Annotated in this window: 105 protein-coding genes, 1 tRNA gene and 2 pseudogenes (2 of these 108 cut by a window edge); 72 read left to right on the top strand and 36 right to left on the bottom strand. The window is 68.6% G+C overall.

Annotated elements, in window-relative coordinates; translation table 11 throughout:
- From E3U25_RS07840 to E3U25_RS07790, 11 genes are all read left to right on the top strand, one after another.
- On the top strand, positions 1 to 810 hold the 3' portion of the coding sequence (locus E3U25_RS07840) for a cysteine desulfurase family protein (protein ID WP_116220717.1). Its footprint begins 264 nt before the window's first position; 810 of the gene's 1,074 nt are visible here — the last part of the coding sequence; its start codon lies off the left edge, out of view; it ends in the stop codon at positions 808 to 810.
- Between the two features lies 1 nt (position 811).
- Entirely contained in the window at positions 812 to 2,338 is a 1,527-nt protein-coding gene (sufB, locus tag E3U25_RS07835) for a Fe-S cluster assembly protein SufB (protein WP_072463069.1), read from the top strand.
- Positions 2,335 to 2,646, top strand: coding sequence for a heavy metal-binding domain-containing protein (locus E3U25_RS07830; protein ID WP_036756521.1), 312 nt, complete (start codon positions 2,335 to 2,337; stop codon positions 2,644 to 2,646). The genes sufB and E3U25_RS07830 overlap by 4 nt, the downstream gene beginning before the upstream one ends.
- Positions 2,647 to 2,655: 9 nt before the next feature.
- Positions 2,656 to 3,411, top strand: a complete 756-nt coding sequence (gene sufC / locus E3U25_RS07825) for a Fe-S cluster assembly ATPase SufC (protein ID WP_036756524.1) — start codon at positions 2,656 to 2,658, stop codon at positions 3,409 to 3,411.
- Entirely contained in the window at positions 3,411 to 4,775 is a 1,365-nt protein-coding gene (locus E3U25_RS07820) for a SufB/SufD family protein (RefSeq protein ID WP_116221672.1), read from the top strand. Before sufC ends, E3U25_RS07820 begins: the two co-directional genes overlap by 1 nt.
- Positions 4,772 to 5,260 carry a hypothetical protein gene (locus E3U25_RS07815; protein ID WP_114536110.1) on the top strand — a complete coding sequence of 163 codons (489 nt, stop codon included), beginning with the start codon at positions 4,772 to 4,774 and terminating at the stop codon, positions 5,258 to 5,260. Before E3U25_RS07820 ends, E3U25_RS07815 begins: the two co-directional genes overlap by 4 nt.
- Complete coding sequence (locus E3U25_RS07810) at positions 5,257 to 5,844, top strand: YIP1 family protein (protein WP_036756528.1); 588 nt, start codon at positions 5,257 to 5,259, stop codon at positions 5,842 to 5,844. The genes E3U25_RS07815 and E3U25_RS07810 overlap by 4 nt, the downstream gene beginning before the upstream one ends.
- Entirely contained in the window at positions 5,841 to 7,052 is a 1,212-nt protein-coding gene (locus tag E3U25_RS07805; protein WP_036756531.1) for a cysteine desulfurase, read from the top strand. Before E3U25_RS07810 ends, E3U25_RS07805 begins: the two co-directional genes overlap by 4 nt.
- 156 nt (positions 7,053 to 7,208) lie before the next feature.
- On the top strand, positions 7,209 to 8,852 hold the full coding sequence (locus E3U25_RS07800) for a tetrathionate reductase family octaheme c-type cytochrome (protein WP_208861511.1): 1,644 nt from the start codon (positions 7,209 to 7,211) through the stop codon (positions 8,850 to 8,852).
- Positions 8,845 to 9,501, top strand: coding sequence for a cytochrome b/b6 domain-containing protein (locus E3U25_RS07795; RefSeq protein WP_036756536.1), 657 nt, complete (start codon positions 8,845 to 8,847; stop codon positions 9,499 to 9,501). Before E3U25_RS07800 ends, E3U25_RS07795 begins: the two co-directional genes overlap by 8 nt.
- 53 nt (positions 9,502 to 9,554) lie before the next feature.
- Positions 9,555 to 9,631 (top strand) — tRNA-Arg (locus E3U25_RS07790).
- Between the two features lie 190 nt (positions 9,632 to 9,821).
- Here E3U25_RS07790 and E3U25_RS07785 read toward each other — a convergent pair.
- The gene (locus E3U25_RS07785) at positions 9,822 to 10,781 is read right to left on the bottom strand and encodes an asparaginase (RefSeq protein WP_166435386.1); all 960 of its coding nucleotides are present in this window, start codon (positions 10,779 to 10,781) and stop codon (positions 9,822 to 9,824) included.
- Between the two features lie 210 nt (positions 10,782 to 10,991).
- The gene (locus tag E3U25_RS07780) at positions 10,992 to 11,705 is read right to left on the bottom strand and encodes a FadR/GntR family transcriptional regulator (protein WP_036756542.1); all 714 of its coding nucleotides are present in this window, start codon (positions 11,703 to 11,705) and stop codon (positions 10,992 to 10,994) included.
- Between the two features lie 369 nt (positions 11,706 to 12,074).
- Between E3U25_RS07780 and E3U25_RS07775 the strand changes: the two genes are divergently transcribed.
- A complete protein-coding gene (locus tag E3U25_RS07775; RefSeq protein ID WP_116220720.1) occupies positions 12,075 to 13,265 on the top strand; it encodes a multidrug effflux MFS transporter in 1,191 nt (396 codons plus the stop codon).
- A 220-nt stretch (positions 13,266 to 13,485) separates the two neighbouring features.
- Here the strand turns inward: E3U25_RS07775 and E3U25_RS07770 are convergent, their stop codons facing one another.
- Positions 13,486 to 14,190: a helix-turn-helix domain-containing protein gene (locus E3U25_RS07770; RefSeq protein WP_036756548.1), complete on the bottom strand. Its 705-nt coding sequence runs from the start codon at positions 14,188 to 14,190 to the stop codon at positions 13,486 to 13,488.
- Positions 14,191 to 14,463: 273 nt separating this feature from the next.
- Between E3U25_RS07770 and E3U25_RS07765 the strand changes: the two genes are divergently transcribed.
- From E3U25_RS07765 to E3U25_RS07735, 7 genes are read left to right on the top strand one after another with little or no spacing between them, the layout of a single operon-like run.
- Positions 14,464 to 17,181 (top strand): nitrate/nitrite transporter, encoded by a 2,718-nt coding sequence (locus tag E3U25_RS07765; protein ID WP_116220721.1) that lies wholly within the window; start codon positions 14,464 to 14,466, stop codon positions 17,179 to 17,181.
- Positions 17,182 to 17,195: 14 nt separating this feature from the next.
- Positions 17,196 to 20,960, top strand: coding sequence for a nitrate reductase subunit alpha (locus E3U25_RS07760; RefSeq protein WP_072463076.1), 3,765 nt, complete (start codon positions 17,196 to 17,198; stop codon positions 20,958 to 20,960).
- Positions 20,957 to 22,474 (top strand): nitrate reductase subunit beta, encoded by a 1,518-nt coding sequence (gene narH, locus E3U25_RS07755; protein WP_116220722.1) that lies wholly within the window; start codon positions 20,957 to 20,959, stop codon positions 22,472 to 22,474. The genes E3U25_RS07760 and narH overlap by 4 nt, the downstream gene beginning before the upstream one ends.
- Positions 22,471 to 23,160 (top strand): nitrate reductase molybdenum cofactor assembly chaperone, encoded by a 690-nt coding sequence (narJ, locus tag E3U25_RS07750; RefSeq protein WP_116220723.1) that lies wholly within the window; start codon positions 22,471 to 22,473, stop codon positions 23,158 to 23,160. The genes narH and narJ overlap by 4 nt, the downstream gene beginning before the upstream one ends.
- Positions 23,161 to 23,170: 10 nt before the next feature.
- The gene (gene narI / locus E3U25_RS07745) at positions 23,171 to 23,872 is read left to right on the top strand and encodes a respiratory nitrate reductase subunit gamma (protein ID WP_116220724.1); all 702 of its coding nucleotides are present in this window, start codon (positions 23,171 to 23,173) and stop codon (positions 23,870 to 23,872) included.
- Between the two features lie 12 nt (positions 23,873 to 23,884).
- Positions 23,885 to 24,682: a peptidylprolyl isomerase gene (locus E3U25_RS07740; protein ID WP_244294882.1), complete on the top strand. Its 798-nt coding sequence runs from the start codon at positions 23,885 to 23,887 to the stop codon at positions 24,680 to 24,682.
- Positions 24,682 to 25,194, top strand: coding sequence for a DUF2478 domain-containing protein (locus tag E3U25_RS07735; protein ID WP_116220726.1), 513 nt, complete (start codon positions 24,682 to 24,684; stop codon positions 25,192 to 25,194). The genes E3U25_RS07740 and E3U25_RS07735 overlap by 1 nt, the downstream gene beginning before the upstream one ends.
- An 85-nt stretch (positions 25,195 to 25,279) precedes the next feature.
- Here E3U25_RS07735 and E3U25_RS07730 read toward each other — a convergent pair whose 3' ends face one another.
- From E3U25_RS07730 to ubiT, 4 genes are read right to left on the bottom strand one after another with little or no spacing between them, the layout of a single operon-like run.
- Positions 25,280 to 26,491 carry an NnrS family protein gene (locus tag E3U25_RS07730; RefSeq protein ID WP_116220727.1) on the bottom strand — a complete coding sequence of 404 codons (1,212 nt, stop codon included), beginning with the start codon at positions 26,489 to 26,491 and terminating at the stop codon, positions 25,280 to 25,282.
- A gap of 23 nt (positions 26,492 to 26,514) precedes the next feature.
- Positions 26,515 to 27,405 carry a ubiquinone anaerobic biosynthesis protein UbiV gene (gene ubiV / locus E3U25_RS07725; RefSeq protein WP_116220728.1) on the bottom strand — a complete coding sequence of 297 codons (891 nt, stop codon included), beginning with the start codon at positions 27,403 to 27,405 and terminating at the stop codon, positions 26,515 to 26,517.
- A 2-nt stretch (positions 27,406 to 27,407) separates the two neighbouring features.
- Complete coding sequence (ubiU, locus tag E3U25_RS07720) at positions 27,408 to 28,400, bottom strand: ubiquinone anaerobic biosynthesis protein UbiU (RefSeq protein ID WP_036756575.1); 993 nt, start codon at positions 28,398 to 28,400, stop codon at positions 27,408 to 27,410.
- A complete protein-coding gene (gene ubiT, locus E3U25_RS07715; protein ID WP_116220729.1) occupies positions 28,400 to 28,933 on the bottom strand; it encodes a ubiquinone anaerobic biosynthesis accessory factor UbiT in 534 nt (177 codons plus the stop codon). The genes ubiU and ubiT overlap by 1 nt, the downstream gene beginning before the upstream one ends.
- A 123-nt stretch (positions 28,934 to 29,056) precedes the next feature.
- On the opposite strand from ubiT, the gene E3U25_RS07710 reads away from it, so the two are divergent.
- Genes E3U25_RS07710 through ric form a run of 3 tightly spaced genes read left to right on the top strand, consistent with a single transcriptional unit; the run spans position 29,057 to position 31,774 of the window.
- Complete coding sequence (locus tag E3U25_RS07710; protein ID WP_116220730.1) at positions 29,057 to 30,526, top strand: UbiD family decarboxylase; 1,470 nt, start codon at positions 29,057 to 29,059, stop codon at positions 30,524 to 30,526.
- A complete protein-coding gene (locus E3U25_RS07705) occupies positions 30,523 to 31,116 on the top strand; it encodes a UbiX family flavin prenyltransferase (protein ID WP_116220731.1) in 594 nt (197 codons plus the stop codon). The genes E3U25_RS07710 and E3U25_RS07705 overlap by 4 nt, the downstream gene beginning before the upstream one ends.
- Positions 31,109 to 31,774: an iron-sulfur cluster repair di-iron protein gene (gene ric / locus E3U25_RS07700; RefSeq protein ID WP_114536112.1), complete on the top strand. Its 666-nt coding sequence runs from the start codon at positions 31,109 to 31,111 to the stop codon at positions 31,772 to 31,774. The genes E3U25_RS07705 and ric overlap by 8 nt, the downstream gene beginning before the upstream one ends.
- A gap of 44 nt (positions 31,775 to 31,818) precedes the next feature.
- Here ric and E3U25_RS07695 read toward each other — a convergent pair whose 3' ends face one another.
- A complete protein-coding gene (locus tag E3U25_RS07695) occupies positions 31,819 to 32,091 on the bottom strand; it encodes a DUF6522 family protein (RefSeq protein ID WP_036756589.1) in 273 nt (90 codons plus the stop codon).
- A gap of 161 nt (positions 32,092 to 32,252) precedes the next feature.
- A complete protein-coding gene (locus E3U25_RS07690; RefSeq protein WP_036756592.1) occupies positions 32,253 to 32,690 on the bottom strand; it encodes a pseudoazurin in 438 nt (145 codons plus the stop codon).
- A 337-nt stretch (positions 32,691 to 33,027) separates the two neighbouring features.
- Here E3U25_RS07690 and E3U25_RS07685 point away from each other — a divergent pair, with 337 nt between their 5' ends.
- The 14 genes and pseudogenes from E3U25_RS07685 to E3U25_RS07620 all read left to right on the top strand — a co-directional run bounded on the left by E3U25_RS07685 (position 33,028) and on the right by E3U25_RS07620 (position 49,234).
- On the top strand, positions 33,028 to 33,438 hold the full coding sequence (locus E3U25_RS07685; RefSeq protein ID WP_116220732.1) for a hypothetical protein: 411 nt from the start codon (positions 33,028 to 33,030) through the stop codon (positions 33,436 to 33,438).
- Positions 33,435 to 35,624, top strand: a complete 2,190-nt coding sequence (locus E3U25_RS07680; protein WP_116220733.1) for a NosR/NirI family protein — start codon at positions 33,435 to 33,437, stop codon at positions 35,622 to 35,624. Before E3U25_RS07685 ends, E3U25_RS07680 begins: the two co-directional genes overlap by 4 nt.
- A gap of 22 nt (positions 35,625 to 35,646) precedes the next feature.
- Positions 35,647 to 37,608: a TAT-dependent nitrous-oxide reductase gene (gene nosZ / locus E3U25_RS07675; RefSeq protein WP_116220734.1), complete on the top strand. Its 1,962-nt coding sequence runs from the start codon at positions 35,647 to 35,649 to the stop codon at positions 37,606 to 37,608.
- A gap of 4 nt (positions 37,609 to 37,612) precedes the next feature.
- Positions 37,613 to 38,944, top strand: coding sequence for a nitrous oxide reductase family maturation protein NosD (locus E3U25_RS07670; protein WP_116220735.1), 1,332 nt, complete (start codon positions 37,613 to 37,615; stop codon positions 38,942 to 38,944).
- Complete coding sequence (locus E3U25_RS07665) at positions 38,910 to 39,809, top strand: ABC transporter ATP-binding protein (protein WP_116220736.1); 900 nt, start codon at positions 38,910 to 38,912, stop codon at positions 39,807 to 39,809. Before E3U25_RS07670 ends, E3U25_RS07665 begins: the two co-directional genes overlap by 35 nt.
- Positions 39,806 to 40,630 carry an ABC transporter permease gene (locus E3U25_RS07660; protein ID WP_116220737.1) on the top strand — a complete coding sequence of 275 codons (825 nt, stop codon included), beginning with the start codon at positions 39,806 to 39,808 and terminating at the stop codon, positions 40,628 to 40,630. Before E3U25_RS07665 ends, E3U25_RS07660 begins: the two co-directional genes overlap by 4 nt.
- Entirely contained in the window at positions 40,627 to 41,202 is a 576-nt protein-coding gene (locus tag E3U25_RS07655) for a nitrous oxide reductase accessory protein NosL (RefSeq protein WP_116220738.1), read from the top strand. Before E3U25_RS07660 ends, E3U25_RS07655 begins: the two co-directional genes overlap by 4 nt.
- Positions 41,199 to 42,113, top strand: coding sequence for an FAD:protein FMN transferase (locus E3U25_RS07650; protein ID WP_116220739.1), 915 nt, complete (start codon positions 41,199 to 41,201; stop codon positions 42,111 to 42,113). The genes E3U25_RS07655 and E3U25_RS07650 overlap by 4 nt, the downstream gene beginning before the upstream one ends.
- A 291-nt stretch (positions 42,114 to 42,404) precedes the next feature.
- A complete protein-coding gene (gene acs, locus E3U25_RS07645; RefSeq protein WP_116220740.1) occupies positions 42,405 to 44,366 on the top strand; it encodes an acetate--CoA ligase in 1,962 nt (653 codons plus the stop codon).
- A 208-nt stretch (positions 44,367 to 44,574) separates the two neighbouring features.
- Entirely contained in the window at positions 44,575 to 44,883 is a 309-nt protein-coding gene (locus E3U25_RS07640) for a DUF485 domain-containing protein (RefSeq protein WP_036757705.1), read from the top strand.
- The gene (locus E3U25_RS07635) at positions 44,880 to 46,595 is read left to right on the top strand and encodes a cation acetate symporter (protein ID WP_036757707.1); all 1,716 of its coding nucleotides are present in this window, start codon (positions 44,880 to 44,882) and stop codon (positions 46,593 to 46,595) included. The genes E3U25_RS07640 and E3U25_RS07635 overlap by 4 nt, the downstream gene beginning before the upstream one ends.
- A gap of 93 nt (positions 46,596 to 46,688) precedes the next feature.
- A complete protein-coding gene (locus E3U25_RS07630; RefSeq protein ID WP_116220741.1) occupies positions 46,689 to 47,060 on the top strand; it encodes a response regulator transcription factor in 372 nt (123 codons plus the stop codon).
- A 129-nt stretch (positions 47,061 to 47,189) separates the two neighbouring features.
- A pseudogene (locus E3U25_RS07625) lies at positions 47,190 to 48,134 on the top strand (bifunctional enoyl-CoA hydratase/phosphate acetyltransferase); the annotation flags it as partial.
- Entirely contained in the window at positions 48,131 to 49,234 is a 1,104-nt protein-coding gene (locus tag E3U25_RS07620; RefSeq protein ID WP_072463679.1) for an acetate/propionate family kinase, read from the top strand. The pseudogene E3U25_RS07625 and the gene E3U25_RS07620, both read left to right, overlap by 4 nt.
- On the opposite strand, the gene E3U25_RS07615 is transcribed toward E3U25_RS07620, so the two are convergent.
- The 6 genes and pseudogenes from E3U25_RS07615 to E3U25_RS07590 form a co-directional block, all read right to left on the bottom strand.
- The gene (locus E3U25_RS07615) at positions 49,231 to 50,997 is read right to left on the bottom strand and encodes a PHA/PHB synthase family protein (RefSeq protein WP_116220742.1); all 1,767 of its coding nucleotides are present in this window, start codon (positions 50,995 to 50,997) and stop codon (positions 49,231 to 49,233) included. The two genes, E3U25_RS07620 and E3U25_RS07615, sit on opposite strands and share 4 nt — an antisense overlap.
- A gap of 62 nt (positions 50,998 to 51,059) precedes the next feature.
- Positions 51,060 to 52,043: a zinc-dependent alcohol dehydrogenase family protein gene (locus E3U25_RS07610; RefSeq protein ID WP_116220743.1), complete on the bottom strand. Its 984-nt coding sequence runs from the start codon at positions 52,041 to 52,043 to the stop codon at positions 51,060 to 51,062.
- 100 nt (positions 52,044 to 52,143) lie between these two features.
- Positions 52,144 to 52,926: pseudogene (locus E3U25_RS07605) on the bottom strand (heme ABC transporter ATP-binding protein); the annotation flags it as partial.
- Entirely contained in the window at positions 52,914 to 53,990 is a 1,077-nt protein-coding gene (locus E3U25_RS07600) for a FecCD family ABC transporter permease (protein WP_116220745.1), read from the bottom strand. The gene E3U25_RS07600 and the pseudogene E3U25_RS07605, both read right to left, overlap by 13 nt.
- On the bottom strand, positions 53,990 to 54,868 hold the full coding sequence (locus E3U25_RS07595) for a heme/hemin ABC transporter substrate-binding protein (protein ID WP_116220746.1): 879 nt from the start codon (positions 54,866 to 54,868) through the stop codon (positions 53,990 to 53,992). Before E3U25_RS07595 ends, E3U25_RS07600 begins: the two co-directional genes overlap by 1 nt.
- The gene (locus E3U25_RS07590) at positions 54,865 to 55,905 is read right to left on the bottom strand and encodes a hemin-degrading factor (RefSeq protein ID WP_116220747.1); all 1,041 of its coding nucleotides are present in this window, start codon (positions 55,903 to 55,905) and stop codon (positions 54,865 to 54,867) included. The genes E3U25_RS07595 and E3U25_RS07590 overlap by 4 nt, the downstream gene beginning before the upstream one ends.
- A gap of 148 nt (positions 55,906 to 56,053) precedes the next feature.
- Between E3U25_RS07590 and E3U25_RS07585 the strand changes: the two genes are divergently transcribed.
- The 5 genes from E3U25_RS07585 to E3U25_RS07565 all read left to right on the top strand — a co-directional run bounded on the left by E3U25_RS07585 (position 56,054) and on the right by E3U25_RS07565 (position 62,668).
- Entirely contained in the window at positions 56,054 to 58,108 is a 2,055-nt protein-coding gene (locus E3U25_RS07585; RefSeq protein WP_116220748.1) for a TonB-dependent receptor domain-containing protein, read from the top strand.
- Between the two features lie 411 nt (positions 58,109 to 58,519).
- Entirely contained in the window at positions 58,520 to 59,815 is a 1,296-nt protein-coding gene (gene ugpB, locus E3U25_RS07580) for a sn-glycerol-3-phosphate ABC transporter substrate-binding protein UgpB (protein WP_116220749.1), read from the top strand.
- Between the two features lie 50 nt (positions 59,816 to 59,865).
- Positions 59,866 to 60,747, top strand: a complete 882-nt coding sequence (ugpA, locus tag E3U25_RS07575; RefSeq protein ID WP_116220750.1) for a sn-glycerol-3-phosphate ABC transporter permease UgpA — start codon at positions 59,866 to 59,868, stop codon at positions 60,745 to 60,747.
- Positions 60,740 to 61,603: a sn-glycerol-3-phosphate ABC transporter permease UgpE gene (gene ugpE, locus E3U25_RS07570; protein WP_036757731.1), complete on the top strand. Its 864-nt coding sequence runs from the start codon at positions 60,740 to 60,742 to the stop codon at positions 61,601 to 61,603. The genes ugpA and ugpE overlap by 8 nt, the downstream gene beginning before the upstream one ends.
- On the top strand, positions 61,604 to 62,668 hold the full coding sequence (locus tag E3U25_RS07565) for a sn-glycerol-3-phosphate import ATP-binding protein UgpC (RefSeq protein ID WP_116220751.1): 1,065 nt from the start codon (positions 61,604 to 61,606) through the stop codon (positions 62,666 to 62,668).
- 17 nt (positions 62,669 to 62,685) lie between these two features.
- On the opposite strand, the gene ligD is transcribed toward E3U25_RS07565, so the two are convergent.
- Positions 62,686 to 63,594, bottom strand: a complete 909-nt coding sequence (ligD, locus tag E3U25_RS07560) for a non-homologous end-joining DNA ligase (RefSeq protein ID WP_244294885.1) — start codon at positions 63,592 to 63,594, stop codon at positions 62,686 to 62,688.
- 126 nt (positions 63,595 to 63,720) lie between these two features.
- On the opposite strand from ligD, the gene E3U25_RS07555 reads away from it, so the two are divergent.
- The 12 genes from E3U25_RS07555 (at position 63,721) to E3U25_RS07500 (ending at position 75,402) form a co-directional block, all read left to right on the top strand.
- Complete coding sequence (locus tag E3U25_RS07555) at positions 63,721 to 65,151, top strand: alkaline phosphatase D family protein (RefSeq protein ID WP_116220752.1); 1,431 nt, start codon at positions 63,721 to 63,723, stop codon at positions 65,149 to 65,151.
- 94 nt (positions 65,152 to 65,245) lie between these two features.
- A complete protein-coding gene (queC, locus tag E3U25_RS07550; protein WP_072463688.1) occupies positions 65,246 to 65,947 on the top strand; it encodes a 7-cyano-7-deazaguanine synthase QueC in 702 nt (233 codons plus the stop codon).
- On the top strand, positions 65,947 to 66,300 hold the full coding sequence (locus E3U25_RS07545; protein WP_116220753.1) for a 6-pyruvoyl trahydropterin synthase family protein: 354 nt from the start codon (positions 65,947 to 65,949) through the stop codon (positions 66,298 to 66,300). The genes queC and E3U25_RS07545 overlap by 1 nt, the downstream gene beginning before the upstream one ends.
- Positions 66,297 to 67,004, top strand: coding sequence for a 7-carboxy-7-deazaguanine synthase QueE (gene queE, locus E3U25_RS07540; protein WP_116220754.1), 708 nt, complete (start codon positions 66,297 to 66,299; stop codon positions 67,002 to 67,004). The genes E3U25_RS07545 and queE overlap by 4 nt, the downstream gene beginning before the upstream one ends.
- 17 nt (positions 67,005 to 67,021) lie before the next feature.
- The gene (gene queF, locus E3U25_RS07535; RefSeq protein ID WP_072463691.1) at positions 67,022 to 67,486 is read left to right on the top strand and encodes a preQ(1) synthase; all 465 of its coding nucleotides are present in this window, start codon (positions 67,022 to 67,024) and stop codon (positions 67,484 to 67,486) included.
- A gap of 146 nt (positions 67,487 to 67,632) precedes the next feature.
- Entirely contained in the window at positions 67,633 to 68,940 is a 1,308-nt protein-coding gene (locus E3U25_RS07530; RefSeq protein WP_036757743.1) for an ABC transporter substrate-binding protein, read from the top strand.
- Positions 68,941 to 69,039: 99 nt separating this feature from the next.
- The gene (locus tag E3U25_RS07525) at positions 69,040 to 69,909 is read left to right on the top strand and encodes a carbohydrate ABC transporter permease (RefSeq protein ID WP_036757744.1); all 870 of its coding nucleotides are present in this window, start codon (positions 69,040 to 69,042) and stop codon (positions 69,907 to 69,909) included.
- Positions 69,910 to 69,914: 5 nt separating this feature from the next.
- Positions 69,915 to 70,745, top strand: coding sequence for a carbohydrate ABC transporter permease (locus E3U25_RS07520; protein ID WP_036757746.1), 831 nt, complete (start codon positions 69,915 to 69,917; stop codon positions 70,743 to 70,745).
- 10 nt (positions 70,746 to 70,755) lie between these two features.
- Positions 70,756 to 71,754, top strand: a complete 999-nt coding sequence (locus E3U25_RS07515) for an ABC transporter ATP-binding protein (protein WP_036757748.1) — start codon at positions 70,756 to 70,758, stop codon at positions 71,752 to 71,754.
- A gap of 65 nt (positions 71,755 to 71,819) precedes the next feature.
- Positions 71,820 to 73,283 (top strand): mannitol dehydrogenase family protein, encoded by a 1,464-nt coding sequence (locus E3U25_RS07510; protein WP_116220755.1) that lies wholly within the window; start codon positions 71,820 to 71,822, stop codon positions 73,281 to 73,283.
- A 4-nt stretch (positions 73,284 to 73,287) separates the two neighbouring features.
- A complete protein-coding gene (locus tag E3U25_RS07505; RefSeq protein WP_116220756.1) occupies positions 73,288 to 73,944 on the top strand; it encodes an HAD-IA family hydrolase in 657 nt (218 codons plus the stop codon).
- Positions 73,945 to 73,959: 15 nt separating this feature from the next.
- Positions 73,960 to 75,402, top strand: coding sequence for an FGGY-family carbohydrate kinase (locus E3U25_RS07500; protein ID WP_116220757.1), 1,443 nt, complete (start codon positions 73,960 to 73,962; stop codon positions 75,400 to 75,402).
- 3 nt (positions 75,403 to 75,405) lie between these two features.
- On the opposite strand, the gene E3U25_RS07495 is transcribed toward E3U25_RS07500, so the two are convergent.
- On the bottom strand, positions 75,406 to 76,338 hold the full coding sequence (locus E3U25_RS07495) for a sugar-binding transcriptional regulator (RefSeq protein ID WP_114535884.1): 933 nt from the start codon (positions 76,336 to 76,338) through the stop codon (positions 75,406 to 75,408).
- A 311-nt stretch (positions 76,339 to 76,649) separates the two neighbouring features.
- Between E3U25_RS07495 and E3U25_RS07490 the strand changes: the two genes are divergently transcribed.
- The 8 genes from E3U25_RS07490 (at position 76,650) to E3U25_RS07455 (ending at position 84,178) form a co-directional block, all read left to right on the top strand.
- Positions 76,650 to 78,872, top strand: coding sequence for a TonB-dependent receptor family protein (locus tag E3U25_RS07490; protein ID WP_116220758.1), 2,223 nt, complete (start codon positions 76,650 to 76,652; stop codon positions 78,870 to 78,872).
- 143 nt (positions 78,873 to 79,015) lie between these two features.
- Positions 79,016 to 79,423 carry an RrF2 family transcriptional regulator gene (locus E3U25_RS07485; RefSeq protein ID WP_114535901.1) on the top strand — a complete coding sequence of 136 codons (408 nt, stop codon included), beginning with the start codon at positions 79,016 to 79,018 and terminating at the stop codon, positions 79,421 to 79,423.
- A 3-nt stretch (positions 79,424 to 79,426) separates the two neighbouring features.
- Positions 79,427 to 80,047, top strand: coding sequence for a hypothetical protein (locus E3U25_RS07480; RefSeq protein ID WP_116220759.1), 621 nt, complete (start codon positions 79,427 to 79,429; stop codon positions 80,045 to 80,047).
- Positions 80,044 to 80,349 carry a TehB family protein gene (locus E3U25_RS07475; RefSeq protein WP_036757758.1) on the top strand — a complete coding sequence of 102 codons (306 nt, stop codon included), beginning with the start codon at positions 80,044 to 80,046 and terminating at the stop codon, positions 80,347 to 80,349. The genes E3U25_RS07480 and E3U25_RS07475 overlap by 4 nt, the downstream gene beginning before the upstream one ends.
- A gap of 106 nt (positions 80,350 to 80,455) precedes the next feature.
- Positions 80,456 to 81,451: an ABC transporter substrate-binding protein gene (locus E3U25_RS07470; RefSeq protein WP_116220760.1), complete on the top strand. Its 996-nt coding sequence runs from the start codon at positions 80,456 to 80,458 to the stop codon at positions 81,449 to 81,451.
- Complete coding sequence (locus E3U25_RS07465) at positions 81,448 to 82,266, top strand: ABC transporter permease (RefSeq protein WP_072463698.1); 819 nt, start codon at positions 81,448 to 81,450, stop codon at positions 82,264 to 82,266. Before E3U25_RS07470 ends, E3U25_RS07465 begins: the two co-directional genes overlap by 4 nt.
- Positions 82,263 to 83,012 carry an ABC transporter ATP-binding protein gene (locus E3U25_RS07460; protein ID WP_036757760.1) on the top strand — a complete coding sequence of 250 codons (750 nt, stop codon included), beginning with the start codon at positions 82,263 to 82,265 and terminating at the stop codon, positions 83,010 to 83,012. Before E3U25_RS07465 ends, E3U25_RS07460 begins: the two co-directional genes overlap by 4 nt.
- A complete protein-coding gene (locus E3U25_RS07455) occupies positions 83,009 to 84,178 on the top strand; it encodes an NnrS family protein (protein WP_116220761.1) in 1,170 nt (389 codons plus the stop codon). The genes E3U25_RS07460 and E3U25_RS07455 overlap by 4 nt, the downstream gene beginning before the upstream one ends.
- Positions 84,179 to 84,197: 19 nt before the next feature.
- On the opposite strand, the gene E3U25_RS07450 is transcribed toward E3U25_RS07455, so the two are convergent.
- The gene (locus tag E3U25_RS07450) at positions 84,198 to 84,746 is read right to left on the bottom strand and encodes an FMN-dependent NADH-azoreductase (RefSeq protein WP_036757762.1); all 549 of its coding nucleotides are present in this window, start codon (positions 84,744 to 84,746) and stop codon (positions 84,198 to 84,200) included.
- Positions 84,747 to 84,881: 135 nt separating this feature from the next.
- Here E3U25_RS07450 and E3U25_RS07445 point away from each other — a divergent pair, with 135 nt between their 5' ends.
- The gene (locus E3U25_RS07445) at positions 84,882 to 85,247 is read left to right on the top strand and encodes a winged helix-turn-helix transcriptional regulator (RefSeq protein WP_036757763.1); all 366 of its coding nucleotides are present in this window, start codon (positions 84,882 to 84,884) and stop codon (positions 85,245 to 85,247) included.
- A gap of 44 nt (positions 85,248 to 85,291) precedes the next feature.
- Here E3U25_RS07445 and E3U25_RS07440 read toward each other — a convergent pair whose 3' ends face one another.
- Positions 85,292 to 85,603: an H-NS histone family protein gene (locus E3U25_RS07440; RefSeq protein ID WP_114535902.1), complete on the bottom strand. Its 312-nt coding sequence runs from the start codon at positions 85,601 to 85,603 to the stop codon at positions 85,292 to 85,294.
- A 515-nt stretch (positions 85,604 to 86,118) separates the two neighbouring features.
- Here E3U25_RS07440 and E3U25_RS07435 point away from each other — a divergent pair.
- Both E3U25_RS07435 and E3U25_RS07430 read left to right on the top strand, forming a co-directional pair.
- Positions 86,119 to 87,180, top strand: a complete 1,062-nt coding sequence (locus E3U25_RS07435) for a YeeE/YedE family protein (RefSeq protein ID WP_114535903.1) — start codon at positions 86,119 to 86,121, stop codon at positions 87,178 to 87,180.
- A gap of 122 nt (positions 87,181 to 87,302) precedes the next feature.
- Positions 87,303 to 87,887: a rhodanese-like domain-containing protein gene (locus E3U25_RS07430; protein ID WP_072464274.1), complete on the top strand. Its 585-nt coding sequence runs from the start codon at positions 87,303 to 87,305 to the stop codon at positions 87,885 to 87,887.
- A gap of 51 nt (positions 87,888 to 87,938) precedes the next feature.
- On the opposite strand, the gene E3U25_RS07425 is transcribed toward E3U25_RS07430, so the two are convergent.
- The 13 genes from E3U25_RS07425 to E3U25_RS07365 form a co-directional block, all read right to left on the bottom strand.
- Positions 87,939 to 88,877: an MBL fold metallo-hydrolase gene (locus tag E3U25_RS07425; protein WP_036757768.1), complete on the bottom strand. Its 939-nt coding sequence runs from the start codon at positions 88,875 to 88,877 to the stop codon at positions 87,939 to 87,941.
- Positions 88,877 to 89,788 carry an MBL fold metallo-hydrolase gene (locus E3U25_RS07420; protein ID WP_116220762.1) on the bottom strand — a complete coding sequence of 304 codons (912 nt, stop codon included), beginning with the start codon at positions 89,786 to 89,788 and terminating at the stop codon, positions 88,877 to 88,879. Before E3U25_RS07420 ends, E3U25_RS07425 begins: the two co-directional genes overlap by 1 nt.
- 17 nt (positions 89,789 to 89,805) lie before the next feature.
- Complete coding sequence (locus E3U25_RS07415; RefSeq protein WP_116220763.1) at positions 89,806 to 91,068, bottom strand: NAD(P)/FAD-dependent oxidoreductase; 1,263 nt, start codon at positions 91,066 to 91,068, stop codon at positions 89,806 to 89,808.
- A 54-nt stretch (positions 91,069 to 91,122) separates the two neighbouring features.
- Positions 91,123 to 91,833, bottom strand: a complete 711-nt coding sequence (locus E3U25_RS07410) for a c-type cytochrome (protein WP_116220764.1) — start codon at positions 91,831 to 91,833, stop codon at positions 91,123 to 91,125.
- A gap of 3 nt (positions 91,834 to 91,836) precedes the next feature.
- Positions 91,837 to 92,988, bottom strand: a complete 1,152-nt coding sequence (locus E3U25_RS07405) for a c-type cytochrome (protein WP_116220765.1) — start codon at positions 92,986 to 92,988, stop codon at positions 91,837 to 91,839.
- Entirely contained in the window at positions 92,972 to 94,264 is a 1,293-nt protein-coding gene (gene soxC, locus E3U25_RS07400; protein ID WP_036757778.1) for a sulfite dehydrogenase, read from the bottom strand. Before soxC ends, E3U25_RS07405 begins: the two co-directional genes overlap by 17 nt.
- Before the next feature lie 23 nt (positions 94,265 to 94,287).
- Positions 94,288 to 95,982: a thiosulfohydrolase SoxB gene (soxB, locus tag E3U25_RS07395; protein ID WP_116220766.1), complete on the bottom strand. Its 1,695-nt coding sequence runs from the start codon at positions 95,980 to 95,982 to the stop codon at positions 94,288 to 94,290.
- A gap of 120 nt (positions 95,983 to 96,102) precedes the next feature.
- Positions 96,103 to 96,975 (bottom strand): sulfur oxidation c-type cytochrome SoxA, encoded by an 873-nt coding sequence (soxA, locus tag E3U25_RS07390; RefSeq protein WP_116220767.1) that lies wholly within the window; start codon positions 96,973 to 96,975, stop codon positions 96,103 to 96,105.
- Positions 96,976 to 97,010: 35 nt separating this feature from the next.
- Positions 97,011 to 97,340, bottom strand: a complete 330-nt coding sequence (soxZ, locus tag E3U25_RS07385) for a thiosulfate oxidation carrier complex protein SoxZ (protein ID WP_036757783.1) — start codon at positions 97,338 to 97,340, stop codon at positions 97,011 to 97,013.
- 22 nt (positions 97,341 to 97,362) lie between these two features.
- Positions 97,363 to 97,785, bottom strand: coding sequence for a thiosulfate oxidation carrier protein SoxY (gene soxY, locus E3U25_RS07380; RefSeq protein WP_036757785.1), 423 nt, complete (start codon positions 97,783 to 97,785; stop codon positions 97,363 to 97,365).
- Positions 97,786 to 97,824: 39 nt separating this feature from the next.
- Positions 97,825 to 98,298: a sulfur oxidation c-type cytochrome SoxX gene (gene soxX / locus E3U25_RS07375; protein ID WP_036757787.1), complete on the bottom strand. Its 474-nt coding sequence runs from the start codon at positions 98,296 to 98,298 to the stop codon at positions 97,825 to 97,827.
- Positions 98,299 to 98,412: 114 nt separating this feature from the next.
- Positions 98,413 to 98,973 (bottom strand): SoxW family protein, encoded by a 561-nt coding sequence (locus tag E3U25_RS07370; protein WP_114535896.1) that lies wholly within the window; start codon positions 98,971 to 98,973, stop codon positions 98,413 to 98,415.
- Between the two features lie 13 nt (positions 98,974 to 98,986).
- Entirely contained in the window at positions 98,987 to 99,724 is a 738-nt protein-coding gene (locus E3U25_RS07365; RefSeq protein ID WP_036757789.1) for a cytochrome c biogenesis CcdA family protein, read from the bottom strand.
- A 120-nt stretch (positions 99,725 to 99,844) separates the two neighbouring features.
- On the opposite strand from E3U25_RS07365, the gene E3U25_RS07360 reads away from it, so the two are divergent.
- The 3 genes from E3U25_RS07360 to E3U25_RS07350 all read left to right on the top strand — a co-directional run bounded on the left by E3U25_RS07360 (position 99,845) and on the right by E3U25_RS07350 (position 101,752).
- Complete coding sequence (locus tag E3U25_RS07360; RefSeq protein WP_240540516.1) at positions 99,845 to 100,210, top strand: thioredoxin family protein; 366 nt, start codon at positions 99,845 to 99,847, stop codon at positions 100,208 to 100,210.
- Between the two features lie 98 nt (positions 100,211 to 100,308).
- A complete protein-coding gene (locus tag E3U25_RS07355; RefSeq protein ID WP_243700249.1) occupies positions 100,309 to 100,632 on the top strand; it encodes an ArsR/SmtB family transcription factor in 324 nt (107 codons plus the stop codon).
- A 70-nt stretch (positions 100,633 to 100,702) separates the two neighbouring features.
- On the top strand, positions 100,703 to 101,752 hold the full coding sequence (locus E3U25_RS07350; protein ID WP_116220768.1) for a YeeE/YedE family protein: 1,050 nt from the start codon (positions 100,703 to 100,705) through the stop codon (positions 101,750 to 101,752).
- A 581-nt stretch (positions 101,753 to 102,333) separates the two neighbouring features.
- On the opposite strand, the gene E3U25_RS07345 is transcribed toward E3U25_RS07350, so the two are convergent.
- Together E3U25_RS07345 and E3U25_RS07340 are read right to left on the bottom strand one after the other, a co-directional pair.
- Entirely contained in the window at positions 102,334 to 105,768 is a 3,435-nt protein-coding gene (locus E3U25_RS07345; protein ID WP_116220769.1) for a pyruvate carboxylase, read from the bottom strand.
- Positions 105,769 to 105,863: 95 nt separating this feature from the next.
- The gene (locus tag E3U25_RS07340; RefSeq protein ID WP_114535491.1) at positions 105,864 to 106,313 is read right to left on the bottom strand and encodes a nucleoside deaminase; all 450 of its coding nucleotides are present in this window, start codon (positions 106,311 to 106,313) and stop codon (positions 105,864 to 105,866) included.
- A 108-nt stretch (positions 106,314 to 106,421) separates the two neighbouring features.
- Between E3U25_RS07340 and E3U25_RS07335 the strand changes: the two genes are divergently transcribed.
- Entirely contained in the window at positions 106,422 to 107,933 is a 1,512-nt protein-coding gene (locus E3U25_RS07335; RefSeq protein ID WP_116220770.1) for a pseudouridine synthase, read from the top strand.
- Positions 107,934 to 108,080: 147 nt separating this feature from the next.
- Here the strand turns inward: E3U25_RS07335 and hemP are convergent, their stop codons facing one another.
- Positions 108,081 to 108,257 (bottom strand): hemin uptake protein HemP, encoded by a 177-nt coding sequence (gene hemP / locus E3U25_RS07330; RefSeq protein WP_010394206.1) that lies wholly within the window; start codon positions 108,255 to 108,257, stop codon positions 108,081 to 108,083.
- Between the two features lie 168 nt (positions 108,258 to 108,425).
- Positions 108,426 to 109,388, bottom strand: a complete 963-nt coding sequence (locus E3U25_RS07325; RefSeq protein WP_116220771.1) for a zinc ABC transporter substrate-binding protein — start codon at positions 109,386 to 109,388, stop codon at positions 108,426 to 108,428.
- A gap of 80 nt (positions 109,389 to 109,468) precedes the next feature.
- Between E3U25_RS07325 and E3U25_RS07320 the strand changes: the two genes are divergently transcribed.
- The 4 genes from E3U25_RS07320 to E3U25_RS07305 form a co-directional block, all read left to right on the top strand.
- Positions 109,469 to 109,963 carry a Fur family transcriptional regulator gene (locus E3U25_RS07320; RefSeq protein ID WP_116220772.1) on the top strand — a complete coding sequence of 165 codons (495 nt, stop codon included), beginning with the start codon at positions 109,469 to 109,471 and terminating at the stop codon, positions 109,961 to 109,963.
- Entirely contained in the window at positions 109,960 to 110,724 is a 765-nt protein-coding gene (locus E3U25_RS07315) for a metal ABC transporter ATP-binding protein (protein ID WP_116220773.1), read from the top strand. Before E3U25_RS07320 ends, E3U25_RS07315 begins: the two co-directional genes overlap by 4 nt.
- A gap of 6 nt (positions 110,725 to 110,730) precedes the next feature.
- The gene (locus E3U25_RS07310) at positions 110,731 to 111,513 is read left to right on the top strand and encodes a metal ABC transporter permease (RefSeq protein ID WP_036754754.1); all 783 of its coding nucleotides are present in this window, start codon (positions 110,731 to 110,733) and stop codon (positions 111,511 to 111,513) included.
- Positions 111,514 to 111,727: 214 nt separating this feature from the next.
- Positions 111,728 to 111,828, top strand: partial view of a hypothetical protein gene (locus E3U25_RS07305; protein WP_370362691.1) — the beginning only. 103 nt of this gene lie beyond the right edge of the window; 101 of the gene's 204 nt are visible here — the first part of the coding sequence; its start codon is at positions 111,728 to 111,730; the stop codon falls past the right edge of the window.

The raw sequence follows: 111,828 nt of genomic DNA, 5'->3' as shown, positions 1-111,828 counted from the left end.
GCGGTCGAGCATCCGGCTGTCCTGGCCTGGTGCGAGGCATCGCTGCCCGCGGACCGCGCGGGGCTGGTCGCCGTCGCCGATCCCGCCCGCACCGCGCTGCAACTGGCCAATTCCGAAACCGGGGTGATCCAGGATCTGCCGCAGGGCCTGGCGGTCAGCGACCTGACGCAGGCCTTCGGCAAGATCCCCCTTGCCTTCAACTGGCTGGGGATCGAGGCCGGCATCGTCAGCGCCCACAAGCTGGGCGGGCCGCGCGGCATCGGCGCGCTGGTGGTCCGCCGCGGCACCGAGGTCGAGGCGCGCATCAAGGGCGGCGGCCAGGAACAGGGCCGCCGCGCCGGGACCGAGAATCTGATCGGCATCATGGGCTTTGCAGCGGCCGCAAAAGCGGCGCAGAATGATCTGAATCAAGGAATCGGGGAAAAAGTGTCGCAACTGCGCGATTCCCTGATGGCCACACTGGAATCCGGGGCGGAAATGGTTACATTTCCGGGGCGCGAGGCCCGCCGCCTGCCCAATACATTGTCGATCCTGACGCCGGGATGGCGCGGAGAGACGCAGGTGATGCAGATGGACCTGGCCGGATTTGCCGTCTCGGCAGGCTCGGCCTGTTCATCGGGCAAGGTCCGGCCAAGTTCGGTTCTGACGGCCATGGGCATCGCGGCGGAATGGGCGGGCGATGCGATCCGCGTCTCGATCGGCCCGGTGACGGAGCCTCGGGACGTGATGCGTTTTGCGGATGCCTGGCTTGCGGCGCATGGCCGCTGGCGGCAAAGGAATGATTGGCGGGCGACCGCGGGAAGGGTTTGAGATGACTGTAGAGATCGGCGAGGCAATCGAAATCCGCGAGGGCGTAGACCGCGAGACCGTCGAGACCGTCCAGAACATGGGGTCGTACAAATACGGCTGGGATACCGAGATCGAGATGGAATATGCCCCCAAGGGCATCAACGAGGACATCGTCCGGCTGATCTCGAAGAAGAACGAGGAACCGGAATGGATGACCGAGTGGCGGCTGCAGGCCTTCCGCCGCTGGCAGACCATGACCGAGCCGAAATGGGCGATGCTCAACTATCCCGAGATCGACTATCAGGACCAGTATTACTACGCCCGCCCGAAAAGCATGGCTGAAAAGCCCAAGTCGCTGGACGAGGTCGATCCCAAGCTGCTGGCCACCTATGAAAAGCTGGGCATCCCGCTGAAGGAGCAGATGATCCTGGCCGGGATCGAGGGTGCCGAGGGCGCGCCCGCCGAAGGGCGCAAGGTCGCGGTCGATGCGGTCTTCGACAGCGTCAGCGTCGGCACCACCTTCAAGGACGAACTGGCCAAGGCCGGCGTCATCTTCTGCTCGATCAGCGAGGCGATCCGCGAGCATCCCGAGCTGGTGCGGAAATACCTGGGCTCGGTCGTGCCGCAGTCGGACAATTTCTTCGCCACGCTGAACTCGGCGGTCTTTTCGGACGGCAGCTTCGTCTATGTGCCGCCGGGGGTGCGCTGCCCGATGGAGCTGTCCACCTATTTCCGCATCAATGCCGAGAATACCGGCCAGTTCGAGCGCACGCTGATCATCGCCGACAAGGGCTCTTACGTCAGCTACCTGGAAGGCTGCACCGCGCCCAAGCGCGACGTGGCCCAGCTGCACGCCGCGGTGGTCGAGATCGTCGTGCTGGAGGATGCCGAGGTCAAGTATTCGACCGTGCAGAACTGGTTCCCCGGCGACGAGGAAGGCAAGGGCGGCATCTACAACTTCGTCACCAAGCGCGCCGATTGCCGCGAGGCGCGGGCCAAGGTGATGTGGACCCAGGTCGAGACCGGCAGCGCGATCACCTGGAAATACCCCTCCTGCATCCTGCGCGGCGACGAGTCGCAGGGCGAGTTCTATTCGATCGCCATTGCCAACAACCACCAGCAGGCCGATACCGGCACCAAGATGATCCATCTTGGCAAGAACACCCGCTCGCGCATTGTTTCCAAAGGGATTTCCGCCGGGCAGGCGCAGAATACCTATCGCGGTCTCGTGACCATGCACCCGCGCGCCAAGAACAGCCGCAACTACACGCAATGCGACAGCCTGCTGATCGGCGACAAATGCGGCGCCCATACCGTGCCCTATATCGAGGTCAAGAACACCTCGAGCCGCGTGGAGCATGAGGCGACCACCAGCAAGGTGGACGACGACCAGCTGTTCTATTGCCGCTCGCGCGGCATGGACGAGGAAGAGGCGGTCGCCCTGGTGGTGAACGGCTTCTGCCGCGAGGTCTTGCAGGCCCTGCCGATGGAATTCGCCATGGAGGCGCAATCGCTGGTCGCCATCAGCCTGGAGGGGTCGGTCGGATGATCGTCACCACCACCCCCGGCATCGAGGGCCGCCGCATCAGCGCCTATCACGGCGTGGTGACGGGCGAGACCATCATCGGCGCCAATATCTTTCGCGACATCTTCGCCGGGATTCGCGACATCGTGGGCGGCCGTTCGGGCGCCTATGAATCCGCGCTGGCCTCGGCCCGCGAAACCGCCCTGTCCGAGATGCAGGACCGCGCGGCCGCCCTGGGCGGCAATGCCGTGGTCGGCGTCGACCTGGACTATGAAGTCATCAACAACATGCTGATGGTGTCCGCCTCGGGCACCGCCGTAAGCGTCGAATAGGAACGAACCATGCTGGAAATCAAGAACCTGCACGTCAAGCTTGAGGATGAGGACAAGCAGATCCTCAAGGGCGTCGATCTGACCGTCCCGGCTGGCGAGGTCCATGCCATCATGGGGCCGAACGGCTCGGGCAAGTCCACGCTGTCCTATGTGCTGTCGGGTCGCGACGGCTATGAGGTCACCGGCGGTGAGGCCACGCTGGACGGCGAGAGCCTGCTGGAGATGGAGCCCGAGGAACGCGCCGCCGCCGGCCTGTTCCTGGCTTTCCAATACCCGGTCGAGATCCCCGGCGTGGGCAACATGACCTTCCTGCGCACCGCGGTGAACGCGCAGCGCAAGGCGCGCGGCGAGGAAGAGCTGTCCTCGGCCGATTTCCTCAAGCTGATCCGCCAGAAGGCGGCGACGCTGAAGATCGACAGCGAGATGCTGAAGCGCGCGGTCAACGTCGGCTTCTCGGGCGGCGAGAAGAAGCGCAACGAGATCCTGCAGATGGCGATGCTCGAGCCGCGCATGTGCATCCTGGACGAGACCGATTCCGGCCTTGACGTGGACGCGATGCGGCTGGTGGCCGAGGGCGTGAACGCCCTGCGCTCGCCCGACCGCAGCTTCCTGGTCATCACCCATTACCAGCGGCTTCTGGACCATATCCGGCCCGACGTGGTGCATATCATGGCCGACGGCCGCATCGTGCGCACCGGCGGCCCCGAACTGGCGCTGGAGGTCGAGCAGAACGGCTACGGCGATCTGCTGGCGGAGGTCGGATGATGGCGGACACGGCTGTTCTTGCCGCGCAGGTGCCCACGGTCGAGGGCAAGGCCCGTCCCGGCGATGCCGCGCTTGCGGCGCGCCTGGACGCGCTGGACCTGCCGCGCGGCGGCTTTACCCGCGCCGCGCGCGAGGATGCGGCGCAGCGGCTGGAGGCCATGGGCCTGCCCGGCGCGCGCGACGAATACTGGCGCTATACCGATCCCGCGCCCTTCAACGCGGCCCGGCCGCAGCCGGTCGAGCTGGCGGCGGATGAAACCACCCTGTTCACCGGCATCGACCGGCTGAACCTGGTCTTCGTGGACGGGCGCTTCGACGCCGAGGCCTCGGATGCGCTTGTGGCCGAGGGGGTGCAGGTCGAAAGTCTGGCCGCCGCCGATGCCGGGGCGGATCACTGGGCGGCCGGGCTTTACGGCCGGCTGGAAACCGCGGGCCAGGTGCCGGTCAAGCGACCCTTCGCCGCGCTGAACACGCTGGTCGCCGCCGAGGGCGTGCTGATCCGCGTCACCGGCAAGGTCGAGCGTCCGGTGCATATCACCTATCGCCGCTCGGCGGCGGATGCCGACGTGCATCTGCACCACCTCGTCCAGCTGGAGGAGGGGGCCGAGCTGACGCTGCTGGAAACCGGCTCGATCGGCGCGCGCTCGAACGTGGTGATCGAGGCCGACCTGGGCCGGGGCGCCCGCTTCCATCACATCAGCGCCAAGCGCGCCAACGATCCCAAGCTGGGGCTGGGCCATATCTTTGCCCGCGTCGCTGCCGAGGCGCTGTTCAAGTCCTTCACGCTTTCGGTCAACGGCTCGATGATGCGCAACGAGGCGGTGATCGACATCGCCGGCGACGATGCCGTGGCCCATATCGCCGCCGCGGTGCTGGGCGACGGCGACATCGGCCGCTTCCACCATGACGACACCGTCTTCGTCACCCATGCCGCCGAGCGCTGCGAAAGCCGCCAGGTGTTCAAGAAGGTGCTGAAGAACGGGGCCGAGGGCATCTTCCAGGGCAAGATCCTGGTCAAGCCCGGCGCGCAAAAGACCGACGGCTACCAGATCAGCCAGGGGCTTCTGCTGGACGAGGGCAGCCAGTTCCTCGCCAAGCCGGAACTCGAGATCTATGCCGACGACGTGAAATGCTCGCATGGCTCGACCACCGGCGCGCTGGACGAGACGGCGCTGTTCTACCTGCGCTCGCGCGGGGTGCCCAAGGAGCGCGCCATCGTGCTGCTGGTGCTGTCCTTCCTGGCCGATGCGCTGGACGAGATCGAGGACCAGCGGCTGCGCGACGACATCCTGGGCCGGCTGGAAGACTGGCTGACGGCGCGCGCGGGCAATCCGGGCAAGGCGGCCAGTCCGGGCAAGGCATGAGCCGGGCCGGCATCGTCCCGCGCATCCTGGAAAGCTGGTGGGCGCCGGGCAGGGTAGTTAGGTCCCTGCGCGGCATGCCCGACCGGGCGCTGATCGTCGTGCTGATGGCGGCGATGCTGATCTTTCTGATCGCGCAGGCGCCGGGCCATGCGCGGGATGCGCAGCTCATGCCCGAGGTGCCGCTGGGCGCGCGCATGGGCGGGGCGCTGCTGGCGGTGATGTTCATGATGCCGCTGCTGGCCTATGGGCTGGCGGCGCTGGTTTCGGCGCTGTCGCGGCTGACGCCCTGGCCGGTCGCGCCGCAGGATTCGCGGCTGGCGCTGTTCTGGGCCTTGCTGGCTGTGGCGCCGGCGATGCTGCTGGCGGGGCTGACCGCCGGGCTGGTCGGCCCCGGTGCGGCGCTTGGCGTGACGCGGGCGGTGGCGGGGCTCGGCTTTCTCGTGATATGGGGCGCGGGATTGCGCGCATTGGCGGGGAACAGATGAAACTGGGCGATCTTGGCGATCTGATGGTCCTGACCCTGCGCGACCCCGATGCGGCGGTCGCGGTGCTGCGCGGGCTGGACCTGCCGATGGCGACGCGCTGGATGGTGCTGCTGCTGGCGGTGACGCTGTCCACGCTGCTGGCCGCGCTGTCGCTGCTGCTGTTCCCGATCGAGGTGGACAACCCTGTCTCGCGCATGCTTTCCGAACCGATGACGCTGGCCGGCATCCAGCTGGGCGCCATGGCGTTGTCGGCGCTGTTCGTGGCCCAGATCGGCCGGCTGTTCGGCGGGCATGGCACGTTCGCCGATGCGCTGCTGATCGTCGGCTGGGTCGAGCTGATGCTGGTCGGGCTGCAGGCGGTGCAGGTGGTGATGATGGCGCTGTTCCCGGCTACCGCCACGCTGCTGTCCATGCTGGCCTTTGGCCTTTTCCTCTATCTTGCCGTGACCATGACCAAGGCGCTGCACGGGTTCACCAGCACCGGCAAGGTGGTCGTGGGCCTGATCGGCAGCATTTTCCTGCTTGGCTTCGTGCTGTCGCTGATCGCGGCGGCATTCGGCATCGTCCCCGAGGTGACACCATGAGCTTCGACGTCGAAAAGATCCGTGCCGATTTCCCGATCCTGTCGCGGCAGGTGAACGGCCGGCCGCTGGTCTACCTGGACAATGGCGCCTCGGCGCAAAAGCCGCGCGTGGTGATCGACGCCATCACCCGCGCCTATGAGGCGGAATATGCCAATGTCCATCGCGGCTTGCATTTCCTGTCCAACCTCGCGACCGAGAATTACGAGCGGGTGCGCGCCATCATCGCCCGCTTCCTGAACGCCCCGCGCGAGGACGAGGTGATCTTCACCTCGGGCGCGACCGAGGGGATCAACCTGGTCTCCTATGGCTGGGCCGCGCCGCGGCTGGGGCCGGGCGACGAGATCGTGCTGTCGGTGCTGGAGCATCACGCCAATATCGTGCCCTGGCACTTCCTGCGCGAACGCCAGGGCGTGGCGCTGAAATGGGTCGAGCCCGAGCCCGACGGCTCGCTGCCGCCCGAAAAGGTGCTGGCGGCGGTGGGACCGCGCACCCGGCTGATCGCCGTCACCCATATGTCGAACGTGACCGGCACCGTGGTCGATGTCGGCGCCATCGCGCGGGCGACCGACGTGCCGGTGCTGGCCGACGGGTCGCAGGCCGCGGTGCATATGCCGGTGGACCTGTCCACGCTGGGCGTCGATTTCTACTGCATCACCGGGCACAAGCTCTATGGCCCCTCGGGCTCGGGCGCGATCTGGATCCGGGCCGAGCGCCAGGCCGAGATGCGCCCCTTCATGGGCGGCGGTGACATGATCCGCACCGTCACCCGCGACGGCGTGGATTACGCCGACCCGCCGCTGCGCTTCGAGGCGGGCACCCCCGGCATCGCCAACCAGATCGGCCTGGGCGCGGCGCTGGAATACCTGATGGCGCTTGGCATGGAGAACATCGCCGCGCATGAGCGTGACCTGCGCGACTATGCCCGCGAGCGGCTGCGCAGCCTGAACTGGCTGTCGGTGCAGGGCGACGCGGCCGAGAAGGGCGCGATCTTCTCGATGACGATGCAGGGCGCGCATGCCCATGACATCTCGACCATCCTCGACAAGCGCGGCATCGCGGTGCGGGCGGGAACGCATTGCGCCATGCCCCTGCTGGACTTCTTCGGCCTCAGCGCCACCGCGCGCGCCAGCTTCGCCATGTATAACACCCGCGCCGAGGTCGATGCGCTGGTGGACGGGCTGTCCTTCTGCCGGGAACTGTTCGCCTGACCCCTCCGGCGTAATATTCGTTCCTTCGTAGGCATGCGTCAATTTGCGGCGGCGCCCGATTCTGGCGGCGTTGTGCCGGCATTGCTAGACTGCATTCAGGAAGCGCGCTCTCTTCGGCCGTAGCGAACCGGCCGACCCTTGGGAGGAAGAGGGCAAATGCCACCGACAAACCGGGCCATGCGTTTGCTCGCATGGGCCTTTTGGGTCGCGGCCGCGATGGCCGCGCCGGCGCAGGCGCAGGAGGCGCCTGCCGTTCCGGGCAGCGGCAGCACCGCCGACCATTCGAAATTTCCGGCGCTGAAGGGGCCCTTCTCATCGGGGCCGGAAGTCACCCAGGCCTGCCTGTCCTGCCATACCGAGGCCGGCGACCAGGTCATGCACACGCTGCACTGGACATGGGACTATACCCATGCCGAAACTGGGCAGAAGCTGGGAAAATCCAGCGTCATCAATTCGTTTTGCGGCAATGTCGGCTCGAACGAGGCGCGCTGCACATCCTGCCACGCCGGCTATGGCTGGACCGACGTGCGCCAGCCGCCGCCCTCTGACCCGGCGCGGGTGGATTGCCTGGCCTGCCATGACCGTTCCGGCCAATATACCAAGCTCGACAACATGGCGGGCCATCCGCCGCTGGAGCCGGTGCCTGCCGGGGCCAAGACCATCACCGGCGCCGATGCCAAGCCGGTCGATCTGGCGCGGGCGGCACAATCGGTGGGCGCGCCCGGACGCGACAATTGCGGCAACTGCCATTTCTACGGCGGCGGCGGCGACAACGTGAAGCATGGCGACCTGTCCTCGGCGCTGATCCGGCCGGACCTGGCGACCGATGTGCATATGTCGCCCGAAGGCGGCAATTTCACCTGCCAGACCTGCCATGTCACCGAGGACCACCGCGTCGCCGGCTCGCGCTATGCCGTCGAGGCCAAGGACATCGTCGATGCCCATCTGCTGGGCCAGCCGCGCGATGCCGCGACCTGCGAAAGCTGCCACGGCAACCGGCCCCATGCCGCGACGCCGACGGGGATGAAGCTGAACGACCATACCGACCGCGTCGCCTGCCAGACCTGCCACATTCCGTCCTTTGCTCGCGGCGGCGTCGCGACCAAGACGCTGTGGGACTGGTCGACCGCCGGCAAGCTCAAGGACGGCAAGCCCTTCGCCGAAGAGGAGTTCACCCAGTCCGACGGCCAGCACCTGCACACCTACCTGTCCACCAAGGGCAATTTCGAATGGGCCGAGAACGTGGTGCCCTTCTATGGCTGGTTCAACGGCACGGTCGAGTACACCACCGCCGAGACGGTCTTCGATCCGTCGCTGCCGGTCGAGATCAACCGGCTCGAGGGTTCGGCCGTCGACCCGGATGCGCGGATCTGGCCCTTCAAGCAGATGGTCGGCCGCCAGGCCTTCGACACCGAGCGCAACGTGCTTCTGCACAGCCAGGTCTATGGCCCGCAGACCGATACCGCCTTCTGGACGAATTTCGACTGGTCCAAGGCGCTGCAGGCGGCGGCGCATTACATGGGCACGGATTATTCCGGGAAGTTCGATTTCGTCGACACGCAGATGTATTGGCCGATCACCCATATGGTCGCGCCGGCCGAGGATGCGCTGAAATGCGGTGCCTGCCACCGGCCGGAAGGCCGCATGGCCGGAATCACCGGCGTCTATATTCCCGGCACCGGCCTGCCGCCGGGCGGGATCATCGGGCTGGCCCTGCTGGCGATGGCGGTCGCGGGCGTGGCCGGGCACGGGCTTCTGCGCCTGCTTGGCAGGAAGGGAAAGGGGGCGCATCATGGCTGAGCGCAAGGTTCTGGTCTATACCCGCTTCAACCGGCTGTGGCACTGGAGCCAGGCGGCCTCGATCCTGGTCCTGCTGTTCACCGGGCTGCGGATCATGGGGCTGCACGGGGTTCTGACCTTCGGCCTGGCGGTGACGATCCATTCCGTCGTCGCGGTGGCGCTGATGCTGCTCTGGGCCTTCACCGCCTTCTGGCTGCTGACGACCGGGACGTGGCGACAGTTCGCGCCGCGCCGCGCCGGGCTGTGGCAGGTCGCGCGCTTCTATGCCTGGGGGGTGTTCCGCGGCGAGGAGCACCCCTATCGCAAGGTGCTGCGGCGCCGGCACAACCCCTTGCAGGCGCTGGCCTATCTGGCGTTGAAGGTGCTGCTGTTCCCGGCGGTGTTTCTCAGCGGCATTGCCTATCTGGGCTATGGCTTGTGGGACGATCTCGACCCGTCGGGATGGGCGATCTGGGCGGTGGCCAACATCCACATCCTGACCGCCTTTGCGATCGGCAGCTTCGTGGTGGCGCATGTCTACCTGCTGACCGTCGGCCACGGCTTTCGCGAGCATGTGAAGCCGATGCTGACCGGGTTCGAGACCGTCGACCTGACGCCCGAGCAGGAAGCCTATCTGGCCGCCGAGGAACCCCGGCGCCTGAAGCCCTGACCGGCGATTTGCCATTGCGGGGGCCGGTCCGATCGGCTATGGACCGGCCTGAGGCACCCGTAGCTCAGCTGGATAGAGTGTCGCCCTCCGAAGGCGAAGGTCACAGGTTCGAATCCTGTCGGGTGCGCCATTTCCCCGAACCACCACCGGAACATCGGCCGCTTGGGATGTTCCTGCGGGGCTTGGACCAACCAGCACGGCTCCCCTGCATCGGCTGCGCGGGAAAGGCCCGCCGCGGCGCGATTCGTTGGCGGGTGGGCAGAGGCTTCCATCCGCCAAGATCAGCGGCGTGGCGTCCGCCACGAGCTGTGCGGCCGGGCTCAGGTCGTTGCGGCTTCCGGTGCGGTTTCGAAGGCGCGGGCGATCTCGGCCTCGGGGCAGCCATTGGCCAGCATCGCCGCCAGCAGGATGCGCGCCTGGCCGGGGCGCAGCAGCCGGGCATGGATGGCACCCGCACGACGCATGTCATGGCCGCCGCCGCCGCCGCCATAGATCGGCGACAGCAGCCCCTCGGGCACCCGGCTGGAGACCACCACCACCACGCCCTGCGCTCGTGCCCGCGCAATGGCGGCGACCAGTTCGGGCGTGGCATTGCCCGATCCCAGCGCCGAGATCACGATGCCCCGCGCCCCGGCGGCCAGGCTGGCCTCGAGATGCAGCCCGTCGCTGCCGGGATGGGTGGCGACGATGTCGACGCGCAGGCTGTCGACCGGGGCGGGCAGGGGCCGGGTGACGCTGGGGCCTTCCTCGGCCACGCGGCGAAAGGCGTCCGGCGCGTCCGAGGCGAATTTGTAAAGCCCCCAGACCGGCAGCAGCCGGCCGCCGAAGGCCAGGACCACGCCCCCCTGGCCGGGCGGCTGCAGGGCCGCGCGGACGGCATCGGCCAGGTTGCGCGCCCCGTCCGAACGCGGGTGGTCCGAGGCGAATTGCGCCCCCGTGAACACCACCGGCTTGCGCGGCGCATGCTGCAATTGCACCAGAAGCGCGGTTTCCTCCATCGCGTCGGTGCCGTGCAGGGCGATGACGCCGGCGATGCCGGGATCGGCCAGCTGGGCCGCCACCGCGTCACTGATGCGCTGCATGTCGGCCAGCGTCAGGCTGGCGGAATCCTTGGCCAGCACCTCTTGCGGGCGCAGGTCGACCGCCATCGGCGGCAGCATCGCCAAAAGATCCGCCGCTCCCAGGCTGGGGCTGGCGGCGCCGTTCGTGTCCCGGCTGCTGGCGATGGTGCCGCCGGTGGCAAGCACCGCCAGCAGCGGAATCCGTCCGGTCCCGGTCACGACACGAACTGCATGGTTGCGCAATCCCTCCCTTGCAGAACTGCGGCCGGCTTGGGCGGGCCCGGCCTGCCGCGATCTGTCTGACAGCTTGCGATAAACACAGCCGCCGCCGGGGTCAAGCCCGGCCGGTCGCCTGCACCCTGCGTAATCTTGCGCGGCCGGGGGCGAAAGCGGGCGGATCATTGCCGCAGCGGGCCTGCCACCGCAAGATCAGGAATTGGCCGGGCGCTGGCTGATGATCCAGGTCATCGCCTGTTCGACCTCGTCGAGATGGTCGCGCATGGCGGTGCGCGCCTCGGTCTCGGAGCCGGCGGCGATCGCCTCGGCGATGCGGCGATGTTCCAGGTTCGAGGTGATGCGCCGATCCGCCATCAGGTTCACCAGTTCGGATTGCCGCATCAGCGCGTCGCGGGAATCGGTGACGATGCGGGCGAACAGCCGGTTGCGGGCGGCCTCGGCGATCAGGCAGTGGAAATCGGAATCCAGCCGCACCCATTTCAGCGCATCCTCCTGTCGCTCCATGCTGTCGCAAAGCTGCAAGAGCCGGGCCATGTCCTCGTCGCTGCGGCGCAGGGCGGCCCAGCCGGCGGCGGGGATCTCGATGAAGGGGCGGGCCTCGATCAGCTCGCGCGCCGAATAGTTGCCATAGGCAAGCTCCGGCGCCTGCCGGTCCGAGATGACGAAGCTGCCGCTGCCGCTGCGGCTGCGGGTCAGGCCCAGCGTCTGCAGCGAGCGCATGGCCTCGCGGATGATCGGGCGGCTGACGCCGTAATGCTCGGCCAGCTTGGCCTCGGAGGGCAGCCGGATGCCGACCGGCAAGCGGCCGGCCAGTATCGCGCCTCGCAGATCCTCGAACACCGTCTCGGCGGCGTTTTTCCGACTGACCGGGCTCTTATGGGACAACCAATCAGCCACCTTGTTCATGGCGCCAATGTTGCATGTCAGGCGCACCTGTCAAGACGTGCTGTCGGGGAACCGTCTACCAGTACAGAATGGCGGCGCCGAGCAGCCCGGCCAGGCCGGCGATCTGCGCCATGAAAATCAGGTGATAGATCCTCATCCGCGTCGCTCCGCGTCCAGAATCCGGGGAAATCGTTTCTCATCCTGCCGGGGGTCGCGGATTTTTGGAAGCCGGATTCCGGGCGCGGTGAACATTTATCAACTCTGCCCGCCCGGCCCGTGCGGGGTTGCACCCGCTGCTGCGGTATGGCAGTCAGGGCCGGCGGCGGCGAACGACCCTTGGCGCGATTCTGCGCCCGCATTTCCCATATCCGAACAGCTACAGGTTTTCCGATGCGTGATCCCCTGTTCCGCATGGCCCTGCTTCTTGGCCTGCTTTCCGCCGTCGGTCCCTTTGCGATCGACATGTATCTGCCCGCCCTGCCGCAGGTGGCCAGCGACCTTGGCACCACCGAGGCCGGGGCGGCGCTGACCCTGACCTCGTATTTCATCGTCTTCGGCTTTGCGCAGATGATCTATGGGCCCATGGCCGATGCGGTCGGGCGCAAGAAGCCGCTGGTGATCGGCGTGGCGATCTTTCTGGCCGCCACAGTCGCGGCCAGCCTGGCGCCGACCATCGGCTGGCTGATCGCCGCCCGCGCCTTGCAGGGGCTGGGCGCGGCCACGCTGATGGCGGTGCCGCGCGCGGTGATCCGCGACATGGCGACCGGCCCCGCGGCGGCCAGGATGATGGCGGCGATCATGATCGTGATCTCGGTCTCGCCCATGCTGGCGCCGCTGACCGGATCGGCGGTGATGGCCTGGGGCGGCTGGCGCGAGATCTTCGCCGTGCTGGCCGCGGCCGCCTTGCTGAGCCTGGGGCTGATCCTGTTCGTGCTGCCCGAGACCCTGCCGGCCGAGCGGCGCCGGCCGGTGCGGCTGGCGGCCATGACGGCCGGGGCGCGGCGGCTGCTGTCCGACCGCCGCTTCCTGGGGCTGACCATGATCGGCGGCTTCGGCATGGCCAGCTTCTTCGTGTTCCTGGCCTCGGCGAGCTTCGTCTATACCCGGCAATACGGGCTCAGCCCGACCGGGTTCTCGCTGGCCTTCGCGGTGAATGCGGTGGGCTTCTTCACCGCCTCGCAATTCGCCGGCCGGCTGGCCGAGCGCTTCGGGATGGAGCGGGTGATCTCGCTGGCCATCACCGGCTTTGCCGGGCTGTCGCTGGCGCTGTCCCTGGTGGTGCTGGCGGGGTTCGACGCGCTGGCGGTGGTCATCGCCGGGCTGTTTGTGGCCAATGCCTGCCTGGGGCTGGTCATGCCGACAGCCATGGTCATGTCGCTGGACCCGCATCCCGACATCGCCGGGCTCGCCTCGTCGCTGGGCGGCACGCTGCAGATGCTGACGGGCGGGCTGATGATCGCCGTGACCGGGCCGCTCCTGGACAATACCGCGGCGACCATGGTGCCGGCGATCACGCTTTGCGCGGGCCTTGCCTGGGCGGCGGCCGCGGCCTCGCTGCCGCGGCTGCGGCTGCTGGCCTGACCTTCCCGGTCCCGCCCCAGCCTGCGCCGCGCCCTTGGGGGCGGGCAGGGCGCGCTCGGGCCGAAACCCGCATCATGGATCACGCCGGCGGGCTGGCACGCTGGGCCGGCGCGCCGTGTCGCGCCAGCACCCGCTGCCTTTCGGTCGGGATCGGCGGAACCTATCCGCCGGCATATCCGGGCGCGGTCGGAGGCCGCCGCTTGCGCTCGGATCCCCGCCGTCAGGGAATGTTCAGCGCCGTGTCCAGCAGGGTGTTGGGCTGGACCAGCGCCTTCAGCGCGGCCGGGTCGGTGATGGTGACGCGCATGCCGTCGATATGCACGCCATGGTCGCGCAGCGCCTTGAAGGCGCGCGACAGGCTTTCCGGCGTCATGCCCAGGTAAGAGGCCAGCAGCCGCTTTTCCTGCGGCAGCACGAAGCCCGCCACGCCGCCCGCGTCCTGCGACCGTTGCCACAGATAGGCGCCCAGCCTTTCGCGGGCATTGCGCAGCTTGAGGTTCTTGGCATGGCGCACCAGGTTGCGATAGCCCTCGGACAGTTCCTGCACCGTGGCCAGGGCAAAGCCGTGGTCGCGCGAAAAGGCCGCGCGCACGTCCACCGCCGGGATCAGCACGATGCGCGAGCGTTGCAGGGTGCGCGCCGACATCAGATAGGGCGCGTCGCGCATGCAGGCGGCCAGGATGAAGGTGGCGACCGGCTGGACCACGGCCATGGTGGTGTCGCGGTCCTGCCAGTTGGCGTAAAGCTCGACCGCGCCCTCCAGCACGACATGCAGGAAATTCGCCACCTCGCCCTGCCGGATCAGCTCCAGCTGGGCGGGGAACACCTGGTCGTAGGCCGCATGGATCAGCGCGTCGAAGCACGGGCTGGTCATGTTGCGAAACAGCGGCAGGTTGCGGATGTCGTTGCGGTCCTCTTCGCGCATAAAGCTGTCCTGTCGGATGGGTCTGGAATCGCATCTGACATAGCAAAAATCTTGATATTTGTCAATCAATAATGGCATATTTGTCATGAAATGACAGGGCGAACGATGGGTGCCGGATTGAGTATCCTTCAACCCTGACGGCGCAGAATCGAAATCCGGTCGGTTTCCGGGGTGCGGCTGGGCCAGGTTGATCCAGATCAAACATTGCCGCCGCGGCCCGTGTTGGGTGAGCGCCACAAACAGCGCGCGAACGTCCCAATCGGAGCATCCGCCATGCCGGACCCAAGTTCCTATTCCCCGATGCAGCAGCAAAAGGCGCTGTGGCTCAGCACCACCGCCTTCACGCTGTGCTTCGCCGTCTGGACGATCTTTTCCATCATCGGCATCACCATCAAGCAGGAACTCGGCCTGACCGAGTTCGAATATGGGGTGCTGATCGCCACGCCCATCCTGACCGGGTCGCTGATCCGGCTGATCCTGGGCGTCTGGACCGAACGCTATGGCGGGCGCCTGGTGTTCTCGTTGCAGATGCTGTTCACCGGCCTTGCCACCTGGGCGCTGACCTGGGCCGACAGCTATGCCACCTTCCTGCTGGCCGCGCTTGGCGTGGGCATGGCGGGCGGTTCCTTCATCATCGGCGTCGCCTATGTCTCGAAATGGTTCCCGGCCCAGCGCCAGGGGACCGCGCTTGGCATCTTCGGCATGGGCAATGTCGGCGCCGCGGTGACCAAGTTCATCGCGCCCTTCATCCTGGTGGCCTGGGGCTGGCAGGCGGTGGCGCAGATCTGGGCGGTGGGCATCGCGCTGATGGGCGTGGTCTTCCTGCTGGTCGCCCGCGACGATCCCGATTTCGAGGCGCGCCGCGCCCAGGGCATCGCCGCGCCGACCCTGGCCGAGCAGTTCGCGCCGCTCAGGAATCTGCAGGTCTGGCGCTTTGCGCTTTACTACTTCTTCGTCTTCGGCGGCTTCGTCGCCCTGGCGCTGTGGCTGCCGCATTACCTGACGCAGGTCTATGGCGTCGACCTGCGGGTGGCCGGCATGGCGGCGGCGGCCTTCAGCCTGTCGGCCAGCATCTTCCGCGCCTATGGCGGCATCCTGTCGGACCGTTTCGGCGCGCGCACGGTGATGTATTGGACCTTCGGCTTCAGCGCGCTGTTCCTGTTCATGCTGTCCTATCCGCCGACGGACTATACCATCCGCGGCAAGGACGGGCTGATCTCGTTCTCGACCGAGATGGGGCTCTGGCCCTTCGTGGTGACGCTGTTTGCGCTGGGCTTCTTCATGAGCCTGGGCAAGGCCGCGATCTTCAAGCACATCCCGGTCTATTACCCGAACCACGTCGGCGCGGTCGGCGGGCTTGTCGGCATGATCGGCGGGCTGGGGGGCTTCGTTCTGCCCATCGTCTTCGGCGCGGCGCTGGACCTGACCGGGATCTGGACCTCGTGCTTTGCCCTGCTTTTGCTGATCGTCGTCGTCTCGATGGCCTGGATGCACCTGTCGATCCGCGCCATGGAGCGCCGCGCCCAGGGCCGCGCCCTGGACCGGCTGCCGAACTTTCCCGAACTGGCCGAGGTGCATGACCCCGAGCGCACGGTGATGCCGCGCGTGCTGGACGACTGGCGCCCCGAGAACCCGACCTTCTGGGCCGAGCAGGGCCGCAGGATCGCCCGGCGCAACCTGTGGATCTCGATCCCGGCGCTGACGCTGGCCTTCGCGGTCTGGATGGTGTGGTCGGTGGTCGTGGCCAAGCTGCCGCTGATCGGCTTCGACTTTACGCAGGACCAGCTGTTCTGGCTGGCGGCGCTGCCGGCGCTGTCGGGGGCCACGCTGCGCATCTTCTACAGCTTCATGGTGCCGATCTTTGGCGGGCGGCTGTGGACGACGCTGTCCACCGCCTCGCTGCTGATCCCGGCCATGGGCATCGGCTATGCGGTGCAGGATCCCTCGACGCCCTATGTGATCTTCGTGGCGCTGGCGCTGCTTTGCGGGCTGGGGGGCGCGAACTTCGCCTCGTCCATGGCCAATATCAGCTTCTTCTTCCCGAAATCGGAAAAGGGCAACGCCCTGGGGCTGAACGCGGGCCTGGGCAACCTGGGCGTGTCGCTGATGCAGTTCCTGGTGCCCATCGTCATCACCATGGGCGTCTTCGGCGCCATGGGCGGCGCGGCGCAGGAGCTTTCGGACGGCAGCCGGCTGTGGATGCAGAACGCGGGCTTCATCTGGGTGCCCTTCATCATCGTCTCGACCATCGCGGCATGGCTGGGCATGAACGACATCACCGACGCCCGCGCCAGCTTCCGCGAGCAGGCGGTGATCTTTACCCGGCTGCACAACTGGGTGATGTGCCTGCTCTATATCGGCACCTTCGGCAGCTTCATCGGCTATTCGGCGGGCTTCCCGCTGCTGATCAAGCTGGCCTTCCCCGATGTGAACGCGCTGCAATTCGTCTTCCTGGGGCCGCTGGTCGGCGCGCTCAGCCGGGCGGGGACGGGCTGGCTTTCCGACCGGGTCGGCGGCGGGCGCGTGACCTTCTGGGTCTTTGCCGGCATGATCGTGTCGGTGGGGCTGGTGATCGTCTCGCTCCAGGCGCTGTCCTTCTGGGGCTTCTTCGCGGGCTTCATGGCGCTGTTCTTCTTTACCGGGGTCGGCAATTCCTCGACCTTCCAGATGATCCCCGTCATCATGCGCAAGGAAGTCGCCCGGCTTGAGCCGCAGCTTTCCCCCGAGGACCGCCGCCGGCAGTCCGACCGCGAATCCGCCGCGATCATCGCCTTCACCAGCGCGATCGGCGCCTATGGCGGCTTCTTCATCCCCAAGGCCTACGGCAGCTCGATCGCGCTGACCGGATCGGCGTTGGGCGCGCTCTGGGCCTTCCTGGGCTTCTACGTGCTGTGCCTTGCCGTGACCTGGGTGTTCTACACCCGGCCGGGCGGGCTTTTGCACGACATCGAACGCGGCCGCGCCCCTGCCGGCGCCGCCACCCCTGCCTGACATAGGAGACAGCCATGAGCCATCTGCTGGACCGCCTGAACTTCCTGAAATCCACGCGCAAGGACGTGTTTTCGGAAGGGCATGGCCAGACCACGACCGAAAACCGCGACTGGGAGGACACCTATCGCGGGCGCTGGCGGCACGACAAGATCGTGCGCTCGACCCATGGGGTGAACTGCACCGGCTCCTGTTCCTGGAAGATCTATGTCAAATCCGGCATCGTCACCTGGGAAACGCAGCAGACCGACTATCCCCGCACCAGGCCGGACCTGCCCAACCACGAGCCGCGCGGCTGCGCGCGCGGCGCCTCCTACAGCTGGTATCTCTATTCCGCGAACCGGGTGAAGACGCCGCTGATCCGCGGCCGGCTGATGAAGCTCTGGCGCGAAAAGCGCCGGACCATGACCCCCATCGAGGCCTGGAGCGCGATCCAGGCCGACCCGCAGGCGCGCGAAAGCTATACCCGCATCCGCGGCAAGGGCGGCTTCGTGCGCGCGACCTGGGACGAGGCGACCGAGATCGTGGCCGCGGCCAATGCCTATACGGCGAAAACCTATGGCCCAGACCGGGTCTTCGGCTTCTCGCCGATCCCGGCCATGTCGATGATCTCCTATGCGGCGGGCACGCGCTACCTGTCGCTCTTGGGCGGCACCTGCATGTCCTTCTATGACTGGTATTGCGACCTGCCGCCGGCCAGCCCGCAGACCTGGGGCGAACAGACCGACGTGCCGGAATCGGCGGATTGGTATAACGCGGGCTACCTGCTGCTCTGGGGTTCGAACGTGCCGCAGACCCGCACGCCCGACGCGCATTTCTATACCGAGGCGCGCTATCGCGGCACCAAGTCGGCGGTGATCTGCCCCGACTATTCCGAGGCGGCGAAGTTCGGCGACATCTGGCTGAACGCCAAGCAGGGCACCGACGCGGCGCTGGGCATGGCCTTCGGCCATGTCATCCTGCGCGAGTTCCACCTGGACCGGCAGGCCGAATATTTCGAGGATTACTGCCGGCGCTATTCCGACATGCCCATGCTGGTGCGGCTGGAGGAACGGGACGGCCGCCTGATCCCCGGCCGCCAGCTGCGCGCCAGCGATTTCGACGGCGCGCTGGACCAGGCGAACAACCCGGAATGGAAGACGGTCGCCATCGACGACGTGACCGGCCGCATCGTGGTCCCGAACGGCTCGGTCGGCTTCCGCTGGGGCGAGCAGGGGCGCTGGAACCTTGAGCAGAAGGCCGGCGAGGACGAGGTCCGGCTGAAGATGAGCCTGATCCTGGACGAGGATCGCGACGACGTGGTCGGCGTCGACTTCCCCTATTTCGGCGGCGCCGCGACCAATGGCTTCGCCGTCGACGACCGCGGCGCGGTGCTGACCCGCAACGTGCCGGTCAAGCGGCTGACCCTGGCCGATGGCCAGCAGGCGCTGGTCGCCACCGTCTTCGACCTGTTCTGCGCCAATTACAGCCTGGACCGGGGCCTGGGCGGCGAGAACGTCGCGCGCGACTATGACGCCGACGTGCCCTTTACCCCCGCCTGGGCCGAGCGCATCACCGGCGTGCGCCGCGACAAGATCATCCAGGTCGCGCGCGAATTCGCCGCCAATGCCGAAAAGACCAATGGGCGGTCGATGATCATCATCGGCGCGGCGATGAACCATTGGTTCCACATGGACATGAACTATCGCGCCGTCATCAACATGCTGGTGATGTGCGGCTGCGTCGGCCAGTCGGGCGGCGGCTGGGCGCATTACGTCGGCCAGGAAAAGCTGCGCCCACAGACCGGCTGGACGGCGCTGGCATTCGCGCTGGACTGGGCGCGCCCGCCGCGGCACATGAACGCGACCTCGGCCTGGTATGCCCATACCGACCAATGGCGCTACGAGACGGTCAGCGCGCAGGAGATCCTGTCGCCGACCGCGCCGGCGGGCGACTGGAACCGGCTCAGCCTGATCGACTACAACATCCGCGCCGAGCGGATGGGCTGGCTGCCCTCGGCCCCGCAGCTGAGGACCAACCCGCTGGAGGTCGGCCGTGCCGCCAAGGCCGAAGGCATCCCCGCCAGGGATTACGTCGCGCGCGAGCTGAAGTCGGGCGATCTGCAGATGTCCTGCGAAGACCCCGACGCGCCCGAGAACTGGCCGAGGAACCTGTTCGTCTGGCGCTCGAACCTGCTCGGTTCCTCGGGCAAGGGGCATGAATATTTCCTCAAGCACCTCTTGGGCACCGATCATGGCGTGCAGGGCAAGGATCTGGGCCAGGAGGGCCGGCAGAAGCCGGTCGAGGCCGCCTGGCACGAGCAGGCGCCGGAGGGCAAGCTGGACCTGCTGGTGACGATCGACTTCCGCATGTCCACCACCGCCGTCTATGCCGACATCGTCCTGCCGACCGCCAGCTGGTATGAAAAGGACGACATGAACACCTCGGACATGCATCCGTTCATCCACCCGCTGCAAGCGGCGGTGGACCCGGCCTACGAGTCGAAATCCGACTGGGAGATCTTCAAGTCCATCGCCCGCAAGTTCTCGGAGATTGCGCCCGAGGTGCTGGGGGTCGAGACCGACGTGGTGCAGCTGCCCCTGCAGCACGACAGCGCCGGCGAGATCGCCCAGCCCTTCGTGCAGGACTGGAAGCTGGGCGAATGCGAGCTGATCCCCGGCAAGACCGCGCCCGCCTATATCGAGATCGAGCGCGACTATCCGAACCTCTACAAGCGCTTCACCGCGCTGGGCCCCTTGATGGAAAAGCTGGGCAACGGCGGCAAGGGCATCAGCTGGGACACCAAGGACGAGGTGCATCACCTGCAGGCGCTGAACGGCCGCGTGACCGAAGAGGGCGCGACCAAGGGCATGGCGCGGATCGAGACGGCTATCGACGCCGCCGAGGTGGTGCTGATGCTGGCGCCCGAGACCAATGGCGAGGTGGCGGTCAAGGCATGGGCCGCGCTTGGCCGCGCCACGGGCCGCGACCACGCCCATCTGGCCGAGGTCAAGGAGGACGAGAAGATCCGCTTCCGCGACATCGCCGCCCAGCCGCGCAAGATCATCTCGTCCCCCACCTGGTCCGGCATCGAAAGCGAGGAGGTCTGCTATAACGCTGGCTGGACCAACGTGCATGAGCTGATCCCGTGGCGCACCGTCTCGGGCCGCCAGCAGCTTTACCAGGACCACGAATGGATGCGCGCCTTTGGCGAAAGCTTCGTGACCTGGCGCCCGCCGGTGGACCTGAAGACCGTCGGCGCGGATGCGAGGAAGTCGCTGGCCGCGGGCGAAAAGCACGTGGTGCTGAACTTCATCACCCCGCACCAGAAATGGGGCATCCATTCGACCTATACCGACAACTTGCTGATGCTGACGCTGAACCGCGGCGGCCCGGTGGTGTGGATATCCGAGATCGACGCCAGGAAAGCCGGGCTGGTCGACAACGACTGGGTCGAGGTCTTCAACAGCAATGGCGTCATCACCGCGCGCGCGGTGGTCAGCCAGCGCATGAAGGAAGGCAGCATGTTCATGTATCACGCCCAGGAAAAGATCGTGAACACGCCCGGCAGCCAGATCACCAACCTGCGCGGCGGCATCCACAATTCGGTGACGCGCATCGTGCCCAAGCCCACCCACATGATCGGCGGCTATGCGCAACTGGCCTATGGCTTCAACTACTACGGCACCGTGGGGGCCAACCGCGACGAATTCGTCATCGTTCGCAAGATGAACAAGGTCGACTGGCTCGACCAGCCCCTGCAAACGGGGCCCGCAACCCAAAAGATGGAGGCAGCGGAATGAAAGTGCGTGCGCAAATCGGCATGGTGCTGAACCTGGACAAGTGTATCGGCTGCCATACCTGCTCGGTGACGTGCAAGAACGTCTGGACCTCGCGCGAAGGCGTCGAATACGCCTGGTTCAACAACGTCGAGACCAAGCCCGGCATCGGCTATCCCAAGGATTGGGAAAACCAGAAGCGCTGGAACGGCGGCTGGGTGCGGACCCGCTCGGGCCATCTGCGGCCCAAGCAGGGCGGCAAGTGGCGCATCCTGGCCAATATCTTTGCCAACCCCGACCTGCCCGAGATCGACGATTTCTACGAGCCCTTCGATTTCGACTACGACCACCTGAAATCGGCGCCCGAGATGCAGGCCTTCCCGACCGCAAGGCCGCGATCCAAGATCTCGGGCGAGCGGATGGAAAAGATCGAATGGGGCCCGAACTGGGAGGAGATCCTGGGCGGCGAGTTCGAGAAACGCAGCAAGGACTACAACTTCGAGGGCATCCAGAAGGACATCTACGGCGAATATGAAAACACCTTCATGATGTATCTGCCGAGGCTTTGCGAGCATTGCCTCAACCCGGCCTGCGTCGCCTCCTGCCCCTCGGGCGCGATCTACAAGCGCGAAGAGGACGGGGTGGTGCTGATCGATCAGGACAAGTGCCGGGGCTGGCGGATGTGCGTGTCCGGCTGCCCCTACAAGAAGATCTATTACAACTGGTCCACCGGGAAGTCGGAAAAATGCATCCTGTGCTATCCCCGGCTTGAATCGGGCCAGCCCACGGTCTGTTCGGAAACCTGCGTCGGCCGCATCCGCTACCTGGGGGTGATGCTCTATGATGCGGACAGGATCGCCGAGGCCGCGGCGGCGGAATCGGAAATGGACCTCTACGACGCGCAGCTGGGCGTGTTCCTGGACCCGAACGACCCCGAGGTGATCGCCGCCGCCCGCGCCGAGGGCGTGCCCGAGGACTGGATCCGCGGCGCGCAGCGCTCGCCGATCTGGAAGATGGCGATGGAATGGAAGATCGCCTTCCCGCTGCACCCGGAATATCGCACCCTGCCGATGGTCTGGTATGTCCCGCCGCTGTCGCCGATCCAGAACGCGGCCGAGGCGGGCAAGATCGCAGCGCAGGACGACATGCCCGACGTGCGCAGCCTGCGCATCCCGCTGCGCTACCTTGCCAACATGCTGACCGCGGGGGACGAGGCCCCGGTCGCCGCCGCGCTGGAGCGGATGCTGGCCATGCGCAGCTACATGCGTTCCAAGACGCTGGACGGGGTGGTGAACCTGGGCGTCGCCAAGCGCGTCGGCCTGACCCCGCAGCAGATCGACGAGATGTATCAGCTGCTCGCCATCGCCAATTACGAGGACCGCTTCGTCATCCCGACCACGCATCGCGAGATCGTCGAGGACGCCTATGACCTGCGCGGCGGCTGCGGCTTTACCGACGGGCACGGCTGTTCGTCGGGCGACACCCCCTCGCTCTTCGGCGGCAAGAAGTTCCGCAGCCCGCAGGAGTTCATCGCATGAAAAGCTTCAAGGCCCTTTCCGCGCTGCTTTCCTATCCCAGCGAGGAGCTGATCGCGGCGCTGACCGAAATCGACGCGGTGCTGCATGCCGAGGGGCTGCTTGGCCCCAAGCGCATGGAGGAAATCGCCCGGCTGCTGCAAGAGCTGCGCCAGGGCGACCTCTACGACCTGCAGGAACGCTATGTGCTGCTGTTCGACCGCTCGCGCAGCCTGTCGCTGAACCTGTTCGAGCATGTGCATGGCGAAAGCCGCGACCGCGGCGGCGCCATGGTCGATCTCTTGGAAACCTATCGCGCCGGCGGCTTCGACCTGGTCGGGCCGGAACTGCCCGACCACCTGCCGGTGCTGCTGGAATACCTGTCCACCCGGCCCTTGCCCGAGGCCGAGGCGCTGCTGGCCGATGCCGCCCATATCCTGGTCGCGCTGGCTGACCGGCTGACGCGGCGCGAAAGCGCCTATGCCGGCGTGCTGAGCGCGCTGGTGACGCTGGTCGTGACCGAGCCACCCGAACTGCCCGAGGAGCTGGCCGCCGTCCCCGACGACGACCCCGAGGATCTGGCCGCGCTGGATGCCGTCTGGGAAGAGGCGCAGGTCACTTTCGGTCCCGACCCCAATGCCGGCTGCCCGGTCAGCCGCGACATCCTTGCCCGCATGGACGCCCCGCGCGTCGCGAACCCGGCGCAATGAGGAGGAGCAGATGAACAATTTCCTTTTCGGGATCTATCCCTATATCGCCATCACGGTGATGATCCTCGGCTCGATCATCCGCTATGACCAGGATCCGTTCAGCTGGAAATCCAAGTCCAGCCAGATCCTGCGGCGGCGGCAATTCGTCATCGGCTCGGTCCTGTTCCATGTCGGCGTGCTGGTGATCTTCTTCGGCCATCTGGGCGGGCTTCTGACGCCCATCGCGGTCTTTGACGCCTTCGGCATCAGCCATGGCGCCAAGCAGGTGCTGGCGATGACCGCCGGCGGCATCGCCGGGGTCATGGCGCTGGTGGGCGGCGGGATGCTGCTGCATCGCCGGCTGACCGACCCGCGGGTGCGCGCCCATACGACGCTGGCCGATACCGGCATCCTGGCCCTGCTGATCGCCCAGCTGGTGCTGGGGCTTGCGACCATCCTGGTCTCGATGCAGCATCTGGACGGGCACGAGATGACGCGGCTGATGTCCTGGGCGCAGGGCATCGTCTATTTCCGCTCGGGCGCGGCGGATCACCTCGTGGGCGTGCATTGGCTCTTCAAGCTGCATATCCTGCTGGGGCTGACCATTTTCCTGCTGTTCCCGTTCACCCGGCTGGTCCACATGATCTCGGCCCCCGTGCGCTACCTGTGGCGGCCGGGCTACCAGATCGTGCGGACCAAGCGTTACCCGGCCAAGCGCCACCCGGCGGAGTAAGCGGCGATGGAGATGAAACCGCTGCTACCGCCCGTCGTCGTGAACGGCGTGACCCTGGACCCCGGCCGCATCGCGGCCGAGGCGCAGAACCACCCCGCGCCCAAGGGCAAGCCCGGCCATGCCTGGCGCGCCGCCGCGCGGGCGCTGGCGGTGCGCGAGCTTCTGCTGCAGGAAGCCCGCGCCCAGGGCATCGCGGCCGAACCGGCCGAGCTTGCCCCCGGCCAATGGGAGACCGAGGACGAGGCCGCGATCCGCGCCCTGCTGGACCAGAAGATCCGGCCCGCGCCTGCCGACGAGGCGGCGCTGGCCGCGCATTACGCCGCCCATCCCGAACAGTTCCGCGCCCCCTCGCTTTTCGAGGCGGCGCATATCCTGTTCGCCACCGCCCCCGACGATGCCGAGGCCCGTGCCCAGGCGCGGGCCAGGGCCGAGGCGGTGCTGGCCCAGTTGCGCGCCCAGCCGCGCCGCTTTGCCGAACTGGCGGCCGAGTTGAGCGCCTGTTCCTCGAAGAATGCCGGCGGGGTTCTGGGGCAGCTGACCTCGGGCGATACCGTCCCCGAGTTCGAGGCCGTGCTGGCCACGATGGAGGAAGGCGCGCTGGCCCTGGCCGAAACCCGCTATGGCCTGCATGTCGTCCGCCTGGATGCGCGCGCGCAGGGCGCGGTGCTGCCGTTCCAGGCCGTGCTGCCGCAATTGCGCCAGGCGCATGACAAGGCGGCCTGGCTGCGCGCCAGCCGCGACTACCTGGACGGGCTGGTCGCCGGGGCCGAGATCTCGGGCGTTTCCTTCGACCAGGAAAGGCGGGCGTGATGCAACTGGCCTATGTCAGCCTGCCCGGCCGCGGCGCGAACGACCGCTTCCTTGCCGCCCTTGCCGGGGCGGCGCAGGCGGCGGGGCTGCGGCTGGCCGGGACGGTGCAGACCAACCCCGAGCGCGAGGGCCGCGTCAAATGCGACATGGACCTGCGCGTGCTGCCCGACGGCCCGGTGCTGCGCATCAGCGAGGATCGCGGCAACGGCGCCCGCGGCTGCCGGCTGGACGCCGGCGTGCTGGAGGCGGCGGTGCTGGGCGTCGCCGCCGCGCTGCCCGGCGCCGACTTGCTGCTGGTCAACAAGTTCGGCAAGCAGGAATCCGAGGGCCGCGGCTTTGCGCCCCTGATCGCCGAGGCACTGTCGCGCGGCATCCCGGTGCTGGCTGGTGTGAACGGGCTGAACCTGCCGGCGTTCCAGGCCTTTGCCGACGGGCTCGCCACGCCGCTTCCCGCCGATCAGGCGGCGGTCATGGGCTGGTGCCAGCGGGCCTGCCGGCTGCAACCCGCCTGACCTGCAAGGCCCCCAAGGCCCCCAAGGCTCATGCAACGAAAAAGGCCCGGTCGTCGCGACCGGGCCTTTCTTTTCGTGGTGCGCTTCAGGCTGTCCGCCTTGCGCCCGAGACCGGCTTTTTCGCCACGCGCGGCCGCGCCAGCACCGGCAGGTAGAGCAGGGCGAAGCCGCCGAAGGCCAGAACCCACAGCGTCCCCGACAGGTGCAGCAGCCAGACCTGCGCCGGCAGTACCCCGGCCAGCAGCCGCAGCACCACCGAGGCGGCGAGCGCCAGGTAAAGCGCCGTGGTGCCGCGCCCGGCATGCAGCGCCCGCCCGCTATGGCCCAGGCTCGCCCGGCTCATCACCGCCAGCGTCATCAGCCCTATGGCGCCGGCCAGCCAGACATGCCGCGCCGGTGCCGCCGCCATCAGGCCCAGGCCCGCCGCCGCCTCGGCCCAGAAGCCGAGCGCCAGGAAGCCATAGGCCAGGTGCAGCACCCAAAGCAGCGGCTCGGCCCCGGTCCGCGCCCCCTGCCAGCGCGCCAGCCGCCACAGATGCGCCGCGCCGCAGGCCAGCATCAGCCAGGGCATGGCCCGGCCGTCGGGCAGGGCGAAGCCCGCCAGCGTCACCCCGGTCAGCCCCAGCACCAGCCCGTCGCCGCGGTCGAAGGGCGCCGGCAGTTGCTGCACCCCCCGCGCTGCCAGCCAGTTGCGGGTAAAGCTGGGGATGATGCGCCCGCCGATCAGCGCGATCAGCATCAGGCCCGCGGCCAGGCCCAGCCGCATCCCCATGCCCTCGAAGGCCGCGTCGCCGCGGGCGGCCTCGACATGGAACAGCGCGTTGCCGGCGGCGAACAGCCCCAGCAGCGCCAGAACCGGCAGGTTGCGCCAGTTCCGGCCGTGCAGGATCTCGCGCGCCAGGAAGGCCAGCAGCATGAGCCCGCAGGCCAGATCGGCCAGCAGGACCACGCGCCAGTCGAGCAGCGCCGAGACCCCGACCGCGGCCCGGCCCAGAAGCCACAGCCCGACCAGCCCGGCCAGGGGCGCCCCCATCACCGGCAGCCGCCCGGTCCAGTTCGGCACCGCGGTCAGCAGGAAGCCGGCGATGACCCCGCCGAGATAGCCGTAAAGGAATTCATGGGCGTGCCAGCTGAACGGGTCGAAGGCCAGGGGCAGGATCTCGGCCCCCGCCAGCATGGCCACCCAGATCGCCATGGCCAGCGCCGCCCAGAGCGCCGAGATCAGGAAGAAGGCGCGGAAGCCGTGGCTCAGCAGCACCGGCCCGCGATAGTTGCGCATGCGTTCCGAGGTGGACATCGCGCGTCTCCGTCAAGATGGGGTCATGGGCAGGGGGCGGCGCCGGGGCGCGCCTCCAGGAACCCTTGGGCAAAGATGGCGCCGGGCTGGATGCGGCGCAAGCCGGCCAGGGCGTCCTGCGGCGAAAGCCCGCTTTCCAGCAGTTGGGCGTAAAGCCGGGCCACAGCGGCGAAATCGCCCGGCTGCGGCGAAAGCCGCAGCGCGGCGACGCCGGCATCGCGCAGGGCATCGGCCTGTCCCGCGACGCTCATATGCGTATAGCTCAGCGTCTGCACGCCGTTCACGGTCAGGAAGGGCTGGCCCTCCAGCGTCTCGACCGTGCGGCCGTCGGGATCCTCGGCGCAGACGAACTGGCAGCTGTCCTTGGCGCGGTCGTGCAGCCGCGCGTGATAGCAGCGCCCCGAGATCGCCAGCGGCGCCCGGCCATGGCCCCAGACCTCGACCGCGACGCCGGCGTCCTGCCCGGCGCGGGCCAGCTGCGCCACCGATTCCAGCGGCAGCTCGGGCGGCAGGCAGATGCGCTGCGCGCCTTTCGCGGCCAGCCATTCCAGCGTGCCCTCGTTATAGACGTTGACCGTCGGGCCGACCCAGAAGGGCGCGCCCTCGGGCAGGTGCTGGAGCGCGGTCAGGTCGGCGATCTCGACCGGCAGGCCCGAGGCGAACAGCTCGGCCGTCTGCCGCCGCTCGCGCTTGAGCGTGATCAGCGTCAGCGTGGAAAGCGCCACCTCCTTGCCTGCGGCCTGCAGCACCTCGACCGCGGCGGGGATCTCGTGCTGCCAGAAGGGCAGGCGCTTCGAGCAGACCCATTCGCCGATCACCACCCGCTGAACGGGGGTATCGGCCAGCGTCAGGTAAAAGGCGCGGACCTGCTCCGCGCTCCAGAAAAAGGCGATGGGGCCGACGGTCAGGTCCATGGTCATCTCCAGGTCTTGGCATAGGCGCCGGTGGTCGCGGCCTGGCCCTCGGTCAGCCGCGCAAGCAGTCCCTCGGGCATGGGCGCGCCCTGGTCGGCGGCCTCGACGGCGGCGCGGAAGGCGCGCACCACCTGCGCCACATAGGCGCGCGAGCGTTGCCGCCCCTCGATCTTCAATGCGCTGACCCCGGCCTTTTGCAGCGCCGGGATCAGCCGGGTCGCGTCCAGGCTGACCGGGTCTTCGAAGATATGGCCGGTCTGGCCGCCGCCCTTGCCGTCGGGCGAGCTGAAGCAGCCCTTGCACAGCGTCGGATAGGGCACCGGCATCCCCTTGGGCGTGCGGTGGATCAGGAAATCGCCCAGCCGCGCCTCGTGATTGCCGGCGACATCGGCGTAGGCGACGTGGCTGGCGGGCGAGCAGACGCCGTTCATGTTCGGCGACAGCCCGGTGGCATAGGAGGACAGCGAACAGCGCCCCTCGGCCATGACGCAGAGCCCGCCAAAGACGAAGACCTCGGTTTCCACCTCGATCTCGCGGTTGATGGCGGTGATCTCCTCGACCGACAGCACGCGGGGCAGGACGACCCGGCGGATGCCGAAGGTTTCGGCATAGAAGTTGATCGCGTCGGGATTGGCGGCGGCGGCCTGCACCGACAGGTGCAGCCGCAGGCCGGGATGAGCCTCGGCGGCATGCGCGATCAGGCCCAGGTCGGCCAGGATCACCGCATCCGCGCCCAGCCGGGCGGCGTCGCCGACGGCGCGGTGCCACAGCGCCTGGTCGCCGGCGCGCGGGAAGGTGTTGATCGCCACCAGCACATGCGCGCCGCGGGCATGGGCATAGGCGATGCCCTCGGCCAGTTCCTCGCGGCTGAAGTTCAGGCCGGGGAAGTTGCGGGCATTGGTTTCGTCGGCAAAGCCGCAATAGACCGTATGCGCCCCCGCATCGACCGCGGCGCGCAGGGCCGCCGGGGTTCCGGCCGGGCAGACCAGCTCCATCATGGCATCACCTCTTGTCGGGACAGAACCAGCCCGCTTCTGCGCGCGACCAGCGCCGAGCCGCGGCGCAGCCAGCGCCCCAGCGGCCGGCCGGTCAGCGCCGCCAGTTCCTCGGTCAGGTCCAGCTCGGCATCGTCCAGCGCATTGCGCAGCGCCAGAACCGCCGAGGTATCGCCGCCGATCTGCAACTCGCCGGAAAAGAACAGCGCATCCCCGTCCTCGGCGCCATGCAGCATGGCCAGGAACGCCGCCAGCCCGCCCCGGATCGCGGCGTCATGCTCGGGCTCGGGGGCATGGCGCGGATGGGCGGTCAGCCGCCGCGCCTGGGGCTGCATCAGCAGCAGGAACGGCCCGTCGCTGACATCGAGCAGGAAGCGCGCCTGGCCATAGGGACCAAGGCGCGCCAGGATCGCCGGGTTGTTCGCGGCGATCCGGCGCAGGAACGCCGTCAGCGCCAGGCCAAGGGCCGGGCGGGAAAGCGGCGGGGGCGGAAGCCGCATCAGCAGCGGCGGCAGGGTGGGGCGCTGGGTCATGTTCCGGGTCTAGGCCGACCAATCGGCGCTGTGATTGATATTCGTCAAATCAGCCGCGGAAATTCCCGCCTAGCCTTTCCGCCATGATCCGCCCGCCTTGCCGCGGGCCTGTCGGAGCCCTTGATGCGCAGCCTTCCTTCATTTCCCGACCTGCGGACCTTTCTGTCCTGGCTGGAGGCGCGGGGCGAGTTCGCGCGCATCGCCGAGCCGGTGTCGCTGCGCCACGAGATGACGGCGGTCGAGCTGGCCTGCCTGCGCCGCGGCGGGCCGGCGCTGCGCTTCGACCGGCCCGAGGGCGCGCGCATCCCCGTCATCGCCAATCTTTTCGGCACCAGGGCGCGGGTCGCGGCCGGGCTGGGCCTGCAGCCGGACGAGGTCGCGGGCTTTGGCGAATTCCTGGCCGCGCTGCGCAGCCCGGCCCCGGTCGAGGGCATGCGCGACGTCATGTCGCGCTGGCCCATGCTGCGCGCGGCGCTGGCGACGCGGCCGAAGCTCTTGCGCCACGGCCCGGCGCAAGAGGCCGAACTGCCCGGCCTCGATTCGCTGCCGGTGCAGACGCCCTGGCCCGAGGACGGCGGGCCGCTGATCACCTGGCCGGTGGTGCTGACCCGGCCGCAGGACAGCCGGGCCGAGGATCTGACCCGCTACAACCTGGGCGTCTATCGCGCGCAGGTGCTGGGCCCCGACCGGCTGATCCTGCGCTGGCTGGCGCATCGCGGCGGTGCGGCGCATCACCGCAGCTGGGCGCAGGCGGACGAGCCGATGCCGGTCGCCATCGCGCTTGGCGCCGATCCGGCGCTGCTGCTGGCCGCCGCGCTGCCGCTGCCCGAGACAGTGTCGGAACTGGGCTTTTCCGGCGTGCTGCGCGGCGCGCGGACCGAACTGGTTGCGGCGCAGACCGTGCCGCTGATGGTCCCCGCCCGCGCCGAAATCGTCGTCGAGGGCTGGGTGCATCCCGGCGAGACCGCACCCGAGGGCCCCTTCGGCGACCACACCGGCTATTACAACGCCGTCGAGCCCTTTCCGGTCATGCGCGTCAGCCGCATCACCTGCCGGGGCGATCCGCTTTACCTGTCGACCGTCACCGGCCGGCCGCCCGACGAGCCCTCGGTCATCGGAGAGGTGTTCAACGACCTGGCCCTGCCGGTGATCCGCGCCCAGATCCCCGAGATCACCGACCTGTGGCTGCCGCCCGCCGCCTGTTCCTATCGCATGGCGGTGGTGGCGATCGACAAGCGCTATCCCGGCCAGGCGCGGCGGGTGATGATGGCGCTGTGGGGGATGCTGCCGCAATTCAGCTATACCAAGCTGGTGGTGGTCGTGGACAGCGACATCGACGTGCGCAGCTGGGACGACATCGCCTGGGCGATCTCGACCCGGATGGACCCCGGCCGCGACGTGATGCTGCTGGACCGCACGCCGATGGACTACCTGGACTTCGCCTCGCCCGTCGAGGGGCTGGCGGGCAAGCTGGGGCTGGACGCCACCACCAAGATCGGCGCCGAGACCAGCCGCGAATGGGGCCGGGTCATGCGGCTTGACCCGGCGCACGAGGCGCGGGCCGAGGCGCTGCTGGCCGCGGTGCTGCCATGAGGGTGGTGCTGGGCGTCTCGGGTGCCTCGGGCGCGGTTCTGGCGCTGGATTGCGCCCGCGCGCTGGCCCGCGCCGGGGCGGAAATCGACCTGGTCGTCTCGGACATGGCGCGGCGCACGCTGGCCGAAGAGGTCGGGCCGGACGCGCTGACCGCCTTGCAGGCGCTGGCCGCGCGGGTGCATGCGCAGCGCGACCTGGGCGCGGCCATCGCCTCGGGGTCGTGCCCGGTCGCGGGCATGATCGTCGCGCCCTGTTCCATGCGCAGCCTCGCGGCCATCGCGCATGGCTTCGACGACGGGTTGCTGACCCGCGCCGCCGGGGTGCAGCTGAAGGAACGCCGGCCGCTGGTGCTGCTGGCGCGCGAGGCGCCGCTGACCCTGGCGCATCTGGAAAACATGCAGGCCGCGACCCGGATGGGCGCGGTGATCCTGCCGCCGGTGCCGGCCTTCTACCTGCGCCCGCAAAGCCTGGCCGAAGTCACCGCCCAGATCGCCGCCCGCGCGGTCGATCTGCTGCGCCTCGGCCCGCCCCGGGCCCAAGCCTGGGCCCCCTCTCGACCCGCCCCCCATGGAGGAGACCATCATGACTGACATCACCCTTGCCCCAGATACCCCCGTCGGCGACATCGCCGCCCGGCTGCCCGGCGCCGCCGAGGTGTTCCGCCGCGCCGGCATCAGCTTTTGCTGCGGTGCCAGTGCCGGCCTGGCCGAAGCCGCCGAAAAGGCCGGCATCGCCCTGCCGGCGCTGACCGCCGAATTGCAGGCGCTGATCGACAATGCCGGCCGCGACGCCCCGACCGAGACCTCGGCGCTGATCGACCATATCCTGAGCCGCTATCACGACACCCACCGCGAGGAGCTGGGCTGGCTGATCGGCCTGGCCGACCGGGTCGAGATGGTGCATGGCGACCATGACGAGGCCCCCCTGGGCCTGACCGAGGCGCTGATCGCGCTGCGCGACGACCTGGAATCGCACATGGCCAAGGAGGAAACCGTGCTGTTCCCCGCCATCCTGCAAGGCGGCGGCGCCATGCTGGCCGGGCCGATTCGCATCATGCGGGCCGAGCATGAGGATACTGCCGAGCTGCTGCGCCGGATCGAGCATGTGACCCATGGCCTGACCCTGCCGGCCGGCGCCTGCGGTTCGTGGACGGCGCTTTACACCGGCTTGCGCAAGCTGTGCGACGACGTGATCGCCCATATCCATCTGGAAGAGGAAGTCCTGTTCCCGCGCGTCCTTGCGTCGTGACCGGGCGCGGGGCTTTCGGCTGGCCGGATGCCCCGCCTGCGTGTTCAGCGCGCCCCGGCGTTGCGGGCCGGGACGTCGAAGCGCGCGCGTTTCAGGATCGTGCCCTCGGCGTCGACGGTCAGGCGCAGCGCCTGGTTCCGGAAGAAAAAGGTCAGGCGATGGCGCCCGGCATCCTCGCCCTCGCCGGTTTCGCAGCGGGTGGTGATGCGATTGGCGCGCATCAGTTCGGGCACCTGGCCCGGCTCGACGCCGAAGGCCGCGGCCAGTTCCTGCGCCTCGACGATAAAACCCTGTTCGGTCAAGTCGATCCTGGTCATGCCATTGCCCTCCGGGGTGCCGTCCTGTCCGGCATATGGGGATGCGCCGGGCGTTTGGCCATGGCGGGGGGCGGATAAGACACGACTTTCATCAAGAAAGGCGCGGGCGAGTGTCTCGCGCCGCGCTTGTTTCCCCCTTGGGCGGTGGCCGCCGGCCCCGGTCAGTTGACCTGGGCCAGTTCGGCATCCATGCGCTCGCGCGCCTTCTTGGGCATCTTGGCGGTCTTGGCGGCGTCGAGGTTATCGGGCGCCTCGCCCACCTGCACCAGCCCGACCATGCCCATGCCGAAATGCGGCGTGCATTTCACGCCATAGAGCCCCGGTTCGGTCACGGTCAGCGTATAGGATTCGTTGATCTTGCTTTTGAAGGTTTCCACGCCTTCGGGCAGGATTTCCTTAATCGCTTCGACGTTGTGGCTCTTGTCGGTGGGGACGAAGTTGATGACGTCGCCGGGCTCGGCGCGGACAAAGGCCGGCTCGAACACCATGGCGCCCGATTCGCCCTTGTTGAGCATATGCACCTCGTGGGTCGCAGCGAACGCGGGGGCGGCAAGGGCCAGCAGCGCGGCGGCAGCAGCGGCGAGGGAATTGTGGAACATCGTGTTCTCCTTGGTGGTCCGGGCGGCAAACCCGCCCGTCGTGTCTTGTTCTAGGGCCGTTGCGCGACGCATGGCTTGAGATAAGTCAAAGGCAGAGGGAAAAACTCGGATTTCCGTCATGACAGAATGTCGCAGGGCGGCGTCCCTGTCCGCGGCCGGCCCCCTGTGACCTCGCGTCATTGTATTTGGCTTGACCTAGATCAACGCTTGCGATCGGGCAAAGGCATAGACCGGCGACATGTGCCGCCGCGCGAACCATAACCGGGCCCAGCGCCTTTTCGCCTTTGCCGCGATTCTCCTTCTTCTCGTTGCGGGATGGGCGGGGACGGGTGCGGCGATGCCCGCCCATCTGGCCGCGGCGGCGTCGGGCCCCTTGCAAGAGGTCGTCATCTGCGCCGAGGGCCATGCCCGCACCGTCTGGCTGGACGCCCAAGGCAACGAACATCCCGCGCCGCAGGAATGCCGCGACTGCCCGGTCTGCCACCCGCCGCTGCTGGCCTCGGGGGGCGACTCCGTCCTGCCGGTCCGGACGATGCCCTGGGTGCGGCCGGCCGTGGCGCCGGGCGCGGCGCAGGTGCGCGGTGCGGTTCGTCCGGTGCTGGTGCTGACGCGCGGCCCCCCGTCTTTCCCCTCTGCCTGGACCCATGCGGTCCCGTCGCCTGCGGGCGACAGCCTCTGGTCTGATGCGGGCAATCCGCGCCAGCCGATGCGCCGGGTCCAGGCAATTGCCATGGATGCCCGAGCATGAAGATCCTCCGCCTTGTCCTGACGATCGCATCGCTGTTGCTGCCGGCCCTGCCGGCCGCCGCCGAAAGCGTGCTGGCGCAGCTGCTGCCGGAACAGAACGCGGGCGAGCTGGTGCCCGGCGCCGACGGTTTCGGGCCGATCCGCGCCGACCTGGCCGTGGCGCCGGTGCTGAAGGGGGGCGAGACCGTCGCCCATGCCTTCGTCACCTCGGATTTCGTCGGCACCACCGGCTATTCCGGCAAGCCCATCCATACGCTCGTCGCGCTGGACAAGGACGCGAAGGTGGCTGGCGTCCGGCTGGTCAAGCATTCCGAACCCATCGTGCTGATCGGCATCCCCGAGGCCAAGGTCAAGGCGCTGGTCGAGGGCTACCGGGGCCTCGACCTCGTGGCCGAGGCGCAATCGGGCGGCACGGCGCATGAGGTCGAGATCATCTCGGGCGCCACGGTCACGGTGATGGTGATCGACGATTCCATCGTGCGCTCGGGGCTGAAGGTCGCGCGCGCGCTCGGCCTTGGCGGGCTGGCCGCCGAAACCGTGGCCGCCGGCCCGAAATTCGAGATCGACCCCGACGCGGCCCCCTCGGCCGACTGGCACGAGATGGAGGGCGACGGCACCCTGCGCCGGCTGTCGCTGGACGTGGGCCAAGTGAACGCGGCCTTCGCCGCCAATCCCGACCGCCGCGCCGCCGAGCGCGCGCTGTCCGAGGCGCCGGACACCACCTTCATCGAGATGCAGGCCGGGCTGGTCTCGGTCCCGGCCGTCGGCAAGGCGCTGCTGGGCGATGCGCAGGCCGCGAACCTGCAGGCCTGGCTGGCGCCGGGCGACCAGGCCATCGCGGTCATGGGCCGCGGGCTCTACAGCTTCAAGGGCTCGGGCTATGTCCGCGGCGGCATCTTCGACCGCATCGTGCTGATCCAGGACGACGTCTCGGTGCGCTTCCGCGACCGCGACCATCGCCGGCTGAACGCCGTCGCCGCCGATGGCGCGCCGGATTTCACCGAGATGGACCTGTTCAAGATCCCCGCCGCCTCGGGCTTCGACCCGACCAAGCCCTTCCGCATCCAGCTGCTGGTGCATCGCGAGGTCGGGCCGATCGAGAAGGTCTTCCACACCTTCGACCTGGGCTATCAGCTGCCGCAGAAATACCTGCGCAGCGTTGCCGCCCCCGCACCCGCGCCCGAGGCGGCGGCACCCGTGGCCCAGTCCGACGAAAGCCAGGCCCAGGCGCAGCTGTGGAAGCGGATCTGGCTGGATTCCAAGCCCAAGATCGCCGGGCTTGCCGCCATGCTGCTGGTGCTGACGGGGGCATTCTTCTTCCAGAGCTTCGCGACCCGGAACGAGCGCGCCTTCTACATCTTCCGCATGGGCTTTCTGACCGTGACGCTGGTCTTCCTGGGCTGGTATGCCAATGCGCAGCTTTCGGTCGTGAACCTGATGGCGCTGTTCGGCAGCCTGGTGAACGGCTTTAGCTGGCAGGCCTTCCTGCTGGACCCGCTGACCTTCATCCTGTGGTTCGCGGTCGCCGCCGCGCTGCTGTTCTGGGGCCGGGGCGCCTATTGCGGCTGGCTTTGCCCCTTCGGCGCGCTGCAAGAGCTGACCAACCAGATCGCGCGCAAGCTGCGCATCCCGCAATGGACGCTGCCCTGGGGTCTGCACGAGCGGCTGTGGCCGGTCAAATACATGATCTTCCTGGGCCTTTTCGGCGTCTCGCTGATGAGCGTCGAGCAGGCCGAGCATCTGGCCGAGGTCGAGCCCTTCAAGACCGCGATCATCCTGAAATTCATCCGCGCCTGGCCCTTCGTGGCCTATGCCGCGGCGCTGCTGATCGCCGGGCTCTTCGTCGAGCGCTTCTATTGCCGCTACCTGTGCCCGCTTGGCGCGGCGCTGGCGATCCCGGCGCGGATGCGCATGTTCGACTGGCTCAAGCGCTATCACGAATGCGGCAATCCCTGCCAGATCTGCGCCCAGCAATGCCCGGTGCAGTCGATCCACCCGACGGGCGAGATCAATCCCAACGAATGCATCAACTGCATGCATTGCCAGGTGCTTTACCAGTCCAAGACCACCTGCCCGGTGGTGATCCGCAAGTTGAAACGGCGCGAGGCCGTGGCCGCCGGCAGCACGCCCAAGCTGGGCCAGCCCCCGGCCGGCCATCCCAACGCCACCCGCAAGATCGAAGCTTGAACACACGAAAAGGAGTTCGACCATGGAAACCAAACAGCAAAACGGCCTGAGCCGCCGCGCGCTTCTGGGCGCGACCGCCGGCGGTGCGGCCATGGCCGGCGCGTTCGGGGGGCGCCTGGCGCTGGGACCGGCCGTGATCGGTGCGGGCGCCGCGGGCGTCGCCACCGCCGCCGGCAGCGGCGCGGCGCTGGCCGCCAGCGGCGACGGCGCGGTCGCGCCGGGCCAGCTGGACGACTATTACGGCTTCTGGTCCTCGGGCCAGACCGGCGAGCTGCGCATCCTGGGCGTTCCCTCGATGCGCGAGCTGATGCGGGTGCCGGTCTTCAACCGCTGCTCGGCCACCGGCTGGGGCATCACCAACGAGTCGATCCTCATCCACGAACGCACCATGACCGAGCGGACCAGGAAGCACCTTGCCGCCAACGGCAAGCGCATCCACGACAACGGCGACCTGCACCACGTCCACATGTCCTTTACCGAGGGCAAGTATGACGGCCGCTTCCTGTTCATGAACGACAAGGCCAATACCCGCGTGGCGCGGGTGCGCTGCGACGTGATGAAATGCGACGCCATCCTGGAGGTGCCGAACGCCAAGGCCATCCACGGCCTGCGCCCGCAGAAATGGCCGCGCAGCAACTATGTGTTCTGCAACGGCGAGGACGAGGCGCCGCTGATCAACGACGGCACCACGATGGACGACATCTCGACCTATGTGAACGTCTTCACCGCCGTCGATGCCGACAAGTGGGAAGTCGCCTGGCAGGTGCTGGTCTCGGGCAACCTCGACAACTGCGATGCCGATTACGAGGGCAAATGGGCCTTCTCGACCTCGTATAACTCGGAGATGGGCATGACCCTGCCCGAGATGACCGAAGCCGAGATGGACCATGTCGTGGTCTTCAACATCGCCGAGATCGAAAAGGCCATCGAGGCCGGCAATTTTGAAGAGATCAACGGCTGCAAGGTGCTGGACGGCCGGAAAGAGGCGAACAGCCAGTTCACCCGCTACATCCCGATCGCCAACAACCCGCATGGCTGCAACATGGCTCCGGACAAGAAGCACCTGGTCGTCGCGGGCAAGCTGTCGCCCACGGTGACGGTGCTGGACGTGACCAGGTTCGACGCGGTGTTCAACGAGAATGCCGATCCGCGCAGCGCCGTGGTGGCCGAGCCGGAACTGGGCCTGGGCCCGCTGCACACCGCCTTCGACGGGCGCGGCAACGCCTATACCTCGCTGTTTCTCGACAGCCAGGTGGTCAAGTGGAACATCGAGGAGGCGATCCGCGCCTATGCCGGCGAGCAGGTCGATCCGATCAAGGACAAGATCGACGTGCATTACCAGCCCGGCCACCTCAAGACGGTGATGGGCGAGACGCTGGACGCCAGCAACGACTGGATGGTCTGCCTGTCCAAGTTCTCGAAGGACCGCTTCCTGAACGTCGGGCCGCTGAAGCCGGAAAACGACCAGCTGATCGACATCTCGGGCGACAAGATGGTGCTGGTCCATGACGGCCCGACCTTTGCCGAGCCGCATGACGCCATCGCCGTGCATCCCTCGATCATGTCGAGCGTCATCAAGTCGGTCTGGGACCGCAACGATCCCATGTGGGCCGAAACCCGCAAGCAGGCCGAGGCCGACGGCGTCAACATCGACGAATGGACCGACCAGATCATCCGCGACGGCAACAAGGTGCGGGTCTACATGTCCAGCGTCGCGCCCAGCTTCTCGGTCGAAAGCTTCACCGTCACCGAGGGCGACGAGGTCACGGTCATCGTCACCAACCTTGACGAGATCGACGACCTGACCCACGGTTTCACCATGGGCAACCACGGTGTCGCCATGGAGATCTCGCCCCAGCAGACCTCGTCGGTGACTTTCGTCGCTGCCAATCCGGGGGTGTACTGGTATTATTGCCAGTGGTTCTGCCATGCGCTGCACATGGAAATGCGCGGCCGCATGATGGTCGAGCCGAAGGCGGCCTGATCCCATGCGCAGCCTGCTGACCCTTGCCCTTGCCCTGCTGCTTGCCTGTCCCGCGCTTGCGGCCGAGCATGTCGTGGCGCCGGGCCAGGGCAGCCTTGCCCAAGCCATCGCCGGGGCCGCCCCCGGCGATGTGCTGCGACTGCAGGACGGGGTCCATGCCGGCCCCGTCGCCATCGACCGGCCCCTGACCGTCACCGGCAGCCGTGCCGCGGTGGTGGACGGGCAGGGACGGGGCACGGTCGTCACCATCGCCGCGCCCGACGTCACCTTGCAGGGCTTTTCCGTCACCGGCTCGGGCATGGCGAACAAGGATCTGGACGCCGGGGTCAAGATCCTCAAGGGCGCCGACCGGGCGCAGGTGCGGCAGTTGCGGCTGACCGGGAACATGCACGGCATTGACGTGCATGGCGGCCGCGACGCCCAGGTCGTCGGCAACGAGATCATCGGCACCCGCGACCCACGCATGAACGAGCGCGGCAACGGCATCTATGTCTGGAACAGCCCCGGCACGCTGGTGCAGGGCAATTCCGTCCGCTACGGCCGCGACGGCATCTTCTCGAACGCCAGCGGCGACAGCGCCTATCGCGACAATCTGTTTCGCGACCTGCGCTTTGCCGTGCATTTCATGTATACCCGCAACACCGAGGTGTCGGGCAATGTCAGCATCGGCAACCACCTGGGCTTCGCCATCATGTTCTCGGACCGGGCGGTGATCCGCGACAACCGCAGCCTGGGCGACCGCGAGCATGGGCTGATGCTGAACTATGCCAACAATGCCGACGTGACCGGCAACCTGATCCGCGGCGGCACCAAGAAATGCCTGTTCATCTATAACGCCCACAAGAACCTGATCTGGGACAACCGCTTCCAGGATTGCGGCATCGGCATCCACTTCACCGCCGGGTCCGAGCGCAACGTGCTGACCGCAAACGCCTTTGTCGGCAATCGCGAGCAGGTGAAATACGTGGGCACCCGCCATATCGAATGGAGCCACGAGGGGCGCGGCAATTTCTGGTCCGACCATCCGGGCTTCGACCTGAACGGCGACGGCATCGCCGACGGCGTCTATCGCCCCAACGACCTGATGGACCATATCCTGTGGTCGCAGCCCGCCGCCGCGCTTCTGACCGGCGCCCCCGCCGTGCAGCTGATCCGCTGGAGCCAGCAGAGCTTTCCCGCCACCCTGCCGGGCGGCGTGCAGGACAGCGCGCCCCTGATGCGACCCCTGACCATCCCCGTCCCGCCCGAGATCGCGGCCTACGAGGCCGAGGTCGCGGGGCGTTGGGCAAAAGGAACCTACGATGACATCGACCCTGACGATCTCACGTCTCACTAAGCGCTTCCAGACCGTCGAGGCGCTGGCCGAGGTCTCGCTGGACCTGGGGCCGGGGATGCGCGTCGCGCTTTTGGGCCATAACGGCGCGGGCAAGTCTACGATGATGAAGATCATCCTGGGCCTGATCCCCTTTGACGCGGGCGAGGTCCGGGTCTGCGGCGCCGCGCCCGGCTCGGCCCAGGCGCGGATGCAGGTGGCCTATCTGCCGGAAAACGCCGCCTTCCACCCGGCCCTGACCGGAGAGGAGCAGATCCGCCACTACCTGTCCCTGCGCGGCGAAAGCCCGCGCCGGGCCATGGAACTGCTGGAGCGGGTGGGGCTGGCCAAGGCCGCGCGCCGCCGCATCGGCACCTATTCCAAGGGCATGCGCCAGCGCGTCGGCCTGGCCCAGACGCTGATCGGGCGGCCGCGGCTTCTGGTTCTGGACGAGCCGACCTCGGGGCTCGACCCGGTGTCGCGGCGCGACTTCTATGCGCTGCTCGATGGGCTGGCGGCCGAGGGGGCGGCGATCCTCTTGTCCTCGCATGTGCTGACCGAGGTCGAGGCCCGCACCGACCGCATCCTGATCCTGTCGCAGGGCCGGCTGGTGGCCGAGGGCACGCTGGCCGAGTTGCGCCGCCGCGCCGCCCTGCCGGTGGGGCTGACCGTGGTCCCGGCGCCCGGCGCGGCCGAGGCGCTGGCCGCCGCGCTGCCGCAGGCGCGGCTGGCGGGGGACGGCACGCTGCACCTGGCCTGCGCGCAGGACGAAAAGCTGGGCCTGCTGGCGCGCATCGCCGGGCTTGGCGGCCAGGTCGCGGACCTGGACGTGATCCCGCCCAGCCTCGAGGACATCTACAGCTATTTCAGCCGGAGGGACGGGCAATGATCCGCCGCATCCTTTCCACCGCGGCGCTGGAGTTCCGCATCGCGCGGCGCAACCGCTGGGTCGCCATCGCCACCGCGCTGATGGTGGTCTTTGCGCTGGTGCTGGCGGCGGCGGGTGCCGCGCCCACCGGCGACATCGGCGCCGACCGGCTGTCGGTCGTCGTCGCCTCGCTGACCTCGCTTGCCGTCTACCTGGTGCCGCTGCTGGCGCTGCTGATGAGCTTCGATGCCGTCGCCGGCGAGGTCGAGCGCGGCACCTTGCCCTTGCTGCTGACCTATCCCGTGGCGCGGGCCGAGGTGCTGGCCGGCAAGCTGGTCGCGCATATGGCGATTCTGGCGCTGGCGGTGGGCGCGGGCTACGGCGCGGCGGCCCTGGCGGCGGTCTGGAGCGATCCGGCCTCGACCGCGGGGCTTCCGGCGCTGTGGCGGCTGATGTGGAGCTCGACCCTGCTGGGCGCGACCTTCCTGGGCGCCGGCTATGCGCTGTCCAGCATCGCGCGCCGGCCCTCGGGCGCGGCCGGGCTGGCGGTCGGGCTGTGGCTGGGGCTGGTGGTGCTTTACGACCTGGCCCTGCTGGCGCTGATCGTCGCCGATGGCGGCGGCGGCTTCACCACCGAGGTGCTGCCGGTCGCGCTGCTTGCGAACCCGGCCGACGCCTTCCGCCTGTTCAACCTCTCGGCCGCCCAGGCCACCGCCGCCGCTGCCGGCGTCGGCGGGGCCGCCGCGACCATCCCGCTTTGGCAATCGGCGCTGTCGGTCCTGGCCTGGCCGCTGGCCGCGCTTGGCCTTGCCATTGCCGCATTCCGAAAGGTCACGCCATGAGACATGCGCTGCTGCTGGTGCTGCTGCTGGGCCTTGCCGCCTGCCGCGAGGAGGTCGCACAGGACACCACGCCGGTCGAGATGAACGCCCAGACGCTGGGCCATTTCTGCCAGATGAACCTGCTGGAGCATCCCGGCCCCAAGGCGCAGGTGCATCTGGAGGGGATGCCGGGCACGCCGCTGTTCTTCAGCCAGGTCCGCGACGCCATCGCCTATGCCAGGATGCCCGAGCAAAGCCACCCGATCCTGGCCATCCAGGTGAACGACATGGGCGCGCCCGGCGCGACCTGGGAAGAGCCGGGGCAGGGCAACTGGATCGAGGCGAAGGACGCCTTCTTCGTCATGGGCTCGGTCCAGGTCGGCGGCATGGGCGCGCCCGAGGCGGTGCCCTTTTCCAGCCGCGAGGCCGCCGATGCCTTCGTCGCCGCGCAGGGCGGGCAGGTGATGCGGCTGGACGCGATCCCCGACGAGATGGTGCTGGCGCCCGAGGAGACCGTGCCCGACGGCAGCACGGAAGCCGATTTCATCAACCGCCTGCGCGCGCTGAGCCAACCCAAGGAGCCCGCGACATGAGCCTGTCCCGCCGTCGCTTTCTGACCATCACCGCCGCCGTGGCGCTTGCGCCCGCGGCCCCGCGTGCCCAGCCCGGCCGGCATTGGGTCGGGCAGGCGCTTGGCGCCCGCGCCTCGATCCGCATCGACCACCCCGAGGCCGAGGCGATCACCGCCCGCTGCCTGGCCGAGATCGACCGGCTGGAAGGCATCCTCAGCCTCTATCGCCCCGACAGCGCCCTGTCGCGGCTGAACCGCGAAGCCGCGCTGGAGGCGCCGCCCTTCGAACTGCTGGAATGCCTGTCGCTGGCCGGCACGGTGCATCGCGCCAGCGGCGGGCTGTTCGACCCGACCGTGCAGCCGCTCTGGTCGCTCTGGGCCGAGGCCGCCTTGGCCGGCCGCCGCCCCACCGCGGACGAGCGTCGCGCGGCGCTGGCGCGCACCGGCTGGGAGCGGGTGCGGCTGGACGCGGCGCGCATCACGCTGGAGCCGGGGATGGCCCTGACGCTGAACGGCATCGGCCAGGGCTATGTCGCCGACCGCGTTGCCGCGCTGCTCGAGGCCGAGGGGCTGGGCGACATCCTGATCGACACCGGCGAATTGCGCGCCCTGGGCAGCCGGCCCGACGGCACCGGCTGGCCGGTGCGGCTGGCCGAGGGCGGCGCGGTGGGCCTGCGCGGCCGGGCGCTGGCGACATCGGCGCCGCTGGGCACGAGCTTCGATCAGGCGGGGCGCGACGGCCATATCCTCGACCCGCGCAGCGGCGCGCCGGCGCGTCCGGCCTGGCGCGCGGTCAGCATCTCGGCCCCCGGCGCGGGCTTGGCCGATGCGCTGTCCACCGCCGCCTGCCTGGCCGGCGACCGGCAGGCGATCCTGGCGCTGCTGGCCCGTTTCGACGGCGCCCGGCTTGAAGCGGCGCCGCGCGGGGCATAGCGGTTCCGCCATCGGACCCGGTGGCCGCCGCGCCAGGGCCGCGCGGCGGGTTTTGCATGTCCGGCGGCGGCCGCGACGCGGCGTCATCCTGACGGGGTTGTGAAAAATTTACAAAAACCCGCAGGCGCGCGTCAATTTATTTACAAAATTCTCTTTTTAAAAAAATGGTTTACTGGAAAAGCAAACTCATATTAACATGAGCGCAACCGGTGTTCCGGCGCCCGTTTGCGGCACCTTGAGGAGGGTGCGGGCGTCCCGGATCTACCCTGTCGCGAGTAGAGGAGGCGCGTCATGTCCGTTGAAAATGTTGCGAAACATCCCATTCCGCCCGGCTTCGAGGATGCCCTGGTCCAGCCGGCCGATTACGCCCGCATGTATGCCGAATCGATCTCGGACCCCGACGGGTTCTGGGGGCGCGAGGGCAAGCGGCTGGACTGGATCCAGTCCTATACCAAGGTGAAGAACACCGATTTCACCATGGGCCAGGTCTCGGTCAAATGGTTCGAGGACGGCATCCTGAACGCCTCGGTCAACTGCGTCGACCGCCACCTGCCCAAGCGCGCGAACCAGACCGCGATCATCTTCGAGCCGGACGACCCCAGCCAGCCGGCGCGCCACATCACCTATGCCGAACTGTCGGAAAAGGTGAACCGCTTTGCCAACGTCCTGCTGAGCCAGGGGGTGATGCGCGGCGACCGGGTGGTGATCTACATGCCGATGATCCCCGAGGCGGCCTATGCCATGCTGGCCTGCGCGCGGATCGGCGCCATCCATTCCATCGTCTTCGCCGGCTTCTCGCCCGACGCGCTGGCCAACCGCATCAACGATTCGGGTGCCAAGCTGGTCATCACCGCCGACACCGCGCCGCGCGGCGGCCGGCGCACGGCGCTGAAGTCGAACGCCGACGCGGCGCTTCTGCATTGCTCGGACCGGGTGCGCTGCCTGGTGGTCAAGCATACCGGCGACCAGACCAGCTGGATCGAGGGCCGCGACGTCGATGTCCTCAAGCTGATGGACGAGGTCAGCCCCGACTGCCCGCCGCGGCCGATGAATGCCGAGGATCCGCTGTTCATCCTCTATACCTCGGGTTCGACCGGCAAGCCCAAGGGCGTGGTCCATACCACCGGCGGCTACCTGCTGTTCGCCGCGATGTCGCATCAATACGTCTTCGACTACAAGGACGGCGACGTGTTCTGGTGCACGGCCGACGTGGGCTGGGTGACGGGGCACAGCTATATCGTCTACGGCCCGCTGGCCAACGGCGCCACCACGCTGATGTTCGAGGGCGTGCCGACCTGGCCCGATGCCGGCCGCTTCTGGGCCGTCTGCGACAAGCACCAGGTCAACCAGTTCTATACCGCGCCGACCGCCATCCGCTCGCTGATGGGGCAGGGGCCGGAATGGGTCGAGAAATACGACCTCTCCAGCCTGCGCGTGCTGGGCACGGTGGGCGAGCCGATCAACCCCGAGGCCTGGGTCTGGTATGACAAGCATGTCGGCAAGGGCCGCTGCCCGATCGTCGATACCTGGTGGCAGACCGAGACCGGCGGGCACATGATCACCTCGCTGCCCGGCGCCATCGAGGCCAAGCCGGGCTCGGCCACGCTGCCCTTCTTCGGCGTCAAGCCGGTGGTTCTGGACGCGCAGAGCGGCGTGCCGCAGGACGGCCATGGCGAAGAGATCGACGGCGTGCTGTGCATTGCCGACAGCTGGCCGGGGCAGATGCGCACCGTCTGGGGCGACCACCAGCGCTTCATGGAGACCTATTTCCAGCAATATCCGGGCTATTACTTCACCGGCGACGGCTGCCGGCGGGACAAGGACGGCTATTACTGGATCACCGGCCGGGTCGACGACGTCATCAACGTCTCGGGGCACCGCATGGGCACGGCCGAGGTGGAATCGGCCCTGGTCGCGCATGAGAAGGTGGCCGAGGCCGCGGTCGTGGGCTATCCGCACCCGCTGAAGGGGCAGGGCATCTATGCCTATGTCACGCTGATGAACGGGGTCGAGCCCAGCGACGAGCTGCGCGCCGAGCTGGAGAAATGGGTCCGCACCGAGATCGGCCCCATCGCCAAGCCCGACCTGATCCAATGGGCGCCGGGCCTGCCCAAGACGCGCTCGGGCAAGATCATGCGCCGCATCCTGCGCAAGATCGCCGAGGACGATTTCGGCGCGCTCGGCGACATCTCGACGCTGGCCGACCCCGGCGTCGTCGACGAACTGATCGAGAACCGGATGAACCGGCACTGACAGCCGCAGCGGGCCGGCGGCGGATCGCCGGCCCGGCATGGTGCAAGACGGACCGCCATGGGCGATGCGCGCCCATGGACCGGCCGCGGCATGGCCGGAGGAGCCTGCCGCCCGCCGAAAAGCCTTCCAGAAGAAGATCGTCTCGCCGGCATGGCGCCGGCGCGGCTGAAAAGACAGCATATCGTGGCAGTGGAGGAGCACGACCCCGATGCAAGACAACCTGGCCGAACGGATCGCCGCAGATCCGAACTATCAATTACTGAAAGCGAAACGATCCCGCTATGGCTGGATCCTGACGATCGCGATGCTCGTGGTCTATTACGGCTATATCCTGCTGATCGCCTTCGACAAGGAACTGCTCGCCTCGCGGATCGGCGACGGCGTCATGACCTGGGGCATCCCCCTGGGCTTCGGCGTGATCGTCTTTACCATCATCATCACCGGCGTCTACGTGCGCCGCGCGAACAGCGAGTTCGACGAGCTGAGCGAGAAGGTTCGCCGGGAGGCGCTGAAATGACCCACAAGATCCTGCGCAACGGCCTGATGGCCGCGGCCCTGGCCATGCCGGGCGCCGCCATGGCCGCCGACGTGATCCAGGGCGCCGAGAAACAGGCGACGAACTGGACCGCGATCACCATGTTCGCCGCCTTCGTGCTGGCGACGCTCTACATCACCAAATGGGCGGCGTCGCGGACCAAGTCGGCGGCGGATTTCTATACCGCGGGCGGCGGCATCACCGGCTTCCAGAACGGGCTTGCCATCGCCGGGGACTACATGTCGGCCGCCTCGTTCCTGGGGATCTCGGCCGCGGTGATGATCTCGGGCTATGACGGGCTGATCTATTCGATCGGCTTCCTGGTCGGCTGGCCGATCCTGACCTTCCTGATGGCAGAGCGGCTGCGCAACCTGGGTCGCTTCACCTTTGCCGACGTGGCGGCCTTCCGCTTTGCCCAGACCCCGGTGCGCATCTTTGCCGCCTCGGGCACGCTGGTCGTGGTGGCCTTCTACCTGATCGCGCAGATGGTGGGCGCGGGCTCGCTGATCCAGCTGCTGTTCGGCCTGGACTACTGGATCGCGGTGGTGATCGTCGGCGCGCTGATGATGATCTACGTGCTGTTCGGCGGCATGACCGCGACGACCTGGGTGCAGATCATCAAGGCCTGCCTGCTTCTGGGCGGCGCGACCTTCATGTCCTTCATGGTCATGTGGCACTATGGCTTCAGCCCCGAGGCGATGTTCGCCGATGCGGTCCGCGTCAAGGCCGATCTGGCCACCGCCGGCGGCAAGACCGCCGAGGAAGCCGCCGTCGCCGGCCAGTCGATCATGGGTCCGGGCACCTTCATCAAGGATCCGATCTCGGCCATCAGCTTCGGCATGGCGCTGATGTTCGGCACCGCCGGCCTGCCGCATATCCTGATGCGCTTCTTCACCGTGCCGAGCGCCAAGGAAGCGCGCAAGTCGGTGATGTGGGCGACCGGCTGGATCGGCTATTTCTACCTCCTGACCTTCATCATCGGCTTCGGCGCCATCACCTTCGTGCTGACCAACCCGGAATTCCTGGACGGCTCCGGCGCTCTGGTCGGCGGCAGCAACATGGCTGCGGTGCATCTGGCCAAGGCGGTGGGCGGCAACGTCTTCCTGGGCTTCATCTCGGCCGTGGCCTTTGCCACCATCCTGGCGGTGGTCGCCGGCCTGACGCTCTCGGGCGCCTCGGCGGTCAGCCACGACCTCTATGCGACCGTGATCAAGAACGGCAACCCCGCGCCGGGCAGCGAGCTGCGCGTGTCGCGCATCACCACGGTGGCCCTGGGCCTGGTGGCCGTGGTGCTGGGCATCGCCTTCAAGAACCAGAACATCGCCTTCATGGTGTCGCTGGCCTTCGCGGTGGCTGCCTCGGCCAACTTCCCGGTGCTGTTCATGTCGGTGCTGTGGAAGGATTGCACGACCAAGGGCGCCGTGGTCGGCGGCTTCCTGGGGCTGATCTCCTCGGTGGTGCTGACGGTGCTGTCGCCCTCGGTCTGGGAAGCCACGCTGGGCAACCCCGCCGGCTCGGCGCCCTTCCCCTATACCTCGCCGGCGCTGTTCTCGATGACCCTGGCCTTCCTGGGCATCTGGCTGGTGTCCAAGATGGACAACGGCACGCGGGCGCGCATCGACCGGGCCGGCTTCCTGGCCCAGCAGGTGCGCTCGGAAACCGGGATCGGCGCGGCGGAAGCCTCGTCGCACTGAAAACGCAGGCCCGCCCCCTTGGGGGCGGGCCATCGCCGTCCCGGAACCGACCCGCCTGGCCCGGCTTCGGTGTCCGATCCTTCGGAGGGGGTGATGGCCCATATCCTGATCGTCGAGGACGAGGACAATATCGCCGCCGCGCTGGAGTTCCTGCTGGCGCGGGCCGGCCACAGCTACAGGCGGATCGCCGGCGGCACCGCCGCGCTGGACGAGATCCGCACCAACCGCCCCGACCTGGTGCTGCTGGACATCATGCTGCCCGACATCTCGGGCTACCAGATCGTCGAGGCGCTGCGCGCCGACCCCGGCCTGCGTGACGTGCGGGTACTGCTGATGACCGCCCGCGGCTCGGTGGTGGAACGCCGCAAGGGGCTGGCGCTTGGCGCCGACGGCTTCATCGCCAAACCCTTCGAGCTGTCGGAACTGCGGGCCGAGATCGCCCGGCTTCTGGACCGCGCCGGCTGACCGCCGACGCCGGCCCCCGCGCCGGATCGTCGCAGCGGGCCGGCCTTTCCCGCGGTGCTTGCGGCGGGACGCCGCTTTTCCCTTGCCTCCCGCCGGCATATCGGGATCCTCGGGGGCGCGGGATCCGCGCCAGCACGGAGGATAGCGATGACCGACGCCTATCAAGCCATCATCGACCGCTGCGCCGGTTTGCCGCCGCTGCGCACCGCCGTGGTCCACCCGGTCAGCCATACCGTCTTCGACGCGGTGGAAGAGGCGCGCGCGGCCGGGCTGATCGAGCCGGTGCTGGTCGGCCCCGCCGCCCGCATCGCCGCCGCGCTGACCGAGGCGGGGCAGGCCCCCGACACCTATGAGATCGTGGATACCGAACACAGCCACGCCGCCGCCGCCCGCGCCGCGCAGATGGCCGCGACCGGCCAGGTCGGCGCGATCATGAAGGGCTCGCTGCATTCCGACGAGCTGCTGGGCGCGGTGATCCACCCGCAATGCGGGCTGCGCACCGAGCGGCGGATCAGCCACGCCTTCCTGATGCTGACCGAGGATTATCCGCGCCCCTTCATCATCACCGATGCGGCGGTCAACATCGCCCCCGACCTGATGGTCAAGGCCGACATCCTGCACAATGCCATCGTGCTCTGGCGCGTGCTGTGGGGGCCGGCCCGGCCCAAGGCCGCGATCCTTGCCGCGGTCGAGACGGTCAATCCCAAGATGCAGGCCACGCTGGACGCGGCGGCGCTGTGCAAGATGGCCGATCGCGGCCAGATCGAGGACGCCGATCTGGACGGGCCGCTGGCCTTCGACAATGCGATCAGCCCGGCGGCGGCGCGGGAAAAGGGCATCGTCTCGCCCGTGGCGGGGCAGGCCGACATCCTGCTGGTGCCCGATATCGAATCGGGCAACATGCTGGCCAAGCAGCTGGTTTTCATGGGCGGCGCCGATGCGGCGGGGATCGTGCTGGGTGCGCGGGTGCCGGTCGTCCTGACCAGCCGCGCCGATTCCGTGCGCGCCCGGATGCTGTCCACCGCGCTGGCCGTGCTGATGGCCGAGGCGCGCCGGCTGGGGCAGGTGAAATGACCCCGGCGATCCTGACGCTGAATGCCGGCTCGTCGAGCCTCAAGTTCCGGGTCTTCGCACGCGAGGGGCTGGCGCTTCTGGCGCGCGGCGCGGTCAGCCGGATCGGCGCGGATGCCGAGCTGGCGGCCCGGCTGGCCGGCGGGCCCGAGTTCCGCGGCCCGGTCGCGGGCGGCGATCATGCCGCCGCCATGCAGGCCGTGCTGGATTTCATCGACGCCCATGACGAGGGCTGGCGGATCGAGGCGGTGGCGCATCGCATCGTCCATGGCGGCACGCGCTATGTCCGCTCGACCCCGGTCACGCCGCAGGTGCTGGAGGATCTGGCGGCGCTGATCCCGCTGGCGCCGCTGCACCAGCCGCACGGGCTGGCCGCCATCGCCGCCGCCCGCCGGCTGGTGGGCGACGAGGTGCCGAACCTTGCCTGTTTCGACACCGCCTTCCATGCCGGGCGGGATGCCCTTTTCACCCATTTCGCCCTGCCCGAGCCGCTGTTCGAACAGGGCGTGCGCCGCTATGGCTTTCACGGCCTGTCCTATCAATGGCTGGCGCAGGTGCTGGCGCGCGACCATCCCGACCTGCACCGGGGCCGCGTGGTCGCCGCGCATCTGGGCAATGGCGCCAGCCTTTGCGCCATGCATCAGGGGCGCAGCGTCGATACCACCATGGGCATGACCGCGGTGGACGGCATTCCCATGGGCACGCGCTCGGGCGCCGTCGACCCCGGCGCGATCCTGTTGATGCAGCGCAGCTTCGGCATGACGCCCGAAGAGATCGAGGATCTGATCTATAACCGCTCGGGCCTTCTGGGCATGTCGGGCAAGTCGAACGATGTGGCGGCGCTGCTGGCGGATGGCTCGGCGCAGTCGCGTTTCGCGCTGGACTATTTCGCGCTCAGATGCGCGCAGGCGGCGGCGGCCATGGCGGTCTCGCTGGGCGGCATCGACGCCATGGTCTTCACCGGCGGCATCGGCGAGAACGCCGCCCCGGTGCGCGAGGCGATCCTGCGCCGCATGGCGCCCCTGGGCGATTTCGCGACCCTTATCATTCCCGCCAACGAAGAGCGGATGATGGCGATGGAGGCGGCCGCCCTGCTGGCCTAGCGCTGGCGGACATAGCTGCCGGGCGCGTCCTCCAGCACCGGATAGCCCGCGGCGGCCGCGCCCATGCCCGGCGGCGCCACCCGCTCGGCCGCGGAATGCCGCGCCAGCCAGTCGGTCCAGGCCGGCCACCAGCAGCCCTCGCGCAGCGCGGCGGCGTGCAGCCAGTCGTCGGGCGGCAGGCAGGTGCCGTCCCGCCCGCGGGTGGCGATGCGGTGATGGCCGGGCCCGGCCGGATCCAGGATGATCCCCGCCAGGTGGTCCCGGTCGCCCAGCACGAAGGTCAGCTCGGCATCGCTGAGGCAGTGCAGCCGATAGACCGAGCGCCAGGGGGCGACGTAATCCTCTTCGGTGCCGACGGCAAAGACCGGCGCGCGGATGTTGCGCAGCGCCACGGGCCGGCCGTCGGTCAGCAGCCGGTCGCCGGCCAGCGCGTTTTCCAGGTAGAAGCGGCGCAGGTATTCGCCCTGCATGCGATAGGGCATCCGGGTCGAATCGCTGCTCCAGGCCAGCATGTCGGTCATCGGCTCGCGCTCGCCCATCAGATAGGCGCGCACCATGCGCGACCAGATCAGGTCGTTCGAGCGCAGGAAGCGGAAGGCGCCCAGCATCTGTTCGGCCGTCAGGTAGCCGCGTTGCCGCATCGCGCTTTCCAGGCTGTTGAGCTGGTCGTGGTCGATGAACAGCCCCAGCTCGCCCGGCTCGGCGAAATCCGTCTGCGCCGCCAGCAACGAGACGCTGGCCAGCCGGTCGTCCCGCGCCCCGCCCATGGCCGCCGCCGCGATGGCCAGCAGCGTGCCGCCCAGGCAATAGCCCGCCGCATGGATGCCCCGCCCCGGCAGGATGGCCGCGATCGCATCCACCGCCGCCATCACCCCCAGGCTGCGGTAATCCTCCAGCGTCAGGTCGCGGTCCTCGGCCGTGGGATTGCGCCATGAGATGCAGAAGACCGTGTGCCCGGCGCCGACCAGATGCCGGACCAGCGAGTTTTCCGGCGAAAGGTCGAGGATGTAGTATTTCATGATCCAGGCCGGGACCAGCAGCACCGGCTCGGCCAGCACGGTGTCGGTCGCGGGGGCGTATTGGATCAGCTCGATCAGATGGTTGCGATAGACCACCTTGCCGGGGCTTGCCGCGACCTCGTGGCCGACGCGGAACTGCTCGGCCCCGACCGGGGGCTTGCCGGCGGCCAGCCGGGCCATGTCCTCGGCCCAGTTGCGCATGCCCACCCATTGGTTCAGCCCGCCGGTCTGCAGGGTGCGGGCGATCACCTCGGGATTGGTGAAGGGCAGGTTCGCCGGCGAGGCCATGTCGAGCCATTGCTGCACCATCGCTGACAGCAGGTTCTGGCGATGCGGATCGACGCCGGGCACGTCGCGCGTCGCCTCCTGCCACCATTGCCGCGCCAGCAGGAAGCCCTGGGCCCAGAGGCTGAAGGGCGGGTTCTGCCAGGCCGCGGCGGCAAAGCGGCGGTCCTGCGGGGGCGGCCGGATCACCGGCTCGGCCGCCGGATCGGCGGCGAGCGCCGCGGCATGGGCCAGCAGCGCCGCCGTCTCGCGCGCGGCCTTGTCGGCCAGCTCCAGCCGCTTGCCCGGCGCGGCGGCCAGGTGCGCCGACCAGTCCATCAGCGCCATGCCGAGCGCCAGCGGCGAGACGCCGGTGCCGAAGCCGGCGGCCATCGCCTCGCGCAGCCGGTCGATGGCGCGAAAGGGGCCGGCATCGGTCGGGACGGGGCCGGTTGCAAGGGTATTCGCCGTTTCCTTCATGGCAGCAGATCCCGGTCGGAAAGAGAGGGGCTGGCCGGGCGCGGCCGCGCCCGGCGGGCGGCTCAGGGCACCAGCACGGCCGCGCCGTCGAAGCGGCCGGCGCGCAGGTCGTCCAGCGCGCGATTGGCCTCGCGCAGCGGATAGGTCGTGGTTTCGGTGGCGATGCCGATGCGGGGCGCCAGCGACAGGAAGTCCAGCCCGTCCTGCCGCGTCAGGTTGGCGACCGAGGCGATCTGGCGTTCGTGCCAGAGCAGCGCATAGGGAAAGGCGGGGATGTCGCTCATGTGGATGCCGGCGCAGACCACGCGGCCGCCCTTGCGCACCGCCTTCAGCGCCGCCGGCACCAGCTCGCCCACCGGGGCGAAGATGATCGCTGCATCCAGCGGCTCGGGCGGGGGCTGGTCCGAGCCGCCGGCCCAGACCGCGCCCAGCCGGCGCGCGAAATTCTGCGAGCGCAGGTCGCCGGGGCGGGTGAAGGCATGGACCGCGCGGCCCTGCCACGCCGCCACCTGCGCGATGATATGGGCGGCCGCGCCAAAGCCGTAAAGCCCCAGCCGCGGCGCCTTGCCCGCGATCACCAGCGCGCGCCAGCCGATCAGCCCGGCGCAAAGCAGGGGCGCCAGCGCCACGTCCTCGCCGGCCTCGCCCAGGGGAAAGGCGAAACGCGCGTCGGCGATCGCCGCGGTCGCATAGCCGCCGTCCCGCGTGTAGCCGGTAAAGCCCGGCGCGTCGCACAGGTTCTCGCGCCCGTCGCGGCAATAGGGGCAGGCACCGCAGGCGTGGCCCAGCCAGGGGATGCCGACCCGCTGGCCCAGGGCAAGGCCGGCAACGCCGGGGCCGAGCGCCTCGATCCGGCCGACGATCTCGTGTCCGGGGATGATCGGCAGCACCGGGTCGGGCAATTCGCCGTCGACCACGTGCAGGTCGGTGCGGCAGACCCCGCAGGCCAGGACGCGGACCCGGATCTCGCCCGGACCGGGGTCACGGTCGGGCAGTTCGGTCCAGACCAGCGGCGCGCCGATCCTGTGCAGCAGCATGGCATGCATCGGGCATCTCTCAACAGCGGGGTCATGTCCAATATGCGGATGCCGGGGCGGGCTTGTAAATGGGCGCGGCCTTTGGTCGCGGGCCTTTCGGCCCGGCCGGTCACGCCGCCGCGTGCGGCAGCACCCAGATGCCGCTGTCGGGCACGGCATTGACGCGCAGCCGGCAGCCATAGGCGCTGGACAGCGCCTCGTCGGTCAAGACCTCGTCGGGGCGGCCCTGGCACAGGACGCGGCCGCCGCTCATCAGCACCAGCTTTTGCGCGAAAAGCGCGGTCAGGTTCAGGTCGTGCATGACCGCGACCACGCCGCCGCCGGCCCTGGCGTAATCGGCGGCCAGCCGCATCACCGTCAGCTGATGGGCGATGTCGAGGCTGCTGACCGGCTCGTCCAGCATCAGCCAGCGCGGGCCGTCCGCGTCCAGCGGCTGCCAGACCTGCGCCAGGACGCGGGCCAGCTGCACCCGCTGCTGCTCGCCCCCCGAAAGCTCCTGGTAGAGACGGCCGGAAAAGCCCGGCAGATCGACCGCCGCCAGTGCCGCCGGCACCAGCGCATCGGCGCGCTCGCCGCGGGCCTCGACGCCGATGCGCACCACCTCGGCCACGGTAAAGGGGAATGACAGGGCGGCGGCCTGCGGCAGCACGGCACGGCGCCGGGCCAGTTCCTCGGGCGACAGGGCGGCGATGTCGTGCCCGTTCAGGATGACGGCCCCGCGGCAGGCGAGTTCCCCGGTCAGGCTGCGCATCAGCGTGGTCTTGCCCGAGCCGTTCGGCCCGACGATGGCGGTGATCTCGCCCGCCCGCGCCTCGACCGAGACGCCGTGCAGGATCTGCTTGCGGCCAAGGCTGACCTGGATGTCGCTGGCGATCAGGCTCACAGGTCCAGCACCCCGCGGTTGCGCAGAAGGATCCACAGGAAGAACGGCCCGCCCATGACGGCGGTGACGATGCCGATGGGCAGCTCGGCCGGGGCGATCACCGTGCGGCTGACCATGTCGGCCAGCAGCAGCGTCACCGCGCCCAGAAGCGCCGAGTTGACCAGCAGCCAGCGGTGGTCCGGCCCGCTGGCCAGCCGCAACAGATGCGGCACGACGATGCCGACGAAGCCGATCCCGCCCGAGACCGCGACCGCGGCGCCGGTGGCCGCGGCGACGGTCAGGATGGCGCGGTTCTTGACCTTCTGCACGCGGATGCCGACATGGCCGGCCGCCGCCTCTCCCAGCGCCAGCGCATTGAGTCCGCGCGCGAGCCAGGGGGCGTAGAGCAGGGCCAGCGCCATGATCGGCGCCCCGGCCAGCAGCTTGGGCCAGTTCGCCCCGGCCAGCGAGCCGAGGCCCCAGAATGTCAGGTCGCGCAGCTCGCGGTCGTTGGCGCGCAGGATCGCCAGCCCGGCCAGCGCCCCCATGATCGCGGCCAGCGCGATGCCGGCCAGCAGCATGGTCGCGACCGAGGTGCGCCCGCGCCGGGTGGCGATGCGGTAAAGCGCCATGGTGGTCAGCCAGCCGCCGGCAAAGGCGGCGACCGGGACCAGATACCAGCCGAAGAACGCCGCCACCCAGCCGGGCAGCGCGCCGCCCAGCACGATGGCCAGGATCGCCCCCAGCGAGGCGCCGGAACTGACGCCGACGATGCCCGGATCGGCCAGCGGGTTGCGGAACAGCCCCTGCATCACCGCGCCCGAGACCGCCAGCGAGGCGCCGACGAAGATGCCCATCAGCACCCGCGGCAGCCGGATGTCCAGCAGCACCACCCGGTCCTGCACCGCGAGTTCGCGCCCCGCCAGCAGGTCCGAGAGCGCGCGGGCCAGCGACGTCCCCGAGGCGCCCCAGCCCAGCGAGATCACCGCGACCGCCGCCAGCAGCAGCGCCAGGAACAGCCCCAGGCGCCGCGCGCGATGGCTGCGGTCGCCTTCCAGCCGTCCGGGGCGAAGGTCGGGCGTCGCGGCCACCATCACGACCCCGCGTATATCAGGTCGTGCAGCTCGACCGCCGCCTCGCCGGTGCGGGGACCGAACCCCAGGAGCTTCAGCCCGTCCATCATCACCACCGCGCCCGCGCGGCCCGCCGGGGTCTGGGCCAGCGCCGGCATGGCCAGCACCGCCTCTTTCGCCGCGGTGTGGCTGCTGCCGCCATTGGCCTGCGCATCCGCCTGTTCGTCGCCGCGGCGCATCATCAGGATGACGTCGGGCGCGGCCCCGATCACCGCCTCGTCGGTGACGGGCTTGTAGCCCTCGACGCCCTGCAAGGCGTTCTGCGCCCCGGCCAGGCGGATGATGCCGTCCGCCGCGGTGTCCGCGCCGGCGGCCATGACCCGCCCGCCTTGCAGCGACAGCACGAACAGCACCTTTTTCGGCTCGCCCGCCACCGCTTGCGCCCGGCCGAGCGCCGCTTGCAGGTCGGCCGCCAGCTTGTCGTGCAGGGCGCGGCCCTTGTCCGGCACGCCAAGCGCCTCGGCCACCGCATCGACCTTGTCCAGCACGCCCTCGGCGTCATAGCGCTCGTCCACGCTGACGAAGGCCACGCCGGCCGATTGCAGCACCGAGACCGCCTCGGGCGGGCCCGCGCCCTCTTCGGCGATGATCAGGTCGGGCGAGACCGACAGCACCCCTTCGGGCGACAGCGCGCGGACATAGCCGACATCGGGCAGGGCATTGGCCTGGGGCGGCCAGTTCGAGGTGGTGTCGCGGCCGATCAGCCGCGCCTCTTCCCCCAGTGCATAGACGATTTCCGTCACCGAGCCGCCCAGCGACAGCACGCGCCGGGCCTCGGGGTGGCCTTCCGCGCCGGCCGGGCCGGCCAGCAGGACCAGGGCAAGCGCCAGCCGTTTCATTCCGCCGCCTCGGCCAGCGCCGGCAGGCCGGCGACCAGCGCCGCCCATTGTTCGGCATTACCGCCCTTTTCCGGGCGCAACCCGAAGCATTGGAAGATCAGCGCCCCCTCGGCATCGAAGGCCTCGACCGAGATCGCCGGGCCACGCTTGGTGGGCTTGTCCACCGCCCAGACCTCGGCGACGTGGTCGCCGCGCAGGTGCAGGTTGAAGCGCGGGTCCATGACGTTCAGCCACGGCCCCATGGGCCTCAGCGAATGGATCTTGCCGGAATGGATCTCGATGCAGCCCATGTTGCCGACGAAGAACATAACCCCCGCGCCATCGGCATGGACGCGCTCCAGCAGCGCCGGCACCGCCTCGACCGCCAGCGGCCGCACCAGCGGCGCGCCGGCGATGCGATAGGCGCCCAGCCGGTTCATCTTGAGCCGGCGGATCAGGATATTGAACTGATGCGTGTCGGTCATGTCGGCCCATTCCCGGCGCAGCGCATCGGCGCGCTCGGCGCCGGCCCTGGGCGGCTCGACCGGCGCACGCGGCTCGAAGCGGGCGGTGTCGGACTGGTCCGCCAGCGCCAGGTCGCGACGCAGCGCCCCCCAGGCTGCCAGGTCCGAGCCCTCGCGCAGGTGGATCTTGTGGACCGCGTCGCCCGCCGCGTCGAAGACCTGGACCGAGCGGCGGGTGCCGCTCTCGGCCTGCTGCTCGACGGCGAAGGCATGGACCCAATGGCGGGGAAAGATGCGCAGGTCGATCTCGGGGTCCACGGTCATGGCGGCATGCTCGCCGTCGTGGAAATCGTTGTAGGTGCCGACCTTCTCGATCACGCAAGAGCGGTTGCGGGTCAGCGCCATGACCTCGCCCAGGGCCTGCACCTGCGGGATCAGCCGGCCGGGCAGGGCGTCGATGCGGGTCGCGCCATGGCCGACCCGCGCCGCGACCAGCGCCGCCTCGGGGACGCCCAGCCGCTCGGCCAGGTCAAAGGGACGGCCGCCGTCCTCGGCCAGGATGCGGCGCAGCTCTGCGGGGGAATGGTCGGTCATCGCGGTGCCTTTCGCTGCTGTTGCATGCCCGGTTCGGACCGGGAAGATGCAAGGAATCATTGACAGTTTTACTAAGAATATTTTAACCGGCGCAAGATGCCAGCCCCGTGGCCAGCCGTAAACTTCACGACATGACGACGGGGATCACATGCCACGCCATCCGATTCGCGGCGCGCTTCTGGCCGGAAGTGCCTGCACCCTTCTCTTTTCCGCTCCGCTGCTGGCGCAGGAACGCGCCGAGGCCCAGTCCGCGCAGACCGCCTATGTGCTGGACCAGATCGTGCTGCGCGCCGGCAAGCCCAAGGTGGCTTCCGAGGTGCCGCAATCGGTTTCCGTGGTCGACGGCCAGCAGCTTCAGGACATCGACCCCGGCCATATCGGCGAGGTGCTGGCGACCGTGCCCGGCGTCGCCGGCGTCGGCTCGGGCAGCTTCTTCGGGCAGGGGTTCAACATCCGCGGCTTCGGCGCCAGCGAGCAGGCGGCGTCCGAGGCGGGCATCGTGCAGCTGCTCGACGGCGAAAAGAAGTTCTACGAATCCTATCGCCAGGGCGCGCTGTTCGTGGAACCGGACTTCCTGCGCCAGGTCGAGGTGCTGCGCGGTCCCGGCTCGTCCACGCTTTACGGCGCCGGCGCGCTTGGCGGCGTGATCGCCATGGAGACCATCGAGCCGGGCGACCTGATCGCCGAGGGCCAGACCTTCGGCGGCCGGACCAAGCTGGGCTATGCCAGCAATCCCGACACGGTGCTGGGCAGCATCGCGCTTGGCTGGCGGCCGAGCCATGACTTCGAGGCGCTGGCGGCGCTGGCCTGGCGCAAGCTGGGCGATACCAAGGATGCGGACGGCAACACCACGATCCGCTCGAACTCCAAGACGCCGAACCTGCTGCTGAAGGCAAGAAAGAGCTTCGGCGACCATTATGTCGCCCTGTCCTATCAGCACCTGGAGGCCAAGGGCGAGGACCAGGATTTCGACCAGCTGAACGGGGCGCAAAGGGATCTGTTCTATCCCGGCTTTTCCTGGGGCGTGGGCGACATCACCACGCGCGACCAGACGGCCAGGCTGACCTGGGGCTGGAACCCGCAGGACAACCGCTATGTCGATCTGACGGCGACGCTGTCCTATACCAACACCATGAAGGAGGTGCAGCAGGGCGACGACCCCGCCGAGCCGATCATGGCGTCCTTGCTGGGCCGGCGCGACTACCGGCTGTGGAAGTTCCGGCTACAGAACGCCGCCGACCTGTCTGGCGCCGGCTATGACCACCACCTGACCGCGGGGATGGAACTGTCCCGGCAGGACCGTTCCTCGCGCGTGCCCTCGTCCTCGCATCCCGAGGGGATCACCCGGTTCTGGTCCGCCTTTGCGCTGTCCGAGGTGACGTGGGGCGACCTGACCGTGAACACCGGCCTGCGCTATGACCGCCAGCGCATCGAGCCCAAGGCATCGGTGACGGCCACCGACGACCGCTACAGTTCGGATTCCTTCGAGCCGCAGCTGGCCGCGATCTGGCGGCTGGACGACAACTGGTCGGTCTTCGGCTCGGCCGCCTTCGTGAACCGGATGCCCACGGCGGACGAGCTGTTCGATACCTATATGGGCGGCGCGCCCTCGCCCGACCTGAAGGACGAAAAGGGCAAGAACCTGGAGGCCGGCGTCTCCTATCGCGGCTCGGGCATCTTTGCCGAGGGCGACGAGGCAGTGATGAAGCTGACGCTGTTCCGCAACCATATCGACGACATGATCGTGCGCACCGGGGCGGCGGCGCCCACGCCCGCCTATGTCAATATCGACCGCGCCTATCTGCGCGGCGGCGAGCTGGAGGCGACCTACAGCATCGACGCCTTCGAACTGGGCGCCGCGGTCTCGGTCGTCGATGGCAAGGACCAGGACGGCACGGTGCTGGACACGCTGCCCAACGACCGCGTGACCTTGCAGGCGATCTGGCAGGCCAGCGACGCCTGGCGGCTGGGCCTGCGCAGCACCCTGGCCAAGGGCCGCGACAAGGCGGATGGCGAACATCGCGCCGGCTACGGCGTGCATGACGTCTTTGCCACCTGGGCGCCGCAAGCCGGGGCGGCGGCGGGGATCGAGGTCCACCTCGGCGTCGACAACCTTACCGACCGCGACTATACGCCCGCCTCCTGGCTCAGCGGCCCGGCGCCGGGGCGGAACTTCAAGCTGTCGGTCTCGCGCAGCTTCTGACGGGGCTTTCGGGCAGTCACCGGAACGGCCGGCCCTGGTGGCCGGCCGATTTCATGCCCCGCACCGGCTGCGGCCGTCCATGCGACCCTGCCAACCCCCGGCGGTTTACGCGACGGAACCGGCGCCGTCCTCTTGCTGCCGACAAGGGGCGGGCGGTCGGAAATCACCTCAAGAGATGGATTTTACCCATTGCTGTCATTGGATTTTCACAAACCCATGCCACAGAGCCGGAGTTTCCGGCGCGGTGCTTGCCTGCCGCCTGCCATACCAAACCGACCAGTTGCGAATTGACACCCCGGCCCCCGGCAGGTGACAAATCCGCACAGGGAGGCGGATGGCGCATGGCGGGCCCTGGCCCAGCTGCTGCCGTCCGGGAACGATGACGCCGCAAGGCACGACTCGGAGGATACCATGCAGAAAACCCCATTCTGGCTTGCAGGGCTGATGGCGCTGCCCGTCGCGGCCGAGGCCAAGACCGAAATCTCGTGGTGGCACGCCATGACCGGCGCCAATGCCGAGGTGGTGACCAAGATCGCCGGCGATTTCAACGCAAGCCAGGCCGATTACGAACTCAAGCCCGTCTTCAAGGGCACCTATCCCGAAACCCTGAACGCCGGCATCGCCGCCTTCCGCGCGGGCCAGGCCCCCGACATCATCCAGGTCTTCGACGTCGGCACCGGCGTCATGATGGGCGCGCAGGGCGCCATCAAGCCGGTGGCCGAGGTGCTGCAGGAAGGCGGCTACGAATTCGACAAGAGCCAGTATCTGCCCGGCATCGTCGGCTATTACTCGACGCCCGAGGGGGACATGCTGTCCTTCCCCTACAACTCCTCCTCGCCGATCCTGTATTACAACAAGGACATCTTCGAAAAGGCGGGGCTGGACGTCGAGAACCCGCCCAAGACCTGGGCCGAGGTCTGGGCCGCCGCGCGCAAGATCAAGGAATCGGGGGCGGCGACCTGCGGCTATACCTCGACCTGGCTGACCTGGATCCATACCGAGAACTTCGCCGCCTGGAACGATGTCAGCTGGGGCACGAACGAGAACGGCCTGGCCGGCACGCCCGAGCTGAAGATCGACGGGCCCCTGTTCGTCAAGCATTTCCAGGAGCTGGCGGACCTGGCGAAAGAGGGCGTCTTCGTCTATGGCGGCCGCACCAGCGAGGCCAAGCAGAACTTCACCTCGGGCGAATGCGGCATCCTGACCGAAAGCTCGGGCGGGCTTGGCGACATCGTCAAGTCGGGCATGAACTACGGCATCGGCCAGCTGCCCTATGACGAGACCGCCGAGGGCGCGCCGCAGAACACCACGCCGGGCGGCGCCTCGCTCTGGGTGATGGGCGGCAAGTCGGACGAGACCTACAAGGGCGTCGCCGCCTTCTTCAACTATCTGTCCCAGACCGAGGTGCAGCAATACCTGCACGAGCAATCGGGCTATCTGCCGGTGACGATGGCGGCCTACGAGGCGACCAAGGGCTCGGATTTCTACCAGCAGAACCCCGGCCGCGAGACGCCGATCCTGCAGATGATGGGCAAGCAGCCGACCGAGAACTCCAAGGGCGTGCGCGCGCCGAACCTGCCGCAGCTGCGCGACATCCAGAACGAGGAGTATGAAAAGATGCTGGCCGGCCAGCAGGATGCGGCCACGGCGCTGAAGAACGCCGCCGAGCGCGGCAATGCCGCCATCCGCGAGGCCGCCGGCGGCTGAGGCCAAGGGGCGGGCGTTCCGGCGCCCGCCCGATGCGACAAGGGGGACGGATGAGACGCACGGTCTTTCCGCACAAGCTGCTGCCCTGGCTGTTGCTGGCGCCGCAGCTGGCGATCACGCTGATCTTCTTCTACTGGCCGGCGGCGCAGGCCTTTCGCCAGTCGGTGCTGCGCGAGGATGCCTTTGGCCTGAAGACGACCTTCGTCGGGCTGGCGAATTTCCGCAAGGTGCTGGGCGATCCGAACTACCTGAACTCGGTCCGGGTGACGGTGGTGTTTTCGGTGCTGGTCGCCTTTTGCGCCATGGCGATCGCGCTGTTCCTGGCGGTGCAGGCGGAAAAGATCATCCGCGGCAAGGGGTTCTATCGCACGCTGATGATCTGGCCCTATGCGGTGGCGCCCGCCATCGCCGGCATGCTGTGGCTGTTCATGTTCAACCCCAGCTTCGGCACGCTGGCCTGGCCGCTGCGGCAGATGGGCATCTACTGGAACCCGCTGCTGGACGGCGAGCAGGCGATGGCGCTGGTGGTCGCGGCCGCGACATGGAAGCAGATCAGCTACAACTTCCTGTTCTTCGTCGCCGGCCTGCAGGCGATCCCCCGCTCGCTGCTGGAGGCGGCGGCCATCGACGGCGCCTCGCGCCGCCATGCCTTCTGGACCATCACCTTCCCGCTGCTGGCGCCGACGACCTTCTTCCTGCTGGTGGTGAACACGGTCTATGCGCTGTTCGACACCTTCGGCATCATCCATGCCGTGACCGGCGGCGGCCCCGGCAAGGCGACCGAGACGCTGGTCTACAAGGTCTATAACGACGGCTTCGTGAACCTGATCATGGGCGACAGCGCCGCGCAATCGGTGATCCTGATGATCATCGTGATCGCGCTGACCGCCTTCCAGTTCCGCTTCATCGAAAGGAGGGTGCATTATGGCTGAACCCTCCCCCCTGGCCGCGCGCGGCGCCGGGCGGCTGCTGGCGCATCTGTGGATGGTGCTGGGCGTGATCGTGGTGGCCTTCCCGGTCTATTACGTCTTCGTCGCCTCGACCCATTCGGTGCAGACCATCCTGCGCCCGCCGCTGCCCCTGCTGCCCGGACCCGAGGCGGCGCGGAACTATTCCGACGCCTTCTCGGGCGGGATCAGCCGCATCGGCGGGGTCAGCCTGTGGCGGCTTCTGGCCAATACCACCATCGTCGCCATGGGCATCGCGCTGGGAAAGATCGCGATCTCGATGGCCTCGGCCTATGCCATCGTCTTTTTCCGCTTTCCGCTGCGCATGGCCTGCTTCTGGCTGATCTTCATCACCCTGATGCTGCCGGTCGAGGTGCGCATCCAGCCGACCTACAAGGTCATGGTCGACCTGGGCCTGATCGACACCTATCCGGGGCTGATCCTGCCGCTGATCGCCTCGGCCACCGCGACGCTTCTGTTCCGGCAGTTCTTCATGACCATCCCGGACGAGCTGCTGGAGGCGGCGCGGGTCGACGGCGCCGGGCCCTGGCGGTTCTTCAAGGACATCCTGTGGCCGCTGTCGCTGACCAATGTGGCGGCGATCTTCGTGATCCAGTTCATCTATGGCTGGACGCAATACCTGTGGCCGCTGCTGGTCACCAATTCCAACGAAATGAACACCATCGTCATCGCGCTGAAGAAGATGATCTCCTTTGCCGATGCCGATACGCCCTGGAACCTCGTGATGGTCACAAGCGTGCTGGCCATCCTGCCGCCGATCCTGGTGGTGGTGCTGATGCAGCGCTGGTTCGTCAAGGGCCTGGTCGAGACGGAGAAATAGATGGCCCGCATCCTGCTCAACGACGTCCGCAAGAGCTATGCGGGAAACCAGGTCATCCACGGCATCACCATGGAGATCGCCGACGGCGAATTCGTGGTGATCGTCGGGCCGTCCGGCTGCGGCAAGTCCACGCTCCTGCGCATGGTGGCGGGGCTCGAGGCGATCAGCGCCGGCACGGTCGAGATCGGCGGCAAGGTGGTCAACGACCTTGAGCCGCGCCAGCGCGACATCGCCATGGTGTTCCAGAACTATGCGCTTTATCCGCATATGTCGGTGCGCGAGAACATGGCCTACGGGCTCAAGATCGCGAAGCTCCCGAAAGCCGAGATCGAGGCCCGCGTCGCCAAGGCCGCGACCATGCTGGAGCTGGAGCCCTATCTGGACCGCAAGCCGCGCGCGCTGTCGGGTGGCCAGCGCCAGCGCGTCGCCATGGGCCGGGCGCTGGTGCGCGAGCCCGCCGCGCTGCTTCTGGACGAGCCGCTGTCGAATCTCGACGCCAAGCTGCGGGTGCAGATGCGCCTGCAGATCAAGGAGATGCACCTGCGCACCGGCCAGACCACGCTTTACGTCACCCATGACCAGGTCGAGGCGATGACGCTGGCCGACCGGCTGATCGTGATGAACAAGGGCGTGGCCGAACAGATCGCGACGCCGCTCGAGGTCTATCAGCGACCGGCCAGCGAATTCGTGGCCGGCTTCATCGGCTCGCCGGCGATGAACATCTTCACCGTCTCGGCGGCCGAGGGGCGGGCCACGCTGCCCGGCGGGGCGGTGCTGCCGCTGCCGGGCCTGCCGCGCGGCGGCGATCTGCGGCTTGGCCTGCGCCCCGAGCATCTGCGGCCCGCCGCGCCGGGCGAGGCGGCGATCCCGGTCGTGCTGCGCTCGGTCGAAAGGCTGGGCGCCGATGCCTTCGGCTATGGCATGATCGAGGGCTCGGACGTGCCCCTGGTGCTGCGCCTGCCCGGCACCAGCGGGCTGGCGCGCGGCGACCGGGTCGAGGTGGCGCCCGATCCGGGGCACCTGCATTTCTTCGATGCGCAAGACGGCCGGCGCATCGAGGGCTGAACCGGGCTGAACCGGGCTCAGCCGGCCCCGGCCAGCGCCTTGTCCAGCGCGGCGAAGATCGGCCGGGTCAGGCCTTGCGGCTTGCGCGTCACGCCGGCCCAGCCGCGTTCCTGCGCCGCCTGGGTGTCGAAGGCGCGGGCGGTGGTGATCCCGGCCAGCTCGTCCCAGCCGACCGGCGCCGCCACCGGGGCGCCCGGCCGCGCCCGCACCGAAAACGGCGCCACCGCCGTCGAGCCGCACTCGTTGCGCAGCCAGTCGATGAAGATCCGGCCCTTGCGGCTGGCCTTGGCCAGTTCCACCGTATAGCGGTCGGGTTCGTCCTGCGCGCAAAGCGCGGCGAAGCCGCGGGCGAAGCGCTTGAGATCGCCCCAGCCGATGCTGCGGCGCAGGGGCACCACCAGATGCACCCCCTTGCCGCCGGTCAGCATCGCCCAAGGGTCAAGGCCCAGGTCCAGCAGCCGGCCGCGCAGCGACAGGGCGGCGCTGCGCACGGCGTCGAAGCCCAGCCCCTCGTCGGGGTCGAGGTCGAAGACCAGCCGGTCGGGCCGCTCCAGCCGGTCGCGGCGGGCGGGCCAGATGTGGAACTCGACCGTGCCCATCTGCACCGCGGCGACCAGCCCGGCCGCGTCGGCGACATAGGCATAGGCCGCATCCTCGCCGTCGCTTTCGGTGATCTGCATCTGCCGGATCGCCTTGGGAAAGCCCTTGCCGGGGTGCTTCTGGAAGAACCGCTCGCCCGCCATCCCGTCGGGCAGGCGCAGAAGCGACAGCGGGCGGTCCGCGGCCTCTTCCAGCATCAGCGGCGCGATCCGCTGGTAATAGCGCGCCAGCCCCGCCTTGGTCAGCCCGGCCTTGCCCGGCCCGGCATCGTCAAAGATCACCCGCTCGGGATGCGAGATGGTCACGCCTTCGATCCGCTCGGTCATCGCCGGCTCCTGCGCTGCCTTTCGGGACCAACGCCGGCACCGGGGCCGCGGTTCGCCGCCGGTCCGGTTTGCGCTTGGCCGCGCCGCACCTATATCCCTCGCTGCAATGCGAAAGGGACAGGTTGAATGATGGACGAGGCGCAGCAACCCGGCCGGGCGGGGCCGATCCTGCATTTCCGCGGCATGGCGGGGCAGGGCATCCGGCTGGCGGCCATCGTCATCCGGCCGAAGGACGAGCCCGCGCCGCCGCCGATCCGCCTGTCCGGCAGCGAAATACCGCCGCGCCGCATCGCCGAGATCGCCGGCATCGCCGCCTGGCGCCACGATTTCACCCTGACCCCGGCGGATCGCGGCTATGAGTTCGAGGGCCGTTTTCACGCGGTCGCGACCGATCTGTCGGGCGACCTGCGCCTGGCCTTCGTCTCTTGCAACGGCGAGGAGAACGGCGATCTGGACCGCGACGGCGCCGAGCGCAACCTGATGTGGACGCGGCTGGCGCACGACCATGCCCAGGCGCCCTTTGCGTTGCTGTTGCAGGGCGGGGACCAGATCTATGCCGACGAGGCGACGCAGGGCCATCCGCTGAGCCAGGACTGGCCCGACAAGGTGCCGCAGGTGGAGGATCCCGCCCAGCTTGCCGATCTGGCCGCGCATCTGCGCCGCCGCTTCGTCGCCCGCTATCTGCATGTGCTGCAGGCGCCGGGCTATGCCGCGATGGCGGCGCAGGTGCCGGCGTTGTCGGTCTGGGACGACCATGACATCTGCGACGGCTGGGGCTCGCTGCCCGAGAAGCGCAGCCGCTCGGCCGTGGGCCAGACCCTGTTCGCCGTCGCGCGCGAAACCTATCTGCTGTTCCAGCACGGCGCGGTCGAAAGCGACATTCCCGAGCTGTTCCTGGATGCCTCGGGCGCGAGCCTCAGCTGGAAGCGCGAGCTGCCCGGCCTGACCATCGCCGCGCCCGACCTGCGCTCGGAACGCCACCGCCATCGCATCATGGGGCCCGCCGGCTGGCAGGCGGTCGAGGCGCTGGCGCCGCAGGGCGAGCAGGTGTTCCTGGTCTCCAGCGTGCCGCTGCTGGGTCCCCGCCTGTCGCTGCTGGAGCGGGTGATGATGGCCATGCCGCGCATGCAGCATTACGAGGACGACCTGCGCGACCAGTGGCAAAGCCGCGCGCATCGCGCCGAATGGCGGCGGATGCTGGGCGAGGTGCTGAAATGGCGCACCCGTGCCCATGTCACCGCGCTGTCGGGCGAGATCCATCTGGCGACCCGCGCCGTCATGGGGCCGGAGGCGCAGCGGGTGCATCAGCTGGTCGCCTCGGGCATCTCGCATCGCGCGCCGCCGCAGGCCTATGCCCGCGCGCTGGGGCTGTTCGCGGGGCTGGGCGAGGCGCCCTTGCCCCGCCATCCGATCCGCATCCACCCGCTCCCCGGCCAGCGCCACCGCTATGTGGCGGAACGGAACTACCTGACCCTGGCCCGCCAGGACGGGCGCTGGCAGGCGGTCTGGCACCTGGAGGACAGCGGCGAGACCCCGGCGCTGGATCTGTCCGACTGACCCCGGCGGGCGGTTGCGCCGCCCGCCAAAGCCCGCTATGTCGGGCGCCCATACCGGTCGCAGCCTACCCGGTCATCAAAACAAGGGTCACATCATGAAGACGACAGTTGTCTGCTCGGGCGGACTCGATTCCGTGTCGCTGGCGCATATGGTCGCGGCGCAAGGGAGCCTGACGCGCCTGATCTCCTTCGACTACGGCCAGCGCCACCGCAAGGAGCTGGATTTTGCCGCCGCCGCCGCCCGGCGGCTGGGCGTGCCGCATCACGTCATCGACATGCGCGGGGTGGGGGCGGTGCTGACCGGCTCGGCCCTGACTGGCGGGGCCGAGGTGCCGGACGGGCATTATGCCGAGGAAACCATGCGCATCACCGTGGTCCCGAACCGCAACGCCATCATGCTGACCATCGCCTTCGGCATGGCGGCGGCGATGGGCGACGAGGCGGTGGCGACCGCCGTGCATGGCGGCGATCATTTCATCTATCCCGACTGCCGCCCCGCCTTCACCGAGGCGTTCCAGCACATGCAGGACGCCGCGCTCGACGGCTATGCGCAGTTGCGGCTGCTGACCCCCTTCGTGCATCGGACCAAGGCCGACATCGTGGCCGAGGGCGCGCGCCACGGCACGCCCTTTGCCGAAACCTGGTCCTGCTACAAGGGCGGGGCGGTCCATTGCGGGCGCTGCGGCACCTGCGTCGAGCGGCGCGAGGCCTTCCACCTGGCCGGCATCCCCGACCCGACCGCCTATGAGGATGCGGATTTCTGGCGGCAGGCCATTGCGGAACGGGGGCGGGCCTGATGTTCCGCATCGCGAAGGAGTTCCATTTCTCGGCCTCGCACCAGCTTGCGCATCTGCCGCCGGACCACCAATGCGCCCGGCTGCACGGGCACAATTATGTCGTGGTGGTCGAGCTGGCCGCCGCGGAACTGAACGCCGACGGTTTCGTGCGCGACTATCACGAGCTTGTGCCGCTGAAGCATTACATCGACACGCATTTCGACCATCGCCACCTGAACGAGGTGCTGGACGGCCCCTCGACCGCCGAGAACATGGCGCGGCATTTCCATGACTGGTGCAAGGCGCGCTGGCCCGAGACGGTGGCGGTCCGGGTCTCGGAAACGCCCAAGACCTGGGCCGAGTATCGGCCATGACGCTGCGCATCGCGGAAATCTTCGGCCCGACCATCCAGGGCGAGGGCGCGCTGATCGGCGAGCCCACGGTCTTCGTCCGGGCGGGGGGCTGCGATTATCGTTGCGTCTGGTGCGACAGCCCGCACGCGGTGGAGAGCCGCCACCGCCACGAATGGCGGCCGATGAGCGCCGAGGCGGTCTGGGCCGAGGTGCGGCGCCTGTCCGGCGACCAGCCGCTGACCGTCTCGCTGTCCGGCGGCAATCCGGCTATCCAGGACTTCGCCCCGCTGATCGCGCTGGGGCGGGCGGCCGGCTATCGCTTTGCCTGCGAAACGCAGGGCTCGGTCGCGCAGCCCTGGTTCGCGGATCTCGCCATGCTGGTGCTGTCGCCGAAACCGCCGTCAAGCGGGCAGGTGGTCGATTGGGACGCCTTGGACCGCTGTGTGCAGGCGGGCGAGGGCGCGGGGCAGCGGGTGCTGAAGATCGTGATCTTCGACCAGGCCGACCTGGACTGGGCGCACGAGGCCGCCGCCCGCCATCCCGACCTGCCGCTTTACCTGCAACCCGGCAACCCCGAGACCGACCCCGCCCTGCCGGTCGATCCGCAGGCCCTGGCCGACCGGCTGCTGTGGCTGGTCGAGAACACGGTCGGCCGCGGCTGGCTGAAACCGCGCATCCTGCCGCAGCTGCATGTCCTGATCTGGGGCAACCGGCGCGGCGTCTGACATCCCGGAGGGAAACCATGACCGAGACGATCTACAGCGGCCTCAAGCAATTGGGCGGCGCCACCCGGCTGCCCGAAAGCCCCGACCAGGCCGAGCTGGAGCGGGTGCAGAACCCGCAGGCCGACGTGGCCTATAACGTGCGCTTCACCGCGCCCGAGTTCACCTCGCTCTGCCCGATGACGGGGCAGCCGGATTTCGCGCATCTGGTTATCGACTATGTGCCGGGCGACTGGCTGGTCGAATCGAAATCGCTGAAGCTTTACCTTGGAAGCTTCCGTAATCACGGCGCTTTCCACGAGGATTGCACCGTCTCGATCGGCCGGCGGCTGGCCGGGTTCCTCAAGCCGCGCTGGCTGCGCATCGGCGGCTACTGGTATCCGCGCGGCGGCATGCCCATCGACGTGTTCTGGCAGACCGGCCCCATGCCCGAGGCGGTCTGGATCCCCGACCAAGGCGTGCCGCCCTATCGCGGCCGCGGCTGAACCCCACCCATCCCTGCAAGAAACTATCGGTCGGCGCGGTCCCGGAGTATCGGGCCGCGCCGATTTCGCTTGACAGCCCGGCTGCGAGTATGTGAGCATTTGCCCATCGCATTAGCAAATGCTGATCCGCAGGGGAGGACAATCGAATGAGCATGATGCTGCGCGGCCTGATGGGGGCCTGCGCCATGACGGCGCTGGCGGTGCCTGCAGTGGCCGAGACGCTGACCATCGCCACCGTGAACAATGGCGACATGATCCGCATGCAGAAGATGACCAAGCCGTTCACCGATGCGAACCCGGACATCCAGCTGGAATGGGTGACGCTGGAAGAGAACGTGCTGCGCCAGCGCGTCACCACCGACATCGCCACCAAGGGCGGGCAATACGACATCGTGACCGTCGGCAATTACGAGGTGCCGATCTGGGCCAAGCAGGGCTGGCTGCTCGCGCTCGAGGACATGGGCGAGGATTACGACGCCGCCGACATCCTGCCCCCCATCGCCGAGGGGTTGTCGCTGGACGGCAAGCTTTACGCCGCGCCCTTCTATGGCGAATCCGCGATGATCATGTATCGCACCGACCTGATGGAAAAGGCCGGGCTGGAAATGCCCGAGCGCCCGACCTGGGACTTCGTCTTCGACGCGGCGCGCAAGATGACCGACAAATCGGCCGAGGTCTATGGCATCTGCCTGCGCGGCAAGGCCGGCTGGGGCGAGAACATGGCCTTCCTGACCTCGATGGGCGCCAGCTACGGCGCGCCCTGGTTCGACATGGAATGGAAGCCGCAATTCTCGGGCGAGGCCTGGAAGAAGGCGCTGACCGATTACGTCGCCGTCATGAACGAGGCCGGCCCGCCCGGCGCCTCGTCGAACGGCTTCAACGAGAACCTGGCGCTGTTCCAGACCGGCAAATGCGGCATGTGGATCGACGCCACCGTGGCCGCCAGCTTCGTGTCGAACCCCAAGGACTCGACCGTTGCCGACAAGGTGGGCTATGCGCTGGCCCCCGAGGGCGAGAAGCCGCAGATGTGGCTCTGGGCCTGGACGCTGGCGGTTCCGTCCTCGACCGACGCGCCGGATGCCGCGAAGAAATTCGTCGCCTGGGCAACCTCCAAGGCTTACACCGAGCAGGTCGCGGCGGAAGAGGGCTGGGCGAACGTCCCGCCCGGCACCCGGACTTCGCTTTACGAGAACCCCGCCTATCTTGAGGCCGCGCCCTTTGCCAAGCCGACGCTGGACAGCATCATGTCGGCCGACCTGAAGAACCCGACCACCGTCGAGGTGCCCTATATCGGCACGCAATGGGTGGGCATCCCCGAGTTCCAGGCGCTTGGCACCGCGGTCGGCCAGCAATTCTCGGCCGCCCTGGCCGGGCAGGCCAGCGTCGACCAGGCGTTGCAGATGGCCCAGCAGATCGCCGAGCGCGAGATGGCCAAGGCCGGCTATCCCAAGTGACGCCCGGCCCGGCCTGACGGCCGCGAAACGGCGCAGGGGGCGGCAAGCCCGGCCCCTGCCGCAATCCGAACCCTCATCGCTCGCGTGGGAGGCGCGCCGATGGCTACCCGACATCAGAAAACACTCGCGCGCCTGATGGTCGCGCCCTCGGTCCTGCTGCTGCTGGGCTGGATGATCGTGCCGCTGGCCATGACGCTGTGGTTCAGCTTCCAGAGCTACAACCTGCTCTCGCCCGGCATGGAACAGTTCATCGGCTGGACCAACTACAAGTATTTCCTGTCCGATCCCGCTTTCTGGACGGCGATGCAGAACACGCTGCTGCTGGTCGGGGGCGTGCTGGTCATCACCGTCGGCGGCGGCATCCTGCTGGCCTTGCTGCTGGACCAGCCGATGTTCGGGCAGGGCGTGGTGCGCATCCTGGTGATCGCGCCCTTCTTCATCATGCCGACCGTCTCGGCGCTGGTGTGGAAGAACATGTTCATGAACCCGGTCAACGGGCTTTTCGCCTGGCTCGCCAAGGCGGTGGGGGCGCAGCCCATCGACTTTCTGGCACAGTATCCGCTGCTGTCGATCATCCTGATCGTCGCCTGGCAATGGCTGCCCTTTGCCACGCTGATCCTGCTGACCGCGCTGCAATCCTTGGACAGCGAGCAGATGGAGGCGGCCGAGATGGACGGCGCCGGCACCTGGGCCAAGTTCACCCACCTGATCCTGCCGCACCTGTCGCGCGCCATCACCGTGGTGATCCTGATCGAGACCATCTTCCTGCTTTCGGTCTTTGCCGAGATCCTGGTCACGACCAACGGCGGCCCCGGCTACCAGTCCACCAACCTGACCTATCTGGTCTATAGCCAGGCGCTGCTGCAATTCGACGTGGGCGGCGCATCCGCCGGGGGCATCATTGCCGTCATCCTTGCCAATATCGTCGCGATCTTCCTGATGCGGATGATCGGCAAGACGCTGGAGTAAGAACCATGGCCCGCAAAGTCACGAATAGCCGCCGCTGGACCTTCACCATCCTGGCCTGGGGCGTGGCGCTGCTGATCTTCTTCCCGATCCTGTGGACGATCCTGACCAGCTTCAAGTCCGAGGCCGATGCCATCGCCAGCCCGCCCAAGTTCCTGTTCTTCGACTGGACGACCGAAAACTATGCCGAGGTGCAGTCCCGCTCGCCCTATTTCCGGCATTTCATGAACTCGGTCATCATCTCGGTCGGCTCGACGCTCTTGGGCCTGCTGATCGCCATTCCGGCCGCCTGGTCGATGGCCTTCCAGCCGGCCAAGCGGACCAAGGATCTGCTGATGTGGATGCTGTCGACCAAGATGATGCCGGCCGCGGGCGTGCTGATCCCGATGTATCTGCTGTTCCGGTCCTGGGGCCTTCTGGATACGCGGCTGGGCATCACCGTCGTGCTGATGCTCATCAACCTGCCGATCATCACCTGGATGCTCTATACCTATTTCCGCGAGATCCCGTCCGAGATCCTCGAGGCGGCGCGGATGGACGGCGCCAGCCTGATGAAGGAGATCCTGCATGTGCTGACGCCGATGGCGGTCCCCGGCATCGCCTCGACCCTGCTGCTGAACGTCATCCTGGCCTGGAACGAGGCGTTCTGGACGCTGAACCTGACCACCTCCAGGGCGGCGCCGCTGACGACCTTCATCGCCAGCTATTCCAGCCCCGAGGGGCTCTTTTACGCGAAACTTTCGGCGGCCTCGACCATGGCCATCGCCCCGATCCTGATCCTCGGCTGGTTCAGCCAGAAGCAACTCGTGCGCGGCCTGACCTTCGGCGCGGTGAAATAAGGAGGAAACCATGGGTAGCATCACGCTTCAACAGGTCCGCAAGAGCTTTGGCGATGTCGAGGTCATTCCGGGCGTCGATCTGGAAATCAACGACGGCGAGTTCGTCGTCTTCGTCGGCCCCTCGGGCTGCGGCAAGTCCACGCTGCTGCGGCTGATCGCCGGGCTCGAGGACGTGACCTCGGGCCAGATCATGATCGACGGGCGGGACGTGACCCATGCGCCGCCCTCGCAGCGCAAGCTGGCGATGGTGTTCCAGTCCTATGCGCTTTACCCGCATATGTCGGTCAGGAAGAACATCGCCTTTCCGCTGAAGATGGCCGGCATGGCGGCGGCCGAGCAGGAGCGGCGCGTCCAGCACGCGGCCGGTATCCTGAACCTGACCGATTACCTGGACCGCCGTCCCGGCCAGCTGTCGGGCGGCCAGCGCCAGCGCGTCGCCATCGGCCGGGCCATCGTGCGCGAGCCCTCGGCCTTCCTCTTCGACGAGCCCTTGTCGAACCTCGACGCGGCGCTGCGGGTGAACATGCGGGTCGAGATTTCCGAGCTGCACAAGAAGCTGGCGACGACCATGGTCTATGTCACCCACGACCAGGTCGAGGCGATGACCATGGCCGACAAGATCGTCGTCCTGCGCGCCGGCCGGGTCGAGCAGGTGGGCAGCCCGCTGGAGCTTTACCGCAAGCCCGCCAACCGCTTCGTCGCGGGCTTCATCGGCAGCCCGAACATGAACTTCATCGAGGGCGAGGCCGCGGCGCGCCTGGGCGCCCATGCCATCGGCGTGCGCCCCGAGCATTTTGCCATGTCCACCACCGACGGCGCCTTTGCCGGCACGGTGGGCGTGGCCGAGCATCTGGGCTCGGACACCTTCCTGCATGTCGAACTGGACGGCGGCACCCCCATCGTCGCGCGGGCGGCGGGCGAGTTCCCGGTGGACCACGGCGACCGCATCTGGCTGACCCCGCAGGAAGGCCGGGTCTATCGCTTCGATCAGCAGGGGCTGGCGCTTTGACGGCAGCCCCGTCGGGGTCGCCGCCGCGGCCCCATCCTCACAGATCAGAACCGGGATGAATTCGGATGGACAGGCTTTCCAACCAGACCCTTGACCGCCTCGGCCAGCCGGTGCCGGGCTATGACCGCGCCGCCCTGCGCCCCGGCATCCTGCATTTCGGCGTCGGCAATTTCTTCCGTGCCCACCAGGCCGCCTATCTGGACCGGCTGATGAACATGGGGCTGGCGCAGGACTTCGCCATCATCGGCGCCGGCGTCATGCCGGGCGATGCGCGGATGCGCGACACGCTGGCCGCGCAGGATTACCTCTATACGCTGGTCGAGCAATCGGCCTCCCGCTCGGACGCGCGGGTGCTGGGGCCGATCGTGGACTATATCGCGCCCGGCGACCATGGGCGGGTGATCGCCGCGCTGGCCGATCCGGCGATCCGCATCGTGGCGCTGACCATTACCGAGGGCGGCTATTTCATCGACGCCGCCACCGGGCATTTCGACAGGGCGCATCCCGCCATCGCCGCCGATGCGGCCAATCCCGACGCGCCGCAGACCGTCTTCGGCCTGATCGTCGCGGGGCTCAGGGCGCGCCGCGCGGCGGGGCACGCGCCCTTCACCGTCATGTGCTGCGACAACATCCCGCATAACGGCAACGTCACCTGCGAGGCGGTCGTGGAAACCGCGCGGCTGTCGGACCCGGAACTGGCGGGGTGGATCGCCGCGACCGTGGCCTTTCCGAACGCCATGGTGGACCGCATCACCCCGGCCACCAGCGACCGCGAACGCCGCATGGTGCGCGAGGATTTCGGCATCCAGGACGAGGCCCCGGTCTTTTGCGAGGATTTCATCCAATGGGTGCTGGAGGACAACTTCCCCGCCGGCCGGCCGCCGCTTGAGAAAGCCGGCGTCGAGTTCGTCGCCGACGTGACGCCATGGGAACTGATGAAGATCCGCATCCTGAACGGCGGCCATGCGGTGATCGCCTATCCGGCCGGGCTTCTGGACATCCATTTCGTGCACGAGGCGATGGAGGACGCGCAGGTCCGCGCCTTCCTGGAAAAGATCGAGGCGGACGAGATCATCCCCGCCGTGCCGCCGGTGCCCGGCACCGACCTGCAAGCCTATTTCGCCAAGGTGGCCGAGCGCTGCGCCAATCCCAAGATCGGCGACACGGTGCGCCGGCTGTGCCTGGACGGCTCGAACCGGCAGCCCAAGTTCATCGTGCCGACCATCGCGCATCGGCTTGAGCGCGGGTTGCCCGTGGATGGGCTGGCGCTGGAATCGGCGCTCTGGTGCCGCTATTGCGCCGGCACCAGCGACAGTGGCGCCGTGATCGAGCCGAACGATCCGAACTGGGACCGGCTGGTGCAGGTGGCGCAGGCGGCCCGGACCGACCCCTCGGCCTGGCTCGACATGGCCGAGATCTATGGCGAGACCGGCCGCGATCCGCGCCTGGCCGAACCCTTTGCCCGCTGGCTCGCCATGCTGTGGGACAAGGGCACGCGCGCGACGCTCGACGCCTATCTCAAGGGCTGAGGGCTTGGCGCGCGGGCTGATCTTCGACTGCGACGGGGTGCTGGTCGATTCCGAGCCCCTGGCCGCGGCCGAGATCGAGGCGCTGCTGCAAGGGCTGGGCGCGCCGATCACCCGCGCCCGCATCTATGACGAGTTCCTGGGCCGTTCCTTTTCGACCATCGTCGAGGCGGCGCGGGACCAGGGCGTGGACCTGGGCCCGGCGCTGCCCGGCTATGCCGAGGCCCTGGCGCTGCGTTTTCGCCGCGAATTGCGCCCGGTGCCCGGCATGGCCGAGGCGCTGGCGCAACTCTCGGGGCCGCGCGCCGTGGCCTCGTCCAGCGCGCCCGAGCGGCTGCAGCTGTCGCTGTCGCTGACCGGGCTTGCGCCGCTGTTCGGGCCGCATGTCTATTCCGCGACGCAGGTGGCGCGCGGCAAGCCCGAGCCCGACCTGTTCCTGTTCGCCGCCCGGCACCTGGGCATCGCCCCGGCCGATTGCGTGGTGATCGAGGACAGCCCGGCCGGGCTGCGCGCCGCCCGCGCGGCGGGGATGCGGGTGATCGGCTTTCTGGGCGGCAGCCATGCCGCCCCCGCGCGCCTGGCCGAAAAGCTGGCGGCGCTGGCCCCCGATGCGCTGATTGACCAGGCGCGGGATTTGCCCAAGACTTTGGCCGGTCTGGGCTAGGGAAGGGGAATCGGCGTGCTGATCGGGGCCGTGGATGTGGGCTCGGCCCGCGCGCGAGCGGGGCTTTTCACCCCCAACGGCCGGCTGGTCGCCCGCGCAAGCCGCGGCTTCGCCACCCTTCCGGGGCCCGACCGGCAAGCCATGCACGATTTCGCCGAGATCTGGCGGGCCGTGGCCGAGGCCCTTGCCGAGGCGCGGCGGCAGGCCGGCGCCAGCCCGGCGCAGGTCGGCGCGCTGGCCTTTGACGCCACCTGCTCGCTGGTGGTCGAGGCGCCGGGCTTTGCCCCCGACGTGATCGCCTGGCACGACCACCGCGCCGTGGCCGAGGCGGCCGAACTGAGCCGCATCCCGCATGAGATCGTCGCGCGGGCCGGCGGCTCGGTCTCGCCCGAGATGCAGACGCCGAAGCTGATGTGGCTTCGCCGCCACAGGCCCGAGGTCTGGGCGGCGCTGACGGGCGTGCGCGACCTTTGCGACCACCTGGCCTTTCGCGCCACCGGCATCGAGGCGCGTTCGCTTTGCGCCGCGGCGGCAAAATGGCCCTGGCTGCCCGACCGCGGCGGCTGGCAGCAGGACTTGCTGGACCGGGCCGGGATCGCCGATTTCCCGCGCCCCGGCCCGGTGCTGCCGCCCGGCACGCGCATCGGCCCGCTGTCGCCGCAAGGCGCGGCCGAGCTGGGGCTGGAGCCCGAGACGCTGGTCGCCGCCGGGCTGATCGACGCCTTTGCCGGCGCGCTCGGCGCGGCACCGGAGATGCCGGCGCTGATCGCCGGCACCTCGAATTGCGTCATGGCGACGGGGCTCGCGCCGCGCGCGGCGCTGTGGGGGCCCTATCCGGGCGCGATCCTGCCCGGCGAAAGCGTCAGCGAGGGCGGCCAGTCCGCCACCGGCGCGCTGCTGGAGCGGGTGCGCGGGCTTTACCCGCAGCCTGCGGGCCATGACGACATCCTGGCCCGGATCGCCGCCGATCCCGAGCCCGAGCCGGACCTGCATGTCCTGCCCGACATCAAGGGCAGCCGCACGCCCTTTGCCGATCCGCTGCTGCGCGGCGCGATCCACGGCCTGACGCTGGAGCGCAGCCCGCAGGCGCTGGACGCACTGTATTGGCGCGCGGCGGTGGGCATCGCCTTGGGGACGCGGCAGGTCATCGCCCATATGGGGCTGGCGCCCGCCGCGCTGGCCATGGCCGGGGGGCAGGCGCGCTCGGCCCTGCTGCGCCAGCTCTATGCCGATGCCATCGGGGCCGAGATCCACTGGCAGCCCGAGGATGCGGTGCTGCGCGGCACCGCCATCGCCGCCGCAGCGCCGCTTCTGGGCGGCATCCGCGCGGCGCGGGCACGCTTCGCCCGCCCGGTCGAGATCACCCGCCCCGAGCCCGCCGCCCGCGCCCGGCGCGAGCGGGACTGGCGCATCTTCCTGCGCATGCAGCAGCAGCGCGCCGAGATCGCGGCGATGTAGGGGTCAATCGGCCAGCAGCGCCGCCCCGGTCTCGGCATCGGTGATCAGCCCGCTGACCAGCCCGCCGCGCAGCGCGCCGCGGATCGCCGGCACCTTTTCGACACCATGGGCGGCGCCGATGACCAGCGTCGTCTCGCGCGGGGGGATCGGGGCCGAGGCCACGCGGTCGTTGCTGAGCCCAGGCACCAGCGCGCCCTGCGCGTCATAGGCCCAGCCGGTGATCTCGCCCACCGCGCCGGCCGCGACCAGCGCGTCCAGGTCGGGCTGCGACAGGAACCCGTCCAGCATCAGCGGCGCGCGCGCGCCCACCGTGCCGATGCCGACAAAGGCCACCGCGGCCTCGGCCGACATGCGGATCAGCCGCTCGATGCTGGGCTGGCCGTTGACCGCCTGCCGCTCGCGCACGCTGGGGGCGATGACCGGCAAGGGCAGGGGAAAGCTGCGCGCTGTCACCAGGTCCGAAAGCGTGAACAGCACGTTGTAATAGGCGGTCGAGCCGTCGGGCGCGATATTGCCGGTCAGCGAGACGATGCGGTGCTGCGGGCAGTCGATGTGCGGCAATTGCGCGATGGCGCTGCGCAGGGTGCGGCCGGTGCCGATGGCCATGGTCATCGGCTCGGGGCGGCGCAGCCATTGCTCGATCGCATCGGCCAGCATCAGCGCCACCCCGGCCTCGGGGGCGTCCGAAGGGGCGATCTGGCAGAACGCCAGCGCGTATTTGCGCTGCAATCCGGCGGCAATATCCATGCAATGCGCAAAGGGATGGTCGATGCGGATCTTGACGATGCCCTCGGCCATGGCCTGCGCCACCAGGCGCTGCGCGGTCTGGCGCGAGATGCCCATGATCCCCGCGATCTCGTCCTGGGTCTTGCCCGCGACATAGGAAAGCCACGCCGCCTTGGCCGCCTGTTCCAGTTTCCGGCCCTGGTTCGACATGGATGGGGCTTTTCCGTCTTTCGCGCTGGTTCGGGTCGCTTTTGCGGTTCCTGTGTAGCGTGCCTGCGGCCCGGCTGTCCAGCGCACCCCGCGCGGGCCGGGGCTGCGGCAAAAGCGCCCCGGATAAAATATGACCTTCACATTCATGTTTGATCGGCCTATGCAGGCGGGGTCATCCCGGCGCGCCCGCAGCCCATGCCCGCCGCCGCTATGCCGCATCGCAAGCCCTGTGCCAGCCGTCTCATTGCCACCCTCGCGCCGCGCATTGCCGTGGGCGCTGTCCCCTGCGGGAAGATCAAGGACGTGCCGACATGGACGCTGACGACAAGACGAAACGCTTTGCGCGAATGATCCCCGCCCTGACTGGGCTGGCGGCGGCCGGGCTGTCCTTGCAGGCCGGGGCCGCCCTGGCGCAATCGGCCGCGCCCGGCGCGGTGATCGTGCTGGACGAGATCGAGATCCGCGCCGACACCACCGCGCGGCGCTTCGAGGCGACGCCCGGCGCGGTCACGCTGATCGACCGCAGCGAGGCCATGGGCGAGGCGGCGCCGACGCTGGCCGACTCGCTTTCCGAGGTGCCGGGCGTGGTCGTGCAGGAATTCTTCGGCGGCAACGACCAGCCGCGCATCCAGATCCGCGGCTCGGGCCTGCAGCAGAACCCGGCCGAGCGCGGCTTGCTGATCCTTCAGGACGGGATGCCGGTGAACCGCGCCGACGGCTCCTATGTCGTGGGCCTTGCCGCGCCGGGCCAGGCCGAGAGCATCGAGGTGTTTCGCGGCGCCGCGGCCAACCGCATCGGCGCCAACGTGCTGGGCGGCGCGATCAACTTCGCCTCGCCCTCGGGGGCGACGGCGCCGGGGGTGCGGCTCAGCTTCGGCGGCGGTAGCTTCGGGCGGGGCGAGGTCGCGGGCAGCTATGGCATCGACGGCGAGCGGGCCGATGTGCTGCTGCGCTTCGAACATGCGCAGAAGGACGGCTATCGCGACTACAACGGCTCGCGCCGCAGCGCCATCGGCGGCAACGTCACCCTGCAGACCGGCGAGGCGGTGACGCGGCTGTTCTTCAGCCATACCGACCTGGAATTCGACGTGGCCGGGCCGCTGACCTGGGACGCGATCCAGAACGATCCCGAAAGCAACCATGCCGGCCCGGTGATCGTCGGAGGCAATGCGGTCGGTCCGGGACCGAACGTGCTGCGCGACCAGCCGCGGCGCGACACCCGCCAGACCCTGGCAGGCGCGCGCACGACGCTGGAGCGCGGCGAGAACATCTATGACTTCGGCCTGAGCCTGTCGCGGACCGACGACAGCTTCGCCTTTCCGATCTCGGCCGGGTTCCGCGACACCGAGGGCAGCGACGCCACGCTGACCGCGCGCTACAGCCGGCTGGGCGAGGGGGAATTGCCGCTGTTCGAGACCGGGCTGACCTGGTCCTTCGGCAAGGCCGACCGCGACTATGACCACAACCTGGGCGGCGCGCGCGGCCCGGCCTTCGGCCGCAACCGCCTGACGGCCGATACGCTGTCCATCTTTGCCGGGGCGAACCTGCCATGGGGCGGCTTCACCCTGTCGCCCTCGATCGCCTTCAACCATGCCAGCCGCGAAAGCGAGGATCGCTGGACTGCCGCGACCCGGCCGACCGTGGCCTACAGCCCGATGAACCCCGGCATGCGCCTGCCCGATGGTGCTGTGCCGGCGACCTCGACCAGCTACGACCGCAGCTATAGCGGCTTCACCCCGGCGCTGGCCCTGTCCTGGGCCCCGGCCGAGGGGCAGTTCGCCTGGATCTCGCTGGCGCGCGGCTTCGAGCCGCCGACCCATGACGACCTGCTGGGCACGGTGGGCGGCACGCCCAACAGCGGGCCGGGCCGGCCGAACCCCGCCGATCCCGCCGCGCCTGCGGCCATGTTCGCCACGCCCGATCTGGAGGCGCAGACCTCGACCACGCTGGAGCTGGGCTGGCGCGGGACATGGCAGCGCCTGTCCTGGGATGCGACCGTCTATCACGCGCGGCTGAAGAACGAGCTGCTGTCGCTGCGCGACGTGACCGGCGCCACGCTCGCCTCGGTCAATGCCGGGCGGACGCGGCACAGCGGGATCGAGCTTGGCCTGTCGGGCGAGCTGACGGAAACGCTGTCGGGGCGGCTGGCCTGGACCTGGCAGGATTTCCGCTTCGACGACGATCCCTTGCGCGGCGACAACCGCATCGCCGGCGCGCCGCGCAACGTCGTCACGCTGGCGCTGGACTGGCGCCCGGTCGAGCGGCTGACGCTGCACGGCAAGCTGCATTGGGTGCCGGGCAGGACGCCGGTGGACAACATGAACACGGTCTTCAACGATTCCTATGCGCTGGTGGACCTGGGCGCCGAATATGCGCTGACCGAGAATGCCGCGGTCCATGTCGAGGTCACGAACCTGACCGATGAGCGCTATGCCGCCTCGACCCTGGTGCTGGACCAGGCGGTGGCGGGGCAGGCGGCCTTCATCCCCGGCGAGGGGCGGGCCTTCTACCTGGGCACGCGGCTGCGGTTCTGATGATGGCGGTCGCCGCTTTCGCCCCGTCGCCGCCCGCCCCGCGGATCTGGCCCCAGGCCGGGCCGCGCCGGGCCCTGGCGCGTGCCATTGACCGCCTGGCGCGGGCCGTGCTTTTGTGCGGGCGGATCGAGGAAGCCCCCTGCATGCGACTGACCAGCTTTTCGGATTACGCCCTGCGCCTGCTGATCTATGCGGCGCGGCATCCCGACCGGCTGGTCACGATCGAAGAGGCGGCCGCTGCCTATGACATCTCGCGCAGCCACCTGACCAAGGTGGCGAACGTGCTGACGCGGGCGGGGTTCCTGAACTCGGTCCGCGGCCGCTCGGGCGGGCTGGAGCTGGGGCGCGACCCCGCCGCGCTGCCCCTGGGCGAGGTGCTGCGCGTGACCGAGCCGGACATGGCCGCCGCCGAATGCTTCGGCCCCGAAGAGATCCGCGACCCGAACCGCCCCGGCGCGCTGGACGCGGCGATCCGCGACGCGCTGGCCGCCTTCCTGCAAGTGATGGACCACCGCACGCTGGCCGACCTGCTGGCCGAGGAACAGGAGTGAGCCATGGTTTTTCCCGCCTTCTTCGCTGATGCGCCGGCGATCCGGCTCCGCGATCCCCTGGCGGGCTTCCTGGGCTCGGCCGAGGACGGGGTGATGACCTATCGCTATGCTGACGCCGTGCGGCTTTGCGGCCATTCCTGCCCGGTGGTGGCCGGGGCCTGGCTGATGGCGCTGGCCGGGCTGGAATGGCTTTACGGCGACGACCTGCCCGAACGCGGCGGCATCGAGGTCCACATGCGCGACGGCGTCGGGCAGGGCACGACCGGGGTCGTCGCCTCGGTCGCGACGCTGCTGACCGGCGCGGCGGCCGAGGGCGGCTTTCACGGCATCGGCGCGGGGCACCTGTTCGCGCGCCGCGGGCTCTTGCGCTTCGAGGCGCCGATCGACGGGGTGATGGCGCTGCGCCGGCGCGACAATGGCGCCGGCGTGGTCGTCGACATCGACACCGGCCATGTGCCCCACGATCCCGCCATGGCCGAGCTGATGCCGCGTGCGGTCGCGGGGCGGGCCGAGCCGGCCGAGCTGGCCCGTTTCGCGGCGCTGTTCCAGGACCGGGTGCGACGGATGCTGGCGGCGGCCGACGATCCCAAGCTGGTCCATCTCTACGATTGGCCCGCGGCATGAGCCTGCCGGCCTGGCCCGACGACGCCGCGCCCTATCGGCGCACGCCGGAGTTCACCGAGGCCAGCGTGCCCAAGGGCCTCTTGCGCGCCCATGCGACCCGGCCCGGCACCTGGGCGCGGCTGCATGTGCTTGAGGGCGGGCTGGTCTTTCGCGACCTGGTCGACGGGGCCGAACTGCTCTTGGGACCGGGCATCCATCCGCTGATCCACCCCGAGCGGCTGCACGAGGTCGCGGCTGCGGGTCCGGTGCGGTTTTTCATCGAGTTCTGCGCCCGGCCGGGGGATTTCGCGGCGCCGGCCTGACCTAAATCAAGGACGGTCGGTCCCGGCGGCCTATGGTATCGTCAACCCCGCGCCAGCCCTCCGCCAGCGATCCCCCGTTCATCTTGCGACTGCCAGGAGGGCAGACATGTCCCAAACCCCTCGTCATCCCTCGCGCCGCGCCCTTCTTGCCGGGGCCGGCGCGCTTGCCGCCACCCTGGCGGCGCCCGGCATCCTGCGCGCAGCACCCCTGGCGCGGCTTGCGCTGTTCGGACCGCCTGCCGGGCCCAGCATCACCCTGGCCCATGCCGTGGCCAGCGGCGCGCTGAAGGATCTGTCGGCCGAGGTGTCGCTGACCGTCTGGCGCACCCCGGACGAGTTGCGCGCCGGGCTGACCTCGGGGACCATCGACCTGTCGGTGGTGCCGGTGCAGGTCGCCGCGAATCTCTATAACCGCGGCATGGGGCTGCGGCTGGTCAATACCATGACCGACGGGCTGCTGTTCATCGTGGCCGAATCCGGCGTGGTCGCCGATTTCGCCGGGCTGGAGGGCAGGCGCCTGGCCGTGCCCTTCGTCAACGACACGCCCGATTTCGTGCTGCGCGCGCTGCTGGCGCGGCAGGGCATCGCCGACAAGGTGCAGCTGGTGCCCGTCGGCAGCCCCATCGAGGCGGCGCAGATGCTGCTGGCCGGCCAGATCGAGGCGGCGCTGCTCAGCGAGCCGGCCTCCAGCGTGGCGATCATGCGCGGGCGGACCGTGGGCAAGGCTTTCGCGCGGGTGATCGACCTGCAAGAGGAATGGGGCCGGCAGGGTGATGTCGGCCCGGTGCTGCCGCAGGCCGGGCTGGCCGCGACCGACGCCTTCATGGCCGGCGGCGCCGAGGTGCTGGCGCCCTTGCAGGCCGCGCTGGCGCAGGCGAACGGCGAGGTGCTGGCCGATCCGGTACAGGCCGCGACCGAAGCCGCCGGCGCCCTGGACATGCCTGCCCCGATCCTGGCGCTCTCGGTGCCGCATTCCCGGCTGGCCGTGCGCCCCGCCGGCGAGGCGCGGCCGGCGATCGAGGCGATCCTGTCGCTGATGGCCGAAACCGATGCCGCGATCATCGGCGGCAAGCTGCCCGACGACGGGTTCTATCTGCTGTGAGCCTGCTTTCGGCCTGTCTCGACCGGCTGGCGCGGCTGGGCCGGTTCCTGTGGTCGGCCTGGGCGGGGCTCGCGGGCCTGGCGCTGATCGGCGCGCTGTGGCAGGCCGGGCACGAGGCCTATGGCGATTTCATCCTGACCGCGCCGCTGGACACGCTGGCCGCGGCGGCGCGGCTTATGCACGAGGGCAGGGCGCAGGAACTGCTGGCCCTGACCACCGCCCGCGCGCTGGCCGGCTTCGGGCTTTGCGCGCTGATCGGCACGCTTTTCGGGGTGGCGGCGGGCTATTCCCCGGCCACGCTGCGGCTGTCGCGGCCGATCCTGACCCTGCTTCTGGGCGTGCCGCCCATCGCCTGGATCGTGCTGGCGATGATCTGGTTCGGCCCCTCGGACCTGACCGTGGCGGTGACGATCCTGATCTCGGCCACGCCGGTCGTCTTCGTCGGCGCGGTCGAGGGGGTGGTGACGCGCGACCGCGGCCTGGACGACATGGCGCAGGTCTTTGGCGCCGGGCCGCTGCGGCGCTTCCTGTTCGTCTCGGCCCGGCAGATTTCGGCGCAGCTGTTCCCGGCGCTGATCCTGGCGCTCGGCTCGGCCTTCAAGGTGGCGATCATGGCCGAGCTGCTGGCCAATGCCGGCGGCATCGGCGGCGCGCTGGCGCGGGCGCGGGCCATGCTGGACATCGCCGAGGCGCTGGCCTGGGTCAGCCTGGCCGTCGCCGCGCTGATCGCGGTCGAATACGTGCTGATCCGCCCGGTCCGGGCCGAGCTGGAGCGCTGGCGCGAGGCCGCAGCGCCCTGGGGCGTCAAGCGATGAGCCTGCTGGAACTGAACCGCATCGGCCACGCCTTTTTCGGCCGCACCGTGCTCGAAGGCATCACGCTGGGCGTCGCCCGGCAAGAGATCGTGGCGCTGGTCGGGCCGTCGGGTTCGGGCAAGTCCACGCTTGCGCATATCGCCGCCGGGCTGGTCGAGCCGCGCGAGGGGCGCATCGCCCGCCACTACCTGCGCCACGCGATGGTCTTCCAGGAGCCGCGGCTGATGCCCTGGGCCACCGCGGCCGGCAATATCGGCTTTCCGCTGCGCCTGTCGCGCGCGCCGCGCCGGATGCGGCGCCGGGTGATCGCCGATGCCGCCCTGCGCGCCGGCCTGCTGCCCGAGGATCTGGGGAAATACCCGTCCGAGCTTTCGGGCGGCATGCGCCAGCGCGCCGCCATCGCCCGCGCCCTGGTGACGGACCCGGATTTCATCTATTTCGACGAACCCTTCACCGCGCTGGATGTGGCGCTGAAGCGGCGGATGCAGGATCTGGTGATCGAGGCCGCCGCCTCGGCGCGCTTCGCCGCGCTCTTCATCACCCATGACCTGCTGGAGGCGATCCGCATCAGCCACCGCATCCTGGTCCTGGACGCGGGCGGGCGCGGCATCGCCGGCGAGCGCCTGCCGCCGGGCAGCCCCGGCACCCGCGACGAGGCGGCGATCTTTGCCCTGCGCCAGCACTACCTGACCGCCGACCCGCTGTTTGCGCATATCCACGACATCGACGAACGGCTGCGCCCATGACGCCTCCGCTGCACCGCGTGCTGTCCGACGAAGGCTTCCGGCTGTTCTTTCCGCTGGCGGCGCTGCATGCCGGGCTGTGGCCGCTCGTCTGGGTCGGGCTCTGGTCCTTCGACCTGCCCCTTGCGCGGCAGATCCCGGCCGGCATCTGGCATGCGAACGAGATGATCTTCGGCGCCTGGGGCGCGGCGCTGCTGGGCTTTCTGACCACCGCCGCGCCGGAATGGAGCGACACCCCCCGCCTGCGCGGACGGCCGCTTTGGGTGCTGGCCGCACTTTGGGGCCTGGCGCGGATCGCGGGGCTTCTGGGCGCGGACCTGCTGGTCCTGCCGGCGATGCTGGCGGACCTGGCCTGGCTGGTGCTGCTGCTGGCCTATCTGCTCAAGGTCTCGCTGCAGCAGCGGACCACGCGGCTGCTCAGCTTTGCGGGCTGGCTTTTCGCGCTGGCGCTGGCCGGGCTGATGGCGCGCATGGCGATGCTGGCCGGGCAGGCCGAGGCGGCGGCGGAATGGCTGCGCGTCGCCGGACTGGTGTTTCTGGGGCTGCTGTCGCTGGCGCTGGCGCGCATCAGCGTGCCGGTGACGAATATCGTGCTGGACCCCAGCGAAAGCACCTCGCCCTTTCGGCCGCATCCGGGGCGGCTGAACCTGTCGGCCGGCTTGGTGGCGCTGGCCCTGGCGGGGCAGGTCGCGGGGCTCTCGCCGGCGGTCGCGGGCTTTCTGTGGATCGCCGCCGGCGCCGCCTTCATGGACCGCATGGCCGAGGGCTTTGTCGGTGCCGAGGCGTTTCGCGCCGAGATCATGGTGCTGATGGCGGCGGCGGGATTTGCCGGCGCGGGGCTGCTGGGCTTGGGTGCCGCCGCGCTTGGCGCGCCCTGGGCCGAGGCCGGGCCGCTGCATCTGGCGCTGATGGGCGGCCTGGGCCTGGGCGTGCTGGCGGTGCTGGCGATCGCCGGGCGGTTCCATACCGGGCAGGGGCTTGGCCTGAACCGGCCGACCCGCGCGGCTTTCGTGCTGGCTGGACTGGCGGTGCTGCTGCGCGCCCTGCCCGAGATGGGGCTGATGCCGTGGCCGCCCGGCCCGCTGCACCTGCTCGCCGCCCTGCTGTGGGCGGCGGCGTTCCTGCTGTGGCTGGCCGATTACTGGCCGGCGATACGCCGCCTGCCCTAGGGGGCGGGCGGCGCGGGGTTCATGCGGCAAGCTGCCGGGTCTGGCCAAGCGCCTGGTCGATGGCGGCCTGGCGCTGTTCTGGGCCGATGCTCACGCCGTCGGCCATCACGAATTCGGCCTCGATGCCGATGAAGGCAAAGACCGAGCGCAGGTAGCTTTCCAGATGCTCCAGCGCCACCCGCGCGTCGTCGCTGTAAAAGCCGCCGCGCGCCAGGGCGATGATCACGCGCTTGCCGCCGGCCAGCCCCTCCGGCCCCTCGGCGGTATAGCGGAAGGTCTTGCCGGCGACGACGATGCGGTCGATCCAGGCCTTGAGCTGGCTCGGCAGGGTGAAGTTATACATCGGCGCGCCGATCACCACCGTCTCGGCGGCCAGGAACTCGTCCAGAACCGCGCTGTCGGCCAGCGCATCCAGCGTCAGATGCGGCAGCGGCGCGCCGGCCAGGTCGCGGCGGATGACGGGGACGCCGGGCCGGGCCTCGGCCAGCCGGTCGATGATCGCCTGGCTGACGATGCGGCTGACGCTGTTGTCGCCGGTGATGCTGCTGTCGATATGCAGGATGGTCACTTTTGTCTCCTAGGTATGGAATTTATACTGAGGCCGCTTAGATAACCATCGGGAAGACCCCCGCAAGAAGGCACAATCCTGTGCCGCAGTTACATGGCTGTGACCCGGTCACGGCAAGGAAACCGGAGAAACCAGATGCATGACCCCAACAGTTTCGGTTGCCGGGCCTTTGCCGCCGTCCTGCAGCGGATCGGCGACAAATGGAGCCTGCTGATCGTTTCGGTCCTGGCCGAGGGGCCGCGGCGGTTCAGCGAATTGCGCCGCGAGATCCCCAGCATTTCCCAGCGCATGCTGACGCTGACCCTGCGCGGGCTGGAGCGCGACGGGCTGGTGTCGCGCACGGTGACGCCCAGCATTCCGCCGCGCGTGGATTACGAATTGACCGAGCTTGGCCGTTCGCTGCGCAAGCCGGTCTGCGCGCTGGCGGAATGGGCGATGGCGAATATCGACGCGATCCATGATGCCCAGGCCCGTTTCGACCGGGCGGGCGAAAAGGTCTAGCCGGGACAAGGCCCCTGCATTCGATCTGCCGGGGGCAATGCCGTTCAGATGGCGAAATCTTCCAGCGCCTTGCCGGCGGCCAATCCTTCGGCGATCCAGCGGGGTTTGCGGCCGCGCCCGCTCCAGGTCAGATCGGGATTCTCGGGGTGGACATATTTCGGCGCGGCCGCGGGACGCTGCGCCGCCGTCTCGATCAATTGCGTCAGGGAAAAGCCGAATTGTTTCGCGGCTTCCTCGGCCTTGGCGCGGGCTTCGGCCTTGCGGCGGGCCTCGAAACCGGTGATGGCCCTTTCGACATCCTTGCGCAGCTGTTTCAGCTCGGCCAGGGACATGGCGTTCAGATCGATCTCGGTCATTTGCAGTTCCTTTCGATAGGCGATTGGCGCCGCTGCCGCATTCACGCCGGAAACCGGCGGCCGGCGAAGGCGCCGCGCTGATCGCTCGAAAATAACCGCCGGGCGGTCGGAATATCAAGATCCAGCGCCGCGGTTTTTCAATCGCCCATTGGCGACGCCGGCAGCATTTCAAGCCGCCCGATGGCCATGCGCGGCGTGCGATCTTAATCCCGGCGATCATCGGGTTTTGCGTCGCTGGGGCCGCAGGAGATCGCCTTTTCATTCCAGCGTTTTGCCTGGTCGATTTGCGCCGATGGGCGCACCGATTATGCGATCTTCATCGCTTGGCTTCCAGAAACCTTGCCGGCCGGTTGTCCTGGAATCCGCCGGATCATTGGCGTTTTTATCGCAGGCGACCGGCAATTCCGGGCGGGGCGGCCGCGTGCCGCGTTGATGCCTGGGCTTTGGCCCGGATATGATCCATGTCAAGGCGCGGTCGGGGCGGCCGGGGCCATATGTCGAAAAGGATGGCTGCCATGGATCTCGACTTTCTGCTTGAGCATGTTCCCGAGCCGCAACTGGCCGCGATCTTCGGTTTGCTGGTCGGGGCCGTCTTTGGCTTTTCCGCGGAACGGTCGTCCTTTTGCCTGCGCGCGGCCACGGTGGAATTCGCTCGTGGCAGCCTGGGGCCCAAGGTCGCGGTCTGGCTGCTGACCTTTTCGACCGCGGTGATCTGGGTCCAGGGGGCAGGGCTTCTGGGCCTGTTCCGCGCCGAGGAGGCGCGGATGATGGCCGTCACCGGCAGTTGGTCGGGCGCGGTGATCGGCGGGCTGATGTTCGGCGCCGGCATGGTGCTGGCGCGCGGCTGTTCGGGGCGGCTTCTGGTGCTGGCGGCGACGGGGAACCTGCGCTCGGTCGTGTCGGGGCTGATCTTCGCGGTGGTGGCGCAGATGGCGCTGCATGGCTGGCTGGCCCCCTTGCGGCAAGAGCTGGCGGGGCTGTGGACCACGCCGGGCGGGCGCAATGTCAGCCTGCTGACAGCGCTGCCGCTGCGCGAATCCGGCGCCATCCTGGTCGGCATCGGCTGTGCCGTGCTGGCGCTTTGGCTGGCGCGGGCGAACCGGATCGGCCTGCCGGTGCTGGTCTTTGCCTCGGGCGTGGGCTTTGCGGTGGCGCTTGGCTGGGTGCTGACCTTTTCGCTGTCGCAGCAGGCCTTCGATCCGGTCAGCGTGACCTCGGCCACCTTTTCCGGGCCTTCCGCCAGCACGCTGATGTTCTTTCTGACCGAAAGCCCGATCCTGGATTTCGACATCGGCCTGGTGCCGGGCGTCTTTGTCGGCGCCTTCCTGTCGGCGGCGCTGAAGCGGCGGCTGAAGTTCCAGGGCTTCGAGGGCGAGGGGCAGATGCGGCGCTCGATGTTGGGGGCGGCGCTGATGGGCTTCGGCGCCATGCTGGCCGGGGGCTGCGCCATCGGCGCCGGCGTCTCGGGCGGCTCGATCTTCGTGGCGACGGCCTGGCTTGCGCTGTTGTGCATGTGGATCGGCGCCGTCATCACCGACTGGCTGGTGGACCAATCCGCGCATCGGGCGACGGCCTGACCGGCCGGGGGCGGGAAAAGGCAGGGGCCGGAAAAATGCCGGCACGGACGCATGAAATCGCTTCGTTATATCGCTCAAGTCGTATATTCGTATCTTGCTATATAAGCAGGAGAGGATTTCACATGCGTGCCATTCTTTTTGGCCTGGCATTGTCGGCGCTGTCGCCCCTGGCTCCGGCCTGGGCGAGCGATGCGGCGGCCTTGCCCGAAAACAAGCAGACGGTGCAGAAGCTGTATCTGACCGCGGCCGAGGCCTATGAAAAGGTCGTGCAGTCCCCGCAGGAGGTGCTGTTTCTGGATGTGCGCTCGCCCGGCGAGGTGGCCTTTGTCGGCATGGCGACCGTCGCGGATGCCAACGTGCCCCACATGATCCAGCCCGCATCGCCCGCCTGGGACGACAAGCGCTCGACCTTCAAGATGGAAAGCAATCCCGGCTTCATCGACGAGGTCCGGGCCCGCCTGGGGGCCAAGGGCCTTGGCCAGGATGCGGCCATCGTCCTGATCTGCCGGTCGGGCGACCGTAGCGCCAAGGCGGCCAACGAACTGGCCAAGGCGGGCTTCGGCAATGTCTGGTCGGTGACGGACGGGTTCGAGGGCGACCTTGCCAAGGACGGGCCGCTGGCCGGAACCCGCAGCGTCAACGGCTGGAAGAACGCGGGCCTGCCCTGGAGCTACAAGCTGGACAAGGCCAAGATGCACGGGATGTAACCCGGCGGGCCGGAGCGGCCGGGCAGGGCAGGCGCCCGCCCGGCCGCAGCCTTATTCGAACTCCATCTCGGCAAAGACCACGCCGGCATTCTTGGTCGCCAGTTCCTCGAACGTATCGAGCCGCGACCAGCGCGACTGGTCGACGTAATAGGCGCCGCCCAGGTCGCCGCCCTCTTCGATATGCGCGCCGATCTTTTCGCGCAGATCGGCCAGGTAGTCGCGGGTATAGCGCGTCACCTGCGCCAGGTTGGTCGGATGGCCATGGCCGGGAATGACATGGGCCGGGGCCAGCGGCGCGAATTTCGTCTCCCATGTCTCGATCCAGCACGAGGTGCAGGTGCCCTCGAAGATCGGCGGCATGCGCTCGTGAAAGGCGATGTCGCCGGCGATCATCATCGACCATTGCGGGATCCAGACCTGGGTGTCGCCGGGCGAATGCGCGGGCCCCAGGTGCAGCACCTCGATGGCGACGCCGCCCATGGTGATGTCCTTGCGGTCGGTGAAGGTCTCGGTCGGATGGGCGATGACCGTGCCCTCGGCCCTTTCGCGGGCATAGTTCTGCAGGCCGGCCAGATCCTGCGGCGCGCCGTCGGCGAATTCGGCGGCGGCCTCTTCATGCGCCAGGATCGGCACGCCCTGCGCCGCCCAGTAGCCGTTGCCCAGCATGGCGTGGCCCTGGCCGTTTTCGTTGATGACCAGCTTGACCGGTTGGTCGGTGACGGCGCGGATTTCCGCGTGCAGCGCCTCGGCCAGCTGCCACGACGCGCCCGAGTTCACCACTACCACGCCCTCGTCGGTCACGATGAAGCTGAGGTTGTTGTTGTGCCCGGCATTGTCATAGGTCGGCGGCGCGGTGGCGCCGATGGCCGAAAAGACGTTCGGGATCACCTCGACCGGCTTCGAATACAGGACCGATTGCGGGTATTGGTCGGGGATGTCCTCGGAGGCGAAGGCGGGCGCGGCGACCAGGCAAAGCATCAGTCTGCGCATCAGATCTCTCCCGTGAAGCGATAGCCGGTTTCCGCCTTCTCGACCCGGCCGAGCCCGCCTTGCGGCAGGTGGTAGCCGATGAAGGGCATGGCATCCGCCGCCAGCCGTTCCAGCAGCGCAATGCGGGTGGCGGCGGCCAGCGGCGGATCCTGGTCCGAGGGCGAGGGCCAGTCGGGGCGCTCGAAGGCGATGTGGTGGTTGCCGATCGCATCGCCCACGACCATCAGCGCGCCCTCGGGCGTCGCGATCTCATAGGCCAGGTGGCCGGGGGTATGGCCGGGGGTCAGACGCGCGGTGATGCCGGGCAGGGCCTGTTCGCCGTCCGCCAGCTTGCGGATGCTGTCGGCCACCACCTCCAGCCGGCGCGAGGCGCCGATGGCAAAGCTGGCGCGCTCCTCGCCGATGCTGTCGACGGTGGCGGGGTCCATCCAATAATCGAACTCGGCCTGGCCGATCATGTATTCGGCCTGGGCAAAGACCGGCTCGTCGAATTCGTCCAGCAGGCCCCAGAGGTGATCGGGATGGCCATGGGTGATCAGCACATGGGTCACGTCCTCGGGCGCCAGCCCCAGCGCCTCCAGCGCCTCGATCACCTTGCCGGCGGTCGGCATGAAGTCCGGGCCCGATCCCAGGTCGAACAGCACCGTGTTGGTGCCGTCGCGCAGCAGCGTCAGGTTGCAGGGCGGCGTCAGCGCGCCCGCCGCCAGCCCGTGCCGGGCCATGAGGGCCGAGACCTCGGCCTCGGGCAGGCCGGCGAAGGTGAAGTCCAGCGGCAGTTCCAGATGCCCGTCCGACAGGCTGTCGATGCGCACCGGACCCATGGTCAGGGTGGTGGCGGCCCAGGCCCGCCTGTAGGGCAGGGCCAGGGCGGCGGCCGAGGCCGCAAGGAAATGGCGGCGGCTCAGTTGCATGGGTTCGTCCTTCCGGTTCAGCCGAAGATGTCGGCGGTGATGCCCGCATACCAGCCGAGGCTTTCCTCATAGGTCAGCTTGCGCAGCGCGGCATCCTCGCCGGTGTTGCTGATGAAGTTCTCGACGCTGGCGATCCGGTCGCCGTTCGGCTGGTAGGACGCGCCCAGCTTTATGCCGTCATCGGGGGCCAGCAGCGACCAGCAGGTGTTGGAATACTTGGCCGGGAACACCCGCGAGCCGGTCAGCTCGCCGCGGATCGCCATGGCGGCGACCTTGGCCTGGCTGTTGGCCGAGAAGGCGGATTTCGGCATGTCGCCCTGGGCGCTGGAATCGCCCAGGATCCAGACATTCTCGTCCATCCGCGACTTCATGCTGTCGGGATGCACCGGGGCCCAGCCGCTCTCGTCCGTCAGCCCGGCGATGGCGGCGATCCGGCCGGCGCTCTGGGCCGGGATCACGTTGCAGCAATCGACCTTTTGCGCCGTGCCCTCGACCAGCACCTCCATGCTGTCGGGGCGCACCTCGACGCTGGCGCCGCCGAATTCGGGGCTGATCCATTCGACCATGCCGTTGTAATATTTCCCCCAGCCCTCCTCGAACAGCGTCTGCTTGGAGAATTTTTCCTTGGGGTCCAGGATGATGATCTTGGCGGTCGGATTGCCCTGCTTGAGCAGATGCGCGACCATGCTGATCCGCTCATAGGGGCCGGGCGGGCAGCGATAGGGGTTGGGGGGCGCGACCATGGCGAAGACGCCGCCCTGGGGCATCGACTCGATCATGCGCCTGAGCAGCTGGGTCTGCGGCCCGGCCTTGTAGGCATGGGGCATGATTTCGGCCGCCTCGAGCGACCAGCCGGGGACCGAATCCTCCTTGAACTCGATGCCGGGCGACAGCACCAGCCGGTCATAGGGCAGCACCTGCCCGCCCGCCAGCGTGACCGTCCGCGCCGCGCGATCCACCCCGACGGCCGTGTCGTTGACGACGGCGACCCCGGCGGCGGACAGCTTGTCATAGCCGTGCTGAAGGCTTTCGAAATCGCGGAACCCGCCGATATAGAGGTTCGAGAAGAAGCAGGTCGTATAGACCGGATTGGCCTCGACCAGGGTCACGTCCAGCGCGCCCCGGGAATCTCTGGCCATGTAATGGGCCGCCGTGCCGCCGCCGGCGCCGCCGCCGATGACGACGACCTTCGGCTTGCCCTGTCCCAGGACGACGGGCGCATAAAGCAGCCCGGTGGCGGCGGTGGCGCCCGCGATCAGCGATCGTCTCGTCAGGATCATCTTTCTCTCCTCCCTGATGAACGGTCCGGTGCGTGGCAACCGGCCGCTTTTCGGTCATTCGAGCGTGGCGAAGAAGGCGGCCAGCGCCGCGATCTCTTCCTCGCTGAGCCTGCCGGCCATCATCTGCATCACCGGATGCGGCCGCAATTTCTGCTTGTAGGCGTGCATGGCGACCACGAAATCCTCCTGCGGCCAGCTGGCGATCGAGGGGATGCCCTGGTCGGAACCGTCGCGCTGGTGGCAGGTGGTGCATTCCGCCGACAGATAGGCGCCGAACTCGGGATCCCCGCGCAGGGCCAGCACCTCTTCGGACAGCACCGGCGCGTTGCGGCGGGCGGTGGGCTCGGCCTCGGGAATGTCCTGGGGCCGGTCGGAATAGTCGCGCATATAGGCCATCAGATCGGCCCGCGCCTGGGGCTCGGCCAGCCCGCGATAGGACATGCGCGTGCCGGTCACCAGCGCCTTGGGGTTCTCGATATAGGCGTCGAGCGTTTCCAGGGTCCAGGTCAGCCCGTCATTGCCCTTGCGCTTCATGGCCTTGGAATAGCTGAAATCGGCCAGGCTGGCGGCGCGGCGGCCGAAGACGCCGTTCAGCCGCGGGCCGACGGAATGGCGCGCGCCCTTGCCGATCCGGTGGCAGACCGAGCATTCCTTGCCGAACAGCTCTGCCCCGTGGACCGCGTCTCCGATTTCGGCCGCTGCGGCCGGCGTGGTGCCGGTCGCGGCGGCCAGGAACAGCGCGGGCAGAAGCTTGCGCTGTTTCATGGGTTACTTGGCGAAAGTGGCGAGATAGGCGATGACGGCGGCGCGATCGTCCTCCTTCTTCAGCCCGGCAAAGGACATCTTGCCGCCCTTGATCATCCCCTTGGGGCTTTCCAGATAGGTGTGCAGGGAAGCATCGTCCCAGACCAGCCCGTCCGCGGCCATGGCGAGCAGGGGCTTGGAGTATTTGAAGCCCTCGACCTTGCCCGCCGGGCTGCCGACGATGCCGTTCAGCGTCGGGCCGGTGCTGTTCTTGGCGCCGTCGCCGACCTTGTGGCAGGCGGCGCATTTCTTGAACACCTTTTCGCCCTGGGCCAGCAGCGCCGGGTCCGCAGCGGCCGCGGCTTCCGCCGGGGCCGGGGTTTCCGGCGCCGCTGCGGCGGTCTTGACCACGACCTCGGGCGCGGCTTGCGCCGGTGCCTCGGCCGGCGCGGCCTCGGCCTTCTTCTCGACCGGCGCGGCGGGTTCGGCCGGTTCGGCAGCTGCGCCCAGGTTGGGCATGCTGCCGGCCGGGCGGCCGTCGGGATCCTCGGGCGTCACGTTCAGATCGACCGCGCGCTTGGTGATCTCGACCCCGACCGCGCAATCCGTCATGCAGGGCTCTTTCGAGAACAGCGGATATTCGCTCTGGTCGCGGTCGTCGGGATAGAAGCCCTCGGCATTGGGCAGCACGACCTTGGTGAAGTTCTCGTGGGTCAGGACGAAATCGTCCTCAACCAGCCCGTTGGAATAAAGCAGGAAGGCGGTGATGGCATAGGTGTCGTCCACCGACAGGGTTTGCGCCGAGCCGAAGGGCATCGAGCGATGGACATAGTCGTAGACCGTCGACAGATAGGGCCAGTAGCTGCCGATGGTCTTGACCGGGCGCGGATCGGTCAGGCTGCCGTCGCCGCCCGCCAGCACCGGCCAGCTGTCCAGCCCCTCGGCGAAGTCGCCGTGGCACGAGGCGCAGTTGTCGGCGAAAAGCGCATCCCCCGTGGCGACATCGCCCGAGCCGGGGCGCAGCCCCTGGCCGTCGGGCAGGACCGCAGTGTCCCAGGCGCTGATCTCTTCGGGCAGGGCCACGCGGCCCAGTCCCAGCTTTTCCGCCATGGCCGGACCGGCAAGCACCGAGGCCGCCAGCACCGAGCCCAAAAACAGCTCAAGCGATTTCGACATTCTCGACCTCCCCGTCGGCCTTGACCCACCAGGTCTGGATTCCATTGTTGTGATAGACGTTGTTGCGGCCGCGGATGGCGCGCAGGGCATCCTTGGTCGGCTGGACATAGCCGGTCTCGTCCACGGCGCGCGATTGCAGCAGCATTTCCGACCCGTCCCATTCGATGTCCAGGTGGAAGCGGGTCAGCGCCTTGGGCAGGGCCTGGCCGGTGATCCGCGCCGTGGTCCAGTTCTTGCCGCCGTCCAGCGAGACATCGACGCGGGTGACGCGGCCGTTGCCGCTCCAGGCCAGGCCGGAGATCACCAGCGGCCCCTTGCCGTGGCGGATCGGCACCTGCGGGCTGGGCGAGGTGATGACCGATTTCGCATCCATCACCCAGGTCCATTTCCGCGCCCGGCCGTCCGGCATCAGGTCGGTGTATTTCGAGGTCTCCTCGCGGCTTTCCACCGCCTTGTCATAGATCCCCAGGCGGCGGACCCATTTCACCCACATGTTGCCTTCCCAGCCCGGCACGACCAGGCGGGCGGGATAGCCGTGTTCCTTGCGCAGCGCCTCGCCATTGGCGAAGAAGGCCAGCATCATGTCGTCCATCACCTTTTCCATCGGGAAGGAGCGACCGTTGGACGAGGCATCCGCCCCCTCGGCGTAAAGCCATTTGCCCTCGGGCTTGACCCCGGCCTCGGCCAGCAGCACCGACAGCGGCACGCCGACATATTCCATGTTGTGGATCATGCCCTGGGTATACTGGCAGCCCTCCAGCTGCGCGCCGCCCCATTCCATGCCGCCGTTTGCCGCGCATTCGCAGAAGGCGGTGGTGGTGGTGCGGGGAAAGCGCAGCAGATCCTCGAAGGTGAAGACCAGCGGCTTTTCCACCAGCCCGTTGATCATCAGCCGGTAGTCCTGCTTGCTCAGCTCGATGGAGCCGGAATGGTGCCGCTCGAAGGCACAGCCCTGGGGCGTGATCGTGCCTTCCAGCGCATGGATCGGCGTGAAGTTGATCGAAGAGACCGGGCTTTCGGTCAGCCATTCGACATATTGCCGCTTCACATGCGATTCGAAATGGATCGGCAGGCCGTAGGGATTGGCATCGACCGCCTCGCCGAATTCCGAGGCCCAGGGCTGGATCTCGGTAATCAGCGGGTCGGGGGTTTCGGCCGCGCGGGCCAGGCCCGTGCCGGTGACAAGGCTGGCGCCGGCCACCGCGCCCCCGCGCAGAAAGGCGCGGCGCGAGGTGCCGACGGCGTCCTTGCCGTCCTTGGTGAGTTCGTCTTTCATGGGCGAACGCTCCTTCGTGATTGTCAGACCCCGGTCACGGTGACCGAGGTGTTGGGTTGCAGGCGGACGGTGCCGATCTTGCGGATATGCGATTCGACCACGTCCCAGATTTGCGGGCCCTCGGTGCCTTCGTTGACCGATGCCCAGCCGGCGACTGTGTAGGATTTGGCGGGCTCGATGGCCTCGCCCGTGTCGGCCAGCGCCATGGCGCCGATCCGTTGCCCCATCGGCTTGGACACGTCGATCGCATAGGCCAGCCCGCCCACGCGCACCATGTCCCCGCCTTGCTGGTAATAGGGGTCCGTGTTGAAGATGTTGTCGGCGACGTCCTCCAGGACGGTCCTGAGCGTCTCGCCGGTCATTTCGGTGCGGTAGACCGCGCCATAGGTCATCGAGGTGACGTTGTGGACGTCCTCGCGGGTGATCGCATCGCCGGGCAGCAGCGTGGTGCCCCAGCGCACGCCCGGCGACAGCGCGATCTGCACGTCGCGTTCCGTGCGGATGGCGTCGCAGATCAGGTCGTCCCAAGAGCCGTTGAAGTTGCCGCGGCGGTAAAGCAGGCTTTCGGTGGTGCCGATCTTTTCCTCGAGCTGCGCCTTGAAGGGCGCGCGCTCGGCGTCGATCAGGGCGGCCATGTCGGCATCGGGCGTGATGACGTCCGAGAAGATCGGGATCAGCTTGTGGCGGAAGCCCATCATCTTGCCGTCGCGCACGTCCAGGTCGACGCGGCTGACGAATTTCCCGTTCGAGCCGGTGGCGATCAGGATCGTCTCGCCGATCAGGACCGGCTCGGGGACGGCGTCATGGGTATGGCCCGACAGGATCACGTCGATGCCCTTGACCCGGCCCCCCATCTTCTTGTCGACGTCGAAGCCGTTGTGCGACAGGACCACGACCAGGTCGACGCCCTCGGCACGCAGCTCGTCCACGACCTGCTGCATCCGTTCCTCGCGGATGCCGAAGCTGTATTCGGGGAACATCCATTTCGGGTTGGCGATGGGCATGTAGGGGAAGGCCTGGCCGATGACGCCGATGCGCTGGCCGCCGCGCTCGAAGATCTTGTAGGGCTCGAAGGCCGGCTCGTCCCATTCCACGTCGAAGATGTTCGCGCCGAGGAAGGGGAACTTCAGCTGGGTCTCGACGATCTCCTTGACCCGCTCGGTGCCATAGGTCCATTCCCAATGGCTGGTCATGGCATCGACGCCAAGCGCGTTCATCACGTTCACCATGTCCTGGCCCTTGGTCAGGAACGAGGTCATCGAGCCGTGCCAGGTGTCGCCGCCATCGAGCAGGATCGAGTCGGGCCGGGCGGCGCGGATCGCCTTGACCACGGTCGCGACGCGGTCCATGCCGCCCATCCGGCCGTAGCCGCGCGCCAAGGCCTCGAAATCCGGGTAGCTGAGCGCATAGGCATCGGCCGATCCGGGCGCGATGCCGAACATCTTCTGGAACTCGGCGCCGGTGACATGAGGCACCTTGCCCTTGGCGTCGCCCACGCCGATGTTGATCTCGGGCTCGCGGAAATAGATTGGTTTCAACTGGGCATGGATGTCGGTCACATGGATCAACGTCACATTGCCGAAATCGTCGAACTGCAGCAGCTGGTCCTGGGTCAGCGCCTGCTGCGCCGACACCCGCGACCATGTCCCGAAACCCGAGGCCCCGACCAGGGCCGAGGTGGCCATGGCGACCTGAATGAACTCACGTCGGGTAATCATCCCCCGGTTACTCCTGTGCGTTTCGGACAAGACTCTTCCGCCGCGCCAAGGCGCGCCGAAGCATTGCCCTTTCGATTGGTAGGGAAGGGGACCGCCGGCAGGGCCGGCGGTCGCAAGGCTTCAGTGCCGGACCGACACGCCTTCGACCGAAAGGCCGTTGCCGCGCGAGGCGACGTAAAGCTCCAGCGCCTTGAAGTCGTCCGAGCCGGCCTTGAAGGTCTCGGCGCGGGTGTCGCGGACGCAGCCCACGAAACGCTGCTGTGCCGTGACCATGCCCGAGTCCTTGAGCCGGTAGGTCGGGAAGCCGTTCACCTGGCCCTGGCTCAGGTGGTCGGCCCGGATCATCAGGCCGTTGTTGTCCTCGTGGCAGTTCGCGCAGGACATTTCCAGCTGGCCATAGCGGGTATAGTAGATCTCCTTGCCATGCTCCCAATAGGGGGCAGCGGGCCCGTCGATCTTGACGTTGACAGCCATGCCGCGTGACTGAAGCGAGATCAGCGACAGCATGTCCTTCATGTTCTCCGAGGTCACGCCCCATTTCTCCAGGCCCATGCGCTCGGTCACGCAGGCGTTGACGTAATCCTCCATGATCATCAGCTTGCCGGTCTTTTCGTCGACCCGAGGCATGACGGCGCGCAGCCCGGCCATGGATTCCGGTCCCTGGTGGCAACTGGCGCAGCTTTCGCCGCCCGTGCCCATGGCCGCGTTCCACTTGTCGAGGCCGCGGTCCACGAAGACCATGGCGGGGTTGTCGAAATCGTCCCGCTCCAGATCCCGCGTGGTGTCGTCGCGAAAGTGCCAGCCGGAATAGATCGCGTCGAACGTGTCGGCCAGAAAGGCGGGCGGTGCGGTCTTGGTCACGATCTCGACCTGGCCCTCCTCGGCTTCGATGACCAGTTCGTCCTCGACCGGGTCCGCGAAAGCCGCGCCCGCAAGGGCGAGGCCAAGGGCCGTGGCGGCCAAGGTGCCTTTTGTCTTGGTAAAGCGCAGCATCGCGTCTCCTCCCTGGATCTGGATGTTTGCGGCGCTCAGGCGACCGAGATCGGCTTCACGTCTTCGTAGACAGAGCCGTCGTCGTCATACCAGGTGAACTTGAATTCCCCGGCCGCATCGACCTTGGCGTCGAATTCGAAATAGGGGTTGGTCGAGACCGCCGGGTCGATCGCCACGTCCACCACGTTCACCCCGTTCAGGTCGCACGTGAAGCGGTTGATGATCGAGCGCGGGATCAGCTTGCCCTCGGCATCCTTGCGCTGGCCCGATTCCATCTTGTGCGAGATCAGCGCCTTGATCGTCACGCTCTCGCCCGCCTTGGCCGAACTCGGAACCTTCACGCGGGGCTTTGCATCATCTGCCATCGTAATTCTCCTGTTCCTGGACTCAGCCGCCGCAGCCGCCGATGGTGACTTTGACGGTGGTCTGGGCCTTCACGATCGAACCGTCGCCCATCTTCGCCAGCGCGATCACGTCCTGGGTCTGGGCCAAGCGGATGCGGGTCGCGGCGCGCTGGTCGGCGGCGGCGGGACCGAAGTTGAAGGTGGCGACCGCCGGCTCGGGGTTGCCCGCCGCCAGCAGCATGACCGACACCGCGCCGGGGGCGCTGACCTCGATCGGCACGGTATTGCCGTTCTCGGCGATCTCGGGGGCGGTCAGGGTAATCCCGCCTTCGCCCGCGGCCGCGCCGCCGGTGAAGGCCGCGGTCAACTCGTCAACGGTGCTCGCCATCACGGCCTTGCCCGGCAGGGCGGCGGCGGCAAGCCCGCCAAAGCCGATCCAGAGCGCCTCACGTCTTGAAAGGATCATGTCTTTCTCCTTGATTGTCGGGCCTGTAGAGATCAGGCGTCATTCCTTCAGCGTCACGAGGAAGGCCACGACATCCTCGATCTGCTGTGCGTTCAGGATGGGGGCCAGCGGCTCGGCCCCGGCCTTGCCGGTGAAGCCGTCGCCGGGCCGGACGAAGCCGTCCACCTTGTAGAAGGCCGGCATGAAGGTGCCCTCGAAGGTCATCTTCGCATTGGCGACGATGCCGCGCAGCTGGGCCTCGGTCCAGCGATCGCCGGCGCCGTCCAGCGGCGGGGCGATGGTGCCCGGAAACTCGACGTCCGGCAGCGCCCCGATCTGGTGGCAGGCCACGCAGTTGCCAAGCGCGTTGGTGGTCATGACCCGAACCCCTTCCTCGGGGTTGCCTGGGGCGCCGGTCAGGGAAGCCTCGACCGCGCCTTCGACATAGACCACTTCCTTAGGTGCCGTTTCACAGATGGCAGGCGTCGCGATGGCCATGGCCACCACCGACGCATACCATAGATGGCTGCTCATGCTGTCCTCCCTGTGCTCTCCCTGGGTTGATGATAGCGAATGGACGCCGGTCCTTACAACATAAATATAGCAATTTTTGAATATTTATATGTATGCCGGTCCGAAGGGGCCGGATCAGTCCTTGCGTTCCAGTTCGCGGGCCAGAAACTTCTGGAAATGCTCGCCATTTTCATAGCCATGCGCCCGGACCCAGGTCAGCAGGGCGCTGGTCGTGCCCTTGCCGAACGCTCCCGGCATCATCGCCACGGCGGCCTGGGCGGCGGTCTTGTCGGCCGGCACTTCCTCGGGAAGGAAGATCATCGTCGGCGTGAACATGACGCCCCAGCGCACGGCCATGTCCTTTTCCGAAAGGGCGGTGCCGTCGAAATCCGTGACCTCGACATCGCCGAACAGGTTCATCTGGACGACGAAATAGCCGTCGCGGATCAGCGCGTCGATCTCGGGGTCGGGAAAGACCTTCTCGTGCATCTCGGCGCAATAGATGCAGCCGCGCTGCTCGACCAGGATCAGCAGGCGCTTGTCCTGCGCATTGGCCTCGGCCAGATCCTCGCGCAGATCCTTGAAGGTCTCGCGCAGCCAGGTGGGCTTGTGCAGGCCGTCGTCGCCGATTTCGGCGGCGGCTGCGGGTGCTGCCGCCAGCAGCAGGCAGGCGGCCAGGGCGCGGATCGGTGTCATGGTCGGGCTCCTCTCAGGTAAGCGTGGCTGTCCAGTCGAAGTTGCGAATCATCCAATCGGCGATGGCGTTGACGGAATTGGTGGCGATCAGGATGCCGAAGACGATCAGCATGACCCCCATCGCCTTTTCCACATGCCCCATCATCGCGCGGTGCCGCGCGACCCAGGACAGGAACGGTGCCGCGAAAAAGGCCGCCAGCACGAAGGGCAGGGTCATCGCCAGGCCGTAGACCACCAGCAGCAGCCCGCCCCGCCACAACTCGCCCATGCCCGAGGCCACCATCAGGATCGCCGCCAGTGCCGGCCCCACGCAGGGCGTCCAGCCGAAGCCGAAGGCCAGCCCCATCACATAGGCGCCGATCAGGGTCGAGGGCTTGGCCTCGGTCTGCACCCGCGCCTCGCGGTAAAGCAGGCCGATCCGCAGCACGCCCAGGAAATGCAGGCCGAACAGGATCAGCACCCCGGCGGCGACCCAGGACAGGGTTTCCTTCCATTGCGCGAAGGCCTTGCCCAATGCCGTGGCCCCCAGCCCCAGCAGCAGGAAGATCGTCGTCACGCCCAGGGCAAAGGCCAGCGCGCGCAGCACCATCCGCCGGCGCGCGCCCGGCGCCACCGTGCCGCCGTCGCGCAATTCGCGCACCGACGCCCCCGCCATATAGGACAGGTAGAACGGCACCATCGGCAGGATGCAGGGCGAAAGAAAGGAAAGCAGCCCCGCCAGCGCGGCCCCGCCATAGGTGACATCCAGCATCGTTACCCCCCGCAACTTGCCGTGCTGCCGATGCTTGCCCGGCGGCCGGCGTTATATTAGAATATTCCTATGTTCAAATTATGGCGTCAATCCTGTTCTGGAATCCCCCTATCCAAGCCCATGCTGCTGGCGCTGCTTGCTGCGGCATGGCCGGCCGGGACGGCATGGGCGGCAGAGCTGCGGCTCTTGATGTTCGAACAGCCCGGCTGCCTTTATTGCGCGCGCTGGGACGCCGAGATCGCGCCGCAATATCCGCTGACCGACGAGGGCAGGGCCGCGCCGGTGCAGCGGCTGCAGATGCGCGACCCCCTGCCCTCGGGCGTCGAGCTGGCGCGGCCCGTGACCTTCACCCCTACCTTCGTGCTGATGGCCGGCGAGGTCGAGTTCGGCCGCCTGGAAGGCTATCCGGGCGAGGACTTCTTCTGGCCCATGCTCGCCCGGCTGATCGGCCAGGCCGAGCCTGATTCCACCACCGATCCGCGATAAATTGGCCCAGCCCTCCGGTTTGGGTTGCCGCGCGCCGGCTTACCCGGCATTTAGGGACCGAAGGGAATGGGGATGAGCCCTTGGGCGGTATCGAGAACATCCGGCAGGAACCGGAACAGGAAGCCGATTTCGACGCGCTGATCAAGGCTGCGAACGATGCCTCGACCTTTCTGAAAGCGCTTGGCCATGACGGCCGCCTGATGATCCTGTGCTATCTGATGAGCGGCCCGAAAAGCGTGACCGAGCTGGAGAATCTGCTGTCCTCGCGCCAGGCCGTGGTCAGCCAGCAACTGGCGCGGCTGCGCCACGAAGGACTGGTCAGCGCGCGGCGCGACGGGCAGACGATCTTTTATTCGATCCTCGATCCCAAGGTCGTTGACTTGCTTGTCGTTCTGAAAAAGCTGTTCGGGACGGATTGCTGATCCCGCGGGGAGGCGGGGGCGGTGCCGGGAGGCCGCGGAACCGGATTTCCGCGGGAATGGGAGAGATGCGATGGATGAGCTGCCCTATGGATTGCTCGCCGCCCTGGTAGGGCTGGCAGGCGGGATCGTGCTGGGACTTGCCGCACGGCTTGGGGACTTCTGCACGCTCGGCGCGCTGGAATCGGCGGTCTATGGCAAGGACGCCCGGCGGCTGCGGCTTTGGGGCGTGGTGCTGGGGGTGGCCATCCTGACGACGCAGGCGCTGGCCCTGGTGGGCTGGATCGAGCTGGAGAACAGCTTCTACCACACCATCCGCTGGAACCCGCTGGCCTCGATCGTCGGCGGGCTGGTGTTCGGCTATGGCATGGCCATGGCCGGGAATTGCGGCTTCGGCGCGCTGGTGCGCTTCGGCAGCGGCGACCTGCGCTCGCTGGTGGTGGTGGTGGTGATGGCAATCATCGGCTTCATCGTCCTGTCCGGGCCGCTGGCGCCGCTGCGCGTGCTGCTGTTCCCCCAGCCCGAGGCAAGCGGCCCGCAGGGCATCGTCCACGACCTGGGCCTGCTCGGCCTGCCGGCGCCGCTGACGGTGGCGCTGTTCGGTGCCGGGGCACTGGCCTGGGGGCTGGGATATGCGCCGCTGCGGGCAAGGCCGCAGATGATCGCCTGGGGCGCCGCTGCGGGCCTGGCGGTCAGCTGGTGCTTCTTCGGCACCAGCTGGCTTTACGACCACAGCCTGGGCGCGGTCCAGATCGAGGGGCCCTCGTTCACCGCGCCGGTGGGCCGGACGCTGATCTACCTGATGACCTCGACCGCGGGCGGGATCACCTTTTCCGTGGGCTCGGTCGTGGGCGTCATGGCCGGGGCGCTGATCGGCTCGATGATCCGCGGCCTGTTCAAATGGGAGGCCTGCGAGGATCCCCGCGAACTGGGCCGGCAGGTCGGCGGCGCGGCGCTGATGGGCGCGGGCGGCGTGGTGGCGATGGGCTGTTCGGTCGGGCAGGGGGTCTCGGCCTTCGCGGCCCTGGCCTGGTCCGGCCCCGTCACCCTGATCGCCATCGCCGCCGGTGCTGCATTCGGGCTGCGCCGCCTGATCGGCGGCTTCCAGAACGCCGTGGACTGAAACCTGGCGCCGGCCGACCCTGCCTGCGTCGCGCGGATCGCCAGCCTGCCGCGGCTGCGCCAGGGGTCGGTCCCACCACCCTGATCGCCATCGCCGCCGGTGCCGCATTCGGGCTGCGCCGCCTGATCGGCGGCTTCCAGAACGCCGTGGACTGAAGCCTGGTGCCGGCCTGCCCCGCCTGCGTCGCGCGGATCGCTGGCCTGCCGTGGCTGCGCCAGGGTCCGGTCCCACCGCCCTGATCATCCTCGCGGCCGGTGCTGCATTCGGATCGCTCCGCCTGATCGGCGGCTTCCAGAACGCCGTGGACTGAAGCCTGGTGCCGGCCGGCCCCGTCTGCGTCGCACGGATCACCAGCCTGTCTCGGCTGTGCCAAGGGTCGGCCTCGCTACCCCCGAAAGCAATCACCGGAAAAGCGAGGCCGCCCCCCGGTCCGGCAAGTACTTGGCAGGGGACGGCATCGCCTTTTCCGGGCCGCGGCCGAAGGCGCGGCAGGGCGACGGCACGCGATCCGGCCGCGGCCCCGCTGCATCGCTTCGCCGGAACGGCCCCTGCGCTTCTGCGCGCCGGGCCGTTCCCTTTCGTCACTCCATCTCTATCATGAGGTCTTTTGCGTCGATCTGTTCACCTGGCCTGACGTGGAGGGTCTTGATCAGGCCGGCTCTGTCGGCGTGGATGGCGGTTTCCATCTTCATCGCCTCGATGGTCAGCAGCAGGTCGCCGGGGTTGACCTTCTGCCCCTGGGCGACGGCGACCGAGGCGACGACGCCGGGCATGGGGGCGCCGAGATGGCCCTCGTTGCCCGGATCGGCCTTGGGACGGGCGGCGGTCTGCGCCTTCACCAGCCGGTTCGGAACCCGGATCACCCGCGGCTGGCCGTTCAGCTCGAAGAAGACCTTGACCTCGCCCTTCTCGTCGGTCTCGCCCACGGTCTGCAGCCGGATCTCCAGCGTCTTGCCGGGGTCGATCTCGGCCTCGATCTCCTCGCCCGGCTCCATGCCGTAGAAGAAGGCCCGAGTCGGCAGAACCCGGACCGGGCCGTATTGCCGGTGCCGGCCCATGTAGTCCAAAAACACCTTGGGATACATCAGGTAGCCGTTCAGGTCCTCGTCGTCGACCGCCTTGCCTTCCAGCTGGCGGACCAGCTCGGCGCGGGCGGCCGCGATGTCGACCGGCGGCATCGCCGCGCCGGGGCGGGCGGTCAGCGGTGCCTCGCCCTTCAGCACCTTCCCTTGCAAGGCCTCGGGCCAGCCGCCGGGGGGCTGGCCCAGGTTGCCGCGCATCATGTCCACGACCGAATCGGGGAAGGCGACCTCGACCGCCGGGTCCTCGACCTGCGCGCGGCTCAGCCCCTGCGCCACCATCACCAGCGCCATGTCGCCCACCACCTTGGAGCTGGGCGTGACCTTGACGATGTCGCCGAACATCCGGTTCACCTCGGCATAGGCCTGGGCGACCTCGTGCCAGCGCTCCTCGAGCCCGAGCGAGCGCGCCTGCGCCTTGAGATTGGTGAACTGGCCGCCGGGCATCTCGTGCAGCCAGACCTCCGAGGCCGGGGCCTGCAAGCCGCTCTCGAAGGCGGCGTAATGCTCGCGCACCGCCTCCCAGTAGTTCGAGATCCGGCGGATCGCCTCGATGTCCAGCCCGGTGTCGCGGTCGGTGTGGCGCAGCGCCTCGACCACCGAGCCCAGGCAGGGCTGCGAGGTATTGCCCGAGAGCGCATCCATGGCGCAATCCACCGCATCCACCCCGGCCTCGGCCGCGGCCAGGATCGAGGCGCCGCTGAGCCCGCCGGTGTCATGGGTGTGGAAATGCACCGGCAGGCCGATCTCTTGCTTCAGCGCGCGGACCAGGATGGCGGCCGAGGCGGGCTTCAAGAGCCCGGCCATGTCCTTGAGGCCAAGGATATGCGCGCCGGCATCGCTGAGCTCGCGCGCCATCCTGAGGTAATATTGCAGGTCGTATTTCGCGCGCGCGGGATCGAGCAGGTCGCCGGTATAGCAGATCGTGCCCTCGCAGATCTTGCCGCTTTCGATCACCGCATCCATGGCGACGCGCATGTTCGGGGTCCAGTTCAGGCTGTCGAAGACCCGGAACACGTCGACCCCGGTCCTGGCCGCCTGGGCGACGAAGCTTTGCACCACGTTGTCGGGATAGTTGGTGTAGCCGACGCCGTTGCTGGCCCGCAGCAGCATCTGCGTCATCAGGTTGGGCATGCGGGCGCGGATGTCGCGCAGCCGCTGCCAGGGGCATTCCTGCAGAAAGCGATAGGCGACGTCGAAGGTGGCGCCGCCCCAGCATTCGACCGAGAACAGGCCGGGCAGGTTCGCGGCATAGCTGGGCGCCACCCGGATCATGTCGATCGAGCGCATGCGCGTCGCCAGCAGCGACTGGTGCCCGTCGCGCATCGAGGTGTCGGTGATCAGCAGGCGCTTCTGGTCCAGCATCCAGTCGGCGACGGCCTTGGCGCCCTTTTGCTCCAGCAGCTGGCGGGTGCCGGGGGCGGGCTCGGCCTGGGGCCGGGGCGGCACCGGGATGCGGGCCTCGGCCGGCGGGCGGGGGCGGCCGGCGGTCTCGGGATGGCCGTTCACGGTGATGTCGGCCAGGTAGACCAAGAGCTTCGTCGCCCGGTCGCGGCGCTTGCGGAACGCGAACAGGTCCGGCGTGGTGTCGATGAACTTGGTGGTATAGGTGTCGTCGAGGAAGGTCGGGTGCTTCAAGAGGTTGATGACGAATTCGATGTTCGTCGCCACCCCGCGCACCCGGAACTCGCGCAGGGCCCGGTCCATGCGCGCGATGGCCTTTTCCGGGGTCTGGGCATGGGCCGTGACCTTGACCAGCAGGCTGTCGTAATAGCGGGTGATGACGCCGCCGGAATAGGCGGTGCCGCCGTCCAGGCGAATGCCGTTGCCGGTGGCCGAGCGATAGGCGGTGATGCGGCCGTAGTCGGGGATGAAGCTGTTCAGCGGATCCTCGGTCGTGACCCGGCATTGCAGGGCGTGGCCGTTCAGGTGCACGTCCTCCTGCCGGGCGACGCCGGTGGCCTGGGCCAGCGTCGCGCCCTCGGCGACCAGGATCTGGGACTGCACGATGTCGATGCCGGTGACCTCCTCGGTCACGGTATGCTCGACTTGGACGCGCGGGTTCACCTCGATGAAGTAGAAGGCCTGGCTGTCCATATCCATCAGGAACTCGACGGTGCCGGCGTTCTGGTAGCCGACGGCGCGGCCGATCTTCAGCGCCAGGCCGCAGACTTCCTGGCGCTGTGCCTCGGTCAGGTAGGGCGCCGGGGCGCGCTCGACCACCTTCTGGTTGCGGCGCTGCACGGTGCAGTCGCGCTCATAGAGATGATAGAGCCCGCCATGGCTGTCGCCCAAGAGCTGCACCTCGACATGGCGGGCGCGCAGGATCATCTTTTCCAGGTAGCCCTCGCCATTGCCGAAGGCGGCCTCGGCCTCGCGCCGTCCCTCGCGCACCTTCTCGGGCAGCTCCTCGGGGGTCATGATCGGGCGCATGCCGCGCCCGCCGCCGCCCCAGCTGGCCTTGAGCATCAGGGGATAGCCGATCCCGGCCGCCTCGCGCCTGATCGCGTCGAAATCCTCGCCCAGCACCGCGGTCGCCGGGATCACCGGCACCCCGGCCGCGATGGCCACGCGCCGGGCGCTGGCCTTGTCGCCGAGCGCGCGCATGGTGTCCGAGGAAGGCCCGATGAAGGCGATGCCGGCGGCCTGGCAGGCATCGACGAAATCGGGGTTTTCGGAGAGCAGCCCGTAGCCCGGATGGATGGCATCGGCGCCCGATTCCCTGGCGACGCGGATGATCTCGGCGATGCTGAGATAGGCCGCCACCGGCCCCAGGCCGCCGCCGATGCGGTAGGCCTCGTCCGCCTTGAAGCGGTGCAGGCTCAGCTTGTCTTCCTCGGCATAGACCGCGACCGTCTTCTTGCCCAACTCGTTCGCAGCCCGCATCACGCGGATCGCTATCTCACCACGGTTCGCTACCAAGATCTTTCGGAACATCAGTCCCCCCATGTTCGCCCGGTGGGCATCCTATCCATGCTGCGGTGCAGCGCAAGCACCCTTCGCGACGGTTTCATGACGCGGCTTTTCTCATCTCACCGACGTTCGCGAAAGAAGTCTTGCAGCAGCCGCCGCGATTCTTCTGCCGAAATGCCGTCGATGATCTCTGGCCGGTGATGGCATTGCGGATGGTCGAAGACCCGCGCGCCATGGCGCACGCCGCCCATGCGCGGATCCTCGGCGCCGTAATAGAGCACCGCGATCCGCGCGGCCGAGATGGCGGCGGCGCACATCGGGCAGGGCTCGAGCGTGACCCAGAGCCGCGCGCCGGGCAGGCGTTCCGAACCCAGGGCGGCGCAGGCGGCGCGGATCGCCAGGATCTCGGCATGGGCGGTGGGGTCGCGCAACTCGCGCGTGCGGTTGCCGGCCTGGGCCAGCACCTGGCCGTCGGCGCCGGTCAGCACCGCGCCCACCGGCACCTCGCCGCGCCTTGCGGCGGCGCGGGCTTGGTCCAGGGCTGCGGGCATGTGCGAGGCAAAATCCATGCGCGCTTTTCGCCCGCGCCTGCCGCTTGCGCAAGAACTGCTTTCCATCCTGCGGCATTAAGCGTAGAAGCACCGCTTTGCCACCGCAGAGATGCGCAGGAGATCGCCATGACCGACACGCCCGAATCCGCCCCGAAACCCGCCGCCAAGGCAGAGCGCATCGCCAAGGTGATGGCGCGCGCCGGCGCCGCCTCTCGCCGCGAGGCCGAGCGGATGATCCTGGAAGGCCGCGTGACGGTGAACGGGCAAAAGATCGACAGCCCGGCGCTGGACGTGATGCCCTCGGACAGGATCCGCGTCGACGGCAAGCCGCTGGAAGAGCCGCAGGAGACGCGGCTGTGGCTTTACTACAAGCCCATCGGCCTGGTGACCTCGGCCTCGGATGAAAAGGGACGGCAGACGGTGTTCGACGCCCTGCCGCGCGACCTGCCGCGGGTGATGACCGTGGGGCGGCTGGACCTGAATTCCGAAGGGCTGCTGCTGCTGACCAATGACGGCGAGCTGAAGCGCCGGCTGGAGCTGCCGACCACCGGCTGGCTGCGCCGCTATCGCGTGCGGGTGAACGGCCAGCCGAACGACCTGACCTTTGCGCCGCTGCGCCGCGGCGTCACCATCGAGGGCGAGGAATTCGCGCCGATGGAGATCAGCCTGGACAGCCAGCAGGGCGCCAATGCCTGGCTGACCGTAGGCATCCGCGAGGGCCGCAACCGCGAGATCCGCCGTGCCATGGCCCATGTCGGGCTGATCGTGAACCGGCTGATCCGCATCGGCTATGGCCCTTTCAAGCTGACCGGGCTGGAGGAAAACGAGGTGCGCGAGGTCAAGCGCAAGGTGCTGCGCGACCAGCTGGGCGGGCTCTTGACCGGCGAGGCCGAGGAAAAGCCGCGCAGCTTCCGCGAACGCGGCGCGGCCGAGGGCGATGACCGCCCGCGCAAGCCGCGCGAGGATGGCGAGCGCAGGCCCTTTGCCCGCCGCGAGGGTGGGGAACGCAAGCCTTTTGCCCGTCGTGAGGATGGCGAGCGCAAGCCTTTCGTCAAGCGGGCCGAGGGCGACGCCCGTCCGCGCAATCCGCGCGAGGATGGTGAACGCAAGCCCTTTGCGCGCCGTGAAGACGGTGAGCGCAAGCCTTTCGCCAAGCGCGCCGAGGGCGACGCCCGTCCGCGCAATCCGCGCGAGGATGGTGAACGCAAGCCCTTTGCGCGCCGTGAGGATGGTGAACGCAAGCCTTTCGCCCGGCGCGAGGATGGGGCGCGGCCCTTTGCCAAGCGCGAGGACGGAGGCCGCAAGCCCTTCGCCAAGCGCGAGGATGGCGAGCGCAAGCCCTTTGCCCGCCGCCCGGAGGGCGAAGGCAAGCCCGCGCGCGATGCCAAGCCCTTCGGCAAGGGTCCGCGCGGCGGTCAGCCCGGCTTCAAGGGCGGCGCGAAAGCCGCCGAGGGCGAGCGCAGCTTCAAGCCGCGCGGCGAGGCGGGCTTCAAGCCCAAGGGCCAGGGCAAGCCCGCCCGCGCGTTCCAGACCGGCAAGCCCGGCGCGAAACCTGGCGCGAAACCCGGTGCCCCCAAAACCAGTCGCGCCCCCGGAAAGGGAGCGCGACCAGAGGGAAAAGGCCCGCGGCGCGGCTGATCGCGCCGTCTTGGGAATGGCCGGTGCGGCTGGTCGCGCCGGCTTGCATCATGCAGCGTTGCGGAACGCCGGGTCGATCGCGGCCCCGCTGCATCGCGGAATGCGGAGGGAAGGCCCGCCTGCAGGGGCCGGTCCCTCGGGTGCGGCTTACTTGGTCAGGATCAGCTTGCCGGCGCGGGTGATGCGCAGGTTGTACACCTGGTCGCCCAGCACGATCAGCGCCTGATTGCCGCCGGCAGTCAGCAATTCGGCGTCATATTCGGGAAGTCGTTGCAGGGCGGTCACGCCGGGACGCGTGAATTCGGCGGGGCGGGTCGCGGTCATGTCCAGTTCCTCGTTTCTGTCGCGGTGATCGTAACCTGACAAATTTCCTAAGGGATGTCAAAGGAAAATAGTCGGGAATTGTGTTTCCCATAACCTGCCGATTTGCAACGGAAAAGGCGGACCCTTTCCAGGCCCGCCTGTTCCTTGTCCCTTATTTTCCGGCAGATTTCAGTCCGTGCCCAGGCAATCGGCCAGGGCCGAGGCCATGCCGCGCAGGGTTTCGGCGTAAAGCCCGGCGCCGGGGGTGGCGCCGGTGCCCTCGGGGTCGAGTGCGATGCCCTGGCGAATCTCGCTGCCTTCGATCACCGCGGCGATCAGCTTCGGGTCGTGATTCGCCTCGGGGAAGGCGCAGATGGCGCCATTCTCGGCGATCTCGGCGCGAATCGCCTGGAGCCGCGCGGCCGAGGGCGTCGAGGCATCGCCCAGGCTGACCGCGATCGCCGGCTCCAGCCGGTAATGCTCGGTGAAATAGCCATAGGCGTCGTGGAAGACGACGAAGCGCTTGCCCTGGGCGGGGGACAGCGTGGCCTGCAACTCGGCGTCCAGCGCGGCGATTTCCTCGGCGGCCCTGGCGGCATTGGCGGCATAGGTGGCGGCGTTCTCGGGGTCGCGCCGGGACAGGGTCTCGGCGATGGCGGTGAGCCAGGCTTGTCCGTTCGCCGGGTCCAGCCAGGCATGGGGGTCGGTGCCACTGTGGTCGTGGCCTTCATGCCCCTGTTCCCCGGCATGGCCGTGGTCATGATGCTCATGCTCATGCTCATGCTCATGCTCATGCTCATCGCCGGCATAGTCCCGGCGATGCGTGGCGGGCAGGTGCAGCAGGGTCAGCATCTCGGCCTGCGGGGAAAGGCTCGTGGCCGCGCGCTCGAGCCAGGGGGTCAGTTCCGGGCCGACCCAGATCAGCAGGCCGGCATCCTGCACGCTGCGCGCCTGGCTGGGGCGCAGCTGGTAGTCGTGCGGATCGCCGCCGGCTTGCAGCAGGATCTCGGGCTGGCCCAGCTCGCCCATGACCTGTTGCACCAGGGCGCCGACGACCGGGATGTCGGTCACGACCCGCGGTGCCTCGGCCCAGGCGGGCAGGGCGGTGCTGCCCAACGCGGCGGCAAGAAGAAGGGAAGAATATCGGATCATGGCGGACTCACTTGCAGAAACGCCAAGGTTATTTATGTTATATCGTAACTCGTCAAGCAAAAATGTAACGATATAACATCATGACCCCCCCGGAATCCCCCCCCGATCCGTTTCACGAACACGACCATGCCCATTGCGCGGCAGCCGTGCTGCGCCGCGCCGAGGAACAGGCGAGGGTCGAGGGTGTGCGCCTGACCCCGGTGCGCCGCCGCGCGCTGGAGATCCTGCTGGAATCGCATCGCGCCATGGGCGCCTATGAGGTGCTGGAGCGGCTGTCGGCCGAGGGCTTCGGCAAGCAGCCCCCCGTCGCCTACCGGGCGCTGGATTTCCTGGTCGAGCAGGGGCTGGCCCATCGCGTCCAGCGGCTGAACGCCTATGCCGCCTGCCTTTCGACCGAGCGCGACCACTCGCCGGCCTTCCTGATCTGCCGCGGCTGCGAGCAGGTGGCCGAGGCCGATGCGCCCGAGCTGCGGGCGGCGCTGGACCGGCTTGCCGGGGCCACCGGCTTTCACGTCGAGCGCAGCACCGTCGAGCTGCTGGGCCTTTGCGCGCGCTGCTCCGAGGCCGGGCTGTGACGGCGCTGATCCGTGCCACCGACCTGTCGGTCAGCCATGGCGGCGACCTGCCGGTGCTGAACCATGTCGATTTCCTGATCCGCCCCGGCGAGATCGTTACCGTGGTCGGTCCGAACGGCTCGGGCAAGTCGACGCTGGTGCGGGCGCTTCTGGGCCATGTCGCGCTGGCCTCGGGCCGGGTCGAGCGGGCGCCGGGGCTGCGCATCGGCTATGTGCCGCAGCGCGTGCATATCGAGCGGGCCATGCCGATGACCGTGCGCCGCTTCCTGTCGCTGCCGCGCCGCGTGGGCGACGCGCAGGCCGCCGCGGCGCTGGAGCGGACCGGCGTTCCGGGGCTGGAGGCGCGGCAGATCACCGCGCTGTCGGGCGGGCAGTTCCAGCGCGTGCTGCTGGCCCGCGCCCTGCTTGGCGACCCGCAGCTTCTGGTGCTGGACGAGCCGACGCAGGGCCTGGACCAGCCCGGCATCGTCGCCTTCTACAAGCTGATCGAGGAGGTCAGGGCCGAGACCGGCGTCGCCGTGCTGATGGTCAGCCACGATCTCTTGGTGGTCATGCGCGCCTCGGACCGGGTGGTGTGCCTGAACGGCCATGTCTGCTGCGAGGGCACGCCGCAGGCGGTCAGCGCCGCGCCCGCCTATCGCGCCATGTTCGGCGCCGAATCGCAGGGCACGCTGGCGCTTTACCAGCATCACCATGATCACGACCACGACCATGTCGCAGAGGGCCATCGCCACGGCCCGGCCTGCGCCCATACGCATTGAGGCCCCATGCTTGACGACTTCCTGACCCGAGCCGCCCTGGCGGGGCTTGGCCTTGTGCTGGCGACGGGGGCGCTGGGTTCCTTCGTGGTCTGGCGCCGCATGGCCTATTTCGGCGATTCGACCGCCCATGCGGCGATCCTGGGCGTGGCGCTGAGCTTCGTCTTCTCGCTGCCGATCTATCTGGGCACGCTGGCCGTGGCCGTCGCCATGGCGCTGATCGTGGCGCATCTTACGGCGCGGGGCCAGTCCATGGATACGGTGCTGGGCGTGCTCGCGCATAGCGCGCTGGCGCTGGGGCTGGTGGGGGTCAGCTTCGTGCCCTCGCTGCGGGTGGGGCTGGACGCGTTCCTGTTCGGCGACATCCTGGCGGTGACGCGGACCGACCTGGCCTGGATCTGGGCCGGCGCGGCGGCGGTCCTGGGGCTGCTCATCTGGCGCTGGCAGCGGCTGGTGACGGCCTCGGTCAACGAGGAACTGGCCATGGCGGCGGGAATCGATCCGGCGCGCGAGCGGCTGATCCTGTCCCTGGCGCTGGCCCTGGTGGTGGCCATCGCGATTCGGATCGTGGGGGCGCTGCTGATCTCGGCCATGCTGATCGTGCCGGCGGCGGCGGCGCGGGGATTCTCGGCAACGCCCGAGCGGATGGCGGGTTCCGCCACCCTGATCGGCGCGGTTTCGGTCTTTGGCGGACTTTGGGCCAGCCTTTGGTTCGACACGCCCGCGGGCCCGTCGATCGTGGCCTGTGCGGCGATGATTTATGCAGCCACATTAGTGGTTTGCAGGAGATGACCGGCCACGGCCGGCAGGCGGGAACCCGCGGGTTTTCGCCGATCCGGCGGCGGCATCTCGCCGAGCGCGGCGGGTGTTGGCTATTATGCAACAGTCGCCCGAGGCGCGCGTGATTTCCCGATCAAGACCGCTTTCCAAGTCCTTGGGATTATGCGACTGTCTCAGCGATGTTGCCGGCAACGGCAGCCGTCAAAGTACTGAACGGAGCATGATCATGACCAAATTCGCTACCTTCGCCCTGGCCCTGGGCCTGTCGGCTTCGACCGCTCTCGCCGGTGGCTATGTTGCCCCGGTCGTTGAAGTCGAGCCGGTTGT

Source organism: Paracoccus versutus (assembly GCF_029909795.1).
In the GTDB taxonomy this organism is placed as follows: domain Bacteria; phylum Pseudomonadota; class Alphaproteobacteria; order Rhodobacterales; family Rhodobacteraceae; genus Paracoccus; species Paracoccus versutus.
The sequence above is the reverse complement of the archived record's forward strand: the minus strand, read 5'-3'. Positions and strand labels throughout refer to the sequence as shown.

Coding starts and splice junctions, on each gene's coding strand:
- sufB (WP_072463069.1), top strand. CDS start 812: ATGACTGTAGAGATCGGCGAGGCAATCGAAATCCGCGAGGGCGTAGAC.
- E3U25_RS07830 (WP_036756521.1), top strand. CDS start 2,335: ATGATCGTCACCACCACCCCCGGCATCGAGGGCCGCCGCATCAGCGCC.
- sufC (WP_036756524.1), top strand. CDS start 2,656: ATGCTGGAAATCAAGAACCTGCACGTCAAGCTTGAGGATGAGGACAAG.
- E3U25_RS07820 (WP_116221672.1), top strand. CDS start 3,411: ATGGCGGACACGGCTGTTCTTGCCGCGCAGGTGCCCACGGTCGAGGGC.
- E3U25_RS07815 (WP_114536110.1), top strand. CDS start 4,772: ATGAGCCGGGCCGGCATCGTCCCGCGCATCCTGGAAAGCTGGTGGGCG.
- E3U25_RS07810 (WP_036756528.1), top strand. CDS start 5,257: ATGAAACTGGGCGATCTTGGCGATCTGATGGTCCTGACCCTGCGCGAC.
- E3U25_RS07805 (WP_036756531.1), top strand. CDS start 5,841: ATGAGCTTCGACGTCGAAAAGATCCGTGCCGATTTCCCGATCCTGTCG.
- E3U25_RS07800 (WP_208861511.1), top strand. CDS start 7,209: ATGCCACCGACAAACCGGGCCATGCGTTTGCTCGCATGGGCCTTTTGG.
- E3U25_RS07795 (WP_036756536.1), top strand. CDS start 8,845: ATGGCTGAGCGCAAGGTTCTGGTCTATACCCGCTTCAACCGGCTGTGG.
- E3U25_RS07780 (WP_036756542.1), bottom strand. CDS start 11,705: ATGAACAAGGTGGCTGATTGGTTGTCCCATAAGAGCCCGGTCAGTCGG.
- E3U25_RS07775 (WP_116220720.1), top strand. CDS start 12,075: ATGCGTGATCCCCTGTTCCGCATGGCCCTGCTTCTTGGCCTGCTTTCC.
- E3U25_RS07770 (WP_036756548.1), bottom strand. CDS start 14,190: ATGCGCGAAGAGGACCGCAACGACATCCGCAACCTGCCGCTGTTTCGC.
- E3U25_RS07765 (WP_116220721.1), top strand. CDS start 14,464: ATGCCGGACCCAAGTTCCTATTCCCCGATGCAGCAGCAAAAGGCGCTG.
- E3U25_RS07760 (WP_072463076.1), top strand. CDS start 17,196: ATGAGCCATCTGCTGGACCGCCTGAACTTCCTGAAATCCACGCGCAAG.
- narH (WP_116220722.1), top strand. CDS start 20,957: ATGAAAGTGCGTGCGCAAATCGGCATGGTGCTGAACCTGGACAAGTGT.
- narJ (WP_116220723.1), top strand. CDS start 22,471: ATGAAAAGCTTCAAGGCCCTTTCCGCGCTGCTTTCCTATCCCAGCGAG.
- narI (WP_116220724.1), top strand. CDS start 23,171: ATGAACAATTTCCTTTTCGGGATCTATCCCTATATCGCCATCACGGTG.
- E3U25_RS07740 (WP_244294882.1), top strand. CDS start 23,885: ATGAAACCGCTGCTACCGCCCGTCGTCGTGAACGGCGTGACCCTGGAC.
- E3U25_RS07735 (WP_116220726.1), top strand. CDS start 24,682: ATGCAACTGGCCTATGTCAGCCTGCCCGGCCGCGGCGCGAACGACCGC.
- E3U25_RS07730 (WP_116220727.1), bottom strand. CDS start 26,491: ATGTCCACCTCGGAACGCATGCGCAACTATCGCGGGCCGGTGCTGCTG.
- ubiV (WP_116220728.1), bottom strand. CDS start 27,405: ATGGACCTGACCGTCGGCCCCATCGCCTTTTTCTGGAGCGCGGAGCAG.
- ubiU (WP_036756575.1), bottom strand. CDS start 28,400: ATGGAGCTGGTCTGCCCGGCCGGAACCCCGGCGGCCCTGCGCGCCGCG.
- ubiT (WP_116220729.1), bottom strand. CDS start 28,933: ATGACCCAGCGCCCCACCCTGCCGCCGCTGCTGATGCGGCTTCCGCCC.
- E3U25_RS07710 (WP_116220730.1), top strand. CDS start 29,057: ATGCGCAGCCTTCCTTCATTTCCCGACCTGCGGACCTTTCTGTCCTGG.
- E3U25_RS07705 (WP_116220731.1), top strand. CDS start 30,523: ATGAGGGTGGTGCTGGGCGTCTCGGGTGCCTCGGGCGCGGTTCTGGCG.
- ric (WP_114536112.1), top strand. CDS start 31,109: ATGACTGACATCACCCTTGCCCCAGATACCCCCGTCGGCGACATCGCC.
- E3U25_RS07695 (WP_036756589.1), bottom strand. CDS start 32,091: ATGACCAGGATCGACTTGACCGAACAGGGTTTTATCGTCGAGGCGCAG.
- E3U25_RS07690 (WP_036756592.1), bottom strand. CDS start 32,690: ATGTTCCACAATTCCCTCGCCGCTGCTGCCGCCGCGCTGCTGGCCCTT.
- E3U25_RS07685 (WP_116220732.1), top strand. CDS start 33,028: ATGCCCGCCCATCTGGCCGCGGCGGCGTCGGGCCCCTTGCAAGAGGTC.
- E3U25_RS07680 (WP_116220733.1), top strand. CDS start 33,435: ATGAAGATCCTCCGCCTTGTCCTGACGATCGCATCGCTGTTGCTGCCG.
- nosZ (WP_116220734.1), top strand. CDS start 35,647: ATGGAAACCAAACAGCAAAACGGCCTGAGCCGCCGCGCGCTTCTGGGC.
- E3U25_RS07670 (WP_116220735.1), top strand. CDS start 37,613: ATGCGCAGCCTGCTGACCCTTGCCCTTGCCCTGCTGCTTGCCTGTCCC.
- E3U25_RS07665 (WP_116220736.1), top strand. CDS start 38,910: ATGACATCGACCCTGACGATCTCACGTCTCACTAAGCGCTTCCAGACC.
- E3U25_RS07660 (WP_116220737.1), top strand. CDS start 39,806: ATGATCCGCCGCATCCTTTCCACCGCGGCGCTGGAGTTCCGCATCGCG.
- E3U25_RS07655 (WP_116220738.1), top strand. CDS start 40,627: ATGAGACATGCGCTGCTGCTGGTGCTGCTGCTGGGCCTTGCCGCCTGC.
- E3U25_RS07650 (WP_116220739.1), top strand. CDS start 41,199: ATGAGCCTGTCCCGCCGTCGCTTTCTGACCATCACCGCCGCCGTGGCG.
- acs (WP_116220740.1), top strand. CDS start 42,405: ATGTCCGTTGAAAATGTTGCGAAACATCCCATTCCGCCCGGCTTCGAG.
- E3U25_RS07640 (WP_036757705.1), top strand. CDS start 44,575: ATGCAAGACAACCTGGCCGAACGGATCGCCGCAGATCCGAACTATCAA.
- E3U25_RS07635 (WP_036757707.1), top strand. CDS start 44,880: ATGACCCACAAGATCCTGCGCAACGGCCTGATGGCCGCGGCCCTGGCC.
- E3U25_RS07630 (WP_116220741.1), top strand. CDS start 46,689: ATGGCCCATATCCTGATCGTCGAGGACGAGGACAATATCGCCGCCGCG.
- E3U25_RS07620 (WP_072463679.1), top strand. CDS start 48,131: ATGACCCCGGCGATCCTGACGCTGAATGCCGGCTCGTCGAGCCTCAAG.
- E3U25_RS07615 (WP_116220742.1), bottom strand. CDS start 50,997: ATGAAGGAAACGGCGAATACCCTTGCAACCGGCCCCGTCCCGACCGAT.
- E3U25_RS07610 (WP_116220743.1), bottom strand. CDS start 52,043: ATGCATGCCATGCTGCTGCACAGGATCGGCGCGCCGCTGGTCTGGACC.
- E3U25_RS07600 (WP_116220745.1), bottom strand. CDS start 53,990: ATGGTGGCCGCGACGCCCGACCTTCGCCCCGGACGGCTGGAAGGCGAC.
- E3U25_RS07595 (WP_116220746.1), bottom strand. CDS start 54,868: ATGAAACGGCTGGCGCTTGCCCTGGTCCTGCTGGCCGGCCCGGCCGGC.
- E3U25_RS07590 (WP_116220747.1), bottom strand. CDS start 55,905: ATGACCGACCATTCCCCCGCAGAGCTGCGCCGCATCCTGGCCGAGGAC.
- E3U25_RS07585 (WP_116220748.1), top strand. CDS start 56,054: ATGCCACGCCATCCGATTCGCGGCGCGCTTCTGGCCGGAAGTGCCTGC.
- ugpB (WP_116220749.1), top strand. CDS start 58,520: ATGCAGAAAACCCCATTCTGGCTTGCAGGGCTGATGGCGCTGCCCGTC.
- ugpA (WP_116220750.1), top strand. CDS start 59,866: ATGAGACGCACGGTCTTTCCGCACAAGCTGCTGCCCTGGCTGTTGCTG.
- ugpE (WP_036757731.1), top strand. CDS start 60,740: ATGGCTGAACCCTCCCCCCTGGCCGCGCGCGGCGCCGGGCGGCTGCTG.
- E3U25_RS07565 (WP_116220751.1), top strand. CDS start 61,604: ATGGCCCGCATCCTGCTCAACGACGTCCGCAAGAGCTATGCGGGAAAC.
- ligD (WP_244294885.1), bottom strand. CDS start 63,594: ATGACCGAGCGGATCGAAGGCGTGACCATCTCGCATCCCGAGCGGGTG.
- E3U25_RS07555 (WP_116220752.1), top strand. CDS start 63,721: ATGATGGACGAGGCGCAGCAACCCGGCCGGGCGGGGCCGATCCTGCAT.
- queC (WP_072463688.1), top strand. CDS start 65,246: ATGAAGACGACAGTTGTCTGCTCGGGCGGACTCGATTCCGTGTCGCTG.
- E3U25_RS07545 (WP_116220753.1), top strand. CDS start 65,947: ATGTTCCGCATCGCGAAGGAGTTCCATTTCTCGGCCTCGCACCAGCTT.
- queE (WP_116220754.1), top strand. CDS start 66,297: ATGACGCTGCGCATCGCGGAAATCTTCGGCCCGACCATCCAGGGCGAG.
- queF (WP_072463691.1), top strand. CDS start 67,022: ATGACCGAGACGATCTACAGCGGCCTCAAGCAATTGGGCGGCGCCACC.
- E3U25_RS07530 (WP_036757743.1), top strand. CDS start 67,633: ATGAGCATGATGCTGCGCGGCCTGATGGGGGCCTGCGCCATGACGGCG.
- E3U25_RS07525 (WP_036757744.1), top strand. CDS start 69,040: ATGGCTACCCGACATCAGAAAACACTCGCGCGCCTGATGGTCGCGCCC.
- E3U25_RS07520 (WP_036757746.1), top strand. CDS start 69,915: ATGGCCCGCAAAGTCACGAATAGCCGCCGCTGGACCTTCACCATCCTG.
- E3U25_RS07515 (WP_036757748.1), top strand. CDS start 70,756: ATGGGTAGCATCACGCTTCAACAGGTCCGCAAGAGCTTTGGCGATGTC.
- E3U25_RS07510 (WP_116220755.1), top strand. CDS start 71,820: ATGGACAGGCTTTCCAACCAGACCCTTGACCGCCTCGGCCAGCCGGTG.
- E3U25_RS07495 (WP_114535884.1), bottom strand. CDS start 76,338: ATGTCGAACCAGGGCCGGAAACTGGAACAGGCGGCCAAGGCGGCGTGG.
- E3U25_RS07490 (WP_116220758.1), top strand. CDS start 76,650: ATGGACGCTGACGACAAGACGAAACGCTTTGCGCGAATGATCCCCGCC.
- E3U25_RS07485 (WP_114535901.1), top strand. CDS start 79,016: ATGCGACTGACCAGCTTTTCGGATTACGCCCTGCGCCTGCTGATCTAT.
- E3U25_RS07480 (WP_116220759.1), top strand. CDS start 79,427: ATGGTTTTTCCCGCCTTCTTCGCTGATGCGCCGGCGATCCGGCTCCGC.
- E3U25_RS07475 (WP_036757758.1), top strand. CDS start 80,044: ATGAGCCTGCCGGCCTGGCCCGACGACGCCGCGCCCTATCGGCGCACG.
- E3U25_RS07470 (WP_116220760.1), top strand. CDS start 80,456: ATGTCCCAAACCCCTCGTCATCCCTCGCGCCGCGCCCTTCTTGCCGGG.
- E3U25_RS07460 (WP_036757760.1), top strand. CDS start 82,263: ATGAGCCTGCTGGAACTGAACCGCATCGGCCACGCCTTTTTCGGCCGC.
- E3U25_RS07455 (WP_116220761.1), top strand. CDS start 83,009: ATGACGCCTCCGCTGCACCGCGTGCTGTCCGACGAAGGCTTCCGGCTG.
- E3U25_RS07445 (WP_036757763.1), top strand. CDS start 84,882: ATGCATGACCCCAACAGTTTCGGTTGCCGGGCCTTTGCCGCCGTCCTG.
- E3U25_RS07440 (WP_114535902.1), bottom strand. CDS start 85,603: ATGACCGAGATCGATCTGAACGCCATGTCCCTGGCCGAGCTGAAACAG.
- E3U25_RS07435 (WP_114535903.1), top strand. CDS start 86,119: ATGGATCTCGACTTTCTGCTTGAGCATGTTCCCGAGCCGCAACTGGCC.
- E3U25_RS07430 (WP_072464274.1), top strand. CDS start 87,303: ATGCGTGCCATTCTTTTTGGCCTGGCATTGTCGGCGCTGTCGCCCCTG.
- E3U25_RS07425 (WP_036757768.1), bottom strand. CDS start 88,877: ATGCGCAGACTGATGCTTTGCCTGGTCGCCGCGCCCGCCTTCGCCTCC.
- E3U25_RS07420 (WP_116220762.1), bottom strand. CDS start 89,788: ATGCAACTGAGCCGCCGCCATTTCCTTGCGGCCTCGGCCGCCGCCCTG.
- E3U25_RS07415 (WP_116220763.1), bottom strand. CDS start 91,068: ATGATCCTGACGAGACGATCGCTGATCGCGGGCGCCACCGCCGCCACC.
- E3U25_RS07410 (WP_116220764.1), bottom strand. CDS start 91,833: ATGAAACAGCGCAAGCTTCTGCCCGCGCTGTTCCTGGCCGCCGCGACC.
- E3U25_RS07405 (WP_116220765.1), bottom strand. CDS start 92,988: ATGTCGAAATCGCTTGAGCTGTTTTTGGGCTCGGTGCTGGCGGCCTCG.
- soxC (WP_036757778.1), bottom strand. CDS start 94,264: ATGAAAGACGAACTCACCAAGGACGGCAAGGACGCCGTCGGCACCTCG.
- soxB (WP_116220766.1), bottom strand. CDS start 95,982: ATGATTACCCGACGTGAGTTCATTCAGGTCGCCATGGCCACCTCGGCC.
- soxA (WP_116220767.1), bottom strand. CDS start 96,975: ATGCTGCGCTTTACCAAGACAAAAGGCACCTTGGCCGCCACGGCCCTT.
- soxZ (WP_036757783.1), bottom strand. CDS start 97,340: ATGGCAGATGATGCAAAGCCCCGCGTGAAGGTTCCGAGTTCGGCCAAG.
- soxY (WP_036757785.1), bottom strand. CDS start 97,785: ATGATCCTTTCAAGACGTGAGGCGCTCTGGATCGGCTTTGGCGGGCTT.
- soxX (WP_036757787.1), bottom strand. CDS start 98,298: ATGAGCAGCCATCTATGGTATGCGTCGGTGGTGGCCATGGCCATCGCG.
- E3U25_RS07370 (WP_114535896.1), bottom strand. CDS start 98,973: ATGACACCGATCCGCGCCCTGGCCGCCTGCCTGCTGCTGGCGGCAGCA.
- E3U25_RS07365 (WP_036757789.1), bottom strand. CDS start 99,724: ATGCTGGATGTCACCTATGGCGGGGCCGCGCTGGCGGGGCTGCTTTCC.
- E3U25_RS07360 (WP_240540516.1), top strand. CDS start 99,845: ATGCTGCTGGCGCTGCTTGCTGCGGCATGGCCGGCCGGGACGGCATGG.
- E3U25_RS07350 (WP_116220768.1), top strand. CDS start 100,703: ATGGATGAGCTGCCCTATGGATTGCTCGCCGCCCTGGTAGGGCTGGCA.
- E3U25_RS07345 (WP_116220769.1), bottom strand. CDS start 105,768: ATGTTCCGAAAGATCTTGGTAGCGAACCGTGGTGAGATAGCGATCCGC.
- E3U25_RS07340 (WP_114535491.1), bottom strand. CDS start 106,313: ATGGATTTTGCCTCGCACATGCCCGCAGCCCTGGACCAAGCCCGCGCC.
- E3U25_RS07335 (WP_116220770.1), top strand. CDS start 106,422: ATGACCGACACGCCCGAATCCGCCCCGAAACCCGCCGCCAAGGCAGAG.
- hemP (WP_010394206.1), bottom strand. CDS start 108,257: ATGACCGCGACCCGCCCCGCCGAATTCACGCGTCCCGGCGTGACCGCC.
- E3U25_RS07325 (WP_116220771.1), bottom strand. CDS start 109,388: ATGATCCGATATTCTTCCCTTCTTCTTGCCGCCGCGTTGGGCAGCACC.
- E3U25_RS07320 (WP_116220772.1), top strand. CDS start 109,469: ATGACCCCCCCGGAATCCCCCCCCGATCCGTTTCACGAACACGACCAT.
- E3U25_RS07310 (WP_036754754.1), top strand. CDS start 110,731: ATGCTTGACGACTTCCTGACCCGAGCCGCCCTGGCGGGGCTTGGCCTT.